Source organism: Micromonospora costi, assembly GCF_003626655.1.
GTDB lineage: Bacteria > Actinomycetota > Actinomycetes > Mycobacteriales > Micromonosporaceae > Micromonospora > Micromonospora costi.
The window spans coordinates 171,540-286,882 of the sequence record NZ_RBAN01000005.1; the positions used below are offsets into that span (position 1 = coordinate 171,540).

At 71.7% G+C, this 115,343-nt stretch carries 85 protein-coding genes and 2 pseudogenes (2 of these 87 cut by a window edge); 46 read left to right on the forward strand and 41 right to left on the reverse strand.

Features of this window, described 5'->3' with window-relative positions:
- From D7193_RS26470 to D7193_RS26510, 9 genes are all read right to left on the reverse strand, one after another.
- Positions 1-272 carry the 5' end (the start) of a LacI family DNA-binding transcriptional regulator gene (locus D7193_RS26470; protein WP_120782339.1) on the reverse strand. 760 nt of this gene lie to the left of the window's left edge, so 272 of the gene's 1,032 nt are visible here — the first part of the coding sequence; the start codon lies at positions 270-272; the stop codon falls past the left edge of the window.
- Between the two features lie 149 nt (positions 273-421).
- Positions 422-1,927 carry an L-arabinose isomerase gene (gene araA, locus D7193_RS26475; protein ID WP_120782340.1) on the reverse strand — a complete coding sequence of 502 codons (1,506 nt, stop codon included), beginning with the start codon at positions 1,925-1,927 and terminating at the stop codon, positions 422-424.
- Between the two features lie 32 nt (positions 1,928-1,959).
- Positions 1,960-2,955 (reverse strand): galactofuranose ABC transporter, permease protein YjfF, encoded by a 996-nt coding sequence (yjfF, locus tag D7193_RS26480; protein ID WP_120782341.1) that lies wholly within the window; start codon positions 2,953-2,955, stop codon positions 1,960-1,962.
- Positions 2,952-4,025 (reverse strand): ABC transporter permease, encoded by a 1,074-nt coding sequence (locus D7193_RS26485; protein ID WP_120782342.1) that lies wholly within the window; start codon positions 4,023-4,025, stop codon positions 2,952-2,954. The genes yjfF and D7193_RS26485 overlap by 4 nt, the downstream gene beginning before the upstream one ends.
- 64 nt (positions 4,026-4,089) lie before the next feature.
- Positions 4,090-5,634, reverse strand: a complete 1,545-nt coding sequence (locus D7193_RS26490; protein WP_120782343.1) for a sugar ABC transporter ATP-binding protein — start codon at positions 5,632-5,634, stop codon at positions 4,090-4,092.
- Positions 5,635-5,774: 140 nt separating this feature from the next.
- Positions 5,775-6,782, reverse strand: a complete 1,008-nt coding sequence (locus tag D7193_RS26495) for an ABC transporter substrate-binding protein (RefSeq protein WP_174242744.1) — start codon at positions 6,780-6,782, stop codon at positions 5,775-5,777.
- Positions 6,783-6,930: 148 nt separating this feature from the next.
- Positions 6,931-7,611 (reverse strand): L-ribulose-5-phosphate 4-epimerase, encoded by a 681-nt coding sequence (locus tag D7193_RS26500; RefSeq protein WP_120782344.1) that lies wholly within the window; start codon positions 7,609-7,611, stop codon positions 6,931-6,933.
- Positions 7,608-9,305, reverse strand: a complete 1,698-nt coding sequence (gene araB / locus D7193_RS26505) for a ribulokinase (protein WP_120782345.1) — start codon at positions 9,303-9,305, stop codon at positions 7,608-7,610. Before araB ends, D7193_RS26500 begins: the two co-directional genes overlap by 4 nt.
- Before the next feature lie 391 nt (positions 9,306-9,696).
- Complete coding sequence (locus D7193_RS26510; protein ID WP_241563498.1) at positions 9,697-12,795, reverse strand: beta-L-arabinofuranosidase domain-containing protein; 3,099 nt, start codon at positions 12,793-12,795, stop codon at positions 9,697-9,699.
- Between the two features lie 606 nt (positions 12,796-13,401).
- Here D7193_RS26510 and D7193_RS26515 point away from each other — a divergent pair.
- Positions 13,402-14,592 carry a cytochrome P450 gene (locus D7193_RS26515; protein WP_120782346.1) on the forward strand — a complete coding sequence of 397 codons (1,191 nt, stop codon included), beginning with the start codon at positions 13,402-13,404 and terminating at the stop codon, positions 14,590-14,592.
- 52 nt (positions 14,593-14,644) lie between these two features.
- On the opposite strand, the gene D7193_RS26520 is transcribed toward D7193_RS26515, so the two are convergent.
- Positions 14,645-15,631, reverse strand: a complete 987-nt coding sequence (locus tag D7193_RS26520) for a LacI family DNA-binding transcriptional regulator (RefSeq protein WP_120782500.1) — start codon at positions 15,629-15,631, stop codon at positions 14,645-14,647.
- A gap of 206 nt (positions 15,632-15,837) precedes the next feature.
- Positions 15,838-16,890, reverse strand: a complete 1,053-nt coding sequence (locus tag D7193_RS26525; protein WP_120782347.1) for a LacI family DNA-binding transcriptional regulator — start codon at positions 16,888-16,890, stop codon at positions 15,838-15,840.
- Positions 16,891-17,057: 167 nt separating this feature from the next.
- Between D7193_RS26525 and D7193_RS26530 the strand changes: the two genes are divergently transcribed.
- The 9 genes from D7193_RS26530 to D7193_RS26570 all read left to right on the forward strand — a co-directional run bounded on the left by D7193_RS26530 (position 17,058) and on the right by D7193_RS26570 (position 31,472).
- Positions 17,058-18,974: a glycoside hydrolase family 127 protein gene (locus D7193_RS26530; RefSeq protein ID WP_120782348.1), complete on the forward strand. Its 1,917-nt coding sequence runs from the start codon at positions 17,058-17,060 to the stop codon at positions 18,972-18,974.
- Positions 18,975-18,996: 22 nt separating this feature from the next.
- Positions 18,997-20,283 carry an ABC transporter substrate-binding protein gene (locus tag D7193_RS26535; protein WP_120782349.1) on the forward strand — a complete coding sequence of 429 codons (1,287 nt, stop codon included), beginning with the start codon at positions 18,997-18,999 and terminating at the stop codon, positions 20,281-20,283.
- Positions 20,284-20,341: 58 nt separating this feature from the next.
- Positions 20,342-21,295 (forward strand): carbohydrate ABC transporter permease, encoded by a 954-nt coding sequence (locus D7193_RS26540; protein ID WP_120782350.1) that lies wholly within the window; start codon positions 20,342-20,344, stop codon positions 21,293-21,295.
- Positions 21,296-21,305: 10 nt separating this feature from the next.
- Positions 21,306-22,115, forward strand: a complete 810-nt coding sequence (locus D7193_RS26545; protein WP_120782351.1) for a carbohydrate ABC transporter permease — start codon at positions 21,306-21,308, stop codon at positions 22,113-22,115.
- 131 nt (positions 22,116-22,246) lie between these two features.
- The gene (locus D7193_RS26550) at positions 22,247-27,514 is read left to right on the forward strand and encodes a PxKF domain-containing protein (protein WP_187356270.1); all 5,268 of its coding nucleotides are present in this window, start codon (positions 22,247-22,249) and stop codon (positions 27,512-27,514) included.
- Between the two features lie 377 nt (positions 27,515-27,891).
- Entirely contained in the window at positions 27,892-28,779 is an 888-nt protein-coding gene (locus tag D7193_RS26555) for a peptidase M23 (protein ID WP_120782352.1), read from the forward strand.
- Positions 28,780-28,988: 209 nt separating this feature from the next.
- Complete coding sequence (locus D7193_RS26560; protein WP_120782353.1) at positions 28,989-29,807, forward strand: basic amino acid ABC transporter substrate-binding protein; 819 nt, start codon at positions 28,989-28,991, stop codon at positions 29,805-29,807.
- 82 nt (positions 29,808-29,889) lie between these two features.
- Positions 29,890-30,684 carry an amino acid ABC transporter permease gene (locus D7193_RS26565; protein ID WP_120782354.1) on the forward strand — a complete coding sequence of 265 codons (795 nt, stop codon included), beginning with the start codon at positions 29,890-29,892 and terminating at the stop codon, positions 30,682-30,684.
- Between the two features lie 5 nt (positions 30,685-30,689).
- Positions 30,690-31,472: an amino acid ABC transporter ATP-binding protein gene (locus tag D7193_RS26570; protein ID WP_120782501.1), complete on the forward strand. Its 783-nt coding sequence runs from the start codon at positions 30,690-30,692 to the stop codon at positions 31,470-31,472.
- A gap of 1 nt (position 31,473) precedes the next feature.
- On the opposite strand, the gene prfH is transcribed toward D7193_RS26570, so the two are convergent.
- Positions 31,474-32,088 (reverse strand): peptide chain release factor H, encoded by a 615-nt coding sequence (gene prfH, locus D7193_RS26575; protein WP_120782355.1) that lies wholly within the window; start codon positions 32,086-32,088, stop codon positions 31,474-31,476.
- A pseudogene (locus D7193_RS26580) lies at positions 32,085-33,241 on the reverse strand (RNA ligase RtcB family protein). Before D7193_RS26580 ends, prfH begins: the two are co-directional and overlap by 4 nt.
- 265 nt (positions 33,242-33,506) lie before the next feature.
- On the opposite strand from D7193_RS26580, the gene D7193_RS26585 reads away from it, so the two are divergent.
- Positions 33,507-34,127 (forward strand): TetR/AcrR family transcriptional regulator, encoded by a 621-nt coding sequence (locus tag D7193_RS26585; RefSeq protein WP_120782357.1) that lies wholly within the window; start codon positions 33,507-33,509, stop codon positions 34,125-34,127.
- A 26-nt stretch (positions 34,128-34,153) separates the two neighbouring features.
- Here the strand turns inward: D7193_RS26585 and D7193_RS26590 are convergent, their stop codons facing one another.
- The 3 genes from D7193_RS26590 to D7193_RS26600 form a co-directional block, all read right to left on the reverse strand.
- Entirely contained in the window at positions 34,154-34,876 is a 723-nt protein-coding gene (locus tag D7193_RS26590) for a hypothetical protein (RefSeq protein ID WP_120782358.1), read from the reverse strand.
- A gap of 140 nt (positions 34,877-35,016) precedes the next feature.
- Positions 35,017-37,458 carry a hypothetical protein gene (locus D7193_RS26595; RefSeq protein WP_120782359.1) on the reverse strand — a complete coding sequence of 814 codons (2,442 nt, stop codon included), beginning with the start codon at positions 37,456-37,458 and terminating at the stop codon, positions 35,017-35,019.
- 374 nt (positions 37,459-37,832) lie between these two features.
- On the reverse strand, positions 37,833-40,265 hold the full coding sequence (locus D7193_RS26600) for a low temperature requirement protein A (RefSeq protein ID WP_120782360.1): 2,433 nt from the start codon (positions 40,263-40,265) through the stop codon (positions 37,833-37,835).
- A gap of 218 nt (positions 40,266-40,483) precedes the next feature.
- Here D7193_RS26600 and D7193_RS26605 point away from each other — a divergent pair, with 218 nt between their 5' ends.
- On the forward strand, positions 40,484-41,278 hold the full coding sequence (locus D7193_RS26605) for a S1 family peptidase (RefSeq protein ID WP_120782361.1): 795 nt from the start codon (positions 40,484-40,486) through the stop codon (positions 41,276-41,278).
- Here the strand turns inward: D7193_RS26605 and D7193_RS26610 are convergent.
- Positions 41,230-44,628 (reverse strand): ATP-binding protein, encoded by a 3,399-nt coding sequence (locus tag D7193_RS26610; protein ID WP_120782362.1) that lies wholly within the window; start codon positions 44,626-44,628, stop codon positions 41,230-41,232. The two genes, D7193_RS26605 and D7193_RS26610, sit on opposite strands and share 49 nt — an antisense overlap.
- Before the next feature lie 187 nt (positions 44,629-44,815).
- On the opposite strand from D7193_RS26610, the gene D7193_RS26615 reads away from it, so the two are divergent.
- The 5 genes from D7193_RS26615 to D7193_RS26635 all read left to right on the forward strand — a co-directional run bounded on the left by D7193_RS26615 (position 44,816) and on the right by D7193_RS26635 (position 50,162).
- Positions 44,816-46,087, forward strand: coding sequence for a GDSL-type esterase/lipase family protein (locus D7193_RS26615; protein ID WP_120782363.1), 1,272 nt, complete (start codon positions 44,816-44,818; stop codon positions 46,085-46,087).
- 33 nt (positions 46,088-46,120) lie between these two features.
- A complete protein-coding gene (locus D7193_RS26620; RefSeq protein WP_120782364.1) occupies positions 46,121-46,465 on the forward strand; it encodes a DUF1801 domain-containing protein in 345 nt (114 codons plus the stop codon).
- 184 nt (positions 46,466-46,649) lie between these two features.
- Positions 46,650-48,620 (forward strand): potassium transporter Kup, encoded by a 1,971-nt coding sequence (locus D7193_RS26625; RefSeq protein ID WP_241563500.1) that lies wholly within the window; start codon positions 46,650-46,652, stop codon positions 48,618-48,620.
- 91 nt (positions 48,621-48,711) lie between these two features.
- Positions 48,712-49,263 (forward strand): DUF2243 domain-containing protein, encoded by a 552-nt coding sequence (locus D7193_RS26630; protein WP_120782366.1) that lies wholly within the window; start codon positions 48,712-48,714, stop codon positions 49,261-49,263.
- Entirely contained in the window at positions 49,263-50,162 is a 900-nt protein-coding gene (locus D7193_RS26635; RefSeq protein WP_120782367.1) for a cytochrome c oxidase assembly protein, read from the forward strand. Before D7193_RS26630 ends, D7193_RS26635 begins: the two co-directional genes overlap by 1 nt.
- Here D7193_RS26635 and D7193_RS26640 read toward each other — a convergent pair.
- The gene (locus D7193_RS26640; protein WP_120782368.1) at positions 50,055-50,621 is read right to left on the reverse strand and encodes a hemerythrin domain-containing protein; all 567 of its coding nucleotides are present in this window, start codon (positions 50,619-50,621) and stop codon (positions 50,055-50,057) included. The two genes, D7193_RS26635 and D7193_RS26640, sit on opposite strands and share 108 nt — an antisense overlap.
- A gap of 148 nt (positions 50,622-50,769) precedes the next feature.
- On the opposite strand from D7193_RS26640, the gene D7193_RS26645 reads away from it, so the two are divergent.
- Entirely contained in the window at positions 50,770-50,910 is a 141-nt protein-coding gene (locus D7193_RS26645) for an iron chelate uptake ABC transporter family permease subunit (RefSeq protein ID WP_277749925.1), read from the forward strand.
- Between the two features lie 27 nt (positions 50,911-50,937).
- On the forward strand, positions 50,938-51,843 hold the full coding sequence (locus D7193_RS26650; RefSeq protein WP_120782369.1) for a siderophore-interacting protein: 906 nt from the start codon (positions 50,938-50,940) through the stop codon (positions 51,841-51,843).
- Between the two features lie 54 nt (positions 51,844-51,897).
- On the opposite strand, the gene D7193_RS26655 is transcribed toward D7193_RS26650, so the two are convergent.
- Positions 51,898-52,470: a Dps family protein gene (locus D7193_RS26655; RefSeq protein ID WP_120782370.1), complete on the reverse strand. Its 573-nt coding sequence runs from the start codon at positions 52,468-52,470 to the stop codon at positions 51,898-51,900.
- A 147-nt stretch (positions 52,471-52,617) separates the two neighbouring features.
- Positions 52,618-53,148: a MarR family winged helix-turn-helix transcriptional regulator gene (locus D7193_RS26660; RefSeq protein WP_120782371.1), complete on the reverse strand. Its 531-nt coding sequence runs from the start codon at positions 53,146-53,148 to the stop codon at positions 52,618-52,620.
- Between the two features lie 148 nt (positions 53,149-53,296).
- On the opposite strand from D7193_RS26660, the gene D7193_RS26665 reads away from it, so the two are divergent.
- Together D7193_RS26665 and D7193_RS26670 are read left to right on the forward strand one after the other, a co-directional pair.
- Complete coding sequence (locus tag D7193_RS26665) at positions 53,297-53,776, forward strand: phage holin family protein (protein ID WP_120782372.1); 480 nt, start codon at positions 53,297-53,299, stop codon at positions 53,774-53,776.
- Positions 53,777-53,981: 205 nt separating this feature from the next.
- Positions 53,982-55,499 carry a metallophosphoesterase family protein gene (locus D7193_RS26670; RefSeq protein ID WP_377456370.1) on the forward strand — a complete coding sequence of 506 codons (1,518 nt, stop codon included), beginning with the start codon at positions 53,982-53,984 and terminating at the stop codon, positions 55,497-55,499.
- Positions 55,500-55,822: 323 nt separating this feature from the next.
- Here the strand turns inward: D7193_RS26670 and D7193_RS26675 are convergent, their stop codons facing one another.
- The 5 genes from D7193_RS26675 to ccsA are packed head-to-tail and all read right to left on the reverse strand — an operon-like array spanning position 55,823 to position 60,359.
- A complete protein-coding gene (locus D7193_RS26675) occupies positions 55,823-56,749 on the reverse strand; it encodes a cytochrome c-type biogenesis protein CcmH (RefSeq protein ID WP_147434461.1) in 927 nt (308 codons plus the stop codon).
- The gene (locus D7193_RS26680) at positions 56,746-57,300 is read right to left on the reverse strand and encodes a TlpA family protein disulfide reductase (protein WP_158674870.1); all 555 of its coding nucleotides are present in this window, start codon (positions 57,298-57,300) and stop codon (positions 56,746-56,748) included. The genes D7193_RS26675 and D7193_RS26680 overlap by 4 nt, the downstream gene beginning before the upstream one ends.
- Positions 57,297-59,219 (reverse strand): heme lyase CcmF/NrfE family subunit, encoded by a 1,923-nt coding sequence (locus D7193_RS26685; RefSeq protein ID WP_120782376.1) that lies wholly within the window; start codon positions 59,217-59,219, stop codon positions 57,297-57,299. Before D7193_RS26685 ends, D7193_RS26680 begins: the two co-directional genes overlap by 4 nt.
- Positions 59,209-59,604, reverse strand: coding sequence for a cytochrome c maturation protein CcmE (locus D7193_RS26690; protein ID WP_120782377.1), 396 nt, complete (start codon positions 59,602-59,604; stop codon positions 59,209-59,211). Before D7193_RS26690 ends, D7193_RS26685 begins: the two co-directional genes overlap by 11 nt.
- Positions 59,601-60,359: a cytochrome c biogenesis protein CcsA gene (gene ccsA, locus D7193_RS26695; RefSeq protein ID WP_120782378.1), complete on the reverse strand. Its 759-nt coding sequence runs from the start codon at positions 60,357-60,359 to the stop codon at positions 59,601-59,603. Before ccsA ends, D7193_RS26690 begins: the two co-directional genes overlap by 4 nt.
- A 137-nt stretch (positions 60,360-60,496) precedes the next feature.
- On the opposite strand from ccsA, the gene coxB reads away from it, so the two are divergent.
- From coxB to D7193_RS26755, 12 genes are all read left to right on the forward strand, one after another.
- Complete coding sequence (gene coxB, locus D7193_RS26700; protein ID WP_120782379.1) at positions 60,497-61,528, forward strand: cytochrome c oxidase subunit II; 1,032 nt, start codon at positions 60,497-60,499, stop codon at positions 61,526-61,528.
- 18 nt (positions 61,529-61,546) lie between these two features.
- On the forward strand, positions 61,547-63,475 hold the full coding sequence (gene ctaD / locus D7193_RS26705; RefSeq protein WP_120782380.1) for a cytochrome c oxidase subunit I: 1,929 nt from the start codon (positions 61,547-61,549) through the stop codon (positions 63,473-63,475).
- Positions 63,472-64,095 carry a cytochrome c oxidase subunit 3 gene (locus D7193_RS26710; protein WP_206611995.1) on the forward strand — a complete coding sequence of 208 codons (624 nt, stop codon included), beginning with the start codon at positions 63,472-63,474 and terminating at the stop codon, positions 64,093-64,095. Before ctaD ends, D7193_RS26710 begins: the two co-directional genes overlap by 4 nt.
- Before the next feature lies 1 nt (position 64,096).
- A complete protein-coding gene (locus D7193_RS26715) occupies positions 64,097-64,498 on the forward strand; it encodes a hypothetical protein (RefSeq protein WP_120782381.1) in 402 nt (133 codons plus the stop codon).
- A complete protein-coding gene (locus D7193_RS26720) occupies positions 64,486-65,379 on the forward strand; it encodes a cytochrome c oxidase assembly protein (protein WP_120782382.1) in 894 nt (297 codons plus the stop codon). The genes D7193_RS26715 and D7193_RS26720 overlap by 13 nt, the downstream gene beginning before the upstream one ends.
- Positions 65,376-65,756: a c-type cytochrome gene (locus D7193_RS26725; protein ID WP_120782503.1), complete on the forward strand. Its 381-nt coding sequence runs from the start codon at positions 65,376-65,378 to the stop codon at positions 65,754-65,756. The genes D7193_RS26720 and D7193_RS26725 overlap by 4 nt, the downstream gene beginning before the upstream one ends.
- 4 nt (positions 65,757-65,760) lie before the next feature.
- A complete protein-coding gene (gene qcrC, locus D7193_RS26730) occupies positions 65,761-66,606 on the forward strand; it encodes a cytochrome bc1 complex diheme cytochrome c subunit (RefSeq protein WP_120782383.1) in 846 nt (281 codons plus the stop codon).
- On the forward strand, positions 66,603-67,472 hold the full coding sequence (locus tag D7193_RS26735) for a QcrA and Rieske domain-containing protein (RefSeq protein ID WP_120782384.1): 870 nt from the start codon (positions 66,603-66,605) through the stop codon (positions 67,470-67,472). The genes qcrC and D7193_RS26735 overlap by 4 nt, the downstream gene beginning before the upstream one ends.
- On the forward strand, positions 67,469-69,187 hold the full coding sequence (gene qcrB / locus D7193_RS26740; protein WP_206611996.1) for a cytochrome bc1 complex cytochrome b subunit: 1,719 nt from the start codon (positions 67,469-67,471) through the stop codon (positions 69,185-69,187). The genes D7193_RS26735 and qcrB overlap by 4 nt, the downstream gene beginning before the upstream one ends.
- A 170-nt stretch (positions 69,188-69,357) precedes the next feature.
- Complete coding sequence (locus D7193_RS26745; RefSeq protein WP_241563502.1) at positions 69,358-71,124, forward strand: thiamine pyrophosphate-dependent enzyme; 1,767 nt, start codon at positions 69,358-69,360, stop codon at positions 71,122-71,124.
- Complete coding sequence (locus tag D7193_RS26750; RefSeq protein ID WP_120782385.1) at positions 71,121-74,210, forward strand: FAD-binding and (Fe-S)-binding domain-containing protein; 3,090 nt, start codon at positions 71,121-71,123, stop codon at positions 74,208-74,210. The genes D7193_RS26745 and D7193_RS26750 overlap by 4 nt, the downstream gene beginning before the upstream one ends.
- A gap of 4 nt (positions 74,211-74,214) precedes the next feature.
- Positions 74,215-75,294 carry an enolase C-terminal domain-like protein gene (locus tag D7193_RS26755; protein ID WP_120782386.1) on the forward strand — a complete coding sequence of 360 codons (1,080 nt, stop codon included), beginning with the start codon at positions 74,215-74,217 and terminating at the stop codon, positions 75,292-75,294.
- 94 nt (positions 75,295-75,388) lie between these two features.
- On the opposite strand, the gene D7193_RS26760 is transcribed toward D7193_RS26755, so the two are convergent.
- Positions 75,389-77,167, reverse strand: coding sequence for a glycoside hydrolase family 15 protein (locus tag D7193_RS26760; protein ID WP_241563504.1), 1,779 nt, complete (start codon positions 77,165-77,167; stop codon positions 75,389-75,391).
- Positions 77,168-77,337: 170 nt separating this feature from the next.
- On the opposite strand from D7193_RS26760, the gene D7193_RS26765 reads away from it, so the two are divergent.
- Both D7193_RS26765 and D7193_RS26770 read left to right on the forward strand, forming a co-directional pair.
- Entirely contained in the window at positions 77,338-78,792 is a 1,455-nt protein-coding gene (locus D7193_RS26765; RefSeq protein ID WP_120782387.1) for an MFS transporter, read from the forward strand.
- A 133-nt stretch (positions 78,793-78,925) separates the two neighbouring features.
- Positions 78,926-79,951: an SDR family oxidoreductase gene (locus D7193_RS26770; RefSeq protein WP_120782388.1), complete on the forward strand. Its 1,026-nt coding sequence runs from the start codon at positions 78,926-78,928 to the stop codon at positions 79,949-79,951.
- A 98-nt stretch (positions 79,952-80,049) separates the two neighbouring features.
- Here D7193_RS26770 and D7193_RS26775 read toward each other — a convergent pair whose 3' ends face one another.
- From D7193_RS26775 to D7193_RS26795, 5 genes are all read right to left on the reverse strand, one after another.
- Positions 80,050-81,117, reverse strand: coding sequence for an FUSC family protein (locus D7193_RS26775; protein WP_241563506.1), 1,068 nt, complete (start codon positions 81,115-81,117; stop codon positions 80,050-80,052).
- Positions 81,118-81,347: 230 nt separating this feature from the next.
- Positions 81,348-81,611 (reverse strand): STAS domain-containing protein, encoded by a 264-nt coding sequence (locus D7193_RS26780; RefSeq protein WP_147434462.1) that lies wholly within the window; start codon positions 81,609-81,611, stop codon positions 81,348-81,350.
- A 41-nt stretch (positions 81,612-81,652) separates the two neighbouring features.
- On the reverse strand, positions 81,653-81,949 hold the full coding sequence (locus D7193_RS26785; protein ID WP_120782391.1) for a BON domain-containing protein: 297 nt from the start codon (positions 81,947-81,949) through the stop codon (positions 81,653-81,655).
- 64 nt (positions 81,950-82,013) lie between these two features.
- On the reverse strand, positions 82,014-82,607 hold the full coding sequence (locus tag D7193_RS26790; protein WP_120782392.1) for an STAS domain-containing protein: 594 nt from the start codon (positions 82,605-82,607) through the stop codon (positions 82,014-82,016).
- Complete coding sequence (locus tag D7193_RS26795; RefSeq protein ID WP_187356271.1) at positions 82,604-82,972, reverse strand: hypothetical protein; 369 nt, start codon at positions 82,970-82,972, stop codon at positions 82,604-82,606. The genes D7193_RS26790 and D7193_RS26795 overlap by 4 nt, the downstream gene beginning before the upstream one ends.
- A 236-nt stretch (positions 82,973-83,208) precedes the next feature.
- Between D7193_RS26795 and D7193_RS26800 the strand changes: the two genes are divergently transcribed.
- From D7193_RS26800 to D7193_RS26825, 6 genes and pseudogenes are all read left to right on the forward strand, one after another.
- Complete coding sequence (locus tag D7193_RS26800; protein WP_120782393.1) at positions 83,209-83,883, forward strand: response regulator transcription factor; 675 nt, start codon at positions 83,209-83,211, stop codon at positions 83,881-83,883.
- Entirely contained in the window at positions 83,880-85,235 is a 1,356-nt protein-coding gene (locus D7193_RS26805) for a sensor histidine kinase (RefSeq protein ID WP_120782394.1), read from the forward strand. The genes D7193_RS26800 and D7193_RS26805 overlap by 4 nt, the downstream gene beginning before the upstream one ends.
- The gene (locus D7193_RS26810) at positions 85,232-85,795 is read left to right on the forward strand and encodes a GerMN domain-containing protein (RefSeq protein WP_120782395.1); all 564 of its coding nucleotides are present in this window, start codon (positions 85,232-85,234) and stop codon (positions 85,793-85,795) included. The genes D7193_RS26805 and D7193_RS26810 overlap by 4 nt, the downstream gene beginning before the upstream one ends.
- A gap of 79 nt (positions 85,796-85,874) precedes the next feature.
- Positions 85,875-86,216, forward strand: a pseudogene (locus D7193_RS26815) (cation:proton antiporter); the annotation flags it as partial.
- A gap of 42 nt (positions 86,217-86,258) precedes the next feature.
- Complete coding sequence (locus D7193_RS26820) at positions 86,259-87,620, forward strand: NAD(P)/FAD-dependent oxidoreductase (RefSeq protein WP_241563508.1); 1,362 nt, start codon at positions 86,259-86,261, stop codon at positions 87,618-87,620.
- 79 nt (positions 87,621-87,699) lie between these two features.
- Entirely contained in the window at positions 87,700-88,083 is a 384-nt protein-coding gene (locus D7193_RS26825) for a DoxX family protein (protein WP_120782397.1), read from the forward strand.
- Between the two features lie 79 nt (positions 88,084-88,162).
- On the opposite strand, the gene D7193_RS26830 is transcribed toward D7193_RS26825, so the two are convergent.
- The 7 genes from D7193_RS26830 to D7193_RS26860 all read right to left on the reverse strand — a co-directional run bounded on the left by D7193_RS26830 (position 88,163) and on the right by D7193_RS26860 (position 96,849).
- Complete coding sequence (locus tag D7193_RS26830) at positions 88,163-90,055, reverse strand: Na+/H+ antiporter NhaA (protein WP_120782398.1); 1,893 nt, start codon at positions 90,053-90,055, stop codon at positions 88,163-88,165.
- Positions 90,056-90,288: 233 nt separating this feature from the next.
- Positions 90,289-90,657, reverse strand: a complete 369-nt coding sequence (locus tag D7193_RS26835; protein ID WP_158674871.1) for a GNAT family N-acetyltransferase — start codon at positions 90,655-90,657, stop codon at positions 90,289-90,291.
- Positions 90,658-90,956: 299 nt separating this feature from the next.
- Positions 90,957-92,147: an MFS transporter gene (locus tag D7193_RS26840; protein WP_241563510.1), complete on the reverse strand. Its 1,191-nt coding sequence runs from the start codon at positions 92,145-92,147 to the stop codon at positions 90,957-90,959.
- Between the two features lie 172 nt (positions 92,148-92,319).
- Positions 92,320-93,606: an MFS transporter gene (locus D7193_RS26845; protein ID WP_120782401.1), complete on the reverse strand. Its 1,287-nt coding sequence runs from the start codon at positions 93,604-93,606 to the stop codon at positions 92,320-92,322.
- A gap of 67 nt (positions 93,607-93,673) precedes the next feature.
- The gene (locus tag D7193_RS26850) at positions 93,674-94,495 is read right to left on the reverse strand and encodes an isocitrate lyase/PEP mutase family protein (RefSeq protein WP_120782402.1); all 822 of its coding nucleotides are present in this window, start codon (positions 94,493-94,495) and stop codon (positions 93,674-93,676) included.
- A 9-nt stretch (positions 94,496-94,504) separates the two neighbouring features.
- Entirely contained in the window at positions 94,505-94,885 is a 381-nt protein-coding gene (locus D7193_RS26855; RefSeq protein ID WP_120782403.1) for a nuclear transport factor 2 family protein, read from the reverse strand.
- 905 nt (positions 94,886-95,790) lie between these two features.
- Positions 95,791-96,849 carry an Ig-like domain repeat protein gene (locus D7193_RS26860; protein ID WP_147434463.1) on the reverse strand — a complete coding sequence of 353 codons (1,059 nt, stop codon included), beginning with the start codon at positions 96,847-96,849 and terminating at the stop codon, positions 95,791-95,793.
- 431 nt (positions 96,850-97,280) lie between these two features.
- Between D7193_RS26860 and D7193_RS26865 the strand changes: the two genes are divergently transcribed.
- Positions 97,281-100,304: an immunoglobulin-like domain-containing protein gene (locus D7193_RS26865; protein WP_147434464.1), complete on the forward strand. Its 3,024-nt coding sequence runs from the start codon at positions 97,281-97,283 to the stop codon at positions 100,302-100,304.
- A gap of 117 nt (positions 100,305-100,421) precedes the next feature.
- Here the strand turns inward: D7193_RS26865 and D7193_RS26870 are convergent, their stop codons facing one another.
- Entirely contained in the window at positions 100,422-102,101 is a 1,680-nt protein-coding gene (locus D7193_RS26870; protein WP_158674872.1) for a family 43 glycosylhydrolase, read from the reverse strand.
- Positions 102,102-102,428: 327 nt separating this feature from the next.
- On the opposite strand from D7193_RS26870, the gene D7193_RS26875 reads away from it, so the two are divergent.
- From D7193_RS26875 to D7193_RS26885, 3 genes are all read left to right on the forward strand, one after another.
- Complete coding sequence (locus D7193_RS26875; protein WP_120782407.1) at positions 102,429-102,653, forward strand: hypothetical protein; 225 nt, start codon at positions 102,429-102,431, stop codon at positions 102,651-102,653.
- A gap of 26 nt (positions 102,654-102,679) precedes the next feature.
- On the forward strand, positions 102,680-105,580 hold the full coding sequence (locus tag D7193_RS26880) for a beta-xylosidase family glycoside hydrolase (RefSeq protein ID WP_174242745.1): 2,901 nt from the start codon (positions 102,680-102,682) through the stop codon (positions 105,578-105,580).
- A gap of 131 nt (positions 105,581-105,711) precedes the next feature.
- Positions 105,712-108,114: a family 43 glycosylhydrolase gene (locus D7193_RS26885; RefSeq protein ID WP_120782409.1), complete on the forward strand. Its 2,403-nt coding sequence runs from the start codon at positions 105,712-105,714 to the stop codon at positions 108,112-108,114.
- 60 nt (positions 108,115-108,174) lie between these two features.
- Here D7193_RS26885 and D7193_RS26890 read toward each other — a convergent pair whose 3' ends face one another.
- Complete coding sequence (locus D7193_RS26890; protein WP_120782410.1) at positions 108,175-110,910, reverse strand: beta-L-arabinofuranosidase domain-containing protein; 2,736 nt, start codon at positions 110,908-110,910, stop codon at positions 108,175-108,177.
- A gap of 136 nt (positions 110,911-111,046) precedes the next feature.
- The gene (locus D7193_RS26895) at positions 111,047-113,761 is read right to left on the reverse strand and encodes an arabinofuranosidase catalytic domain-containing protein (RefSeq protein WP_120782411.1); all 2,715 of its coding nucleotides are present in this window, start codon (positions 113,759-113,761) and stop codon (positions 111,047-111,049) included.
- A gap of 914 nt (positions 113,762-114,675) precedes the next feature.
- Here D7193_RS26895 and D7193_RS26900 point away from each other — a divergent pair.
- Positions 114,676-115,343, forward strand: the 5' portion of a protein-coding gene (locus D7193_RS26900; protein ID WP_241563525.1) for an NAD(P)-dependent malic enzyme. 490 nt of this gene lie beyond the right edge of the window; the window shows 668 of its 1,158 coding nt (coding positions 1-668); it begins with the start codon at positions 114,676-114,678; its stop codon lies off the right edge, out of view.

Genomic DNA, 115,343 nt, shown 5'->3' on the forward strand with positions numbered 1-115,343 from the left:
ACACCGAGCAGGGTGGCGGCCGGGCCGTAGAGGATGGTGTCGAAGCTCACCACGCCGATGACCTTGGACCGTCGCGCCGCCAGGCCGCGGGCCAGGGCGTTGGGACGGTAGTTGAGCTGGTGTACGGCGCGCAGCACGCGTTCCCGCGTCTCCTGGCGGACGCTCGGGTGGTTGTTCAACACCCGGGACACGGTCTGGTGAGAAACGCCGGCGAGCCGTGCGACGTCGCTCATGACGGCGGCGCGCGCGGGCGGCTGCTGGTGCATCGTCATGTCCCCCTCATGGTCATCGTAGCCCCGCCACCGGTGCCGGAAACGGCCTCCCACCTGCGGCCGGAACCGGCCTGCCCGCAGGGGGCGGAGCCGTCGGTGTGCCCCCGGACAGGGGGCGCACCATGATCGACCCGGCGCCGGCGAAACCCTCAGAACCCCCTGGCCAACCGGTAGTAGGCCTGGTTCCAGCGGATCTCGTGGGCCAGGCGCCGCGGGGTCGTGTCCGCGTCGATGACGACCAGCTCGGTGCCGTTCATCTCCGCGAGGTCGTGCAGCTCCTCGACGCCGACGGCCTGCGACAGGACCGTGTGGTGCGGCGCCCCCGCGGTGAGCCACGCCTCCGCGGAGGTGGGCAGGCTCGGCCGGGGACGCCAAACGGCCCGGGCGACGGGCAGCTTCGGCAGCGGCTGCGGCGGGGCGACCACGTCGATCTCGTTGGCGACCAGGCGGAAGCGTTCACCCATGTCGGCCAGCCCGAGCACCACGCCGGGGCCGGGACGGGCGTCGAACACCAGCCGCACCGGGTCCTCGCGCCCGCCGATGCCCAGCGGATGGATCTCCACGCTCGGCGTCGCGGCGGCGATGCTCGGGCACACCTCCAGCATGTGCGCGCCGAGGACGACCTCCTGGCCGGGGGTGAGGTCGTACGTGTAGTCCTCCATGAACGAGGTGCCGCCGCTCGTCCCCACCGACATGGCCTTGAGCGTGTGCACGAGCACCGACGTCTTCCAGTCACCTTCGCCGCCGAAGCCGTACCCGTCGGCCATCAGCCGCTGCACGGCGATGCCGGGCAGCTGCCGCAGCCCGCCGAGGTCCTCGAAGTTGGTGGTGAAGGCGCCGTAGCCGCCGGCCGTGAGGAAGTCCCGCAGCCCCGCCTCGATCCGCGCGGCGTACCGCAGCGAGTCGTGCCGGTCACCGCCGGGCCGCAGCACCGGGTCCAGCCGGTACGCGTCGTCGTACTCCTTGACCAGGTCGTCGATCCGGGCGTCGGGCACCGCGTCGACGGCGGTCACCAGGTCGTTCACCCCGTACGTGTTGACGGAGACGCCGAACCGCAGCTCCGCCTCGACCTTGTCGCCCTCGGTCACCGCCACGTCCCGCATGTTGTCGCCGAAGCGGACCAGCCGCAGCGACCGCATCGCGGAGTACCCGACGGCGGCCCGGGTCCATGCCGCGATCCGCGCCACGACCTGGGGGTTGCTCACGTGGCCGGCGACCGTCTTGCGGGCCACCCCGAGCCGCGTCTGCACGTACCCGAACTCCCGGTCGCCGTGGGCGGCCTGGTTCAGGTTCATGAAGTCCATGTCGATCTCGGACCACGGCAGCGCGACGTTCGCCTGGGTGTGCAGGTGCAGCAGGGGAGTACGAAGCGCGTCGAGACCGGAGATCCACATCTTCGCCGGCGAGAACGTGTGCATCCACGCGATGACCCCGACGGCTCCCTGGACGGCGGCGTCGCGGCAGACGGCCAGGATCTCCGCGCTCGAGGTGAGCACGGGCTTCCAGACCACCCGGGCGGGAATGGCGGGGTCGGCGTCGAGGTGCGCGGCGATCTGCTGCGACTGGGTGGCCACCTGACGCAGGGTCTCCGGGCCGTAGAGGCCCTGGCTGCCGGTGAGGAACCAGACCTCGGGGGCCGGGGATGGGCGGGTCATGGGGGTCTGCCTTCCGATCATCGGGTGGAGGACTACTTCTTGCGGAAGCCGAGGAGGCGTTGGAGCACGATGAACGCGAACAGCAGGCCGCCGATCACGATCTTGGTCCACCAGGAGTTGAGCGTGCCGTCGAAGGTGATCAGGGTCTGGATCACGCCGAGCACCAGCACACCCAGCACGGTGCCGAGGACGTAGCCGGCGCCGCCGGTGAGCAGGGTGCCGCCGATCACCACTGCGGCGATCGCGTCCAGCTCCATGCCGACGGCGATCAGCGGCGCACCCGACAGGGTGTAGAACGACAGCAGGATGCCGCCGATGGCCGAGCAGAGCCCGCTGATGGTGTAGACGGCGATCCGCGTACGACCCACCGGCAGGCCCATGAGCAGCGCGGACTGCGGGTTGCCGCCGATCGCGTACACGTTGCGCCCGAGCCGCGTGTACGCGAGCGTGTACGCGGCCACCGCGACCACCGCGATCGTGACCAGGACGCTGACCGTCACGAAGTTCTCGCCGATGCGGATCCGCTCCTGCGCGGCGCCCGTCCAGAAGCCGTCGGTGATGGGAATCGACACCGAGCTGATCCAGGTGCACAGACCCCGCGCGAAGAACATCCCGGCGAGGGTGACGATGAAGGGCTGGATCTCGAAGAAGTGGATGACGCAGCCCATCAGGAACCCGAGCGTCGGGCCGATGAGCAGCGCGATCAGCAGGACGAGGGCGGAGGGCATCCCCTCGCGCAGCAGCGCGGCCGACACCATCGCGGTCATCGCCACCACCGAGCCGACCGACAGGTCGATGCCGCCGGTGAGGATCACGAACGTCATGCCGACCGCGACGACCAGCAGGAACCCGCTGTCGATGAAGACGTTGAAGATGACCTGGATGTTGGAGAAGGCGCGGTACTGCGAGACGCCGATGGCGTACATGACCAGGAGCAGCGCGAGGCTGACCAGCACCGGCACCTGCCGGCGCGGCAGCCGCCACCGCGCCGGCCGGGCCAGTCGTCCCGTGAGTTCGGTGGTGCTCATGCCGCCACCTGTTCCTTCCTGTTCTCGCCGACGGGGGCCGCCGGTGCCGCTCCCCGCGACCGCCGGCGACGGAACCGGGCGCGGAAGGCGGGCGCCTGGACGAGGCACACCGCGATGACCACCATGGCCTTGAACAGCAGCGACGTCTGCGGGTCGATGTTCATGGCGTAGACGGAGGTCGTGAGGGTCTGGATGAGGAGCGCGCCCACGACGGTGCCGCCGAAGGAGAACCGGCCGCCGGTCAACGAGGTGCCCCCGATGACCACGGCGAGGATCGCGTCGAGTTCGACCCACAGCCCGGCGGCGTTGCCGTCGGCGCTGGAGACGTTCGCGGTCATCATGAACCCGGCCACGGCGGCGCACGCGGCGCTCGCCACGTACACCAGGATCTTGATGCGCCGTGCGCGGATGCCCGCCAGCCGACTCGCCTCGGCGTTGCCGCCGACCGCCTCGATGATCATGCCGAGTGCGGTGCGACGGGTCAGCAGCGCCACGAGCAGCGTCACCGCCAACGCGATGACGATCGCGAACGGCAGGGTCAGGACGTGCCCCACGCCGATCATGCGGTAGGGATCGCTGTTGATGGTGATGATCTGCCCGGAGGTGATGAGCTGGGCCAGGCCCCGCCCGGCGACCATCAGGATCAGGGTGGCGATGATCGGCTGGATGCCGATGACCGCGACCAGCGTCCCGTTCCACAGGCCGAGCAGCAGGGCGATCCCGAGGGCGATGGCGAGGGCCACCAGTACGCTGCCGAGGCTGTTCTGGTCCGGCTGCCGGCTGATGTAGAGGCAGGCCACCGCCCCGCTGACGGCGACCACCGATCCGACGGACAGGTCGATGCCGCCGGTGGCGATGACCAGGGTCATGCCCAGGGCGACCAGGATGAGCGGGGCGCTGAGCCGCACGATGTCGACGAGGCTGCCGTAGAGGTGACCGTTCTTGACCTCGACGGCCAGGAAACTCGGCCGGTAGATCGCGTTCGCCACCAGGAGCAGCACCAGCGCCACGACCGGCCAGAACAGCCGGTGACCGGTGACGGCCGGCAGGCGTGTCCGCCAGTCGCTCATGCCCGCACCTCCTTCCGCTCGGCGCGGCCCGGCAGCGCCGGACCGGCTCCCGCGTTCCGTTCACTCATGCCTCGTCCCGCTCCTTCTGCTCCGCGCCGCTGGCGATGACCCGCATGACGCGTTCGGCGTCGAGGCTCTCGTCGTTGGCCAGCTCCGTGACCAGGTGGCGGTCGCGCATGACCGCGACCTTGTGGCTGAGGCGCAGCACCTCCTCCAGCTCGGCGGAGATGAACAGCACCGCCATGCCGTCGTCGGAAAGCTGCACCACGAGACGCTGGATCTCCGTCTTCGCGCCGATGTCGATGCCGCGCGTCGGCTCGTCGAGGATCAGCAGGCGCGGTTCCGTGATCAGCCACCGCGCGAGGACGACCTTCTGCTGGTTCCCGCCGGACAGGTTGCGCACCGGCATGTCCGGATCCGCCGGGCGGATGCTCAACGCCTCGATGTAGCGGCGTACCAGCTCGTCCTGCCGGCGTCGCGGGACGGGCCGCAGCCAGCCACGGGCCGCCTGCAACGCCAGGATGATGTTCTCCCGCACCGACAGCTCGCCCACCAGGCCCTCGGTGCGCCGGTTCTCCGAGCAGAACGCGATGTTCCGTTCGATGGCCGCGATCGGCCCGCGGATGCTGGCCGGCCGGCCGTCCACGGCGAGGCGGCCCTGGTCGGCGCGGTCCGCCCCGAAGAACAACCGGGCGACCTCGGTCCGCCCCGAGCCCAGCAGCCCGGCCAGGCCGACCACCTCGCCCCGGTGGATGGTGAGGCTGAACGGGGCGACCGACCCGCTGCGGCCGAGGTCGGTCGCCTCGACGACCGGCGCGGCCGCCTCGACCGCGGCCCGGTCCCGGCCGGCCCGCTCGTCGAGGCGCTCCAGCGTGTCCAGTTCCTTGCCGATCATCTTCTCGACCAGGGCGAACTGGGGCAGCTCGGCGGTGGGGTACTCGCCGACGAGGCGGCCGTTGCGCAGCACGGTGATCCGGTCGGCGATCCCGTACACCTGGTCGAGGAAGTGCGTGACGAACAGGATGGCGATGCCCTCGTCGCGCAGCTGCCGCATGATGCGCATGAGCTGCGCCACCTCGTCGCTGTCCAGGCTGGACGTGGGCTCGTCGAGGATCAGCACCCGGGCCTGCACGTCGACGGCCCGCGCGATCGCCACCATCTGCTGCACGGCGAGGGAGTAGTTCCCGAGCAGCTCACCGACGTCGATGTCGAGGTCGAGGCGGGCGAGCAGGGCGCTGGCGCGGCGGCGCATCTCGCGCCAGCGCACCGAGCCGAGCCGGCCGGGCTGGCGTCCGATGAAGATGTTCTCCGCCACCGACAGGTTGGGGCAGAGGTTGACCTCCTGGTAGACGGTGCTCACGCCGGCCGCGGTGGCCTGCATCGGGCCCGAGAAGGAGACGGGGGCGCCGTCGAGGGTGATCGTCCCCGCATCGGCGCCGTACACCCCGGTCAACACCTTGATCAGAGTGGACTTGCCGGCGCCGTTCTCGCCCATGAGGGCGTGCACCTCGCCGGGGAACAGCCGGAAGTCGACGCCGTCGAGGGCGCGGACGCCCGGGAAGAACTTGCTGATCGCGGTCATCGTCAGGACCGGAGGCCTATCCGACATCCCACCAGACCTTTCGTGATTGTCGTCGGGTGCGCGACCGCGGCGGCCCGGCCCACCCCGGGGCGGCGGGGAAGGGCGCCGGGCCGGCGGTGTGGTCCACACCGCCGGCCCGACCGCCCACCGGCGGACGTGCCGGTCGGTCAGTACTTGCGGTTCGGCAGGGCCTCCTTGGCCGACTGCTGGGTGAAGGTGGTCTCCTGGGTCTCGATGCGCTCGGGCACCTGCTCGCCGGCCTTCACCTTCTTCACCAGGTCCATGAGCTGGGGCCCGAGCAGCGGGCTGCACTCGGCGATGAAGTTGAACTTGCCGTCGGCCAGGGCCTGCATGCCGTCCTTGACGGCGTCGATGGTGATGATCTTGATGTCCTTGCCGGGGACCTTGCCGGCCGCCGTGATGGCCTCCAGGGCACCCAGGCCCATGTCGTCGTTGTGCGCGAACAGCACGTCGATCTTCGGGTTCGCCTTGAGGAACTGTTCCATGACGGCCTTGCCGCCGGCGCGGGTGAAGTCGCCGCTCTGCGACGCGATGATCTTCAGGTTGGGATTGGCGGCGATGGCCTCCGCGAAGCCCTTCTTCCGGTCGTTGGCCGGCGCCGACCCGGTGGTGCCCTGCAGCTCCACGATGTTCACCGGCCCGGTCGCGGACTTCGTCTCCTCGAGCAGCCACTCACCGGAGAGCCGGCCCTCCTTGACGAAGTCCGAACCGAGGAAGGTCTTGTAGAGCGTCTTGTCGGCCGAGTCGACCGCCCGGTCGGTCAGGATGACCGGGATGTTCGCGTCCTTCGCCTCCTTGAGCACGGTGTCCCAGCCTGACTCCACGACCGGCGAGAAGGCGATGACGTCCACCTTCTGCTGGATGAAGTTGCGGATCGCCTTGATCTGGTTCTCCTGCTTCTGCTGCGCGTCGTCGAACTTCAGCTCGATGCCCGCCTCGGTCGCGGCCTCCTTGATCGAGGTGGTGTTCGCCGTACGCCAGCCGCTCTCCGCGCCGACCTGTGAGAACCCGAGGACGATTTTGCCGTCGTCGTTGCCGCCGCCACCGCTGCCGGTGTCGCTGTTGGCGCACGCGCCCAGCCCGGTGGCGAGCAGCCCGGCCGCCATGATGGCGCCGAACCGCCGGCGGGTGAGGGAATTGCCGGTGATCCTCATGTGCTGACTCCTTGTGGCGATGAGGTGGGGTACCTGGTGGTGCCTGGTCGTGCCGTCGCGCCGGACGGCCAGACGGTCGGAGGTGCCCGACGAGGGTGCGGTGGACCAGCCGACGCACCCGGGTGGCGCCGGCCGGGGTGGGGGAGCGCTACCGGCGCGCCGACGGGATGGTGGTCTGCCCGTAGACGTTCTGGTAGCGCGCGTACAGGGAGTCGATGTCCTCGGGGGCGATCGGCACCGGGTCGCCCAGAGTCCGGGCCAGGTGGGCCGTGCGGGCGACGTCCTCGCACATGACCGCCGCCTTGACGGCGTCCCTCGCCGTGCGCCCGATGGTGAAGACGCCGTGGTTACGCATCAGGACGGCCGGCGAGCGGTGCCCCGTGAGGGTGGCCACGATGCCCTTGCCGATGTCGTCGCCGCCGATGAGGGCGAACGGGCCGATCGGGATCTCACCCCCGAACTCGTCGGCCTGTGCGGTGAGATGGCAGGGGATGGACTCCCCGCACGCGGCCCAGGCGGTCGCGTAGCCGCTGTGGGTGTGCACGACGCCGCCGACGTCGGGCATGGCCCGGTACACGTACGCGTGCGCGGCCGTGTCGCTCGACGGCGCCAGGTCACCCTCGACCACGACACCGTCCAGGTCGCACACCACCATGTTGCCGGGGCGGAGGTCGTCGTAGGACACCCCGCTCGGTTTGATCACCATGAGGTCCCGACCCGGCACCCGGGCCGACACGTTGCCGGCGGTCCAGGCCACGAGGTTGTACCTGACCAGTTCGGCGTGCAGGGCGGCCACCGTCTCGCGCAGCCGGGCCACCTCGTCGCTCATGCCATCACCTCCTGGGGGAGCGCGGCCTCGCCGGCCGGCGTGGGAACGGACGCCGACCGGGCGGCGTTGCGGATGGCGCGCAGCCGCAGCAGCACGTCGTCGCCGCCCCGGCCGAAGTGGTCGTGCAGCCGCCGGTACTCGGCGTACAGCGCGTCGTAGGCGCGGACCCGCTCGGGATCGGGCAGGTACGCGTCGCGTTCGACCCGGCCCATGGCCGCCGAGGCCGCCGCCACGTCGGGGTGGGCCCCGGCCGCGACCGCCGCGTGGATGGCCGAACCGAGCGCCGGCCCCTGGGCCGAGCCGATGATGCCGAGCGGCCGGTTCGTGACGTCGGCGTAGATCTGCATCAGCAGCCGGTTGCCGGTGAGCCCGCCCGCCACGATCAGCTCGTCGACCGGCACGCCCGCCTCGGCGAACGCCTCGATGATCATGCGGGTGCCGTACGCGGTGGACTCCAGCAGCGCCCGGTACACGTCGGCCGGGCGGGTGGCCAGGGTCAGACCGACGATCACGCCGCTCAGGTCGTGGTTGACCAGCAACGACCGGTTGCCGTTCCACCAGTCCAGCGCCACCAGCCCGTGCGCGCCCACCGGCTGCGCGGCGGCCTGCTCGGTGAGCAGCTCGTGCGAGGCGTAGCCCTCGGGCGCGGCGTGGTCGACGTACCAGCCGAAGATGTCGCCGACGCCGCTCTGGCCGGCCTCGTATCCCCAGTGACCCGCGCTGATGCCGCCGTCGACGACACCGCACATGCCGGCCACCTCGGCCAGCTCCGTGCCGTTGACCACGTGGCAGGTGGAGGTGCCCATGATGGCGACCAGCCGGCCCGGGTCGAGGGCCTGCGCGGCGGCCGCGGTGACGTGGGCGTCCACGTTGCCGACCGCCACGGCGACGCCCTCGGGCAGGCCGGTCCATGCTGCGGCCTGGGCGGTGAGGCCGCCCGCGCGCCCGCCCAGCGGTGCCAGCGGGCCGTCGATCTTCTCGACGAAGTCGGCGAAGTCCGGGTTCAACGCGGCCAGGTACTCCCGGGACGGGTAGCGGCCGTCCTGGTGGATGCCCTTGTAGCCCGCGGTGCACACGTTGCGGGTCTCGACGCCGCACAGCTGCCAGACGATCCAGTCGGCGGCCTCGATCCACCGTTCCGCCCGGCCGTAGACCTCGGGATCCTCCTCGAGAAGCTGCAACGCCTTCGCGTACTGCCACTCGGCCGAGATCTTGCCGCCGTAGCGACCGATCCAGGGCTCACCCCGCTCGTGGGCGAGGGCGTTGATGCGGTCGGCCTGGTGCTGGGCGGCGTGGTGCTTCCACAGCTTGACGTAGGCGTGCGGGCGGGTCCGCAGGTCGGGCAGCTCGCACAGCGGGGTGCCGTCGGCCAGGGTGGGCAGCACCGTGCAGGCCGTGAAGTCGATCCCGATGCCGATGACCCGCTCCGGCGCGACACCGCTCGCGGCCAGCGCCGCGGGCACGGCGTGCCGCAGCACGTCACGGTAGTCGTCGGGGTCCTGCAGGGCCCAGTCGGCCGGCAGCGGCTGCCCGTCGGCGGCCAGCGCCGAGTCCATGACACCGCTGCGGTACGCGTGCACCGCCGTGCCCAGCTCGGCGCCGTCGCGGACGCGCACCACCAGGGCCCGCCCCGACAACGTTCCGAAGTCGACGCCGACGACGTACCGGTCGTCCGGCTCGGACGAAACGCTCATGTCATCCTCCGCTCGCCTGCTGGCCATAGTGTTAGCGCTCACATCGAACGCGTCAAGACCGGGTTGGAAACAGGCTCGTAACGCTGTGGCCGCCGCTCGGGGGGCAGGCGTCGTCGGCCGATCTCCACCCGGTGGTTGTGGACAGGATGGCCGGCAGATCGGGCCCGGGCCCGTGCCGCGTCGGGCAGGCCATTGACCTGCGTGTCCGCCCGACTGCCTGTTAGCGCTCACACTCCGGGACCCGGCGGCGGCGACCGTGCGCCGGACCCCGACGGCGCGGCACGGGCTCCGGCGCGACGCGGGTGGGGCGCCGGGGCGCGGGGCACGCACCCGCCGCGGCGGCCCGGTCGAGGACCGGGCCGCCGCCTGGCGCGTGGAACGTGGACGGGTCCTACGGAGCGAGCTCCCGGCTCGCCCGCGCGGCGTGGGAGACCACGAGATCCTTCTCCGCCTCGGTGAAGGTCCCAGCCTGGAGGAACGCCTCCGCCGTACGCGCGACGGTCGAGACGAACTGGCCGTGGTCGGCGAACGGCGCCTCGTCCCACACCAGGTCGAGGAAGGTCGGGCCGTCCGTGCCGGGGGACGGGATCCCCGTCACGGGCACGTCGTAGTGCGGCAGGCCGTCGTTGCGCTTGTGGTTCGGCACCCCGGTGTCGATCGAGCCGAACACGATCGTCGGCTCGACCCGGCGGAAGTACGACGACACGGGCTGGGTGTCGCTGATGTAGTACGGCCGCAGGGTGAAGCCGTGCGTGGCAAAGAGCGGGTCACCGGCCGGGGTCGCGCCGGCGTGGGTGACCCCCGCACGCGCGTAGTCGCCGTCGCGCTTGAGGTGGCGGTAGAGCGTCAGCTCGCGGTAGCTGCCGCCACCCGGGTTGCCGAGGATCTGCAGGAGGACCGGCCCCCAGAAGAGCGCCTGCGTGTCGGGACGGTCCAGCGCCCGCTCGACCCGGATGCTGAACGGCATCCGCACGTCGATCGTGTCGCCCGGGTTCCAGTCCCGGCTCAGCGTCAGGTAGCTGCCCGGTTTCGCGTCGACGTCGACGGCGACGCCGTTGACCGAGACGAAGAAGCCCTTCTCCGTCCAGCCCGGGACCCGCAGCTTGATGTCGAGCCGGCCCCTGCCGTTCACGACCAGCTTCGTGCGGTCGTCCCGCGGGAAGCTCGTCTCCTGCGTGACGGTGAAGCCCTTCTCGGCCCAGGTCAGGGTGGACGGCACGAACAGGTTGACCCACAGCGTGCCGCCGTCGGCGGACTTGAAGTAGATCGTCTCCTGGTACTTCGTGTGGTTCTCCAGGCCCGTCCCGCCGCAGCAGGTGCCGGTGTTGCCGTAGCTGCGGTTGGCGCCCGGCGTCAACGGCTGGAAGTACGTGACCTGCGGGTTGCTCACGCTCGCCGTGTCGGCACGCGAACCGGTGATCTGGTTGATCAGGCCCCGCTCGTAGTAGTCCATGTAGGCGGGGTCGTGCTCGTGCAGGAACAGGTTGCGGGCCAGCTTGATGAGGTTGTACGTGGTGCAGGTCTCCGCGCCGCCCTGGGCGATCGCGTTGGCGATGTTGTCCCGGTTCTGGAACAACTCGATGTTGTTGTTGGATCCGGGGTAGTTGCCGCTCGTGCCCCCGTTGGCGAACATGCGGTGCGGGACGACCATGCCGAAGAAGTTCTTCGCGGCCTGGAAGTACTCCTGCTCGCCACTGTGCTCGAAGACGCGCAGGTACCCGATGAACTGCGGCACGTGCGTGTTGGCGTGCAGCCGGTCGGGCCGGCGACGGCCGGGACGGTTCTCCGGGGTCACGACGAGGATGTCCCGGTTCTCGACGCAGGCGTCGAACAGCGACTCCCGGTTGTCGAAGCACTTGGCCGTCTCCAGGTGCCGCGCGTCGCCGGTGAGCGCGTAGATCTCGGGGAAGACCTCGTTCGCGCCGCCGAACTCACCGGCGATGTAGAGGTCCCACATGTAGTTCAGGTTGTCCCGGGTGATCGGGCCCGTGTATGCCGGATGGTTCTTGTCCCCGACGGTCAGGGCGAGGTGCGCCCAGTTGGCCATCTTGACGACCACGTCGAGCGCCGTCGCGTTGTCGGTGTGGTAGTACGCGTCGAGCAGGCCACGAATGATCTTGTGCTGGGTGTACCAGGGCGCCCAGGTGTTGGTGCTCGCGTTGCCGCCGTAGACGGCGTACCGCGGAGGGCCGAGCCGGAGCACCGCGTCCTCGGGGATGGCGCCCACGTAGCCGGGGTGGGTCGGGATCCACGCGGCGGCGCCACCGCTCTGGCTCGCCACGATGCCGCCGTCGCGGCCGTTGGGGGAGGCGTCCTCGATGGTGGTGCCGCCGTCCTCGTCGAACCGGTACCAGGCGATGGTCCCGCCCCCGGTGGTGCCGGCCGGCGAGTCGAGCAGAGACCGGATCTGCTCCTGGCTCAGGGCCCGGTCGAAGATGTGGAACTCGTCGATCGTCGCGTCCAGGAACGGGTCGCCGTACTGGGAGCGGCCGATCCACCGGTTCCCCGGGTTCCCGAGATGGGTCGGGTTGAGGGTCATGTTCGTGTTCGTGCCGGCGACCTGACCGTTGACGTACAGGGTGCCGGTGTTCTGCGACAGCGTGACGGCCAGGTGCACCCACTCGTTCGTGGGCAGCGCGGCGTTGCCGTTGATCTGCTGCTCTCCACCGGAGCCGCCGACGGTGATCGCGAACCTCGGCGCGTTGCCGGTGACGCCGGCGCGCGGGGTGAGGAACATGTTGACCGTGGTGTTCTGACCGAAGTCGAACAGCCGGCTCCAGTTCTGGGCCGAGGCGAGGTTCACCCAGGTGGCGATGGTGAAGTCGGCGAGCTGGCTGATCGCCTCCTGCGGCAGCGTCACGTGCTGGGCCCGACTGGGGCCGTTGAGGCGCAGGCCGTTGCCGAACCGGCCCGGCACCCGCCCGATCTGCGGGGTGCCCGGGTCCTCATCGCCCGGACCGCCCGTGCCCATCCGGGCGGTGATCGCGGCCTGGCACGCGGCGATCTCGCCGACCATCCAGTCGAGCTTCGTCTTGAAGATCGGCTCGCCCTGGTCGGCGTACGCCTGGGCCAGCGCCGTCATGAAGTGTCCGGCCCAGTGGCCGCTCAGCAGCCCGCCGTCCTCCCAGCCGCCGGGCACCGACACTCCCGGCGGGTTCGGGCGCCCGGCCTGGTTGTTGAACAGCACGAGGAAGCGCCGCTCGTCGTACTGCCGGAGGAAGTCCTTGATGCGGTCGCGCTTCTCCTGGAGCAGGCCCCCGCCCAGCTTCACCTCGCGCAGCTGGAACGGCCGCACCGGGGCGGTGCCGCCGGGGCCGGGGTCCGCGGGGATCGCGGCGGGGGACGCCGCGGGGCCGGCCGGCGCCCCGGTCTCCACGGCGGCCTGCGCGGCCGCCGGGAGCGCGGCGGCGCCTGCCGCCGCGGCCACGCCGACCGCCGATGCCTGGAGGAGTTGACGTCGATTGACGGAGAGCTTGTCGGATGGGGCCACTGAAGATCGTCCTTCCACATCGGTACGGGGGAGTGGACGGCCGTCGCCGGTTCCGCACACCGCTCACGGGCGCGTTCCCGCGGCGGGTGTTCGGGGGTCGCCGAGGCCCGGTCGGGTGCCGGCCGTTCGTGTCGCGCTGGTGGCGGTGCGGTCGCCAGGGATCGGCTCACCGTTCGGTGGCCCGTCGTGGACGTGTCGGTGCGCCTCGTCCCGCCCGTCCGCGGGAGGCCCGGCCGTGCCACCGGGGGAGCGGGCGGGTGTGGCGAGGCGCGGGTGCGTACGGCGGAAGCGGCGCGCCCCGGGAGGGCGCGGGGAGGTCCCCGGGCCGCCCGCCTCGCCGACGTCGCTCGTCGCCGGGACGGTCGCTATCGCATCGAAGCTCCTCTGCCGGACGGTGGGCGGGTCGAGGAAGAGCCGTTGGCGCGGCTCTCGGACGGCGGTCACGCCATCGGCGGCCGTACCTGCCTGTGCCCGGAAGTGTGAACGTTAACTAAAGCGACCGTCAATCCCTACGTACAAGTAAGGTCCGGGGTTTGACACGCTGCGGAAACATATCTATGTTAGCGCTCAACTTCCCCGCGGAACGGTCCTCATCGAGGAGGCGGCGTGGTTCCGGCGTTCGGCCTCTCGGAGTTGTGGGACCCGTTGGTCCGCCGCGATCCGCACGAGTTCTACGACCGCGTGCGGGCCGCCGGGCGGCCGGTGCTCCAGATCGATCCCGCGGGCAACCGGTTCTGGGTGGTGGCCGGACACGCCGACGTGCTGGCCGGGCTGCACCACCCCGCCATCGGGCACGAGATCCACCGTCACTGCCCGGTCGCGCACCGGCCGGCCGGTCCCGACGGCGACGAGGTCGCGAGAATCGAGGCCCGCCAGCTCATCAGCCTGGACCCACCGGACCACACCCGACTGCGGGGCCTGGTCAGCCGCGGTTTCACGGCGCGGGCCGTGGCCCGGCTGGAGCCGTGGATCACCGATCTCGCCGACCGTCTGGTGACCGAGGCGCGCCGGCAGGGCCGGCTCGACGCGGTCACCCACCTCGCCGATCCCGTACCGGTCAACGTCATCGCGGAGCTGGTCGGCGTGCCGGAACCGGACCGACCGCGGTTCCGGGCGTGGTCGGCCGCGATCGTCTCGGCCAGTGTGGACGCCCGCGCGGCCACCGTCGAGTTCGCGGCCTACCTCGACGAGCTGGCCGCCCGGCGCCGCGCCGCCCCGGCGGAGGACCTGATCTCCGACCTCGTGGCGCGGGAGGACCGGGGCGACCGCCTCGACCGCGACGAGCTGGTGGCCCTCGTGCAACTGCTGCTCATCGCCGGCCAGGAGACGACCGTCGACCTGATCGTCAACGGCGTCCGGCTCCTGCTCGGGCACCCGGCGCAGTGGCAGGCGCTGCGGGACGAGCCGGCGTTGGCGAGCGCCGTGGTCGAGGAGACCCTGCGGTTCCGCGGCCCGGTCGAGATCGTGCCACCCCGGTACGCCTTCCGCGACGTCGAGATCGCCGGCGGCCGGATCCCCGCGTACGACCGCGTGGGGCTGTCCCTGTGGGGCGCCAACCGGGATCCCGCGGTGTTCGCGCGGCCGCACGAGTTCGACATCCACCGGCCCGACGTCCGCCGGCACATCGCGTTCGGGTACGGGATCCACTTCTGCCTCGGCGCGCACCTGGCGCGGCTGGAGGCGCGGATCATGTTCGAGCGGATCGCGCAGGGTCTTCCGGGGCTGCGCCTCGCGGCCGATCCCCGCGACCTCGACACCTTCCGTCTGCACCAGGACCGGCTGCCGCTTGTGGTCTGAGCGCTGCCCGGCCGGCTCCCTCGCGGTGCGGCGCCTTGCCGGGAGGGCCCGGTCAGCTCCGCGCCGCGCCCGCGCTGTCGCGGAGGATGAGTTCGGGCTCCAGCAGCATGTGCTCGGCCGGCTGCCCGGTGGAGTCGATCTTCCGCAGCAGCATGTCGATGCTGCGCCGGCCGAGTTCGGCGAAGTCCTGCCGCACAGTGGTGAGCGGCGGCAGGAAGTACTCGGAGTCGGGCATGCCGTCGAACCCGACGACGCTCACGTCGTCGGGGACCCGCCGGCCGGCCTCGTGCAGTGCCCGCAGCACGCCCAGGGCGATCTGGTCGTTGGCGCAGAAGATCGCGGTGACGGCCGGGTCGGCGGCCAGCTTCTGGCCCTGCTCGTAGCCCGAGCGGGCGGTCCACTCCCGCGGATGGACCGGCGGCACGACGGCGCCGGCCGCGTAGAGGGTCTCGCGCCAGCCGTCGACCCGCTCCACCGCCTCCGGCCAGTCCGGCGGGCCGGCGATGTGGTGCACGGTGGCGTGACCGAGGTCGAGCAGGTGGCGGGTGGCGAGGGCGGCGCCCGCGCGGTTGTCCACCCGGACGGTGGGCACGGCGTCGTCGCCGGCGGCGCCCACGCCCACGCAGGCGAGCACCGAGGCCACCTGGACCAGCGCGTTGGTGACCGCCGGCTTCGGCGAGATGGCGATGATGCCCTCCACCGACTGTTGCGCGAGCCGGTCGACCGCGTCGAGCACCGACTGCCGGTCGAGGCGCCGGACGGTGGCCACGGTGACGAAGTAGCCGGCGGCGCGGGCGGCGTCCTCGATGGCGTACAGCATCGAGGCCGGCCCGAACAGCGTGCTCTCGAACCCGACGATGCCCAGCGTCCCCGAGCGTCGCGTCACCAGCGTGCGGGCGGCCAGGTTGCGGCGGTAGTTGAGCGCCTCCATGGCCTGGACGACGCGGTCCCTGGTCTCCTGCCGCACGTTCGGATGGTTGTTCAGCACGCGGGAGACGGTCTGGTGGGAGACCCCGGCGAGCCGTGCCACGTCCCGCATGACCGTGGCGCGGGGCCGGCTCACGCTGCCGGTTCCCGCCTGACTCGCTGAGCCTCCCCGTGCCACCTGCCCCCGCCTCCCGCCCGATGTCATCGATCACTGTAGCGCCGCTGGGAGCGCGACCGTCCTCCGGCGTTCGGGTCGGTCCCACGGGTCGGTACGGCGGGTCGTACCCGCAGGTCGGCCCGCCGGCGCGGTCGGGCGGGTCACTCCGCCGCCGTGGGCCGTCGTGGCGCGGGCGGCGCCGACGGACCGGTGGACTCGCGGACCACCAGACGGCACGGCTGGCGGAGGACACCGCGCGACGGCTTGCCGTCGAGGGCCGAGAACAGGTGCAGCACGGCGCTCGCGCCGAGCTGTTCGAGGTTCAGGTCGACGGTGGTGAGGGGAGGCCGGCAGTCGGTCGCGAAGTCCTCCCAGTTGTCGTAGCCGACGATGGCCACGTCGTCGGGGATGCGCCGGCCGAGGTCGAGCAGCGTCTGCGCGACGCCGGTCGCGATCTGGTCGTTGCCGCAGAACACGGCGTCGATGTCCGGGTCGGCCGCGAGGAGCATGTGTGCGGCGTGCCGGCCCCAGCGCTGCGACCACTCGCCGTACAGCGGCTCCCGGCCCGCCAGGGTGAGCCCGTGCTCATCGAGCACGGCGCGCAGCCCGGTGACCCGGTCGCGGGCGGCGCGGTAGCTGTGCGGACCCGTGACGTGGGCGATGCGCCGCCGGCCCAGGGCCACGAGGTGCTCGACGGCGAGACGGGCGCCGCCCTCGTCGTCGGCCAGCAGGGAGACGTCGTCGGGGTCGGCGGACTCGCCGTAGACGTAGACGACCGGGACCGGGATCTCGCGGGTCAGCGACGGCCGCACGTCGTTGCTGTCGCCCATGACGATGAAGCCGTCGACGCGCCGGGCCAGCAGCGTGCGGATGTAGTGCTGGCGGCGGATCGCGTCGCCGCGGGCGTCGCAGAGCAGGACGGACATCTGCTCGTTGCCGAGCGCGTTCTCGGCGCCGAGCAGGATCGGGATGGAGAAACGGCCACCGAGTTCGTCGGTGAGCAGCCCGATGGTGCGGGTGCGGCCCGAGATCAGGCCGCGGGCGAGGGCGTTCGGATGGAAGGACAGCTCGCTCGCGGCCCGCAGCACCCGCTCCCGCGTCGCCGGCGCGACCTCGGCGCGGTCGTTGAGCGCCTTCGAGGCGGTGGCGACGGAGACGCCGGCCCGGCGGGCGACGTCGGTCAGCGTCACGGCCTGCGTGCGTTGCCTGCCCATCGAAAAACCTTTCGGCGTGGTGTTTCGGCGAGAAGCCGAGTGTAGAGCGTGAGAGTACGCCCAGCGGTTCGCCAATTTGTTACCGGTCGAACATCTTGCCGAAAAGGTTTTCGTAGGCCAGGGTGGGCGCCAGAGTGACCCCGGTCACCCAAGCCAGGAGGTAGCGGATGTCAGCTCCCGACCCGACCGGCGGCCGGCCGGTGGACCCGTCCCGTGGCACGCTGCGTCCGCTCGGCCTCGCCGAGGCGCACGTCACCGGCGGGTTCTGGGCCGACCGGCAGCGCGTCAACGGCGAGGCGACCCTCGACCACGCCCGGACCTGGATGGAGAAGGTGGGCTGGATCGGGAACTTCGCGCTGGGTGACGCCGCCGGGCCGGTCGAGCGGCGTGGACGGGAGTTCTCCGACTCGGAGGTCTACAAGCTCGTCGAGGCCATGGCGTGGGAGACGGGCCGCCGCCCGGATCCGGCGCGGACCCGCGAGATCGACGACCTGGTGGCGACGATCGGCGCCGCTCAGGAGCCCGACGGTTACCTCAACACCGCCTTCGGCCGCCCCGGCCAGCAACCCCGCTACAGCGACCTCGCCTCGGGCCACGAGCTCTACTGCGCGGGCCACCTGCTCCAGGCCGCGGTCGCCCACACGCGGATCCACGGGCCCGGCGAGCTGCTGCGGATCGCCCGGGGCGTCGCCGACCAGGTCTGCGCCACGTTCGGGCCGGCCGGCAACCCGGGCATCTGCGGCCACCCCGAGATCGAAACCGCGCTGGTCGAGCTGTTCCGCCTGACCGGCGAGCGGCGCTACCTCGACCAGGCGGCGCTCTTCGTCGACCGGCGGGGGCACCAGAGCCTGCCACCGCACCAGTTCGGCTGGTCGTACTACAGCGACGACATCCCGGTCCGTTCCGCCACCGTCCTGCGTGGCCACGCCGTCCGCGCCCTCTACCTCGCCTGCGGCGCCGTCGACGTGGCGGTGGAGACCGGCGACGACGACCTGTTGCGGGCGGTGGCCGGGCAGTTCGACCGGACCCTCGCCCGGCGCACCTACCTCACCGGCGGAATGGGCTCCCGGTACGCCGACGAGGCGTTCGGCGACGACTTCGTGCTGCCGGCCGACCGGGCGTACTCGGAGAGCTGCGCGGGCGTGGCGGCCGTGATGCTCGCCTGGCGTCTCCTGCTTGCCACCGGCGAGGACCGCTACGCCGACGTGATCGAGCGCATCCTCTACAACGTGATCGCCACCGCGGTCGACGACGACGGGCGCGCCTTCTTCTACGCCCACAGCCTGCACCAGCGCACGCCCACCCGGGCCCTGCCCGAGGACGAGGAGCAGCTCGGCTTCGGCGGTGGTCCGCGCGCGCCCTGGTTCGAGGTCTCGTGCTGCCTGCCCAACGTCGCGCGGCTGCTCGCGAGCCTCGGCACGTACCTCGCGGCCGCCGACGGCGACGGGCTACGCGTGCTGCAGTACGCGGACGCCCGGATCGACACCCGCCTCGCCGACGGGCGCCGGGTGGTCCTCGCCGTCAGCACCGGCTACCCGGACAGCGGCACCGTGACGGTCCGCGTCGACGCCACCGACGGCGGCGCCTGGCCGCTGACCCTGCGGGTGCCCGCCTGGGCGCGGGGGGCCACGGTCGAGGTGGACGGCGTGTCCCGGCCCGCGCCCGAGGGCCGGTTGACCGTGCGGCGCGACTTCGCCGCCGGCGACGAGATCCGGCTCCACCTGCCGATGGCGCCGCGCTTCACGTTTCCGGACCCGCGCATCGACGCCGTCCGCGGCTGCGTCGCGATCGAGCGCGGGCCGGTCGTCTACTGCGCGGAGTCCACGAGGGACGAGCCGGTCGGCGACCTCGACCTGGTCCGCGTCGACCCGGGACGCGTTCCGCACGACGACGACGCCGGCCGCGTCGCCGTGTGGGCCCACCTGGCCACACCCGTTCCGCGGGCCTGGCCGTACGGCGAGGCCGCCGCGACCGCCGACGAGACGCGGCTCGCGCCCGTCCGCCTGCTGCCGTACCACCGCTGGGCCCGCCGCGGACCCGCCACCATGCGGGTCTGGCTGCCCACGACCACCGACGCCCGCTAGTCACCTCGTCGAAGGAGTACGAATGGCCAGATACCGAGCCCGACGGGCGGTCGCCCTGGCGGCCGCCGCGCTGCTGATGACCGTGGCCACCGCGTGCGGCGGCGACGACGGCGCGACCGGCGGCGACCAGGCGGCTGTCGACGACGGCGCCACCCTGACCCTGTGGACCCGCGCGGCCACCGAGGCGATGAGCAAGGCGTACGCCGAGGCGTACAACGCCACGCACAAGAACAAGGTGCAGGTCACCGCCTACCCCAACGAGGAGTACCCGGCGAAGCTCGCGTCCGCGGCCGGCGCGAAGGCGCTGCCCGACCTGTTCGCCGCCGACGTGGTCTTCGCCCCGCAGTACGCGTCGCAGGGCCTGTGGCTCGACGTGACCGACCGGTTCGGCGCCCTCGACGTCAAGGACAAGGTCGCGCCGGCGCACGTCCGGGCGGGCACCTGGGAGGGCCGCACCTACGCCGTGCCGCACACCATCGACATGTCGGTGATGCTCTACAACAAGGACCTCTACACCAGGGCCGGCCTCGACCCGGAGAAGCCGCCGACGACGCTCAAGGAGTTCGCCGAGCAGGCCCGCGCGGTCGACAAGCTGGGCGGTGACGTCAACGGCACCTACTTCGGCGGCAACTGCGGCGGCTGCGTCGAGTTCACGTTCTGGCCGTCGGTGTGGGCCGCCGGTGGTGACGTGCTCGACGACAAGGGCACCAACGCCCGGGTCGACTCCCCGGAGATGGCCGAGGTCTTCGCCCTGTACCGGTCGCTCTACGAGGAGGGCGTCGCCGCTCCGGCCTCCCGCGACGAGGCCGGTCCCACCTGGCTCGGCGCGCTCCAGAACGGAAAGATCGGCATCGCGCCGGGCCCGTCGGTCTGGCTCGGCCTCATCGAGGAGAAGGGCGTGAAGATGGGCGTCGCGCCGATCAGCGGCCCCGACGGCGGGGAGTCGACCTTCGTGGGCGGCGACGCCATCGGCATCGGCGCCACCAGCGGAAAGGCGGCGCAGGCGTGGGACTTCCTGGCCTGGACGATGTCCGACGAGGCCCAGGTCGAGGTGGTCGCGAAGAACAAGGGCGTGCCCACCCGCACCGACCTGGCGTCGAACAAGTACTCGCAGGCCGACGAGCGGATCGTGCTGATCAACTCGCTCATGGCCAAGGGGAGGACGCCGTACGCCCGCAACTTCAACGCGTCCTTCAACGACCCCCAGAGCCCGTGGTTGCAGACCGTCCGCGGTGCGCTCTTCGACGACGCGGCGGCCGCGCTCGCCAAGGGCAACGCCGACATCACCAAGTCCCTGCAACAGGGCTGAGTCCGACGGGAGGGACCTGACCGCCCCCGGCCAGGTCCCACCGTCCAGGGAGGACACGATGACGACCACGACCGATCCGACCCGGGAACGGACGGCCGGGGCGGGCGCGACGACGCCGGCCAGCCGCCCGCTGCGCCGGCGCCGGGCCCGCCGGGCCTGGCTCGGCATCGCGTACGCCAGCCCGACGGCCGCGATGGTGGTCCTGTTCTTCCTCGTCCCGCTCGTGCTCGTCGGATGGATGTCGCTGCACCGCTGGCCGCTGCTCGCGCCACCCACCCTCAACGCGCCGGACAACTTCACCGGCATCGCCGACAACGACCTCGTCCGGTCGGCGACCTGGTTCACGGTGAAGTACACGCTGGTCATCACCGTCCTGCTGTTCGCGATCTCGCTCGGCCTGGCGCTGCTCGTGCAGCACCGCCGGCCGGGCGTCGGGATGTTCCGCACGGCCTTCCTCCTGCCGATGGCGGTCGGCTTCGCGAGCGCCTCCCTGCTCTTCCTCGGCCTGCTCAGCGACGAGATCGGTCCCGTCAACGACCTGCTCGGCCGGCTCGGGCTGGTCGACGGGTACGTCTCCTGGACCAGCGGCAGCGCGAACTCGGCGCTCACCTCCGCGGTCGTGCTCGTGCTCTGGCGGTTCGCCGGGTTCAACATGCTGATCCTGCTGACCGGCCTGCAGGCGATCCCGCCGGAGATCTACGAGGCGGCCCGGGTCGACGGCGCCGGGCGGTGGCAGACCTTCCGCCGCATCACGCTGCCGCTCATGCGGCCCACCATCGCGCTGGTCCTCACGCTCATGGTGACCGGGTCGCTGCTGGCGTTCGACCAGTTCTGGATCCTGACCCGCGGCGGCCCGGACAACAGCACCACCTCCCTGGTCATGGTGATCTACCGGGAGGCGTTCATCCGGCTCGACCTCGGGTCGGCCGCCGCGATCTCCGTCGTGCTGCTCGGGGTCCTCGTCGTCTTCAACGTCATCCAGCTCGGCGTCCTGCGCCGCCGGTCGAACTGAGGAGGCCGCCATGTTCGACTCCCGTGCCCGTTCCCGGTGGGGTTACTCGGTCACCGGCGCCGCCCTGGCGATCCTGTTCCTGTTCCCGCTGTTGTGGAGCGGCTGGGCCTCGGTGCGTACGGGTTCCGGCTTCGGCCTGGAGAACTACGACCGGCTGTTCACCTCCGACAACGGCATCCGGCCGCACCACGTGGTCAACAGCGTCGTGGTCAGCGCGCTCACCGTCGGCGGCACGCTCGTGGTCGCCACCCTGGGCGGGTACGCCTTCGGCCGCTTCCGGTTCCCCGGCCGGGACCTGCTCTTCCTGCTGACCCTGGCGATCCTCATGGTGCCGTACGCGACGATCCTGATCGCCCTCTACGTCCTGCTCGGCTGGCTCGGCCTGGAGGACACGCTCGTCGGCCTGAGCCTTGTCCTCATCATGTTCCAGCTCCCGTTCTCGATCTTCATGATGCGCAACTCGTTCGAGGCGGTGCCGCACGAGCTGGAGGAGTCGGCGCAGATGGACGGCTGCGCCAGCTTCGGCACCCTCGTACGGATCATGCTGCCGGCCGTGCGACCCGGCCTGGTGACGGTCGGGCTGTTCGCGTTCCTCACCTCGTGGAGCGAGTTCTTCGCACCGCTGATCCTGCTCAACTCGACCGACCGGTTCACCACCACGCTCGCCGTGGTCAACATGCGTACGGCCAGCCACGGGTCGATCGACTACGCCGCGCTCGAGGCCGGTGTCGTCTTCATGGCCGTGCCGTGCCTCGTGCTCTTCGCCTTCATGCAGCGCAGCTACGTCCGCGGTTTCACCTCGGGCGCCATCAAGGGCTGACCGCCCGTCTTCCCTCGCCGACGTACCGGAGCGGGGCCAGGGGAGACGTCCGATGCGAAAGATCGGCATCAATTCATACATGAGCCGGCCGCGTGCCCGCTCCCGGCCGCACCGCAGACACGGAGGTAGAGATGGCCAGTCAACGCGCGCGGAGGGCGCCCACCTGGGTCGCCGTGGCCGCGCTGGTGGTCGGAGGGGTGGTGGGTCTGCCGTCCGCCGCCCACGCGGACGGTCCGGTCCTCCCCGGCAACGAGGGTGACGTCGGGGTCTACACCGACGGCCTGCACCACTCGATGGAGATCGGGGACCCCGTCTACGGCAACGTCGGCGAGGTCGCCGCGCAGTTGCAGCCCGGCGTGCCCTTCACGGCGGCCAGCATGCATCAGTCGATCTTCGAAAAGGACCTGGCCGCCGGCGGCACGGACTACTACCTGGACCGGATCCTCGGCGTCCGTGGGCCGGTCGGCGCGGCCGTGCTCATGACCCGGGGCCGCTCCCTCTACCTGCGGGGCGCCAACACCAACACCTTCGCCGTGATGGGCTTCGCCGGCAACACGTACGTCGGCGGCCCCAACAACCTCGGCAACCTCTACACGGTGACCGTGCCCGGGCAGACCGTCACCGAGGTCAACGCCGAGCGGTTCAACGCCCCGAGCCACGCCCGCGGCCGGTACACGATCGGCGCCACCGGCGTCACCGCGGACCTCACGAGGTTCATCACCTACGACAACGTCGCGGTCACCGCCGTCGACTTCCGCAACCCCGGCGACGCCTCGGTCACCTTCACCGTCCGGGCCGCGTCGCCGCTGGCCACCCGGCCGGGCGACGGCGACGCCCACCTCACCGGCACCCGTACCGTCACCAGCGGCGCCAACAACGGCCTCGTCGACACCGCCTGGAACACCGTCACGGTCGACCTCACCGCCGCCGGCTTCACCCGGGCCGGCGCCAACCTGGACCGCCAGGTGACCGTGCCTGCCGGTGGCTCGGTGTCGCTGTCGGTCGTCGGCGCCGTCTCCTCGCCCACCCTGCCGGAGACCGTCCGCAGCTACCGGGAGTACGCCGCGATGCCGCCGGCCGAGGCCGTACGCACCGGGATCACCGCGTTCAACCGCCAGTGGGCCCAGGACGTGCCCTACGTCGACGTGCCGGATCCCGCGCTGGAGAAGGCGATCGTCTACCGCTGGTGGGGCGAGCGGTACAACAGCCTCGACGCCAACGCGCCCGGCTACGTCTACCAGTACCCCACCACGGTCGAGGGGGCGAACCTCTATCAGAACGCGGTCGCGCTGACCCAGCCCATGCACCTGCAGGACACCAAGTGGCTGCGCACGCCGTACCTGCCGTACGGGCAGATCCTCAACATCGGCGAGTTGTCCGGCTCGTCGGCGTTCCTGGACAGCCCGGGCCACACGAGCTGGAACAACCACTACTCGCAGTACCTCGGCACCGCCGGCCTGGAGGCGTACAACGTGCACGGCGGCGGCGCGGAGGTCGCCCGGAAGTTCGCCGACTACTTCGCCGGCGACGGCGTGGGCCAGCTCGAGCACTACGACGGCAACGGCGACAAGCTCATCGCCTACGACACCAACTACATGCCGGGCAACGACGCCGACGCCATCAGCTTCGGCTTCCCGAAGGCCAACGCCGGTGCGCCCGGCGCCCGCACCATCGAGCGCCCCGAGTCGGCGTACGTGTGGGGCGCGTTCGACGCCGCCCGCCAGCTGTACCAGATGTCCGGCGCCGACCGGGCCACCGTCGACGCGGCGGCCGCCCGCGCCGACGAGATCCGCGAGGCCGTCCTCGGCCGGTTGTGGAGCCCGGACATGCGGATGTTCCTCGCCGGCACCTCCCACGGCGCCACCTCGGCGGCCAGCTCCAACGGCCGGGCCAACCCGCTGCCGGCCGACGCCCGGGACCTGATCCCGGCCAAGGAGTCCAACCTGTACGACGTCTACGCCGAGAACCTCATCCCGTACGACCAGTGGCGTACGTACGTCGACGGTTTCCGGTTCCTGACCTACGGCGACAACTTCCCGATCTTCCCGTTCTACACCGCCAACCAGTACGACCGGGCGGCCTACGGCATCGGTGGCTCCAACAACTTCTCCAACATCAACTTCACGGTCCAGTACCGCGGTGTCCGCTCCGCGCTGCGCCACTACGACCCGGAGCAGAAGTACGTCACCCCGGCGTACGCCAAGCGGCTGCTGGACTGGATGGCCTGGAGCATCTACCCGAACGCGGACCTGCGGGCCCCGAACCAGGCCGAGTACTACTCGAACTGGAACCCGACCGCGAAGACGTACAACCGCAACAACCCGAACCACGTGATGCTCGGGAACATGAACTACATCTTCGTCGAGGACATGGCGGGTCTCCAGCCACGCTCCGACGACAAGATCGAACTGTGGCCGATCAGGTTCGGCTACGACCACTTCATGGTCAACAACGTGCGGTACCACGGGCACGACCTGACGATCGTCTGGGACCCCGACGGCAGCAGGTACGGCCTCGGCGCCGGCTACAGCCTCTTCGTCGACGGCGCGAAGAAGGTCAGCACGGACGCGCTCGGCACGCTCACCTACGACCCGAACACCAACCGGGTCGACGCCGAGGACGGCCTCACGGTCACCTACACCGCCGCGGAGGGCGACGACTTCCCGACGGCGGTCGACACCGGCATCGCCGACGAGCGGGTGGTCGCGTACCTGAAGACGGCCGGCATCGACCTCACCGAGGACGCGCCGAACCTGGCCGCCGGCGCCGGGCTGCGCTCGTCGTACACCCAGCAGGGCCCGCGGCCCACGCCGTGGCGGCAGTTCCACACACCGGGGTGGAGCACCACGTCGATGAACCACACCCCGGGCGCGGTCGCCGAGACCGAGCGGCCGGTGTCGCTGGCCGCGGTGACCGACGGGATCACCGCGAACGAGCCGTACTGGGGCAACCACGGCACCACCGAGAAGAACGGCTACGTCGAGCTGGACCTGGGCTCGGCCCGGTCCTTCGACAACGTCAAGGTGACCTTCGTGAGCGACCGGCAGGCCGGTGGCTACCGCGAGCCCGCACGCTGGTGGATCCAGGCCCCCGACGGCCACGGCGGCTGGTCGGCGGTGCCGGACCAGTTCAAGAACCCAGCCGTGCCGGCCGCCAAGTTCAACGAGGCGCTGTTCCGGACCGTCACGTCGGACAAGCTGCGTGTGGCCTTCACCAACAGCCCGACCTTCTACACCGCGATCTCCGAGATCCAGGTCTTCGACTCGGGTCGGGAGGTGCCGCCCGTCGCCAACCAGGCGCCCACCGTCACCGCCACCCGCGACGGCTCGGCCGACGGCAACCTGTCCACCCGGCTGGTCGGCACGGCCGCCGACGACGGCGTCCCCTACGACGACGAACTGACCGTCGGGTGGGAGACGGTCTCCGCCCCGCCGGGGGCGAGCGTCATCTACTCCGATCGCGACGGGCTGACCACCACGGTGACCGGCACCCGACCCGGTGACTACGTGTTCCGGTTCTTCGCCGACGACGGGGACCGGCGTACGGAGACGACCGTGCCGGTGACCCTCACCGAGCGGGAGATCGTCGCCGAGTTCGGCGCCTCGGCGACCGTCACGACCAGCGGCACGGCGTCGTGGGAGAACCACGACCGGGTCAACGACGCCGGCAACCCGAGCAGTTCGAGCCCCGGCTCGGGCAACGGCTGGGGCAACTGGGGCCAGCAGCAGAACGGCACCAGCCTCCAGCGGGCGGCGTGGATCCAGTACACCTGGGACTCGCCGGTGCGGCTGTCGTCGACCGACATCTACTGGTACGACGACAACGGCGGCACCCGGCGGCCGACGGCCACCACCTACGCGGTCGAGACCTCCGACGACGGCACCACCTGGACGCCGGTCACGCTCACCAACGGCTCGTCGTACGCCGACGCGCTGGCCGTCAACACCGCCAACCACCTCGACTTCGCGCCGGTCACCACGAGCCGGCTGCGGATCCGCATCTGGGGTGTCATGGGTGCGGGCGCCGGCACGGGCGTCCTGCGCTGGCGGGCGAACGGCGAGATCATCGACTCGGTACGCCAGCCGGTGCTCATGCGGACCACCGTGGGTGAGGTCCCGACACTGCCGGCCACCCTCGACGCCGTCTACGCCAGCGGCGAGCGCGGTCGGGTCGGCTTCGCCTGGCAGGAGATCACGCCGGAGATGGTCGCCGACGCCAACGTGGAGCCGTTCGTGGTCTACGGCACGAACGACCTGTACGGCCTGATCGCCGAGGCCCGGATCTACGTCCGTCCGGAGACGGCGCCGGGAGGCATCTCGATCCAGGGAGCCGAGACGTTCGCACAGAGCGTGCGGGTGGGTCAGCGTCCCTGGCTGCCCGAGCGGGTGGAGGTGTCGTACAACGACGGCTCGCGGGACAACCAGGCCATCGGGGTGCGGTGGCGCTTCGACGAGAGCGTCCTCGACACACCCGGTCGCCACACGGTCGTGGGTGACCTCGTCCTGCCCGAGTACGTGAGCGAGGCCGGCACCACGCAGACCACGCTGACCCTCACCGTGGGTGACGACTCCGTCGCGCCCACCACGACGGTGGCGTGGTCACCGGCGGAGCCGGACGGCGCGGGCGGCTGGTACACGAGCGCCCCGTCCTTCACGCTCCACGCCCAGGACGCGTTCGGCGTGGACCGTACGGAGTACCGGCTCGACGGCGGCGCGTGGACCGCGTACACGTCGCCCGTCACGGTCGACCAGCAGGGCGCTCACCGCGTCGAGTTCCGCTCGGTGGACGTCAGCGGCAACGTCGAGGAGTTGAAGGAGGCGACGGTCCGGGTCGACACGGCCGCGCCGACGGCCCGCTTCGACTCGACGGTCGGCATCGTGTACTTCGGCTCTGTCCCGGCGGCGCCCACCTGCACCGCGAGCGACGCCACCTCCGGTCCGGCGAGCTGTGTGGTGAGCGGCTACCGCACCACCGTCGGGACGCACACCCTCACCGCGACGGCCACCGACGCGGCGGGCAACGTGGGCACGGCCAGCCAGACGTACACGGTGCTGCCGTGGACGGCGAAGGGCTTCTACCGGCCGGTCGACATGGGCGGTGCGGTCAACACCGTGAAGGCCGGCAGCACGGTGCCGCTGACGTTCGAGCTGTTCGCGGCGCAGGAGATCACCGACACCGACGCGGTGACCGTGAGCGTGAAGCAGATCGGCTGCTCCGGTGCGGCGGGCGCGGACGTCGCCGAAACCCCGGGACCGTCCGGCAGGGATCTGCGGTACGACCGGGCCGAGGGATGGTTCGTCTACGACTGGAAGACGCCGCGCACACCGGGCCGGTGCTACGCGGCCACCGCCACGGCGGATGACGGGACGACCCTCACGGCGCTGTTCCGACTGCGGTGAGGACGGGCTGACGGGGACGTGCCCGACGAGGACGGAGGGGTCGCGGTGCCGCGGCCCCTCCGTCGCGTTCACGGATCGCAGATGATGATCAAATCGTGGCGAACCGGGTCGAGGTCGGATGGGACTCCCGCCGATGGCCTAATCCGACATCATCCGAAAGGACGAGTTAGTGGATCACCGGGCGGGGCTCGGCGTTCCGCGTCGTTCCTCCCGTCCACGACCCGGACGATGGCGCAACGGAGGTTTGACCGGACCGCGAGGGTCATCCCCGGCCTCGCGTCGGCGGCCCCGGGGCTCCGGTTTCGGCGGCCAGGATTGTGAACATGGCCACCCGATCGGCCTGGGTGATCACGAAAAGGGCTGCCTAGCCTCGTCGAATGCGTAACGACGGCAACCTCGACGACCCCAACGGCCCCGCGGGCCGAGCTGACCGTTCGGACGATATCCCCTCCGCCGACCGGTCGACCAGCATCCCGCGATCTCTCGTCTCCCTCGGATCGCTGCTCACCCGCCTCGCCGGCCGGGGCAACCCCCTCGCCGCCCGGCCGGGCCGGACCCGGGTGGCGGTGGCCACCGGCGCCGTGTGCTGCCTCGGGCTCGTGGGCGTGAGCGTGGTGGGCGCCGACCCGGCGGGCGAGCCCGCGACCCCCGACCAGCGCGCCGAGATCGCCCAGCGGGCGGAGGCCGACGCCGCCTCCCGCGGACTGGCCCGTGAGCCCGTCGCCCCGGTCACCGGGAGCCCCGCCCCCGAGACCTCGCCCTCGCCGACGGCCAAGCCCACGGCCACCGCCACGGCGACCGCGAAGCGCAAGGCCCGGCCCACGCGGATCGCGCCGGTCGCCGGACTGGACCAGGCCCAGATGGACAACGCCAAGACGATCGTCCGCACCGCCCAGAAGATGGACGTGCCGCGCCGGGCCATGGTGATCGCGGTGGCCACCGCCATGCAGGAGAGCAACCTCTACAACTACGCCAGCGGCGTGCTGCCCGAGTCGCAGGAGTACCCGCACCAGGCCATCGGCTGGGACCACGACTCCGTCGGGCTCTTCCAGCAGCGACCCAGCTCGGGCTGGGGCAGCGTGCGGGACCTGATGAAGCCGGAGTACGCGACCCGTCAGTTCCTCACCGCCCTCGAGCAGATCCCCGGCTGGCAGGACCTCCCGCTGACCGACGCGGCCCAGGCCGTGCAGGTGTCGGCGTTCGGGTGGCTGTACGCGCAGCACGAGTGGCGGGCCACCGAGGTCGTGGACGCCATCCTGGCGTGACCGGGGGCGACGGCCGGTGGTCGGACGCGTCGGATGTCCCGTTGTCCCGCCGAGTGCCGTGTTTCCCGGGCGTTGATGTGTTGCAGGATCGACTCAACGGCCGACGTGATCTTGGAGCGCCTTTCCGCATCAGGTAGCGTCCCCTGGCACACCGTCTTTGCAGCAACGTTGGTGACCTGTGGCAGGCCGCCGAATCGGAGGGACACGCCGTGACTTTCCCCAGCGCAGTCCGGAGGGCTGGCCTCATCGTCGCGATCGCCGCGCTCGCGGTGACCGCGGGATGCGCCAAGAAGGATGAGGGCGAGGTCCAGGCGGGTGGCGTCAAGCTCGTCGAGAAGGGCAAGCTGACGGTCTGCACGCACCTGCCGTACGCGCCGTTCCAGTCGAAGGACGCCGGCGGTGCCGTGGTCGGGTTCGACGTCGACGTGATGGACCTGGTCGCCAAGGAGCTGGGTGTCGAGCAGAAGATCATCGACACGCCGTTCGAGGGCATCAAGTCCGGCCAGGACCTGAACACCGGCAAGTGCGACGCCGCGGCGGCGGGCATGACGATCACCGAGGAACGGCAGAAGGTCATGGACTTCTCCGACCCGTACTTCGACGCCACGCAGGCCCTGCTCGTGAAGACCGGCAAGGCGTACCGGTCGCTCGACGACCTGCGGGGCAAGAAGGTCGGCGTGCAGGCCGCGACCACCGGCCGCGACTACGCCCGCAAGTACGAGGCGGAGAAGGGCCTGCAGCTCGTCGAGTTCGAGGACCTCGCCGCGGAGCAGCAGGCCCTCGCCAACGGCCAGATCGAGGCGGCGATCAACGACCTGCCGGTCTGGACCGAGTACATCAAGGAGCACCCGGGCGGCTTCGAGGTCACGGCCGAGTTCGACACCGGCGAGCAGTACGGGTTCTCGGTGAAGAAGGACGGCAACCCGGAGCTGATCAAGAAGATCAACGAGGTGCTGGCCAAGGCCAAGCAGGACGGCTCGTACGACAAGATCTACGAGAAGTGGATCGGCAAGCTGCCGAACTCCTGATCTGACTCCTGACCGGAGGGCGCGCGCCCGTCGCGCGCCCTCCGCGTCGGCCACCCCGCACAGTTCAAGGAGCACCGAACCCGTGAAGCTGCGACGCCGCCAGCGCGAGCGGCTGTCCCTCTGGCTCCAGTACCTGGCCTTCGTGGTCATCGTCGGAGCGGTCATCGTCGCCGCCGACTGGGGCCGGCTGCGCGAGGCGTTCTTCCGCGTCGACATCATCCAGTCGATGTTCCCGACGGTCATCACCGTCGCGCTGCGCAACACCGTCCTCTACACGCTCGGCGCGTTCGCCTTCGGCCTCGTGTTCGGCACGCTCCTCGCGCTGATGCGGCTGTCCCGGGTGGCGCCCTACCGCTGGGTGGCGACCGCGTACATCGAGCTGTTCCGCGGCCTGCCCGCGCTGCTCGTGCTGTTCCTCGTCGGGTACGGCATCCCGATCGCCTTCCCGGAGCGGGAGATCCCGGGCGGCGTGTTCGGCTCGATCGCGATCGGCCTCGGGCTGACCGCCGCCGCGTACATGGCCGAGACCATCCGGGCCGGCATCCAGGCCGTGCCGAAGGGTCAGATGGAGGCGGCCCGCACGCTCGGCATGTCCCACTTCACGGCGATGCGCACGATCATCATCCCGCAGGCGTTCCGGGTCGTGATCCCGCCGCTGACGAACGAGCTCATCCTGCTGACCAAGGACTCGTCGCTCGCGTACGTGCTCGGTGTGACGGCGCAGACCATCGAGGTCACCAAGTTCGGCCGCGACACGCTCAACGACCGGGTGAACGCGACCCCGCTGCTGGTGGCCGGCTTCACCTACCTGATCATCACCCTGCCGCTGTCCCAGGTGGTACGACGCCTCGAACTCCGCTACGCCAAGGCTCGGTGACCCACATGACGACCACCCCTCCCCACCCCGCCGTCGAGATCCGTGACCTGCACAAGTCCTTCGGGCCGCTCGAGGTGCTCAAGGGCATCGACTTCGAGGTCGGCCACGGTGAGGTGGTGTGCGTCATCGGGCCGTCCGGCTCGGGCAAGTCGACGCTGCTCCGGTGCGTCAACCTGCTGGAGGAGCCGACCGCCGGCAAGATCTGGGTGAACGGCGTCGAGATGACCGACCCGGACGTCGAGATCGACGCCGTACGCCGCGGCATCGGCATGGTCTTCCAGTCGTTCAACCTCTTCCCGCACCTGACGGTGCTCGACAACCTCACCATCGCGCAGCGCCGGGTGCTCCGGCGCGGCCGTGCCGAGGCCGAGCGGGTCGCGCGGGACAACCTGGAGCGCGTCGGCCTGACCGACAAGGCCGGCGCGTACCCCGCGCAGCTCTCCGGCGGGCAGCAGCAGCGGGTCGCGATCGCCCGCTCGCTCTCGATGGACCCGAAGCTGATGCTCTTCGACGAGCCGACCTCCGCGCTCGACCCGGAACTCGTCGGCGACGTCCTCACCGTCATGCGCAAACTGGCCGAGGACGGCATGACGATGATGGTGGTCACGCACGAGATGGCGTTTGCCCGCGACGTCGCCGACCGAGTCGTGTTCATGGACGGCGGCGTGGTCGTCGAGCAGGGGAGTCCCCACGACGTGCTCGGGGCCCCGCAGCACGAGCGGACCCGTTCGTTCCTCTCCCGGGTCCTCGACCCGACCCACGTCGCGCAGCTCGGCCAGCCCGACTGACTCACCCCGACGGGCGTTCGACGCGGACCGGGTCGCCGCGTACCAGCTCGTCGTGGACCCGCCACCGGGAGGTGGCCAGGGCCCGCCGCGCCGCCTCGTCGCCGTCCTCGATGCGCTGACGCAGCAGCGAGAGGGCGATACGGCGGTTCAGGCTGAACTGTCGCTCGGTGTCGACCACCACGGTGAGGCCCGACGGCCGGTGGGTGGCCCGTACCGCCGTGCTGGCCTTGTTCCGGTGCTGGCCGCCGGGACCGCCGGTGCGGCAGCCCACGACGTCGACGTCGGACTCGGCGAACGCGGTCGCCGGCGCGTCGACCCGGCAGGGGCGGGCGGTCACGTACCAGTTCTTCCGGCCGGTGCCCCGCCGGTAGGGGCTCGGTGCCTGCCAGCAGAGGGTTCCGGTCCACGAGGCGGCGAACGCGTCCGCGGCCGCCCCGGTGATCCGCAGCAGCACCGATCGGTGGGTGCCGGGGCGGTCGCCGGCGACCGTCTCGACGCGGGAGGTGGCGAGGCCCCGGCGGGCGGCCTCGGCCTCCAGGCGGCGCAGCAGCCGGGCCAGCGCCCACGCGCACTCCTGCGGGCCGCGCCCGGCGGACAGGAACAGGTGGACGCTCACGGCCTGCCCCGACCACGGCGCCCGTCGCGACGGTCCGGCCGGCGCGACCCGCCCGCGTCGAGGGTCTTGTAGGTGACGAGCGGAACCGTGGTGGCCACCGGGGTGGCCAGGCCGTGGTCGACGAGGTCGGTGATCACGTGCTCGATGCGCTTGTAGGCCGAGGGCGCCTCCTCGAACAGCAGCTGACGGTCGCCGCAGACCACGAGCGAGCCCACCGGGGTCCGGCGCAGCTCGTCGACGGTGTGCTTGGCCCGTCCCCGGCGCAGGGCGTCGGCCCGGGACATCTTGCGCCCCGCCCCGTGGGCCACGGAGTGGTTGGCGTCCGGGCCGGCGTGCGCGGCCACGAGGTAGGACGGGGTGCCGCGCGTACCGGCGACGAGCACGTCCCGACCGTCACCCGGCGCCGCCCCCTTGCGGTGCAGGTACCCGCCGTCCCGGGTCTCGACCAGGTTGTGGCACTGGTCGACGATCGGCTCGGCGGGTTCGAAGCCCAGGGCGTACGCGACCCGGGCGGCGAGCAGCCGCCGGTTGAGCGAACCCCACCGTACGACCTCGTCGTGCCGCGCCAGGTAGGCGGCGGGATCGGGGGCCGGACCGGCGCCGTACGCCTCGGTGTGTGCTCGCAGGACCCGCTCGCCGAGCCCGCGCGAACCGCTGTGGACGACGAGCACGAGGTTGCCCGCGTCGAGCCCGAGCCGGCTCGCGTGACCCGGCTCGAAGACGGCCCCGATGCGTGCCAGCTCGACGAAGTGGTTGCCGCGACCGACGGTCCCGAGGCCGTCGGTGTGACCGGCGGGAACGTCGCCCGTCACGGCGGCCCAGGCCGGGTCGGCCGCATCCCGTTCCGGGTCAAGGGCCCGGTCGAGATCGGGGAAGCGGGCGGCGAGCCGCTCGGGCACCGCGCGCCTGAGCCTCACGGGAAAGACCGCGATGCCGCAGCCGATGTCGGAGCCGACCAGGAACGGGTACAGCAGCGCCGACATCATGGCGGCGCCGATCGGGGCGCCCTTGCCCGGGTGGAGGTCGGGCATCCCGGCGACGTGGATCATGCCGTCGAGGGCGGCCACCTGGTGGCACTGCGCGAGGGCGTCGGACTCGATCCAGCTCGTGGGGGAGGCGAGACGGTGACGGTGGCGGCAGGGGACGGCGACAGGGACTCCCCGAGGGAGTGGGATGGAGACAACGACGCTCGCTTTTCGCGCGGAGAGACAGGGGCGGACGGCTCCACGGCACCGATCGGGTGCCGGGGCGTGGAAGGAGACCGGGGGCGGCTGTCCGTCAGAACGTCATGGACACACCTTCGCCGAGCCGACCGGACGCGGCAAGCGACTTTCGGGACGGGAGCGCATTGGCCGGCCCACGCTCGGATCGCGTCTCATGGTGCAGGCGCGTCCCGGAGGATGTGGAAGGGTGTCCCAATGCCGAAGCGCGTCGACCACGAGCAGCGACGGCGCCAGATCGCGGAGGCCGTCTGGCGGGTCGCGGCCACCCGGGGACTGCCGGCGGCGACCCTGCGCGAGGTCGCCGCGGAGGCCGGCGTGTCCATGCGGCTCGTGCAGTACTACTTCACGACGAAGGAGCGGATGCTCGTCTACGCCTTCGAGCTGGGGGCGAAAGCCGCCGGTGAGCGGATGCGGGCGAGTTTCGCCGCGCTCGGGCACCCGCCGGGCCCCGCCGACGTCGTGCGGATCTGCCTGCTCGAACTGCTGCCCACCGACGAGGACAGCCTCATGCTCGCCCGGGTGCACGCGGCCTACTACGCGGCGGCGCTCACCGACGCGTCGCTGGCCACCGCCGAGGCCGAGAACCCGCAGCACATGCTGGAGAACCTGATCGCGAGCCAACTGCGCGTGGGGCAGGAGACCGGCGAGGTGCCCGCCTCGATCGACCCGACGCTGGAGGCGCGCGGGCTGGCGGCGCTCGCGGCCGGGCTGTCCAGCACCATGCTCGTCGGCGGCCGTTCCGCCGAGGACGCGACCGCGCTCGTGCGGTACCACCTGGCCCGGCTCTTCCCGGGCGGCCGGAACACCCGACGGTGAGCGCCGGCTCGCCGTCCGGGCGGGTCCTACAGGTCGGCGCAGCCGGTCTCGTCCGGCAGCAGCGGTCGGGGCGCCACCTGCCACACCCGGCCGTCGCTGCGCCAGCGCCCGGCGCTGGCGGTGGCGACCGTCCGGACCGTGTCGAGGTCGGCGCCGCGCAGCACGAGACAGGTGGAACCGGCCGCCAGACCGCCCAGCGGCTCACCGGCCAGTGTCGGCAGCGGCCACGGGCGTGCGGGCTCGGCCGCGTCGCCCGGCGTGGCGACCATCGCGACGGCCTGCGGCCGGAACGGTACGGGTGGGCCGTCCACGTACCCGGCGAGCGCGGCCCGGAGCCGCTCGACCGCGGGATCGGTGCGGGGAAGGGTGCGATCGCGCCGCCCGTCGGTCGAGACGACGACGAGACGGACGACCGGAGCGTCCGGGACGTTGCCCACCGACCGGTCCGGCACCGCGGTGGCGTCCCGCAGCAGCTGCCGTACGCCGTCCGGCGGCACCCGGTCCTCGCGCAGCTGCGGCCAGCCGCCGGGCGGCCCGGTCCGGCTGATCAGCCGACCGTCACCGAGCAGCGAGAAGCTGGGGGAGATCGCCGCGGTCCCGCCCGGGCCCACCATGCCGGGCCACTCGGTCAGCCGCAGCACGAGCACCTCGGCACCGGCCGGCGGCTCCGGCCCGGACCCCCCGGCGCAGCCGGCCGCCGTCACGGCCAGCAGAATCGGCACGGCGAGCAGGGCCAGGGCACGGTGCATCGGTCGCCTCCACGTCGGGCTCACCCCGGTCGGACGCCGCTCCGGCGCCGCCGGTTCCGTCCGGTCGTACCCGACGGCGAATGGCCCGGGGACGCCGCGCGCGACGCCCCCGGACCGGTCTCGTGCTGGTCTTCCTCAGGTCAGGACCGGGTGAGGGTGTAGTTCCCGGAGCCCGCCTTGTTGGTCACCACGACGCCGTACCAGGCAGTGCGGGCCGGGGTGAAGGTGACCGTCTCGGTCGCGCCGGCACCGCCGGCCGTGGCCACGGCCACGGCGCCCGACCGGGGACGGATCCACGTGGCCGCGTTGGCCGGGTCGCTGTCGAGCACGAACAGTTCGGCGTCCTGCCCGACGTTGGTGGCCGCCACCGAGATGGTGACCGGCACCCCGGCGGTCAGGTACGCGTCCCGGACGGTGACCACGTTGTTCGTACCCATCGTGATCGTGCTGCTGCCGGCGTTCAGCACGGCCGAGCCCTGGGCGAGTTCGACCCGGTAGCCACCGCCGCCGGACCAGTTGAACACCCGCGGGTAGTAGTCGCCCAGCGCACGACGGTTGGAGTCCACCGCGACGAAGTCGATGGCGGTGCCACCCTGCGCGCTGCCGCTCAGGTAGACGCCCTGGCCGCGGTCGTCGTAGAGCTGCAGGTCCAGGTCACCCGAGTTGGGCTTGAGCGCGACCACCGACCAGTACGGCGACGACGTCGCGTAGCCGAAGTTGTGCGGCGGCGTCGGCACCGGTCGGCTCAGTGGGGCGTAGTTGCCCAGCGGGTCCCGGAAGCCGTAGTCGATCGTGTTCTGGTAGACCGACGCGAGCGCGCCGGAGTCGGCCACGTTGAACCCGTCGCTGCCGCGCTGCGACCAGAAGGCCGCGAAGTTCACCGAGTTGTGCCGCATGGAGGTGGTCCAGATGTTCCACGGCCCCTCGCCGTACCGGTCCCAGGTGGCCTCGTTGGCGTAGTCGGTGATGTCGATGAGCGCCGCGGCGACCCGGCCCTCGGTGGTATCGCCCTCGCCCCAGCCGTTGCCCCAGCTCGCGTTCTCCAGGTTCAGGGAGGCGCCGCTGGGCCAGCGGTAGAACGGGTCGTTGTAGACGGTGGCGGGGAACCACTCGGCCCACCCCTCCGTCCAGGCGCAGCCCGCCGAGGTGGCGCCCGTGATGCTGTGCGGGTTGCAGTTCGGCGCCGACGGGAAACTGTCGTTGTACAGGTCGTCCATCACCGCGTGGCCGATCTCGTGCACCACCGTGACAGGCGCGTTCGGGTCGTCGGCGGCCAGGTGGACCTGGTTGCCGCCGAGGTCGTAGTACGTCCCGTCGGTCGAGTCCGGCGCCCAGTTGATGACGACCTGCCGGCAGCTCGTGTCGTCCTGGTCCCAGCAGAGGTTGGTCGGCTTCGGGATCCACAGCCACGCGTCGTTGGCCGAGTCGAAGGCGTGCAGGCCGCGCTGCAGCGCCCCGTCGGCGGCGGTGAGCGAGCCGAGGTTCAGGGTGCTGCCGGTGGCCACGTCGTTGGTGGTCCCGGTCGTGAACGTGAGCGGGTTGCCGCCGCGCTGCACCCGCCACAGCGAGTTCGACGTGATGAAGCGGACGTAGATGTCGGCGGTGCCGCTGTCCGGCCAGCCCTCGACCTGGGAGTCGAAGCAGATGTTGTAGTTGCCGGCGCCGTCGGTGACCCCGCTGGCGAGCAGCGAGTCACCGAACGTGTCGTCGTCCCACACCTGCACCTGCATGTTCATCTGGTTGTGCCAGGCGCCGTTCTGGTCCTGGAAGGACCAGTTCCCGGCCACGCGCGTGTCGCACGCCGCCTGCGGGCTGATCACCGTGAGCCCCTTGGCCGTGGCCTCGGCCCGCGCCTCGCCGGCCACGCTCTGCGCGCCGACGCTCGCCGGCTTCTGCCCGGTCGGTCGGGGCGCCCGTGTGGCCGTGGGCACCGCCGTCGTGGCGTTGTCGCCCGCCGGGGTGGCGTGGCCGAGCCGGGAGAGCCCGGTCTTCTCCCCGATGGTCAGGAAGACGTCGTCCTGACCGGCCTGGACGTCGCGGCCGTACGAGGCGGTCGCCCGCGCCTGGATCTGCGCCTGGCCGGCCGCGACGGCCCGCACCACGCCGCTGAACGTGGCGCTGTCACCGGCGCGCAGCGCGCGGGTGGTCCGCGCGACCGACACCGCCCCGGCGCGCTCGGGCTGGACGCTGCGCTGCTCCTGGACGCCCAGCTCGGCGGGCGCCTTCACCCACTCCAGCTCGGCCGGCAGGGTGACACTGATCTCGCTGGGGCCGATCTTTCCCTGGGCGCGTACGGTGACCCGCAGCGTCGCGCTCTCACCGACGGCGGGCGCCCGGTCGAGCGCCGCCTCGACGCCGAGGCAGCTCAGCGTCTCGTCCTTCAGGCTCTTGCCGGCCGACGGGCGCAGCCCGCACGTGTCCCCCTTCGCCAGCTGGTACGCCGGCGTCGTGCGGGCCTTCGCGTCCTCCCCGGGGTCGGCGGCGTACGCCGGAGCGGCCACCCCCGCGAGTGCCACCATGACGCCCGGCACGAGCACGGCGAGCGCCGTTCTCGTGGGCCTGGTGGCCTTGGTACCGAACATTGATGCTCCTCCCCACGCATCGGGTCCTTTGTCGACCCTGTTCCGGGTGGCCGCTGTCCGGCCCCCCGGGAGAGCATGGGTATTTCCGGTGGCCCGGAAAAGGCTTTGACCGGTTGGCGACAAGCCGGCCGGAAAATGTGAAACGAGCCACGGTGAGCGACGAATTCTCCCGCTCCACATCGGCCCTGAGCAGCAGATACACGAGGGACGGGACGCTCCGGTAAGGGAAGTCGATGTCATTTCCCGGACACGCTCCGGTCGCCTTTGTGGCGGCCCGATCGGTGTCAACCGTTCCGACGCGACCCCCGAGTCATTGATCGGACCGATTGGAATCCCATGGACAGGAAATGCGAACCGCCCGGGTGGTCAGTTCCTCAGTGCCGGTCGCCGACCACGCTGTCCAGCGGCGGGGTGGCCGTGCGCCCGAGCAGGTGCACGATCGACAGGGCCACGGTGAGCGTGGCGATGGCCCAGGGCACCGGCAGCAGGATCGTCGCCGGGGCCAGCGCGGCGACGACCAGGCTCAGCGCCCGACGGCGGCCCACCGTCCGGCGGGCGCGTCGCCAGATGAGGTGGTCGGTCAGCAGGAAGAGGATCACCCCGCACACCAGCGTGATCCGCCCGAACAGCAGGGGGGCGCCGGGCGGCCCCGGGGACGCCGCCGTGCGCAGCCCGAAGGCGACCAGCACCAGCCCGACGACGAGGAACAGGTGCAGGTACGTGTAGGCGTCGCGGGCCAGTGCGCCGCGCTGGTGGCGGGTGGTCAGCTCGGCGAACCGCTGCCCCACGGCGACGTCCGTGCCCACGTAGGTCCACCACAGCGCCGACAGCAGCAGGGCGCTGAGCCCGACGTTCAGGAGGGCGGACCCGGAGGCGGGCGCGCCGCCGGCGGCCATGCCCGTGGCGATGACCGCCTGCCCGAGCGCGATGAGGATGATCAGGTTGTAGCGGCCCATCCACCGGCTGACGGATCCCAGCTGCCAGTTCCGTGACCCGATGAGGTACCCACCGCTCAGGTCCACGACGATCGCGGCAACCCACAGCAGGGTCGCCGGGAGCGTCAGCGGACCGCCGGTGGCCCGGTCGGCCAGCGCCGCGCCGAGCAGAAGGACCGCCGCCACCGTGGTCGGCACGGCGGCCCCGACCACGGGGGCGCGGAGCGGGGGATGCCTCCGGGTCGCCACCCAGAGGGCCGCCAGGTACACGCCACGCACCGTCACGTAGGACGCGACCACGATCAGGGGACCAGGGAGCCCGCCCGGCGGGTCGCTGAACGCCTGGGGCGCCGCGATCCCGAGCGTCAGGGTCAGGGCCGCCACGACGAGCGCGATCAACCGGCGGACGTTCGGCGACCCGCGGACCATCGTGGTGAACCAGGTGTGGTTGATCCAGGACCACCAGACCAGCGCGAGGACGGCCAGCGCCCGGAACACGCCGGCGGTGTCCGGATTCCGTGTCATCAGGACGGTGACCTGGATGAACGCGAACACGAAGACCAGGTCGAGGAACAGATCCTCCGGGGTGACGTCGACCTCCCGACCGGCCGACACCGCCACGACGCCGTGCAGGCGGCGGTGCCGGCGGCGCAGCACCGTGACGTGCGCCAGCACGAGGCAGACCAGCGCGCCCGCGAGGATCCCGAGCGACACCACGGCCGTCGCCTGCCGGGCCACGGGCATCAGCAGCGCCACGAGGACGATGCCGAGGACGGGACCGCGGCCGATGCGCCGGACCGTGCGCCACTCGAACGCCACGAGACCGATCAGGTACAGGACGACGCCACCGTAGAGGGCGGACAGCTCCGCCGGCCCCCACTCCTTCGCCGTGCCGGGCTCGGTGGCGCCCAGCGCGTGCTTGAGCCCGAACGACACCAGGATGAGTCCGCCGATCATCGGCAGGTGCAGCAGCGTGTAGGCGTCGCGGGCCAGCCGGGCCCGCGACGGTCCCGAGGTGGACTCCAGGGCCCGCTCGGCGTCGAGCGCCGCGATGTCGAAGTACGCCCACCACAGGAACGCCACGACGACGAGACCGAGCACGGAGCCGAGCAGGACGGACCAGGTGATGGGCTTGTCGCCGACGAACCCCCGGCTCGTGCCGATCGAGATGATCGTTTCGCCGAGTGCCATCAGCATGACGAGGCTGTGGCGCTCCGCCCAGTGCCGGACCGACGTGAGCTGCACGCTGCCGACGCCCACCGCGCGCAGACCCAGGTAGTCGATCACGGTCGCCAGGGCGAAGAACAGGAGCTGGAGAAGCTCCACGTGCGGGACGGACGACAGGCGGTTCGGAAGCAGGACGCCGCAGAGCAACAGCGAGGCGCTGAGGGCCAGTGGCGGCCAGGCGCGACGCGCCGGGGTGGCGGACGGATCGACGCGGCCCCGATAGGCCACGGCGATGATCAGCAGGGCCCCGGCGCGGACCGCCAGGAAGCCGACGACGAACACGAGGGGGCCGGACAGGCCGCCCCGCCGATCGGCGAACACCTCCGGTATGACGACGGCGACCAGCAGGATGGCGGTCGCCACCAGGAAGACGGCGACCGGCAGGGACCCGCGGTCGAGTCGTACGAGGTTGCCCACCCAGGCGTAGCCGGCCCAGCTGCGCCAGAGCAGCAGGAGCACCAGCCCGCCCTGGACCAGCGCGTCCTGGTGCGAGCGCGCCGACATGAGGGCGGCGACGTTGATGAAGGCGAACACGAAGACCAGGTCGAGGAAGAGTTCCGCGCGCGTCACGCCGCCGTGCGCCGAGACCGGCGAGGGCCGCCCGTCCCGCCGCTGCGGTGCCGCCTCCTCCTCGCCGCTGGTCACCCGACCACTGTGTCAACCACTGTGAGCGGCGACAGGTGAATCGGCGACTCGCCGTCGCGCGCCGGGGCGCGTGGCCGCCGTGTGCCGGGGACGGGTGCCATAGCCCAGGGATACGACCCAGCCGGTATGCCCGCTGCCATTCATTGATCTCAATATTATGGGCGGAGTCGTGAATCAGGTGCGCTCACGAGGCGTGCCCGTCCTGATGCGGAGGAACCATGGTTCGCTGGCGCACCCTCACCGGCCTGTTGGCCGCCGCGCTGGCCGCGGTGACCGCGGCCAGCCTCACCGTCGCGGCACCCGCCGCGGCGTCCGACGGAACGATGACGCCGTACGTCGTGGGCGGCACCCGCGCCGCCCAGGGTGAATTCCCGTTCATGGTGCGGCTCTCGATGGGCTGCGGCGGGGCCCTCTACAGCCCGCGGCTGGTGCTCACCGCCGCGCACTGCGTCGGCGCGACCGGCACCAACACGAGCATCACGGCAACGCTGGGCGTGGTGGACCTCCAGTCGTCCAGCCGGATCACCGTCCGGTCGAACTACGTCTACCGGGCGCCCGGCTACAACGGCAACGGCAAGGACTGGGCGCTGATCCGGCTCGCCACCCCCGTCTCCGGGCTCAGCACGCTGAAGATCGCGAACACGACCGCGTACGACAGCGGCACCTTCACGGTCGCCGGCTGGGGCGCCGCACGTGAGGGCGGCCCGCAGCAGCGGTACCTGCTCAAGGCGACGGTCCCGTTCGTGAGCGACTCGACCTGCAACGCCTATTACGGCGGCGACATCATTCCCGCCGAGGAGATCTGCGCCGGGTACGCGAGCGGCGGCGTGGACACCTGCCAGGGTGACTCGGGTGGCCCCATGTTCCGCCGCGACGCCAACAACGCCTGGATCCAGGTCGGCATCGTGAGCTGGGGCAACGGCTGCGCCCGGCCCAACTACCCGGGCGTCTACACCCAGGTCAGCTACTTCGCCTCGGCGATCGCCTCGGCCGCCGCGAGTCTCGGCGGCTGACCGTACGACCGATCGGGCGGCCCGGCTGGCGACCAGCCGGGCCGCCCCGTCGCGTCACCGCCGGGAGCGGACCACGCCGCCCCCTCCCCGGCGCAGCGGGCCAGCACGTCCTCGACCGGCAGCCGGCGCCCGTCCTCGTGGGCCGCCGCGAACCCGTCCTCGCCCAGCGCGGCCCGGATCCGGGCGGTCGCCCGACCGACGTCGGCCCGGTCGGCCGGCACCACCCGGTCGCCCGACGCCTCGCGCGCCGCGGTGGCCGCCCCGAGCAGCCGACCCGCGTCGTACGACCGTCCCAGGAGCGCGCAGGCCGCGGCCAGGCCCGTCAGCACCTCCGGCGGGACCTGCCCGCCGCCCAGGTCCCGGCCCAGGTCAGCGGCCCGCAGATGCCAGGTCAGCGCCGTGGCCGGATCGCCGCGGAGGTCGGCCAGGTAGCCCATCTCCGTCAGGACGCCGGTCAGGTACAGGGGCCGTCCCGGCCCGTGCTGCTGCCGCCCGGCCGCGTCCAGAAGGTTGCGCAGGTGCCCTTCGGCGGTGTCGAGGTCGCCCTCGCGGCGCGCGGCCGCGGCCAGGCAGAGTTCGGCGAACACGGTCCCGAGCGGGACACCCTGTTCCGTGGCGAGCCGCAGCCCCCGCCCGCAGAACGCCCGCGTCGCGGGATAGTCGCCCTGTTGCAGCGCCACCCAGCCGAGCCAGCACAGCTGGCCGGACACCTCGAACCAGAGCCCCAGATCCTCGGCGAGCCGCAGGCCCTCCCGGTAGAGCTGGCTCGCGCGCTCGTAGTCCCCGGCCATGCCCGCCTGCGCCCCGAGCCACTCGGTGGCCTGGAGCAGCCCCCACCGGTCGCCGAGCGAGCGGAACAGTGCCGCGCCCTCCCCACCGTCACGTGCCACCGCCGCCGCGTCGCCCCTCGTGTGGGCGTGCTTGGCGCGCAGGCTCAGCGTGGCGGCCACGCCCCAGTCGTCGCCGGCCCGCCGGAAGGAGTCCAGCAGTTCGTCCAGCAGGGCACCGGTGGCGTCCAGGTCACCGAGGTCGATCTCCGCGTACGCGAGGAACCACTCCGCCCGCGCCCGGCCCAGCGGATCGTCCACCCCGTCGTAGCGCCGCACGGCGGCGCGATGCCGCGCCGGCCAGTCGGCGACGTCGCCGAGCAGCAGGGAGAAGCCGAGATGCCAGACCGCGGCCCGGGCGCTCGCCGCGCCGCCCGCCGGGGACCACTCCAGCGCGGCACCGAGCCAGCGCCGGGCCTCGGCGAACCGGCCCCGCAGGAACCAGTACCAGCTCAGCGCGGTCGCCAGCCGCAGCGCGAGGTCCCCGTCGCGGTGTCGTACCGCCCCGTCAAGGGCGCCGCGCAGGTTCGCCGCCTCGGCGTCCAGGAGTCGCAGCCACCGGCGTTGGCCCGGCCCGTGGAGTTCGGCGGCCGCCCGCTCGGCCAGGCCGGCGTGGTACCGGTGGGCCCGCTCGCGGATCTCGTGGAGTTCGCCGGCCGCGGCCATCCGGTCGACGGCGTACGCGGCCACCGACTCCAGGAGCCGGTAGCGCGGGGTGTCGTCGCGGCCGGTCACGACCACGAGGGACCGGTCGACGAGGCGGGCCAGCAGGTCCGGCACGGCCGTGGCCGGTACGCCGTCCGGCGCGCAGACCGCCCGCACCGCCTCGACCCGGCCGCCGTCGGCGTACGCGGCCAACCGGCGGAGCACCACCCGTTCCGGCTCGGTGAGCAGCTGCCAGCTCCACTCGACGGTCGCGAGGAGCGTCCGCTGGCGCGGTGGCACACCCCGGTGGCGTGCGGCGAGCACCGGAAACCGGTCGTCGAGGCCGGCGATCAGCCCACGGATGCCGAGCCCGCGGACCTGGGTGGCCGCCAGCTCCAGCGCGAGGGGGATCCCGTCCAGTCGCCGGCACACGGTGGCGACCGCCGCCGCGTTTCCCGGGTCGAGGGTGAAGCCGCCGGCCGCGGCCGCGGCCCGGGCGACGAACAGGCGGACGGCGTCGGAGCGTTCCAGCACCGCCACGTCGGTGCCGCCCGCGGGGTCGGGGACCGGCAGCGGCGGGACGGTCCACACCACCTCGCCCGGCAGCGCCAGTGGTTCCCGGCTGGTCGCGAGGACCCGCACCCGCGGCGCGGCCCGCAGCAGGAGAGCGGCCAGCCCGGCGACCGGCTCGACCAGGTGCTCGCAGGTGTCGAGGACGAGCAGCAGGTCACGGTCGCGCAGTGCACGGGCGAGCCGGTCGGCGGGCGCGGCGGGCCGGCCCTGCCCGGCAGCCACGTCCCGGACGTCGAGCACGGACAGCACGAGGTCGGTCAGCGCGTGCAGCGCCTCCGGTGAATCGGAGCGGTCGAGAGCGGCCAGCTCCACCCACCACGCACCGTCCGGGTGCGACCGTGCGCGGGCCCGGGCCACATCCACGGCGAGGCGGCTCTTGCCGACGCCGCCCGTGCCGGTGAGCGTGACGAGCCGGTGCCGTTCCAGCAGCGCGTCCAGCTCGCGGAGCGCGTCGTCGCGGCCGATCAACGGCCCGAGCGGGGCCGGCAGGGTCGCGGACGGGTTCGCGACCTCCCGCGGTCCCACCACCGGCGCCGGCCCGGACGCCGCTGGTGCGGACAGCTCCGGGGCCTGGGTGAGGATCGCCTGGCGCAGCGCGGTCACCTCGGGCCCCGGGTCGAGGCCCAGCTCCTCGCGCAGGTGGTCGCGAAGGTCGTCGTAGCTGCGCAACGCGTCGGACTGCCGGCCCGCCCGGTACAGGGCGCGCATGTGCAGCGCACGGGCTCGCTCCCGCAAGGGCTGGCCTGCCAGCAGATCACCGAGTTCGCCGGCGACCAGCGCGTGCTCGCCGAGCCCCAGGCGGGTGTCGCACCAGTCCTCGACGGCGACCATCCGCTGTTCCTCGAGCCGGGCGGCCGCGGGAACGGCGTACGGCTCGTCGGCGAGGTCCGCGAAGGCCGGGCCCCGCCACAGCGCCAGCGCGTCCGCCAAGAGACCGGCCCTGACCCGGGCGTCCGTGGTCGCGCGCGCCCGTGTGACCAGGTGGTGGAAACGGTCGGCGTCCACCAGGTCCGGTCCGGACCGGATCCGGTAGCCGGGGGGTGGTGACGAGACGAGCGCCCGGCCGCCGGGCTCGGCGTCCTCCAGGACGCGGCGCAGCTGGGAGACCTTCGCCGAGAGGGCGCCGGCCGCGTTGCGCGGGGGTGCGTCGCCCCACAGGAGCGCGACGAGCCGGTCGCCGGACACGGGCTGCCCCTGGTGCAGGAGCAGCGCCGCGAGCAGGGCCCGCACCTTTCGGCCGGGCACCGCCACGACCGTGCCGTCGTCGGCCCAGACGGTGAGCGGACCCAGCACGCCGAACCGCATGCCGGCCAGGATACGGCCGCCGCCGGACGTCGTGGGGGAGCGGCGTGGGGCCTGACGTGAGCGGGGCGGCCGGGGACCGTAAACAAACCGTAAGGCCCGGTCCCCACAGTGGGTGGCGTCGGGCCGGCCGCCGCAGCACGGGTGGGCCGGCCACCTCGCCCCGCACCATCCACGAAGGGACCCCGCCGTGTCACGACCTCGTGTCCTCGCCGCACTCGTCACCCTCGCGGTGCTCGTGCCGAGCGCTCCCGCCACCGCGGCGACCGGCGGCCGCCCCGCGCCACCGGGCCCGGGCGGCTGGTCCGCCGCGTGGACCGCGGCCCACCACCACCCGGTGCCCGGCAACGAGTGGGACGGCCCGAACTGGTCGACGGACGGCTTCGCCGACGCGTCCGTCCGGCAGGTGGTGCGCGTCAGCGCCGGCGGCGCTCTGGTCCGGGTCCGGCTGTCCAACCGGTACGGCACGCGACCGCTGCGGCTGGCCGGGGCGACCATCGGCCGATCCGGCGGCGGCGCGGCGGTGCGCCCCGGCACCCTGCGCCCGCTCACCTTCGACCGCCGGCTCTCGACGAGCATCCCGCCCGGCGCGGAGGCGACCTCCGACCCGGTGGCGCTTCCCGTCCGGGCCCTGGACGCGCTGACCGTCACCCTGTACGACGCGCACGGCAGCGGACCGGCGACGTTCCACCAGACCGGCCTCACCACCACGTACCGTGCGTCCGGCGACCACCGTTTCGACAGGGGGGCCGCCGCCTTCGCCGGTGAGACCAGCCAGGCGTGGTACTACCTCGCCGGCGTCGACGTCGCCGGCTCCCGGACCCGCGGCACGGTGGTGGCGTTCGGCGACTCGCACACCGACGGCTACGGCTCCACCCCGGGCGCCGACAACCGCTACCCGGATGAACTCGCCGAGCAGCTGTTGGCCGCCGGCCGTCCGCTCGCCGTGGCGAACGCCGGCATCAGCGGCAACAAGCTGCTCGCCGACTCGCCCTGCTACGGGGAGCGGGGCACCCGCCGGTTCGGGGGGGACGTGCTCGAGCAACCCGGCGTGCGGGCGGCGGTCGTCCTGATCGGCCTCAACGACATCGGCGCCGGCGGGTATCCCGACTTCGGCTGCGGCGCCTCGCCCGTGGTGACGACCGGGCAGCTGGTCGCCGGTCACCGGGCGCTGATCCGCGCCGCGCGGGCCCGGGGGGTCACGGTCATCGGCGCGACCCTGCCGCCCATCAAGAACGCGACGGGGTACGACTCCCCGGAGAAGGAGGCGGTCCGGGACGCGCTGAACCACTGGATCCGCACCAGCGGCGAGTACGACGCCGTCGCCGACCTCGACCGGATCCTCGCCGACCCGGCCGATCCGGACGCTCTCAACCCCGCGTACGACCACGGCGACCACCTGCACCTCAACGACGCCGGCGCGGCGCGGGCGGCCGCCGCCGTGGCGGCGCTCGTCCGCTGACCACCACCCCACGGCTCCGGAAAGGACCAGACCATGGCACGCGACATCGACGAGTACGTGGGCCGGCTGCCCGCCGACCAGCGGGACATCGTCGCCGCGCTCCGCGACCTGATGCGCACCTGCGCCCCCGACGCCCGGGAGGTGATCAGTCGCGGCTCGCTCGCCTGGCAGGGCGACCGCATCCTCGCCATCGTGAGTCTCAGTAAGACGCACGTGACCTTCGCGTTCGCCCGCGGAGCGGAGTTCACCGACGACCACGGCCTGCTCGACGGGATCGGCAAGGCCACACGCCACGTGAAGATCAAGAAGGCGGACAGCCTGCCGCGCGCCGCGCTGGGCGACTACGTACGCCAGGCGGTCCTGCTCGACCGGACGTGACGCGGTCGCGGCCGTCCCGCTCGGCCTGGCCGGCGGGGCGGCCGCGGCTCGCCCGGTTCGGCGCCCGCGTCTGGTGCGACCGGCCGCGCGACCCGGGGCGGTGCCGGTAATGTCCGCGTATGTCGACACCGGGCCTCGGGCCGCCCGAGGCAACCAGCCGCCGGTCGCTGCAGGGAGGACCGTCGTGAGCGAGCGGCAGCAGCCGGACCCGCCGGACGAGGCGCCCGGGGCGCGCTCCCTCGGAACCACCAGTCCGAACGTCCACGACACGGTGCGGCTCGCGCTGGTCGTCGGCGCGCTCGGGGTCGTCTTCGGCGACATCGGCACGAGCCCGATCTACACCATGCAGACGGTGTTCAGCCCGAGCGATCCCCACCCGGTGCCGGTCAGCACCGAGAACGTGTTCGGGGTCGTGTCGCTGGTCTTCTGGTCGGTGATGACCATCGTGACGGTCACCTACGTCCTTCTGGCCATGCGCGCGGACAACCAGGGTGAGGGCGGCATCATGGCCCTCATCACCCTGCTCCGGCGGCATTCCCCGCGGCCCGGAACGCGGACCGCCGTGCTGCTGGCGGGGATCGGGATCTTCGGCGCCGCGCTGTTCTTCGGCGACAGCATGATCACGCCGGCGATCTCGGTGCTCTCCGCGGTCGAGGGCCTGCGGGTCGTCCAACCGTCGCTGCACGAGCTGGTCCTACCGATCACCGCGGTGATCATCCTGGTGCTGTTCCTGCTGCAGCGGCGGGGGAGCGCGACGGTCGGTCGCCTGTTCGGACCCGTCATGATCATCTGGTTCCTGGCCGTCGCCGCCTGCGGCGTGAAGGGCATCTTCGCCCACCCGGACATCCTGCGGGCGCTGTCACCGACGTACGCCGTGGGCTTCCTGGTCGGTCGCCTCGACGTCGCGTTCTTCGCCCTCGCCGCGGTCGTGCTGGCCGTCACCGGCGCCGAGGCGCTGTACGCCGACATGGGTCACTTCGGCCGGCGGTCGATCACGCGGGCCTGGCTCGTCCTCGTGTTCCCCGCCTGCGCGCTGAGCTACCTGGGCCAGGGCGCGTTGATCCTCGACGATCCGGCCCACATCGCCAGCCCGTTCTTCCTGCTCGTACCCGACTGGGCGCGGCTGCCCATGGTGCTGCTCGCCACCGCGGCCACGGTCATCGCCTCCCAGGCCGTGATCACCGGTGCGTTCTCTCTCGCGTCGCAGGCCGCCGAACTCGGCTACCTTCCGAGACTGCGGATCCTGCACACCTCGGAATCGGCGATCGGGCAGGTCTACGTCCCCTGGGTCAACTGGATCCTGCTGGTCGCCGTGCTCACCCTGGTCTTCGCCTTCCGGAGCTCGACGGCCCTGGCCTTCACGTACGGCATGGCGGTGACCGGGACGATCGCGATCACCACCCTGATGTTCTTCTACGTCGGCCGCTGGCGGTGGAACGTCCCGCAGTGGCTGCTCGTCCTCGGCGCGATCCCGCTGCTGGTGGTGGACCTGCTGTTCCTCTCGGCGAACGGGACCAAGCTGCTGCACGGCGCGTGGGTGCCGCTGCTCATCGGCCTGGCCGCGTTCACCGTCATGACCACCTGGCAGCGCGGACGCGAGATCGTCACCGCCGAACGGCAACGCCGCGAGGGCTCGCTGCGCGAGTTCGTGGAGCGGCTGCGCCAGGACGGGGTACTGGCCCGACGCGTCCCGGGCACGGCCGTGTTCCTCAACCGGGGCAAGGAGACCGCGCCGCTGGCCATGCGTGCGAACGTGGAGCACAACCACGTACGCCACGAACACGTGCTGATCCTGTCGATCGACACCGAGCCGGTGCCCCGCGTTCCGGCGCACCGGCAGATCGTCGTCGACGACCTCGGCTACGCCGACGACGGCATCACGCACGTGAGCGCCCGCTTCGGCTACATGGAGTCACCGGACGTCCCCGAGGTGCTCCGCAGGCTCGACCCGATCGCCACCGAGGGGCCCCTCCAGGTCGAGGAGGCGTCCTACTTCCTCTCCACGATCGAGCTGCGGCCCGGCGACCGGCCCACGATGCCGCGGTGGCGCAAGCGCCTGTTCATCACGACCTCCCACATCACGGCCGACGCGGCCGAGCACTTCTGCCTGCCACGCGATCGGACGGTGATCATGGGTTCCCACATCGAGCTGTAGCACGCGGGACAACAGCGGACAGCGGGAGCGGTTGGCCCGCTTCCTTCCGGGAACGGGCGAAGGACCCTCGACGCACCGAACGGAGACGACGATGGCCAGCAGCGTGGGCGGGTTCCGGGCCGAGTGGACGCCGGCGAGCCTCCGCCTGCCCGGCATCGTGCTGGGGGTCGGACTCGGCGGTTTCGTCGACGGCATCCTCCTGCACCAGCTCCTGCAGTGGCACCACCTGTTGAGTAGCACGAACAGCGACCACATCGGAGTGCGCTACTACAACCCGAAGACGGTGCCGGGCCTGGAGATGAACACCGTGTGGGACGGCGTCTTCCACACCGTCTGCTGGCTCGCCGTGCTGGTGGGCCTCGCGGTCCTCTACTCCCGGGTCACCCACCACCGTCGCCGGGTGTGGACCTCCCGCGTCCTGTGGGGCTGGATCCTGGCCGGCTGGGGCGTGTTCAACCTCGTCGAAGGCGTCCTGGACCACCACATCCTCGCCATCCACCACGTCCACGGCGGCCCGCAGCAGTTGTGGTGGGACATCGGCTTCCTGGTCCTGGGCGCGCTGCTGCTCGCCGGCGGACACCTGCTCCAGCGCGGCGGCCGGTCCTTCGACCCCGAGCCCGGCGAGGCCGGGCGGGCCACCTGATGGACCACGACCCGCACAGCGGCCACGAACAGGGGCCGGACCTCCTGGCACTGCTGCCCGCGCCGGCCCTGCTCGCCTGCGTCGTGGCTTATCTTCTCCTGGCCGGTCGGGCCCGACGACGCAACCCGGTCCAGGGGTGGAGCCACTGGCGCACGGCCAGCTTCGCGGTCGGGGCCGTCGTGCTGGCCGCCGCGCTCCTGCCGCCCGTCGCCACGGTCGCCCACACCGACTTCCGGGGCCACATGGCCCAGCACCTGATGGTCGGCATGTACGCACCGCTCGCTCTCGTGCTCGGCGCGCCGGTCACGCTGGCGCTGCGTACGCTGCCCGCGCGCGGTGGCCGCCGGCTGACCGCCGTCCTCCGCAGCCGCCCGGCCCGGATCCTGTCCCATCCCGCGGCGGGCCTGCTGCTGTCCACCGGCAGTCTCGTGCCGCTCTACTTCACCCCGCTCTACGACGCCACCGCGACCCGGCCGGCGCTGCACTGGTTGCTGCACGCGCACTTGCTGCTCGCCGGTGTGCTGTTCGCCCACGCCATCGCCGGCCCGGATCCGGCGCCCGGGCGGCCCGGCGTCCGCGCCCGCCTCGTCTATCTCGGCTTCGCCATCGCCGGGCACGCCGTCGTCGCGCAACTGCTGTACGGCGGTTTCTGGGTGGACGTCCCCGCCTCCGTCGCGCAGCGGCAGGGCGGCGCGGAACTCATGTACTACGGCGGGGACATCGCCGAACTCCTCCTGGCCGCGGCCCTCGTCGGCACGTGGCGTCCCGAGCGCCGCGACCGGCGGCCCGCGTCAGTCCCTGTGGGACTGCCGCCAGTCGCGGACGGCGTCGCGCATCCGGTCGAACACCGCCACCGGGGGACCGGCCAGCATGTTGGCCGTCGCGGACTCGCCGGCTGACGGATGCGGACGGGTCGGCGACACGGCCTCGGCGGCGCGGACGGCTCCCGCCATGCGGCGCAGCCGCTCCGGGTCGGTCTTCCGGCGCAACTCCGGGAACTCCTCCTGCTCCTCGTGCGTGGCGTGCGCCACGACGGCCTGCTCGAACTCCGCGAACCGGGCGTCGAAGTCCGGCGCGTCGACGCCGAGGTCGTAGAGCTGCGAGAGCACGTGCTTGGCCTCGTTCTCCTCGTGCAGGCGGGCGTCCACCACCGCGTCGCCGGCGTCGTCGCGGGCGGCCGGGTGCACCACCTGCTCCTCGGCGCTCTCGTGCACGGCCAGCAGGCGGACGAGTTGCTGGAACGCCTGCTGCTTCTGCTCGCCCGTCGCGCCCCGGACCTGGGCGAACAACGACTTGATCTCCTCGTGCTGGCGGAGCAGCAGGTCGACGACGTCCTGCTTCTGGGCAGTGCTCGTCATGGTGAACCTCCGGAAACGTGTGGCTGGGCCGGTGATCACGTACCCGAAGGCACTTCGCGTAAAAGTTTCCGGCCGTCGCCGGGCCGGCCCCCGCGCTCGGATTTCCGCTGCTTGACAAAAGATCGATTGCTTAGGTTAGCCTAACCTCATGTCGAGTGGATCGAGGCTGGCCCGTACCGTCATCGCCCCCGCACAGATCCCCGCCAGCCTGGTCACGGCCATGATCGGCACCCCGTACTTCGTCTGGCTGCTGTGGCGCTCCCGCGCCGCGACGGCAACCGCCCGGTGACGTGCCGGCCCGACCCGGAGAGGAATCATGACCCAGACCCTGCCCATCGCGCCCTGGCGCGTGTTCGCCGTCGAGGTGCGGGCGGTGCACCGGCTCAGCCCGTCGTTCGTGCGGGTCACGTTCACCGGGCCCGACCTCGACCGGTTCGCCGACAACGGCTACGACCAGCGCATCAAACTCGCGCTGCCACCGCCCGACCGGCGGGAGGTGCGCCTGCCCGACGGCCCCGACTGGTACGCGCGGTGGCGCGGCCTGCCCGAGCCGGAACGCCCTCCGATCCGCACCTACACGGTCCGGGCCGTCCGCCCGCACCTGGCCGAGGTGGACGTCGACCTGGTCCTGCACGGCGACGGCGGCCCGGCCACCCGGTGGGCGCGGCGGGCACGCCCCGGTGACCCGATCGCGATCATCGGCCCGGACGCCGGCTACGAGGGCGACCACGGCGGCATCGAGTTCCGGCCGCCGGCGACGGGACGCCTGCTGCTGGCCGGCGACGAGACCGCCGCGCCGGCGATCGCCGGCATCCTCGAACGCCTCGCACCGGACGTGTGCGGGCGGGCGCTGATCGAGGTACCGAAGGCCGAGGACGCCCTGCCGCTGGTCACACCGCCGGGCGTCGAGCTGACCTGGCTGGCCCGAGGGTCCGGCGCGTACGGCAGCCGGCTCGTCCCGGCGGTCACGGCGGCGGCGGGGGACCTTGTCGACGACCACGTGCCGGTCGCCGCCGGCCCGGTCCCCGACGTCGACATCGACACCGGAATCCTCTGGGAGGTGCCCGCCGAGGTGCCGCCGGTGCCGCTGTACGCCTGGCTGGCCGGGGAGGCGGCCGTCATCCGCACCCTGCGGCGGCACCTGGTGAGCGAGCGCGGCCTCGACCGGCGGGCCGTCGCGTTCATGGGCTATTGGAGGCTCGGACGCGCCGACGGCTCCTGACCGCCCGGTGGCGTGCCGGCGCCGGCCCCGACGCGGGCGCCGGTCGCCGGCGCCTCAGGCCCGTACGACGGGCGTGTCCACGAGGTGCTCGGCGACGAACCAGGTCTGCAGCTCGTTGGTGCGGATCACGTTCGACACCAGCAGGTCGTTGGTGCCGTCGTCGCCCAGGTCGGCCACCCGGGCGGCGGCGTCGTGCGCGTCGGTGAGGATCATCTCGTGCGCTTCGAGCAGGCGGGACAGCATCCCCGGGACCTCCTCGGCGCCGTCCGGCGGGCGCGGCACCCGGGTCAGCTCGGCCACGTGGCGCGGGTCGCCGACCGCAATGCCGCCGAGCGTCTGCACCCGTTCGGCGACCATGTCGACCAGTTCGAGTTGCTCGCCGGCGTGCTTGTCGAGCAGCAGGTGCAGCTGGTAGAACGTCGGCCCCCGCATGAGCCAGTGGTACTTCTTGTAGAGGTCGTGCAGGACGCGAGTGTCCGCGAGCACCTGGTTCAACCGCTCGCACGAGTACATCCGCGTCTCGTACGAGAGGCCGACCGGCAACTGCCGGACGCTGCCGAACGCCTGGATCTCCCGGCCGTGCTGGTGGAGCAGGGGCTGACTGTCCGCGCTGTTCGGCTGTCCCACGCCGCCTCCTCGCTGCTCATCCGCCCGCTCGGAGCGGCACGACGGCAACGGGTGGGTCGCCGTCGGTACCCGATCGAGCCTAGGCACGCCACGGTCGGGGCGTGGCCGATTCCGGAACCAGGCCGCCCGTCGGGATGACCCCGCCCGTCACCTGCCGTGGGCGGTCGGCGCGACCTCCGCGCAGCGTTCCCACCGCTGCCACCACTGCCGCTCGGTCGGCTCGCCCGACGCCACGACCAGCGCCTCGACCAGCTCCGCGACACCGCCGACGGCGGCCGTCTCCGCACCGCGGACGAGGTCGCGGATCTGGGCGGTGCGCCGCCGCATGACCTCGCCCACGAGCGCCTTGCCCTCCTCGGTCAACGCCAGCCACGACACCCGCCGGTCGGCGGCACCCGGGTGGCGGCCCACCAGACCCCGGCGCACCAGGCGGTCGCAGGTGCGGGTCACGGTCGACGGATGGATATGCAGGGCGGCGGCCAGGTCGACGGTCCGGAGCGGCCCCCGGGAGGCGAGGACGACCATGGTCCGGTACTGCGACAGGGTGACGTCCGCGTCCAGCGTGCCGAGCGTCCGCGCGGTGATGCCGACGAGGGCCCGGCTCAGCGCGGCCAACCCGTCCACCAGGTCCCTGTCGCCGCCCGCCGAGGTCGCCGGGGAAGGGACGTACAGGTCCATCGGGTCATGATGGCACGCGTGCGGGACGGCGTCGGGCGCGGCCGTCGGGGAAGTCACACGGCGGCGGGAGACGGCCGGCCGGGCGGGGTGTGCCGCAAGGGAACGGGGGTACCAAGCCGGGTCGGCAGCGAGCAGCGTGGAGGGCACGATGACGGGTGCGGCTGAACAGCCCGCCGGCGGCGGGCGCGCGGGCAACGTCGCGGAGAACCTCGCCGAGAACGTGGCCGGGGTGGTCCGCGAGGAGATGGTGGCGGTCCAGCGACAGCTCACCCAGGCCGCACTGCCGGCCGGGGCGGGCGTCGCCCTGCTCGCCGCGGCCGGCGGATGTCTGATCCTGGGCGCCGGCGCCGCGTCGACCACCGCGCTGCGCATGCTGGAGTCGTTCCTGCCGCGCCGCCTCGCGGCGGCCGGGATGACGGCCGGTTACCTGGCCGCCGCGGTGGTGCTCGGACGGCTCGGCCTCGCCCAGCTCCGGGCGGCGGGTGGCGGCTCGGCGCGGGTCGCGGACGAGGTGCGCCACGCCGTCTCGGCGACCGCCAACCGGATGGTGCCGGCGGGAACCGCGGCGGCCCGTGACGCCGCCCGCGACCTCGGCGACGGCGCACGGCGGCGTTCCGGCCCGGCCTAGACCCTCCGCCCGCCCCTCCCGGGGCGGGTCCGGCCGTCCCGGGCCCCACTCCACACGCGCCGCCCTGCCGGCGCGGCCTTCCGGGCACTGCCCCGCCCGCCCTTTCCGGTCCTGGTCGCCCACCGGCGGCCCGGCGTACCCTTGGCCGCCACGGATACGTGCATCCGTGCATGTTCCGGCCTGCCGGGGGAGGGGTGGGGAAGCGGTGAAGCGTCATGCCACCCGGTGGATGCGGCGAGGAGCGGTCGCGCTCGCCATGATCGCCGTGATCCTCGCCGGCGTCGCCGGCGGGACCATGCTGGGCGGTCGGGTGACCGGGGACGTGGGCCCCCTCAAGGTCGAGTTCCAGCTCAGCCCGTCGGCCGACGGGGGCAGCGAGATCGCGGTGCCGCCGCTGGGCTCCCTCTTCCTGGACACCCACTCCGGGCCGGCCCGCCTCACGGCCCGCCTCGACTCCCTCGACCAGCAACGCGCCGAGGCGCTGATCCACGACCCGAACGGCCTGGCCGCGGCCGGCGCCTCCGCCCCGGGCGATATCCGGGACGCCCTCCTGCGCCTGGGCCTGCGCACGGTGGCCGGCTCTGTGCTGGTCACCCTCCTGCTCGCGCTGTTGACCTTCCGCTCGACCCGCCGGGCCGCCTGGGCGGGCTCCCTCGCCCTGCTCGTCACGGGCGGCGCGCTGGGCGCGGCGGCGCTCACCGTACGACCGGGTGCGCTCGCCGAGCCCCGGTACGAGGGGCTGCTGGTCAACGCCCCGACGCTGGTCGGCGACGCCCGCCGGATCGCCGACGACTACACCCGCTACGCCGACCAGTTGCAACGGCTCGTCGGCAACGTGGGGAAGCTCTACGGCACCATGTCGAGCCTCCCGGTGTACGAGGACAACCCGGGCGCCACCCGCATCCTGCACGTGTCGGACCTGCACCTCAACCCAGCGGCCTGGCCGGTGGTGCGGACCGTGGTGGAGCAGTTCGACGTCGACCTCGTGATCGACACGGGCGACATCACCGACTGGGGCAGCGAGCCCGAGACCTCGTACGTGTCGATGATCGGCCAACTGAAGGTGCCGTACGTCTACATCCGGGGCAACCACGACTCGGCCCGCACGGCCGCCGCGGTCGCCGGCCAACCGAACGCCGTGGTCCTGGACGACTCGGTGGCCGAGGTCGCCGGGGTGCGGATCGCCGGCATCGGCGACCCACGGTTCACCCCCGACAAGGAGGAGAAGGCGCCGGGCCCCTGGGAGGAGGGCGCCGACCCGGCGTCGGCCGGCACGCGGCTCGCCGACACCATCCGCGCGGCCGGCGCCCCGGTCGACATCGCCCTCGTGCACGACCCCGCGTCGGCCGACCCGCTCGCCGGTACCGTGCCGCTCGTCCTCGCCGGGCATCTCCACCAGCGGGAGGTGCGCATGCTGCCCGCCCCCGAGGGCGGGACGGCCACCCGGCTCGCCGTGCAGGGCTCCACGGGCGGGGCCGGCCTGCGCGGCCTCGAGAAGGACGAGCCGGTCCCGCTGGCCATGTCCGTCCTCTACCTGGGGCCGGACCACCGGCTCGAGGCGTACGACGACATCCGGGTGGGCGGCACCGGGCTGGCCCAGGTGAGCCTGGACCGCCGGGTGGTCGACGAGCCTCCGGTGGAGGCTGCCGGGACGGCCGAGGGGACTCCGGCGGCACCCGGGTCCCCGCCGACGCCACTTCCCGTCGGGCGCGAGCCGAACTGACCGAGCCGGGACCGGCCCGACCGACGAGCCGGACGAGCCCGTGGCCGCGCGCCCGCCGCCCGCGCCGACGGTTTCGTCCAGGCCGTCGCGGGTACCGGCGTGGCGGCACCTCGCGAAGGGGGACGGACTCGTGAACCTGCGTCGGCTCGGTGACGTGGTGGTGGGCACGGCCGGGGACGTGGCGGGCGGCGTCGTCGACCCCCGGCGCGGGCTCGACCAGCTCCGCTCGGCCCTGTCCGCCCGGACCGGGGTCGCCCTGGCCGCGGGTCTCGTGGTCGGGTTCCTGGCGGCGCGGTCGCGCCGCCCGCCCGACCCCGCGCGTCTCACGAATCGAGCAGCCGACGGATCTCCGCGGCGGCCGGATGGTGCGGCGCCAGCGTGAGGAACCGGCGCAGCGTCGAGGGTGCCTCCGCCGGACGGGTGCGGCGTTGCGCGAGGCCGAGCACGAGCAGGCCGTCGGGTGATTCGGGGGACCGGGCGAGCACCTCGCGGACGGCCCGCTCCGCGCCGGCCGCGTCGTCCGCGCGGAGCAGGGCGAACGCGAGCCGGAGCTGGATCCCGTCGTCCGGCCGGTCCCGCAGCGCCTCCCGGTAGAGCGCGGCGGCGGCGTCGTACCGCTGCTGTCCTTCGAGGTCACGGGCCAGTTGGAGGGTGACCGCCACGGGGTCCGCGGGCGGCGCCGCCGGTGCCGGGCGGCCCGTCTGGCCGGCGGCCACGGCCACCGCGACCACCAGCAGGGTCACACCGGCCGACGACACCCACCAGAGGCGTCGAGCCGTGGGGCCACGCGGCGTCGGGGGCGCGGCCGACCCCGGGGTCCGGCGGCGTGCGACCGGTCCGGCCCGTCCCGCCGCCTCCTCCGGCCGTCGTGGCCGCAGTGTGCGCAGGGCGGCGGCGCCCGCAGCGAGCAGCGCCAGCGCCGGTACGGCCCACAGCAGCAGCGACACGCCCCGGGCGGGCGGGTCGGCGAGCACGTCCGTGCCGTACCGCTCGACGAACCAGCGGCGGATCTCGGCCGGGCTGCGTCCCTGGGCGAGCTGCTCGGCCACCGACTGTCGCATCGCCGCCGCGATCGGCGACGCCGAGTCGGCCACCGACTCGCCCTGGCAGGCCGGGCAGCGGAGCCCGCCCGCGACCGTCCGCACGGGGTCAGTGTCGGGGCCGGACGAGGACGAGCGGAGCAGCCCTACGGCCGCCGCGGCGAGCAGCGCCGCGACCACGAGCAGCCGGAGGGACCGCCGCGGGCTCATGGCGCCGCCAGCCGCGGCGCCACCCAGCGGTCCAGCCACGCCCGGTCGACGACCCCCTGCCGGCGGGCGACGATCCGACCGTCCCGGTCCACCACGAAGGTCTCCGGCACGCCGCGTACGCCCCACGCGACGGCCCGGATGCCGTCCGGGTCGGGCAGCACGGTCAGGTCCGCGACGCCGGTCTCGGCGAGCAGGGCCCGTACGGCCTCGGGCCCGTCGCGCAGGTTCAGGCCGACGATCCGCAGCCCGCGTGGGGACCAGCGGCGTGCGGCCTCGGCGAGCAGCGGCAACTCGTCCCGGCAGGGCCCGCACCAGGAGGCGAAGACGTTCACGAGGACCACCTGACCGCGCGCCCCGGCGAGGTCGAACCGCCCGCCGTCGAGGGTCGCGCCGGCCAGCGCCGGAGCGGGGACGGGCGTCGGGTCGCCGGCCGCCGGCGACGGCTCGGGTCCGGCGCGCAGGCCCGCGGCCAGGAGGCCGCCGACCGTCACGACGAGCAGGAGGGCCGTGAGGCGTCCCGCCGGTAGGCGGCGGGCCGGGCCGGCCGTCACGCCGCGACCTCCACCCGCGTCGCGGGCCTCGCGGGCGGTGCCGGCCCCCGCCGGCGTCGCCGTAGGCTGCCGCCGAACGCCAGCAGCCCGCCGGCCGCCATCAGCGCGCCGCCGCACCAGAGCACGCCGACCAGCGGGTTCACCGCCAGCCGGACGGTCGCCGAGCCGCCGTCGGCGGCGACCGCGAGCAGGGTGAGGTACGTGTCGCGCCACGGGCCGGTGTCGATGCGGGGAACGGTCACGGCGGTGTCCCGGGCGGGGTCGTACCAGAGGCCGGGCGTCACCGTCCGGGACGTCCCGTCACCGGTCACGGCCAGCCGGGCGCGCACCACCATCCGCCCGCCGGTGGTCGACCGGTCCACGCTGACCAGCCGGGCGGACACGTCGGCCACCCGTAGCGTCTCCCCGACCCGCACGGTCCGCTCGGTCACCTGCCCGTACGCTGAGGAGCCGGCGACCCCGACCGCGACGAGGGCCAGACCGGCGTGGGCGAGCACGGCGGCGAGCCGGACGGCGCGGAGCCGCCGGCGCGGCGCCGACCCCAGTTCTGCCGCGAGACCGGTCAGGGTGAAGGCCGCCGCGCCGAACGCGGTCAGCGCCGGCAACCCGGGCCGGCTGGACAGGCCCACCGCCGCCACCGTCGCGAGGGCCGCCGCCGCGGGCACGAGCAGGCGCCGCACCCCCGCCCGGTCGCCGGCCCGGCGCAGGGCCGGCGCCACCCCGGCGAGCAGGAGCACGGCGACCGCGAGCGGTACCGCGGTCCGGTGGTAGTAACCGGGGCCGACGCTCACCCGCTCGCCCGTCAACGGCTCGGTGAGCAGCGGTGCGACGGTGCCGATCAGCACCGTCGCGGCGATGGTCACCAGCAGGACGCCGTTGACCAGCACGGCGGTGGCGCGGGAGAGCAGCGGGGGAGCGGGCGTCTCCGCCGGCGCCACGTCCCGCCGGCCGGCGAGCAGCGTCGCGGCCAGGACGGCCAGCAGCACGAGACCGAGCAGCAGCGGCCCGAGCGGGGACTCGGTGAACGCGTGCACGCTGGCGATCGCGCCGGAGCGGGTGAGGAACGTGCCGAGCAGGACCAGCACGAAGCTGGCGCAGGCGAGGACGGCGTTCCAGCGGGCGTGCCGGGTGCCCCCGACCCGCGCGGTGTGCAGGAACGCGGTCGCGGTCAGCCAGGGCAGCAGCGAGGCGTTCTCCACCGGGTCCCACACCCAGTAGCCGCCCCAGCCCAGCACCGCGTACGACCACCACGCGCCCAGGCCGATGCCGGCGGTCAGCGCCGTCCAGGCCGCGAGCGTCCACGGGCGGGCCAGGCGCAGCCACCCTCGCCCCTGGTCGCCGGCCAGCGGTGCGGCCAGCGCGAGGGCGAACGGCACGACGAGACCGAGATAGCCCGCGTACAGCAGCGGCGGGTGCACCGCCATCGCCGGGTGCTGCTGGAGCAGCGGGTTCGGCCCGGGGCCGTCGATCGGCACCGGGTGCACGTCCCGGAACGGGTTCGCCGCGAGCGCCGACAGGGCGAAGAAGAACGTCGCCACCACGCTGACGACCGCCATCGCGTAGGCGTGCAGCCGGGGTGGGTGGCGCCGGCGGGCCAGCAGCGCCGCGTACCCGCAGAGCACCAGCGACCACAGCAGCAGCGACCCGTCGAGGGCGGACCAGAGGCTGGTCACGGTGTCGGGCACGGAGACGTGCCGGCCGCCGTTCTCGGCCACGTAGCGGACGCTGAAGTCGTGCCGCAGCAGGGCGGTCTCCAGCACCGCGCACGCCGCGGCGGCGGCCAGCACCGTCAGCGTGGTGGCCGCCCGGGCGGGCCGGGCGGGCGCGGCCAGCAGCGCCACCCGCAGCCAGAGCAGCGCGGCGAGCGTGGCGCCGAGCAGACCGGCCGCCAGGGTGGCGGTGCCCAGGTCACCCAGCATCCGGTGGCTCCGTGGGGCCGTACTCGTTGCCGTGCCGGACCACCAGATGGTCGGCGCGGAACACTCCGTCGGCGGCCAGGCTGCCCTCGACGACCGCGCCCTCGCCCTCACGGAACGTCTCGGGTGGTACGCCGCGCTGCCGCACCAGGATCTCGTGTCCCGCCTCGGCGAGTCGGAACACCACGAGGTCACCCTCGCGGCGCACCGAGCCGGGTACGACCTCGCCCCCGACCCGGACCCGTTCCCGCGCCGCGCCCGGGTCGGCCAGCACCTCTCCCGGCGTCCGGTAGTAGGTGAGGGTGCCGCGCAGGGCCCCGGCCACCAGCAGGCCGCCGGCCGCGAGCAGCACGGCGACCAGGGCGAGCCGGGCGGGACGCCGGATCATCCGACGCCGGCCGCGGTGCGGCGGGCCCGTTCCGTGGGCGCGGCCGTGTGCCGGCGCTCCAGCCGGACCACCCGGTGCAGCAGGACGCAGAGCGCCGCGACGCTCACGGCCGCCGCCGCGAGCAGCAGCGCGAGGCCCATCCGGGGGTCGATGGGCGGACGCTCCGGGGCCAGCATCGTGGCCTGCTGGTGCAGCGAGCGCCACCAGACGACGGAGAAGTGCACCACCGGGACCAGCAGGAAGCCGGCCACGCCGACCACCGCGGCGGGCCGGGCCACCGCCCGGTCCGCGCCGTCGCGGGCGCCGGTCCGCTCGGACACCGCCCGCCGAAGCGCCAGATACCCGGTGTACGTGAGCAGCAGCAGCGCGGTGCTGACGAGCCGGGGGTCCCAGGCCCACCAGGTGCCCCAGACCAGGTGCCCCCAGTAGGCGCCGGTGGCGATCGCGACCGCGGTGAGGATCACGCCGATCTCGGCGCCGGCCCGCGCGAAGCGGTCCCAGCGCAGGTCGCCGCCGACCAGGTACGCCACGCTGGAGGCGAGCACGACGGCGAACGCGAGGTAGGCCACCCAGGCGGCCGGCACGTGCACGTACATGATGCGTTGCGCCGGGCCCTGCGCCGCGTCGGGCGGTGCCAGGAGGCCGCCGGCGAGGGCGGCCGCGCCGGTCAGACCGCCGGCCGTCCAGGCGATCGTCCGCCGGCCGGCCGCTCCGGCCCGGGTGTCGGCGGCAAGGTCCACGGTGGTCGTTCGCATGATCTCCCTGTCCGCGCGGGCACGCGCTTCCCCCGGCAGTCCCTGAGTGCCGACTCTATTCCGGACAAATGCTTCCGATAGTCCATTCGCGCAGATAAGGGGTAAGAGGGCCGCCGCGGGCTCTAGGGTCGGTGCCGGTGAACGAGACACGCGACCCTGCGTACGCGCGGCGACGCCGGCCCGTCCGGCACGCCGTCGCGGCGGCGACCCTTGCCGGGGCGCTGCCGCTCGCCGCCTGCGCGGGCGACTCGCCGTCGGCGCTGAATCCCGCGGGCGCCGGCGCCATCCGCATCGCCGGCCTGTGGTGGGTCCTCTTCTGGATCTCCATGGCCGTCTTCGCCGAGGTCATGGCGCTGCTGGTCTGGGCGCTGGTGTTCCGGCGGCGGCACGACACGCGGGTGCGGCACGGCCAACCGCTGCGGTTCGTCGCGGTCGCGGGCGCCGGCGTGCCGCTCGTGATCCTCGTGGTGGTCTACGCCCTCGGGCTACGCGACCTGGCCGCGCTCGGCGCCGCCCCCGGGCGGGACGCTCCCACCGTCGAGGTCACCGGCCACAAGTGGTGGTGGGAGGTACGGGTCCCCGGCGTGGACGGCGCCACCGCGAACGAACTGCACATCCCGGTGGGGGAGCGGGTGCGGGTGCGGCTGCGCACCGCGGACGTGCTGCACAGCTTCTGGGTCCCGCAGCTGATGCCCAAGACCGACCTGATCGCCGGCGAGGTACGCGAGACCTGGCTGCACGCCGAGCGGCCGGGCCGCTACCGCGGCCAGTGCGCGGAGTACTGCGGCACCCAGCACGCCCACATGGCGTTCCAGGTGGTCGCCGAGCCGCGCCCGCAGTTCGAGGCGTGGCTCGCCCGCCTCGGGTCCCCGGCCCGCCAGCCGCAGACCGACGCCGAGCGGCGCGGGCAGCAGGCGTTCGTCCAGGGCACCTGCGCCGGCTGCCATGCGATCCGCGGCACCGGTGCCGACGCCCGGGTCGGACCCGACCTGTCCGACGTCGGTTCACGGTGGAGCATCGGCGCGGGCGCCGTCCCGAACGACGCCGGGCACCTGGGCGGCTGGATCGCGAACCCGCAGACCGTCAAGCCGGGCAGTTACATGCCGCCGCAGCCGGTCGACGCGGAACGGCTGCCCGATCTCATCGCCTATCTCCGGTCGCTGACGTAGCGCGGGGGGAGGAGGGACGTGTCCACGACGACCGCGCCGGCACCCGGTGCCAGCCAGGAGGACCTGGCCCGGCTCGACGAGCACTGGGGGGAACGGCCCTCGATCCGCTCGTGGTTCAGCACCGTCGACCACAAGCGGATCGGCCGCCGCTACCTGGTGACCGCCTCCCTGTTCTTCGTCCTGGCCGGGATCAGCGCCCTGGCCATGCGCACCCAGCTCGCCCGGCCCGAGTCGAACCTGCTCTCCCCGCAGGAGTACAACCAGCTGTTCACCATGCACGGCACGGCGATGATCTTCCTGTTCTCCACCCCGATGCTGTTCGGCTTCGGCAACTACCTGGTCCCGCTGATGATCGGCTCGCGGGACATGGCATTCCCCAAGCTGAACGCCCTCGGCTACTGGGTCTTCCTCTTCGCGGGGCTGTTCATGTGGGCCAGCCTGCCCTTCGGCGCGGCACCCAACGCCGGGTGGTTCGCCTACGTGCCGTTGACCGATGACGTGAACACTCCCGGGCTGCACATGGACGTCTACGCCCTGGGGCTGCTGTTCCTCGGCATCGCCACCACCGCCGGCTCCATCAACTTCATTGTCACCGCCCTCAAGCTGCGCGCGCCCGGCATGTCGCTCAACCGCGTCCCGCTGTTCGTCTGGGCGATCGTCGTGACGGCCTTCATGGTGATCTTCGCCCTGCCCGCGCTGAACCTCGACAACGCGATGCTGTTCCTCGACCGCCGGTTCGACACCCACTTCTTCGACCCGGACGCCGCCGGCAACGTTCTGCTCTGGCAGCACCTCTTCTGGATCTTCGGCCACCCGGACGTCTACATCATCGTCATGCCGGCGCTCGGCATCGTCTCGGCGGTGCTGCCCGCCTTCACCCGCCGCGGCGTGGTCGGCTACGTCCTCGTCGTGCTCGCCATCGTCTCCATCGCGATCATCTCCTTCGGCGTCTGGGTGCACCACATGTTCGCCACGGGGTTGCCGCACCTCTCCTACAGCTTCTTCAGCGCCGCCAGCACCGTGATCACGATCCCCTCCGGAATCCAGATCTTCGCCTGGCTGGCCACCATGGTCCTCGGCCGGCTGGTCGTCCGGGTGCCGCTGCTGTTCCTCATCGGGTTCATCGTGACCTTCGTGCTCGGCGGGTTCACCGGCGCCATGTTCGCGCTGACCGCGTTCGACCAGCAGGTCACCGACTCGTACTTCGTGGTCGCGCACTTCCACTACGTGCTCATCGGCGGGGCCGTCTTCCCGATCCTCGCCGCCATCTACTACTGGCTGCCGAAGATCACCGGGCGGATGTACCACGAGGGGCTCGGCCGGTGGGCGTTCGCCCTGGTCTTCACCGGCATGCAGGTCACCTTCTTCCCCATGCACCTCTACGGGCTGTTCGGCATGCCGCGGCGCGTCTACACCTACCGGAGCGAACCGGGGTGGGACGTCTGGAACCTCGTGAGCACCATCGGGTCGTACGTCCTCGCGGCCGGCCTCCTGCTCGTGCTGATCGGGGTGGTCCACGCGATCCGGCGCGGCCGGCCGGCGCCGCCCGACCCATGGGGCGGCGACACCCTGGAGTGGGCCACCGACTCACCGCCGAAGCCGTACAACTTTCCCGTCCTGCCGCAGGTGCACAGCCTGCACCCCACCTGGGACGAGGCGAGCCGCGCCTCGATGGGCGACGACGCCACGGCCGACCGGACCCTCACCGACGGGCGTCGCACGCTGCTGACCAGCGAGCTCGACGGCCGGCGGGAACGCGTGGTGGAGATGCCGGAGGCGTCGCTGCAACCGCTGCTGCTCGCCCTGGCCCTGCTGGTCTTCTTCACGGCCCTGCTGTTCGCCTGGTACCCGGTCGCGTTGGCGGCGCTGCTGGCGGGCGCCGTGACGATCGCCGTGTGGCTCTGGCCGCCGCGCCGTCCCGAGGAAGAGCTGGGGGTGGTGTCGTGAGAGCGCCCGACCTCGCGGCCGCCACCACCACGGAGGCCCTGACCACCGAACTGCCGGTCGGCCGGTCCACCGGGTGGTGGGGGATGGTCATGTTCGTCGCCACCGAGGCGACGCTCTTCTCCTGCCTGCTCGGCAGCTACTTCTACCTGCGTTTCCAGCACGGCGGCGAATGGCCGCCCGGCGGCATCGAGCAGCCCAAGCTGCTGCGCCCGCTGGTGATGACCGCGATCCTGCTGCCCAGCAGCCTGCCCATGATCTGGGCGGAACGCGGCATCCGCCGCGGCCGACGGTGGCGGCTGCGGATCGGCCTCGCCGCGACCCTGCTGCTCGGGGCGAGCTTCCTCGCCCTGCAGGGCACCGAGTACGACGAACTGCTCCACGAGTTCACCATCACCACCAACGCGTACGGCTCACTGTTCTTCGTCATCACCGGGTTCCACGGCCTGCACGTGCTCGTCGGGCTCGCCATGGTGAGCTGGCTGCTCGCGGCGTCCCTGCGCGGCGGCAGTTTCGGCGCGCGCCGCCACGACCGGGTGCGCAACGCCGCCATCTACTGGCACTTCGTCGACCTGGTGTGGGCGGCCATCCTGTTCACCATCTACCTCTCCCCGAGGCTGTGACATGAGCGCCCAGCCCGGCCCCCGTACCCGCCTCGCCGGCGGGCTGCTGCTCTGGTACGCGGTCCTCGGCGGCGCGATCGCCTGGGCCGTCCACCTGTTCGTCGCCTGGGGCGTGGACGAGCTGACCTGCGCCGGCGGCTCGGACCGCATCGGGGCGGTGCCCCTGCGTCTGGTCGTGGCGCTCGCCGTCGTCCTGCCCGCGCTGGCCACCGCCGGCGCGCTGCTCGCCGCCGCGTTCGCCTGGCGACGGACCGCCCGGACCAGGCCGGACGGTATCGCGGAGGGAGCCCTCGGCCGCACCCGGCTGCTGGCCCTGGTCGGGCTCTGGTCGAACGTGCTGTTCCTGACCATCATCGTGCTGGGCGGCGTCGCCCTGCTGGTGTTCCCGCCATGCCAGCGGTGACCCGGGCCGCCGACGCGGGCGGGTCCGTCGAGGCGGGGCTGCTCACGATCCTGCTCGCCCTGACCGTGGCCCTCCTCGCCGCGGGCTACGGGCGCGGCGTGCACGAGCTGTGGGCCCGCCGCGGGGCCGGCGCGGTCCTGCCGGGCTGGCGGGTCGCCGCGTTCGGCACCGGAGTGCTGGTCGTCCTCGCCGCCGACGCCGGGCCGCTGGCCGCGACGGCTCAGCGGTCCTTCGCCGGCCACATGACCCAGCACATGGTCCTGCTGCTGGTGGCCGGTCCGCTGCTCGCGGCCGGCGCGGCGGGCTTGCCGCTCAGCCTCGCCTGCCCGGTGCGGCTGCGGCGACGGCTGGCCCGGCTCCGGTCGGCTCCCGCGACCCGTGCCCTGCGCCGGCCGGCGACCACCGCCCTGCTGGCCGGCGCCGCGCAGACGCTGGTGCTGTGGGTGTGGCACCTGCCGGCGCCCTACGTGGTGGCCCTCGAACGGCCGGCCGTGCACGCGCTGGAGCACGCCTGCTTCGTCGCCGGGTCGTGGCTGCTGTGGGCGCCGGTGCTCGGCGCGTCCCGGCATCGGCTGCCCGCCCCCGCCGCCGTGCTGCTGCTGGCCGCGACGATGCTGCCGGCCTCCGCGCTGGGCGCCGTGCTCACCTTCGCGCCGCAGCCGATCTACCCGTCCGGTGTGCTCGGGCCCGACCCGCTCGCCGACCAGCAGCTCGCGGGCCTGCTGATGTGGGCGCCCATGGACGTGGCCGTCCTGGCCGCGACGCTGACCGTGTTCCTGCGCTGGCTGCTGCACCTGCAACGGCGGCAGCCGGAGACGGTGGGGCTGCCCCGACCGGCCGTACCGGCGCCCGAGGGCCGGACCGAGGGAGCGTGGCGATGAGGAAACCTCGCTGGCCCGTCCTGCTCCTGCCGGTGGCCGTGCTGGCGGTGGCCTCCTGCGACCGCGCCGACCCACCCCCGCCGCCGGAGGTCCGCGCCGGCCAACCGGCCCGCGGCGCCGACCTCATCGCGCAGTACGGCTGCGGCTCCTGCCACACCATCCCCGGCATCGACCGCGCCGACGGGTTGGTCGGCCCACCGTTGACCCGGTTCGGCGCCCGCTCGTACATCGCGGGGGAGTTGGTGAACAACGCCGACAACCTCCAGCACTGGATCGCCGACCCGCAGGCCGTCGAGCCGGGTACCGCCATGCCCGACCTCGGCGTCAGCGCGATCGACGCCCAGGACATCGCCGCCTACCTCTACACCCTGGACTGACGTCATGCGGCAGGCAGCGAGGACGGCGGCGGGCTGGCCCACACCCCGCCGGGTCCTCGCCGTCGGCGCGGCCCTGGTGCTCGCCACCGGGCCCGCGGCACTGGCCGCCCGACCCGCGCCCGATCCAGCCGCGACGTCCGCGCCGGCACCCGCGGCGGGGACGTCTGCGCCGGCGTCCACGGCGGGGACGTCCGCGCCGGTACCCGCGGGGTCGGAGCGGGGCGAGGAGCTGTTCCGGCAGCAGTGCGCGAGCTGCCACGGCGAGCAGGGCCAGGGCAGCCAACGCGGCCCGTCGCTGGTCGGTGTGGGACCCGCGTCCGTGGACTTCCAGGTGGGCACCGGGCGCATGCCCCTCGCGCACGAGCAGTCGCAGCCACGCCGCCGCGAACCGGTGTTCTCGGCCGACGAGATCGCCTCCCTGGTCGACCACGTGGCGAGCTTCGGCGGCGGCGGCCCGCAGATCCCCCGGGTCGCCCACGGTGACCTCCCGGCCGGGCGGGAGATCTTCGCGGCCAACTGCGCGCCGTGCCACGGGGCGACCGGCGCGGGCGCCGCGCTCACCAACGGCCGGGACGCGCCGCCCCTGTACGAGGCGACCGCCGTGCAGATCGCCGAGGCGGTGCGGGTCGGCCCCGGGCTGATGCCGGCGTTCCCCAGCCAACTGCTCAGCGACCAGCAGGTGGACGACCTCACCACGTACGTGCGGCGGTTGCAGAGCGAGCGGTTGGACCGGGGCGGGAACCCGCTCGGCCGGCTCGGCCCCCTCGCCGAGGGCGTGGTCGCCTGGATCGCTACCGTGGGGCTGCTCGTCGCGGCGGCCCGGTGGCTTGGCCGGAGGGCGGGGGAGTGAGCCGCCGCAGACCGCCGCTGGCGCCCGCCCCGCCCGGTGTGAACCGGCGGATCGTGCTGTCCTTCCTGGCCAGTGCCGCCGGCGCCGTCGGCTTCGCGGTGACGTACGGCCTCGGTGGGCAGACGCAGTGGGAGGGTGTCTGCCTCGCGGTCGCGTTCGCCGGCCTGGCGACCGGGCTCGCGATCTGGGGCAAGCGGCTGGTGCCGGTCGGCGGGTACGTCGAGGAGCACGAGGGGTTCACCCCGCCGCCGGCCGAGCAGGCGATGACCGCCGCCGTGCTCACCGCCCCGGACAGCCCGACCCGCCGCCGCGGCCTGCTCGGGGCGCTCACCCTCGCGCTGGCCGCGCTGGGGGTCGCGGCCCTGTTCCCGCTGCGCTCCCTGCTGCCCTGGGACCGCACCCGCCCCCTCGGGGCGCTCCGGCACACGCCGTGGCGGGCGGGAGTCCGGCTGGTCACCTCGGAGGGGCGACCGCTGCGTCCCTCGGACATTCCCCCCGGGACGACGGTCGGGGTGTTCCCGGAGGGCCACGTCGACGCCGCCGACGCGCCCGCCTTCGCGGTCCGGCTGCAACCCGAGCGCTTCACGCGGCCGCCCGCCGCCGGTCACCTCGACGGGTTGGTCGTCCACTCGCTGCTCTGCACCCACGCCGGATGCCCGGTCCGGCTCTACCTCGACGGGACCGGTCGGGTGCTCTGCCCCTGCCACCAGTCGTCCTTCGACCTGTTCGCCGCGGCCCGTCCGGTCGCCGGTCCGGCGGCCCGGCCGCTGCCGGGCCTGCCGATCGAGGTGGGACCCGACGGCTTTCTGCGCGCCACGGGTGACTTCACCCGGCCGCCCGGCGCCGGGTTCTGGAGCCGTCCGTGATCGTCGACCGGTTCGCCCGCGCGCTCGACGACCGCCTGCGGCTGTCACCGGTCGCCCGGCGGGCGCTGGCGAAGGTCTTCCCCGACCACTGGTCGTTCATGCTCGGCGAGATCGCCCTCTACTCGCTCGTCGCGCTCATCCTCACCGGCGTCTACCTCACCTTCTTCTTCGAGGCCAGCGCGGCTGACCGCGTCTACCAGGGCTCGTACGCGCCGCTGGACGGCAGCACGACCTCGGCCGCGTACGCCTCCACGGTCCGGCTCAGCTGGGACGTGCGGGCGGGCCTGCTGATCCGCCAGACGCACCACTGGGCGGCCGTGGTGTTCGTGGCCGCGATCGTCGTCCACCTGATCCGGATCTTCTTCACCGGGGCCTTCCGCAAACCCCGGGAGCTGAACTGGCTGGTCGGGGTCACCATGCTGACCCTCGCCCTGGCCAACGGCTTCACCGGCTACTCGATGCCCGACGACCTGCTCTCCGGCCTGGGCCTGCGGATCATCGTCTCGGTCGTCGAGTCGATCCCGGTCGTCGGGTCGTGGCTGGCGTTCCTCGCCCTCGGCGGCGAGTTCCCCTCCACCGAGATGATCCCCCGGCTGTTCGTGACGCACGTGTTCCTGGTGCCGGCCGTCCTCGTCGCCCTCGTCGCCGTGCACCTGGCGATGGTCGTACGGCAGAAGCACAGCCAGTTCCCCGGCCCGGGGCACACCGAGCACAACGTGGTCGGCTCCCGGCTCTGGCCCAGCTACACGCTCCGCTCACTCGCGCTGTTCCTCTGGGTGCTCGCGGTGCTCTTCGCGCTCGGCGGGCTCGTGCAGATCAACCCCGTCTGGCTCTACGGCCCGTTCTCGCCCGCGCAGGCCACCTCACCGGCCCAGCCCGACTGGTACGTGGCGTGGGGCGACGGCGCGCTGCGGCTGTTCCCGCCCTGGGAGGTGCGCATCGGCGGGTACCGGGTGCCGGCGCCGTTCGTGCCCGGTGTGGTGGTCGGCGGCGTGACGTTCCTGGCGTTGTACGCGTGGCCGTTCCTCGAACGGATCTTCGGCCGGGACCACCGCCCGCACCACCTGCTGGACCGCCCCCGCGACCATCCGGTCCGGATGGGCGTCGGCGTCGCGGCCCTCACGTTCTACGGGCTGCTCGTCGTGGCGGCCGGCGACGACATCATCGCCCGGCTGCTGGGGGTGCCGGTCTACGACGTGCTCTCGGTGCTGCGCGTCGTGGTGCTCGTCCTTCCCCTGCTCACCGGGACGCTGGCGTTCCTGCTGGCCCGCGCGCTGCGCCGCGGCGACGCCGCGCGGCTGGGCGACCTGACCCGTGCCGACCTCGCGACCGCGCACGGCGCGGAACGGCGACCGCCGGAGGACGCGTCGGAGCGGCCCGCCCGGGACCGCCCGGGCGAGCGCGTCGAGATGTGGCCGGAGGGCGACGTGTGGCACTGGCGCTACCGGGACGCGCCGGGCGGTCTCGCCGTGGCGGGCAACCGGGCGGCGTCGTCCGAGGAGGAGGCGGCCTCCGCGGCCCGGCTCGCGTACCCCGGCGTCGACCGCGTCGTCGTTCCCGGCCCGCCGCTCCCGGCACCGGGACGGCTCCGCACCGCGCTGCGCCGGTGGAGCGACCGCGCCCTGGGCGTGTCGCTGCTCGTCGCCGCGCTGCGCCAGCGGCGTGACCGCCGGCGGCGGGACGACGGGCCCGACACGTCGGCGCCAGATCGCTGACCACCGGGCCGCGCCCAGCGCACCCCGCTTCGTACCGTTTCGGTGGGTTTGCAGCACTCCGCAGCGGGTAGCCGCCGGGCCGTCCGCCGTGGCGGACGGTGTCCGGGTCGGCGCTCGCGCGGCCGCCGAGGCGGATCGGTGCGGAACGACATCGGAACGAGGAGGACGACGTGCAGGAGATCGTTGGCGAGTGTCTCGCCCGCCGGCTGGTCGAGTGGGGCGTGGACACCGTGTTCGGGCTGCCCGGCGACGGCATCAACGGCCTCATGGAGGGCTTCCGCCGGCACCGCGACAGGCTCCGGTTCATCCTCGTGCACCACGAGGAGGCGGCCGCGTTCATGGCCAGCGGGTACGCCAAGGCCACCGGCCGGCTGGGCGTCTGCGCGGCCACCTCCGGCCCGGGCGCCATCCACCTGCTCAACGGCCTCTACGACGCGAAGCTGGACCACGTGCCGGTGCTGGCGATCACCGGCATGCAGGAGACGTCGGTGCTCGGCTCGCAGTACCAGCAGGAGGTGCACACCACGCACCTCTACCAGGACGTGGCCGCCTACAACCTCATGGTCACCAACCCGCAGCAGATGCCGGGCGTTCTGGACATCGCCATCCGCAACGCCCTGTCCAAGCGGACAGTGGTGCACCTGACGTTCCCCAACGACCTCCAGGTGGCGGCCACGACCCAGGACCCGTACCGGCATGTGAGCCCCGGCGAGCCGCCGACGAGCAGCACCGTGGTGTCGCAGCCGCCGGTGCCGGCCGCCCCGGCCGACCTGGACCGGGCCGCGGAGGTGCTCAACGCCGGGAACAAGGTGGCCACGCTGGTCGGGGTGGGTGCCCGGGGCGCGCGGGCCGAGGTGCTGGCCGTGGCCGAGGCGCTGGCCAGCCCCGTCGTGAAGACGCTGCCCGGCAAGATGGTCGTGCCCGACGACCACCCGCTCACCACCGGCGGCCTCGGCCTGCTCGGCACCCGGCCGAGCGAGGAGCTGATGGAGGAGTGCGACACGCTCCTGATGGTCGGCACCTCCTTCCCGTACGCGATGTACCTGCCCAAGCCGGGCCAGGCGCGGGTCGTGCAGATCGACGTCGACCCCAGCCTGATCGGCATGCGCCTGCCGGTCGACGCGCCCGTCACCGCAGACGCGCGGCTCGCGTTGCAGCAGCTGCTGCCGCTGCTGCGGGCGCGCACCGACCGCACGTTCCTCGCCAAGTACCAGAAGGCGCGCGACTCCTGGCTGTCGGACATGGCGAGCCTGCGCGACCCGAGCCGGACCCCGATCGCCCCGCAGTACCTCATGGGGTGCATCGACCAGGCCGCCGCCGACGACGCCATCCTGACCTGCGACTCGGGCACGATCGCCACCTGGTCGGCGCGGCACTGGACCATCCGTGGCGACCGCGAGTACTACCTCTCCGGCAACCTCGCCACCATGGCGCCCGGCCTGCCGTACGCGATCGCCATGCAGCACGCGTACCCCGGCCGGCAGGTCATCGCGTTCGTGGGCGACGGCGGGTTCGCCATGCTGATGGCCGAGTTCCTCACCGCCGTGCGGCACGACCTGCCCATCAAGGTGATCGTCAACAACAACAACTCGTACGGGCAGATCCTCTGGGAGCAGATCATCCTCGGCTACCCGGAGTACGCCGTCCGCCATCGGCAGCCCGAGGCCGACTTCGGCGCCTGGGCGCGCGGGTGCGGCGCGTTCGGTGTGAAGATCGCCGACCCGAAGGCGCTGCCCGACGCCATCCGCCAGGCGTTCGCACACCCCGGCCCGGCCCTCGTGGACTGCGACGTCAACCCGAACGAGCCGCCGATGCCCGGCAAGATCCGCTACGAGCAGGCGAAGCACTTCACCGAGGCGTTCCTGCGTGGTCAACCCAACCGGCTCAGCACCCTGGCCACCGTGGCCCGCGACAAGATCAACGAGCTGCGGTCATGACCGGGACCCTCCTGCCGCCACCGGTCGTACGGCCACCCGCGCCGGTCACGGACATCGACCTGGCCGCGCTCGTGGCCGACCTGCGCGCGGAGGTCGACGGCGAGGTCCGCTTCGACGCCGGCTCCCGGGGCGCGTACTCCACCGACGCCTCCAACTACCGCCAGATCCCGCTCGGGGTGGTCGTACCCCGGACGGTGGACGGCGCGGTCGCGGCCGTCGCGGCGTGCCGCCGGCACGGGGCGCCGCTGGTGTCCCGCGGCGGTGGCACCAGCCTGGCCGGCGAGTGCACCAACACCGCCGTGGTCCTCGACTGGTCGAAGTACTGCCACCGGCTGCTGGAGGTCGACACCGACGCCCGTACCTGCCTGATCGAACCCGGCATCGTGCTCGACACGCTCAACGAGCTGCTCGCCCCGACCGGCCTCCAGTACGGTCCCAAACCGGCCACCCACGACCACTGCACCCTCGGCGGCATGCTCGGCAACAACTCCTGCGGCGCCACCGCCCAGCGCACCGGCAAGGTCGTCGACAACATCGTCGAGCTGGAGGTGCTGCTCTACGACGGCACCCGCATGTGGGTGGGGGAGACCGATGACGCGCAGTACGTCGAGATCCAGCGCCAGGGTGGCCGGCGTGCCGAGATCTACCGGCAGTTGCGGGCGCTGCGCGACGAGTACCTCGCCGACATCCGCGGCCGCTACCCGCGGATCCCGCGCCGGGTCTCCGGCTACAACCTCGACAGCCTCCTGCCGGAGAAGAACTTCCACGTCGGGCAGGCGCTCGTCGGCTCCGAGGGAACCCTGGTCACCATCCTGCGGGCCCGGCTGAAGCTGGTGCCCGTGGTGCCGGCCCAGTCGCTCGTCTTCCTCAGCTACCCGGACATCGCCGCCGCCGCGGACGACGTGCCGCGCGTCCTGCGACACCAGCCGATCGCGCTCGAAGGCATCGACGACAAGCTGATCAACTTCGAGCAGCGCAAGGGCCTGCACCCGCAGGCGCTGCACGAGCTGCCCAGAGGCGGCGCCTGGCTGATGGTCCAGCTCGGCGGCGAGACGCCGGAGCGGGCCAGGGCGGCGGCGGACTGGCTGATCGCCGAGGTGCGCCGCGACGGCGGGCCCACCGTGCACGAGTTCGCCGATCCGGATGCCGAGCAGCGGATGTGGAAGGTCCGTGAGTCGGGGCTCGGTGCGACCGCGCACGTGCCGGGCGGGGAGAACACCTGGCCCGGCTGGGAGGACTCCGCCGTCGCACCGGACCGGCTCGGTGACTACCTGCGCGACCTCGGTCGCCTCTACCACGAGTACGACCTCGACCAGGCCTCGGTCTACGGGCACTTCGGGCAGGGCTGCGTGCACAGCCGGATCCCCTTCCGGCTGCGTACCGCCGAGGGCGTCCGGCAGTTCCGGTCCTTCCTCGAACGCGCCGCCGACCTGGTCGTCGCCTACGGCGGCTCGTTCTCCGGCGAGCACGGCGACGGCCAGGCCCGCGGCGAGTTGCTGGCGAAGATGTACGGCGACCGGCTCGTGCGCGCCTTCGGCCAGTTCAAGGCGATCTTCGACCCGGACGACCGGATGAACCCCGGCAAGGTGATGCCGCCGTACCCGCTGGACGGCAACCTCCGGCTCGGCGTCGACTACAACCACGGCGGCGTGAAGACGGTCTTCGCCTACCCCGACGACGGCGGCAGCTTCGGCGAGGCCGTGCTCCGCTGCGTCGGTGTGGGCAAGTGCCGCCGCCCGCACGGCGAGGTGATGTGCCCGTCCTACATGGTCACCCGCGAGGAGGAACACTCGACGCGCGGGCGCGCCCGGTTGCTGTTCGAGATGCTCGACGGCACGGCACGTGGAGGCACCATCGCCGACGGCTGGCGTTCCACCGCCGTGCGGAACGCCCTGGACCTCTGCCTCGCCTGCAAGGGCTGCAAGGCCGACTGTCCGGTGAACGTGGACATGGCGACGTACAAGGCGGAATTCCTCTCCCACCACTACGCCGGCCGGATCCGCCCCCGCGCCCACTACTCGATGGGCTGGCTGCCCCTGCTCGCCGTCGGCGCCGGCCTCGCGCCCCAGGTGGTCAACGCCGTGGCCCAGGCGCCCGGGCTGGACCGGCTCGCCAAGCTGCTCGGCGGGGTCGACCAGCGACGTACGCTCCCGGCCTTCGCCGCCGAGTCGTTCCAGCAGTGGTTCGCCCGCCGCAGCCCCGGTGGCGACGGGTCCCGGGGCGACGTCCTGCTCTGGCCCGACACCTTCACCAACCGGTTCCACCCCGGGATCGCGCGGGCCGCGGTCGAGGTCCTGGAGGCCGCCGGCTGGCACGTACGGGTTCCCGCCGGCCCGGTCTGCTGCGGACTGACCTGGATCTCCACCGGCCAGCTCGGCGTCGCCAAGCGGGCGCTGCGCCGCACGCTGGACGTGCTGCGCCCGTACCTGCGCGCCGGCACCCCGGTGCTTGGCCTGGAACCCAGCTGCACGGCGGTGTTCCGCAGCGACGCCCACGAGCTGTTCCCCGGCGACGACGACATCCGCCGGCTGCAGCAGCAGACCGTCACCCTCGCGGAGCTGCTGCACGAGCACACCCCCGGCTGGCAGCCGCCCCGGCTGTCGGCACACGCGCTGATCCAGACCCACTGCCACCAGCACGCCATCCTCGACACCGCCGCCGACGCGGCGGTCCTCGCCGCGGCCGGAGTGCAGGCGGAGTTCCTCGACTCGGGCTGCTGCGGCCTGGCCGGCAACTTCGGCTTCGAGCAGGGGCACTACGAGGTCTCCGAGGCCTGCGCCGAGCGCGTCCTCCTGCCGGCCGTACGGGCCGCCGCGGACACCGACGTGCTCCTCGCCGACGGGTTCAGCTGCCGGACCCAGGTCGAGCAGAGCGCGGCCGGCGGGCGGACCGCGATGCACCTGGCCGAGCTGCTCCGCGCCGGTCTGCACGGCGGGTCCGTCCCGCCCCGACCCGAGGGCCGCTGGGCCGAACGCCCGCGCCCGGCATCGCGCCCGGCGCGGTGGGCCGCCGCCGGCCTGGCGGGTCTCGCGGTGCTGGGGCCGGTGGCGGCCGTCGCGGCGCGGGCCGCCCGCCGGGGGCGTTGACGCGGTGCGCGTGTCCGCCGAGGCGTACCGGGTGCCCACCGACGCCCCCGAGGGCGACGGCACACTCGCCTGGTCCGGCACCACGCTGGTCCTGGTCCGGGCCGAGGCGGACGGCGTGACCGGCATCGGCTGGACGTACGGACCGGCCGCCGTGGTGCCGGTGGTGACCGACCTGCTCGCGCCCGTGGTCGCCGACCTCGACCCCGACGACGTGCCGGCGATCTGGGACGCCATGCGGCGGCGGCTGCGCAACGCGGGCCGGCCGGGCGTCGCGGGGCTCGCGCTGTCCGCCGCCGACTGCGCGGCCTGGGACCTCAAGGCGCGCCGCCACGACGTCCCGCTGGCCCGGCTGCTCGGCACCGTGCGCCACCGGGTGCCGGTGTACGGCAGCGGCGGGTTCACCACGTACGACGCCGAGCGGCAGCACCGCCAGCTCGCCGGCTGGGTGCACGAGCAGGGCATCCCCCGGGTGAAGATCAAGATCGGCGAGTCGTCGGGTGGTGACGTGGCGCGGGACCTCACCCGGATGAGCGCCGCGCGGCGCACGATCGGCGGGGACGCCGAGCTGTACGTCGACGCCAACGGCGGGTACCAGCGCAAGCAGGCGGTCCGGGTGGCGCAGGCTGCCGCCGACCTCGACGTGCGCTGGTACGAGGAACCGGTCAGCTCCGACGACCTCGTGGGGCTCGGACTGGTGCGCGACCACGTCCGACCCGACGTGGCCGCGGGGGAGTACGGCTACGACCTCGTCTACTTCCACCGCATGGCCCCGTACGTCGACTGCCTCCAGATCGACGTGACCCGGTGCGGCGGGATCAGCGAGTTCCTCCGGGCCGCCGCCGTGGCCGCGGCGGCCGGCCTGGAGGTCTCCGCGCACTGCGCCCCGCACCAGCACCTGGCGGTCGCCGCGGCCACGCCCAACCTGCGGCACCTCGAGTGGTTCCACGACCACGTCCGGATCGAGTCGATGCTGTTCGACGGCACCACACCAGCCACCGGCGGCGCCGCCCCAGTGCCGCTGGACGGTCCCGGCAACGGCGTGACGTTCCGCCCCGACCGCGCCGCCGAGTACCGCATAGCCTGACCCCCTTGCCTCCTCCCCGCGATCTTGCACTTTCGGCCCCTGATTCGCGGCCTTCGCCCTTGATGCCGGGGCAGAAACTGCAAGATCGCGGGGGTCACGGGCGGAGGTCGGCCTGGTGCAGGGTCACGGCGGCTTCGAGCATGAGGGCGTGCACGAACGCCTGCGGCAGGTTGCCGCGCAACTGCCGCTGGTGCACGTCGTACTCCTCGGTGTACAGCCCCGGTGGCCCGCACGCGGCCCGGTTGCGCTCGAACCACCGGTTGGCCGCCACCACGTCACCGGCCTGCCAGGCCGCGAGCGCCGCCGCGAACCCGCAGAGCAGGAACGCCCCCTCCGCGTCACCGAGCGGGCGGCGGTCCGGCCGGAACCGGTACAGGTAGCCGTCCTGCTCCAGCTCGGCCAGCACCGCGCGCCGCGTGGCCTCGGTACGCGGATCGTCCGGCGGCACCGCACCGCGGATCCCGGGCAGCAGCAACGCGGCGTCGACCCGCTCGTCGTCGTACGCCCGCTGCCATCGACCGGACGGATGCCGGCCCCGCAGCGCGGCGTCGGCGAGGATCGTGTCGGCGAGCGCCGCCCACCGCCCGGCCACGCCGGGCGGCGCCGTGCGCGCGGCGGCCCGTAGCCCGGCCACGCAGGCGAGCTTGGACTGCGTCCACTGCCGGGCGGGAAGTTCCCAGATCCCCGCGTCCGGTTCCCGCCAGCGTTCCTCGATCGCCCGGGCGGCCACCTGCATCGCCCGCCACGAGTCGTCGGCCAGCCGGTCGTGCCGGGCCGCCGCCGCGAGCAGTTGCAGGATCTCCCCGAACACGTCCAGCTGGAACTGGTCCCGCACCCAGTTCCCGACCCGCACCGGCGCGCCCGGGTAGCCGGGCAGGAACTCCAGCTCGGCCTGCTGCGGCACCGGAGCGCCGGTCACGGTGTACGCGGGCGCCAGCCGGTCCCCGTCGGCGAGCACCCGGTCGGTGAGGAAGGCCACCGCCTCGTCCAGCAGGTCGTACCGCCCGGCCAGCGCGCCGGCCACCCCGGCGAAGGACTGGTCGCGGATCCACGCGTACCGGTAGTCGTAGTTACGTCCGGCGTGCGCCCGCTCCGGCAGGGACGTGCTCACCGCCGCCACCATCCCGCCGCCCGGTCTGGTGAGGCCTCGCAGCACCGCGTACGCGAACGCGGCATCGCGCCGCGCGCTTCCGCCGACCGTCGACGGCATGGCCGACGCCCAACCGTCCTCGGTGATCCGCCAGAGCGTGTCCGGATCCGGCGGCGGCTCGTCGAGCGGGCCGGTCGACACCTCGAGCACCAGGTCGTGCCGGTCGCCGGCCGGTAGGTGGAGCTCACCCTCGAGCGTCCCGGCCTCCGTGGGGCGGAGAACCTCCCCGCCCGTGTGACGCAGGTGCAGACCGCCGACGCGTGCCGTCCAGGCCCCGCCCGTCCGGCGCAGTTCGCTGACGGTGGCCCGGCCGAAGTCGGCCCGCGGGTCGAGGCGTACCCGGACGGCCGCGTCGCGGTCCAGGGCGTGGATCCGCCGCACCAGCACCAGGCGGCGGGCGTCGCCGGGGAACACCAGCGCCTCCCGTGACTCCACGATGCCGTCGGTGGTCACCCAGCGGCTCACCCAGATCAACGAGCGGGCTTCGTAGTGCCCGCCCCACACGAACCGCGGATTGGCCGGCGTCACCGTGTAGTCGCCGGGACCGCCGAGAAGGTTGCTGAAGATCGGCGGGTCCGCCCAGCCGGGGGCGCAGAGCCAGGCGACGTTCCCCTCCGGGCCGAGCAGCGCCCCCCGGTGACCGTCGGCGAGCAGGGCGTACTCCCGCAGCACGTGCGGGTCGCCGCCACGCCGCCCGCGGGCCGCCCGCCCCTCGTCCGACACACCGCACCCCCAACGGTCCGGAAGCACGCGCTACCCGCTGCCGGTCGGTCCACACCACCCGGGGCGCGACCCGTCAGGTCGTGGGTGGCCGATCGGCGGTCCCGGCCCACGGTGGTGCGGCACAGTCGAGGCGGGGGCGCCGACCGGAGCCCGGAGCGGTGGGGTGGGTGATGGCCGAGGCGGGTCGACCGGGCCGCGGCCTCGTCCGCGCCGCGTCGCACCGCGTCCTCGGTGTGCTGGGCGGGCCGCGGCGGACCCGCGTCGTGCTCCTGCTCGCCTCGGTGCTGGCGCTGAACAGCGCCGACACCGGGACGATCGGGGCCGCCGCGGACCAGTTGGAATCCGACCTCGGTATCAGCCACGCCCAGCTCGGCCTGCTGGCCTCCGTGTCGTCGGGGATCGGCGCGCTCGCGTCCGTCCCGCTGGGCGTGCTCGCCGACCGCACCAACCGCGTCCGCCTCCTCGTGGTCACCGTGGCGCTGTGGGCGGTCGCGATGGTCGCGGGTGGCCTCGCGCCCGACTACTGGTGGCTGCTGGCCTCGCGGCTGCTGCTCGGCGCGGCCGTCGCCGCCTCCGGCCCGGTGGTGGTCTCGCTGACCGGCGACTTCATCCCGCCCGCCGAACGGGCCGGCATCCTCGGCTGGATCCTCACGGGTGAGATCCTCGGCGCCGGCGTCGGGCTGATCGTCGGCGGCGAGGTCGCGGCGGCCCTCTCCTGGCGGTACGCGTTCTTCCTGCTCGCCGTGGCCAGCGCCGGACTGGTGGTGCTGCTGTGGAAGCTGTTGCCCGAACCCGCTCGCGGCGGCGCCGGCTGGCTGCCCGCGGAGCCCACCGGCACCGAGGCCGACCGCGGGCCGTCGCGCCCGCCGGCACCGGACCGGGCCCACGCCGCGGTGGCCGCCCACCACGTCGAGCCGGCCCGCGACCGCCTGCTGAGCGACGACCCGAACACCTGGTCGCTGGCCCGGGCCGTGCGGTACCTGCTGGCCATACCCACCAACCGGCTGCTGATCGTCGCCTCGTCGATCGGCTACTTCTTCTTCGCCGGGCTGCGGACCTTCGTGGTCGTCTTCGCGATCGAACACTTCCACATCTCGCAGATGGCGCTCGGCGGCCTCGTGCCCCTGATCGGCGTGACGGCACTGGCCGGCGCCGTCCTGTCGGGCCGCCTCACCGACCGCGCGCTCGCCCGCGGGCAAACCGGCGTCCGGATCCTCGTCCCGGCGGCCGGCTACGCCGTCGCCGCGCTGCTCTTCGTCCCCGGCGTGTGGCTGAGTTCCCTCGTGGCGGCGCTGCCGCTGATCGCGCTGGCGGCGGGCGCGCTGGCCGCGGCCAACCCGCCGCTCGACGCCGCCCGGCTCGACATCGTGCCCGGCCGATTGTGGGGGCGCGCGGAGAGCCTGCGTACGGTGCTGCGCCTCACCGCGGAGTCGCTCGCCCCGGCCAGCTTCGGGTGGCTGGCCGACGCGCTCGCGACCCCGGCCGGACGTGCCGAGGGCACCGGCCTGCGCAACGCCTTCCTGATCATGCTCCTACCCCTGCTGGCCAACGGGCTGATCCTGATCGCGGCACGGCGGACGTACGCCGTCGACGTGGCGACCGCGTCCGCGTCGCCGGGGCGGTGACCCCGACGCGGGCCACCGCGGCGTCCGCCTCCCGTCGCGCGCGGCGGCTGGCCCTGCCGCGCAGCGCGAGTATCTCGCCCGGGCACGGGTAGAGCGCCCGGGCGGTACCGACGTCGGCGAAGGAGGGAACCTCATGGGCCGGAGCCGACAGCCTGCCCGGGTCGCCGTGGTGACGGGCGCCAGCGCCGGGGTGGGACGCGCGACCGTGCGCCTGCTCGCCCGGCGCGGCACGGCCGTCGCCCTGCTGGCCCGGGGCAGCAAAGGTCTCGCCGCGGCAGCCGACGAGGTGCGGGCGGAGGGTGGCAGGGCCCTGCCGATCGAGGTGGACATGGCCGACCACGAGGCGGTGGTCGCCGCCGGCCGGCGGGTCGAGGCGGAGCTGGGCCCGATCGACCTGTGGATCAATGCCGCCTTCAGTTCCGTCTTCGCGCCGTTCCAGGCGACCCGGCCGGAGGAGTTCCGCCGGGCCATGGAGGTCACGTACCTCGGCTACGTGCACGGCACGCGCGTGGCGCTGGCCCACATGACCCCGCGCGACCACGGGACCATCGTGCAGGTGGGCTCGGCGCTGGCGTACCGGGGCATCCCCCTGCAGGCGGCCTACTGCGGCGCCAAGCACGCGATCGTCGGGTTCACCGAGTCGCTGCGCTGCGAGCTGCGGCACGACGGCAGCAACGTCCAGGTCACCATGGTCCAGCTGCCCGCGGTCAACACACCCCAGTTCGACTGGTTGCTGTCCCGCCTGCCGCACAACGCCCAGCCGGTACCGCCGATCTACGAGCCGGTCGTCGCCGCCCGGGCGATCGTGGCGGCCGCCGACCGGCCGTCCCGCCGGGAGTACTGGGTGGGGACCAGCACCGTGCTGACGATCCTGGGCAACCGGATCGCACCCGGGTTGCTCGACCGCTACCTCGCCCGTACCGGCTATTCCAGCCAGCAGACGAGTCAGCCGGCCGACCCGAACCGGCCGGCGAACCTGTGGCAGCCGGCGGACGGCCCGCAGGGCAGGGACTTCGGGACGTGCGGGAGCTTCGGCGGCCGCTCGCACCGCCGCAGTCCCCAGGCGTGGCTGTCCCGGCACCGCCGGCTGGTGGCCGCGGCTGGTGTGAGCGCGGCGGCGCTGGGCACGGTCGCGTGGCGGGTAACCCGCGTCGCGTGATCGACTCGACTTTCCTGAAGTCGGGCTGTCAGGACGCGCGGGACAGCGCGACTTCCCGGAACCGGAGTCCATCACGGGTGGACAGGGTCGCGGCGCCGTCAGCCGTCGGAGGTGCTTCCGGCCGCGCGGGCGCGACCGAGATCGGCCGCCAGCCGAACCCGCCGGTTGGCGCCGTCGACGGAGCAGCCCGTCGCGCGCAGCAGGTCACTCGCCGCCACGCGTATCTGCGTCGTGGCGGCCGTGCCGAACGTGGCCGGACCGGAGGACTGGGCGCACCCCGCGTGCAGGGCGGCGCGGAGGGCGATCCGGCGCGCCCGCGCGTGGGGACGCGCCGTACGTACCTCCCTGTACAGCTGGTCGACCGCGTCGGCGAGCGCCTCCACCGCACGGCACAGGTCCGGAGACACGGGTTCGCGGTACTGCAGCGCGGTCGCGGCGCGTCGTGCCAGGTCCTGGCAGTCGTCGATGACGCGGAGCAGATGCGTGGCGCCCCAGTCGTAGCGGCTGAACTCTTTGCGGCGGCTCCAGCGCACGGGAGCGATGGTCACCACCTCTTCGGCGCCCCTGATGGCGTCCTGCATCCGTTCCACGTCCGGATTCATCCCGCGAAGCGCCTCCATGGCCCCGATGGCCCGATCGGCATCCTCTGTCCGTAGCGCCCGCTCCAGGTTGCGCAGCTGCGCGGCGAGGGTGCGGAAGACGGGTGCGACGGCCCGGTTGATGATGCGGATGGGGTTCAGCGGCACCAGGAGCGCCACCACGATGAGACCGGTGAGGCTGCCGGTGACGGCGTCGACGATGCGCGGCAGCTCCAGGTTGCGTTGGCTGGTGGACAGGGTGGCGATGAGGACGGCGGTGCCGCCGACCTGGCTGACGATGGTGCCGCCACGGCCGGCGAGACCCAGCGCGATACCGATGGCGAGGGTGACGATGACGCCGGTCTGCCACGCGCCGCTACCGATGAGGTAGACCAGACCGTCGCCGATGGCGATGCCGAGGCCGATACCCACCAGCAGTTCGACCGTGCGGCGGGTGCGCTGGCCGAGTGCCGCGGCGATGGTGCCGACCGCCGCGGTGGGGGCGAAGACCGGGTTCGGGTTGCCGAGCAGGTTGTGGGCGATCCACCAGGACAGGCCGGCGGCCAGACCGGACTGCACCGCGATCACGGCGATGACCTCCCGCTGGCGTAGCCGCTGGCGGGCCGTGCGCTTTCCTTTGCTCTCCGCGCGGGATGCCCGTCTGCCGAGGCGCCGGGCCAGGGCCAGTGGCGAGAGGCGGTGACTGCTGGCTGTCGCCCGTGATTCCGTCACGGCCGCGTCTACCCCTCGACAACGAGCAAAATCCACCCGTACGCGCCGCGCGGGCCGTGCCCCCACGGTGCGCGGCCCGCGCACCGTCATCCCAGCAGGTCGTCTCCACCGGACAGGCGCAACTGATGGCGTACGGCGGTGGGGGCCCGCACGATCCTGATGAACGTTCCTCCGCTCGCGTCGAGGATGATGGCGGTGACCATGCCGGTGACGCCCGGGTCGATCTCGAGGAGGCCGGACATGTCGACCTCCAGCCGTTCCGGCCGGTGCAGGCGGAGAGCGTCGCCCAACGCGCTGCGGAGGGCGCCGACGTCGGCGCGGCCCACGGATCCGCGGAGAATGAGGGTCACGACGCCCGCCGAGCGGATCATCGACGTGATCGACAGCGACGTCATCGCGGGCCGCGGCGACGGGCGGGCATGCGCAGGGTGTTGCACACGTCGAAGACACCGGGCACGTCCCACGCCAGGTCACCGGCGACCTCGCGGGCGTCCGGGCTGGCGACCGTCCCGCTGAGGATCACGACACGGTTCTGCACGGCGACCGTGATCTGCTGCCGCCGGGTGACCCAGTCGATGGACAGCCGTTGCGCGACGAGGGCGGCGAGCCGTAGGTCCTCGCTCTCCGGCTCGGGGCCACCCCACGGGCCGAAGGCGGGATCGTCGGGGTACGGCCAGGGAAGCATCATGGGTTTCTCCGGTAGAGGGATGGGATCGGGGCGCGGCGTCGGGGTGCACGTGGCGGGTCGGGGTTCACTCGCGGAGGGCGGCCGAGGGCACGGCGGCCCCGGTCCGCGCGGCGGCCAGCCCCCGCAGGGCGTCCGCGCGGCTCTCCACGATCGGGAAGAGACCGTCGAGCCGCATGGTGTGCAGCACGGTGAGCACGAACCGGGACGGCGCCACCAGGCAAAGCGTCGCGCCACGGTCCCGCGCCTCCTGATGGGCGCGGACCAGCACGCCGAGCCCCGCCGAGTCGATGACCTCCACCTCCGTGAGGTCGACCAGGACCTGCCCGCCGACGTCGATCCCCTCGCGCAGTGCCCGTCGTACCGCCTCGGCCGGGTCGATCTCGCCGACGGCCGGGTCGTGGCCGATGTCGTCGAGGTGGTCGATCCCGAGGGTGTGCTCGCGGTCGGCGCCCCGCACACCGGGCTCGCCGGTGCCGACCGTGCTGCATCGGGGGCACCGGTGCGGGCCGGAGGCGAACGGTGACCCGGCCCAGCCGTGGTCGAGCACGAGCGTCCAGACGACTTCCGCGTCGGGCAGGACGGGAGCGGTCCCGGTGACCGTGTCGCCGCAACCGTCGCAGATGAGGGTCATGGTGTGGTCGGCGGGTACGACGGTCATCGCCTGTCCTCTCGGTCGGTGCCCGCCCGCGGCCGCGGGGCCGGTCGTCGGGCCAGGGTCGGGTGCCCCGTGGCGCCCGGGTCGCGTCCGGTGGCGCCGTCCGCGGATCGTTGCGCGCCGGACACGACGGCGAGAACGACCGCGAGGCCGGCGCAACCGGTCTGCACGGTCAGCCGCAGTGCGGTCAGTCCGCCCAGGTCGACGCCGGCGAGGCGGACGACGATGGAGCCGAGCAGCGCGGCGGCCACGCCGAGCGCGAGGGTCAGCCACACGGGTACGGCCGCCCGCCCCGGAACGAGCAGCCGGCCGGCCGTCCCGATCGCGAGCCCGACGATCAGTGCGCTGACGAGGACGTTGCCGTCCACTGACCTCTCCCGTCCTTGCGGCGGCCACCTTCCGCGGCGTCTGCGCCGAGCCGGGCCGGGGCGGGGACCGCCCCCGTGGGCACGAACGCCGGATTTCCGCCCGCCTGTGCGGTACGCGCTCCACCTTCGGTGGCGATCGTGGAGGTGGTCACGCGGTTCTGTGACAGTTGTGTGACAAAAACCCGCGACCGCCGCCATGGGTGGGCGACCGGCCGTCGGCCGGGGATGATGCGGCTATGACGGCCGTACTGGTGATCGAGGACGACGACCGGATCCGGCTCGCCATGCTGCTCGCACTCGACGACGAGGGTTACGACGCGTACGGCGTGGCCACCGCGGAGGAGGGGCTGCGGCGGCAGCGACTGACGCCGGCGGACAACGTGCTGGTGGACCTCATGCTGCCGGGCATGGACGGCTTCGAGTGCATCCGGCAGTTGCGCCGCGACGACGACGTGCCCATCGTGGTGATCAGCGCGCGGGACGACACCCACGACATCGTGGCCGCGTTGGAAGCCGGCGCCGACGACTACGTGGTGAAGCCGGTCGCGATCAAGGAACTGTCGGCGCGGCTGCGGGCACTGCGTCGGCGAGGACGCGCCACCACGGCCCCGGTGGCCGCGCACGTCTTCGGCGACCTGGAGATCAGCGCCGAGGCCGGTGAGGTACGCCGTGCCGGGCAGCCCGTCCCGGTGACGCGCACCGAGTTCCGGCTGCTCTGCGAGCTGGCCGACCACGCCGGCAAGGTGCTGTCGCGGCAGCAGTTGCTGCAGCGCGTGTGGGGGTACGACACCGGCGACGAACGTCTCGTCGACGTGCACGTCGGCCGGGTGCGGCAGAAGATCGAGGACGACCCCGCCAACCCGCGGCGCCTGGTGACGTTGCGGGGTCTGGGCTACAAGCTGCAGCGATGACCCGCCTCGGTCTCCGCGCGCGGGTCACCGCGGGCTTCGCCGTCGGTGCGCTGCTGCTCGCCGCCTCGATGGCGCTGTTCTCCTACAACCTCACCCGGCGCTCCCTGTTGGAGGAACGGGAGCGGACCGCGGTGCGGGCGGCCTACTTCGACGCCGCCGTCGTCCGGACCGGTCTGGAGACCGACGCGCCGGACGTGGTGGAGGTGCTGCGGTCCCTGGACACGGGCAGCGCGCGTCGGCCGCTGCTGCACCGCAACGACCGCTGGTACGCGCGCACCGCCGAGGTCGGCGCCGATGCGGTGCCCGCGGAGCTGCGACGCCTCGTCCGCTCCGGTGCGCCGGCGGTGCAGCGGGTTCGCATCGACGGGCAACCGGTCCTGCTCGTCGGCGTCCCCCTGTCGGACACGACCAGCTACTTCGAGTTCACCTCGCTGCGCGAGGTCGAGCAGACCCTTCAGGTGGTCGCGTTGACGTTGACCGCCGTGGCCATCATGATCGCCGGTTCGGGAGCCGCTCTCGGCTGGTACGCCACCCGGCACAGCGTCCGTCCCCTGACCGCTGTGGCCGACGCCGCCGAGAAGATCGCGGCGGGCGACTACCGCACCCGGCTGGACGCCACCACCGACCCGGACCTCACCCGGCTGTCCACCTCGTTCAACCACATGGTCGACCAGCTCGTGCACCGCATCGAACGCGATCGCCGCTTCGCCGCGGACGTCAGCCACGAACTGCGCTCGCCGCTGCAGACCCTGGCGGCCGCCGCGAGCGTCCTGGCCCGCCGCCGGGACCATCACGACGAGCGCACCGCCACCGCGGCCAGCCTCGTGGCCGACGAGATCACCCGCTTCCAGCGGCTGGTCGACGACCTGATCCAGCTCGCGCGCACGGAACAACCCGCGCACCGGGAACCCGTCGACGTCGCGGCTCTCGCCCGTGAAGCCTGCCGCGCCCGGTCACTGCCCGAGGATCTCGTCCGGAGCGACGGGAGCACCACGGGCGCCTGGTCGGTCGACCGGCGGCGCGTACAACAGATCCTGCGCAACCTGCTCGACAACGCCGTCCGGTACGGCCTGGAGCCGGTCGCGGTGCGACTGTCGTGCCGAGGCCCCGACGTGGGCGTCATCGAGGTCGACGACCGTGGTCCCGGAGTTTCGGCGGCCGACCGGAACCTCATCTTCGACCGGTTCGTCCGGGGACGCGCCGCACATGCCCGAGCGGACAACGACGGCACCGGCCTCGGGCTGGCGCTCGTCGCGCAACACGCGGCCGCGCACGGCGGCCGGGCGGGCGTGACCGACCGTCCCGGTGGAGGCGCCCGGTTCTGGGTGGAACTGCCCGGGAGCCTGTCATGAGGGCCCGGATCTGGTCGGTGGGCGTACTGATCCTGCTGCTGGCCGGGTGCGGCGTACCGTCCGACGACCGCCCACGGCCGGTCGAGGTCCCACCCGGCCCGTTCCCCACGACGGAGACGGCCAGCCCGACCGCCTCGGGCGGCCGCCTCGACGAGGCGCTCTGCTTCGTACGCGACGACCGGGTCGAGCGGATCGTGCGGCGCACGGACACGCTGTCGAGCGTCGAGGCCCACCTCCGGCACCTGCTCGCCGGCCCCGGCCCGCAGGAACTCGAGCGTGGCGTGAGCAGCGCCCTGCCCGGCACCATCACGGTGGCCGGCACCCGGCTCAACGGCGCCACGGCCGAGGTCGACGTCCGGCTGGCCGGCGACGACATCGGCCGCAGCGACGAGGTCCTCGCCTTCGGTCAGATCGTCTGTACGCTGACCGCCCGAAGCGACGTGGATCGGGTGTCGTTCCGCCGTGACGGGCAGCCGCTGGACGTGCCCCGCGCCGACGGGTCTCTGTCCCGGGAACCCCTTACCGAAGCCGATTACGCGGCAATTCTGCGGGACCGGTGAAGGGGCGTGTAGCGAGTTCCCTGCCTGCACGTGCCGCCCACCTGCGCGCCTGCGGCCCATGTGGAGGAGTGTTTCACCGGCTACGTCGTTTCTGCGCTCCGGCCTGAGTCTGCGCGAGCAGGCCGCGGCCATGTGGTTCGGCCCGAAGGGCTTCGCCTCGGTGGTCTACGGCCTGCTGGTGCTCGAGTCCGGCATCGTCGCGGCGGACGAGGTGTTCCACCTGGTGGCGTTGACCATCGTGATCTCGATCCTCGCGCATTCCTCGACCGACGTGGTGATCGCCCGGGCGTTCGACGACACCCGGGACACGCCGAATTGGCGGGGCCTGCTACGCCGGGCACGCCGTAGCGCGGTGGTGTCACGACCGGGTGGATCCAGTGTCGACGGCCGCCCGGCGGAGGGTCAGGCGAACGCGAAGTAGCGCAGCCACAGGTACGGCACGGCCAGCCCGACGGTAACCAGCGTGATCGCAATCCCGTACCAGGGGAGTTCGCCCGTAGAGCGCGCATCCCGAAGCATCGGCTCCGACCATGACGACTCCGCCTGTCGAGTCGTCGCCGGCGAGGTGGTCTGCCTCACACGTTGTCAGAGCGACCGGCCAGGCGGTGTCTTGAGGGTGAACCCCTGGAACGGAGGAGCCACCATGACTGGGAACGTTGATGTGGCCGTGGTCGGCGGTGGATACGCCGGTGTGATGGCGGCCAACCGTCTGACGCAGCGCGGCGACGTGGCCGTGACGTTGATCAATCCGCGCCGGACGTTTGTCGAGCGGATCCGCCTGCACCAAGTGGTGGGCGGATCCCACGAGGCGGTCGTCGACTACCGAGAGGTACTGGCCGAGGGCGTCCGGCTGGTGGTCGACACGGTGACCCGGATCGACGCGGCCGAGCGCAGCGTGACGGTGGCGGCCGGCGGCACGATCGGCTACGACTACCTGATCTACGCGGTGGGCAGTGGCAGCGCCGACCCCGACGTGCCCGGAGCGGCCGAGTTCGCCTACCCGATCGCCAGCATGGAGGACGCGCAGCGGCTGCGGCCGGTCGTCGACGCCGCTCCCACCACCGCCCCGGTGACGGTTGTCGGCGCCGGTCCGACCGGCATCGAGACCGCCGCCGAGCTGGCGGAGGCGGGCCGTGTCGTGACCCTGGTCTGCGGCGGGCCGCTCGGCCCGTATCTGCACGCGCGGGGCCGGCGCTCGGTTGCCAAGCGGCTGGCCAGGCTCGGCGTGACCGTGCTCGAAGGCCTCGACACGACGGTGACGGCGGTGACGCGCGATGCCGTGCGGCTCGGCGGCGGCCGAGAGGTGTCGAGCGCGGTGACCATCTGGACCGCCGGGTTCGGCGTGCCGGACCTGGCCGCCCGCAGCGGGCTGAGCACCGACGCGCTGGGCCGCCTGCTCACCGATGAGACGTTGACGAGCGTCGACGATGCGCGGATCGTCGCGGCCGGGGACTCGGCGGCCCCGTCGGACCTGCCGTTCCGGATGAGCTGCCAGGCCGCGACACGGATCGGCGCGCACGCCGCCGACACGGTGCTGGCCCGGATCGCGGGTGAGCAGCCGGCGCCCATAAACCTGGGGTTCTTCGGCCAGTGCATCAGCCTGGGGCGTCGCGCCGGCATCTTCCAGTTCGCCTCGAAGGACGACACCGCGATCGGGTGGTACATCGGCGGCGGCCCGGGAGCGAAGCTCAAGGAGTTCGTCTGCAAGCAAACCGTCAAGCATCTGGCGGACGAGGCATCCAAGCCCGGCTCGCTCACCTGGGTCAAGGATGACAAGCGCCAGGAGTTGTTGCGCGCCAGGCGCGGCGAGGCAGCCACCCGCTGACCGGACAGCCAGGGCCGGCTCGGTCCGTACCGAATGGTTCCCACACCCGAGTTACCCGTACAAGGCAAGAAGGGACGGCATGAACCTCGCTCTGTGGATTGCTACCGCGCTGCTGGCGGCAGTCTCCCTGACCGGCGGCATCACCAAGACGCTCGTACCCAAAGAAAAGTTGGCCGCGATCAACGGTGGGGAATGGACCGGACACGCCGGCGTCGGCTTCGTCAAGACTATCGGCGTTCTCGAGCTCCTCGCCGCGGTTGGCCTGATCCTGCCCGCCCTGCTCGACATCGCACCGTTCATGGTGCCGGTGACTGCCCTCTGCTGGGTTCTGCTCATGGTCGGCGCGATGATCATCCATCGCCGCCTTGGTCAGGTCAAACTGATGATGGTGAACCTGGGCTACGTTGCGCTTGCTGCCTTCATCGCGTGGGGCCGCTTCAGCCTTGAGCCTTTCACCGGCTGACGAAGGTGTGCCGCTGGCGGGATGGTGTCGTGTTGGCCCGGGTGATCGGAAGCGCGGGCCGGCTGCTCCACTCTGGGACCTACCTGTTGGGGCGTAGCCTCGTCTGGGCGAACGCCGCCTTCACCGCCGCAGAAAGAGCGGCGATGTCGTAGGCCCCGTGGTGGCGCCGGCCGTTGATGAAGAAGGTCGGTGTTCCGGAGACACCGATGAGGTCGGCTGAATCCGTGTCTTCGTTGATCCGGTCGGCGCCCCGGCGCTCGGCGAGATACGCCCGGAACCGGTCGAGATCCAGGCCGAGCTGTTCGGCGTAGCGAAGCACGTCGGTGTTCCTCAACGCGTCCTGGTGTTGGAACAGCAGGTCGTGCATCTCCCAGAAGGCGCCCTGCTCGCCTGCCGCCTCGGCTGCCTCGGCGGCGAGTTGGGCATGCGGGTGGACCTCGGTGAGAGGCAGGTGTCGCCACACGTACCGGACGTTGTCGAACTCGGTCAGCAGCTCACGGACCACCGGCTCGGCCTGCCCGCAGTAGGGGCACTCGAAGTCACCGTATTCGACAACCGTCACCGGCGCGTCCGCCGGCCCACGCACGTGATCGCGATCGGGATCGACGGGAACCAGCAGATCGACGATCTCATCCGCCGTGCCGAGCAACGCCCGGGCGCGCCGCGCCTCCGGGAGCCGGGCGGCGAACGTGAACACCGACCAGGTGACGAGGGCGGACACGACCGTCGCGACGAGGATGCCAAGCTTCGCCTCGTCCAGGGCCGGACCGGTCAGCGCGTGAGAGGCGACCAGGAGAGCGACGGTGAATCCCATACCGGATACCGTGCCGACGCCGACCACGGCGGCCGAGCCGACGGGCGGCCGGAGCCGGTTCCGCGTGAGCCTGGCCACCAGCTGCGAGGTGAGGACGATCCCCACCGGCTTGCCGACCACGTATGCGACCACCACACCGATCGTGACCGGAGAGGTGACAGCCCTGGCCAGAAGGTCTCCGTCGATCACGATGCCGACGTTGGCCAGGGCGAAGAGCGGCACTATCAGGTAGCTCGCCCACGGGTGGTAGAGGTGCTGCAACCGGTCGTTGGGAGACAGCGCGGCGACGAGCCCGGCCCGCACCGAGGAGGCGAACTGAGGGGTCGGCTGTTCACGGAAGACGCGGAACAGGTCACTCGTCCGCTGCAACTCGGCGCGACCGGGGGCGTAGGCGTATGTGAGCAGCCCCATCACGAGGCCCACCACGACCGGGTCGACACCGGAGACCGAGACCGCGAGCCAGGCTGCTACCCCCAGCAGCAGGTGCAAGGGACCGTAGTGCAATCCGACCGCCCGCGTGAGCAGGACGACACCGAAGATTCCGGCTGCGATGAGCAGTGCCGTCGGCGACGGATGCTCCGGGTAGGCGATCGCCAGTACCGCGATGGCGACCACGTCGTCGACGACGGCGACCGTCAGCAGGAATCCCCGTAGCCGGTCTGAGAAACGCGGTCCGAGGATGGCGAGCGTGGCGAGCGCGAGCGCGGTGTCGGTGGCCATCACCACGCCCCAACCGGCGGCGTTGGTGGTTCCCGCGTTGAACGCGAGATAGACCAGGATCGGCACCAGCATGCCGCCGAGCCCGGCGAGCAGCGGCAACGTCAACCGCCGGCGTTCCCGCAGTTCCCCGATGTCGAAGTCGCGGCGCAGCTCCAGTCCGGCGACCAGAAAGAAGAACGTCATGAGCCCGCTGTTGACCCAGCTGCGCAGATCGCGGGACAGGTGCCACTCGCCGAGCAGCAGGGAGAACGGTGTGTGCCAGAACGACTCGTAGGACCCCGGGCCGACGTTCGCCCATACGAGCGCGGCCACCGTGGCGACCACGACAACTCGTGCGCTACCGGTCTCAGTACGCAGGAAGGAGCGGAGCGAGGCATCGAACCGGCCGACCCACCTGGTCTGACCGGCCCATCGCCGGCGGGAGCCGCCTGTCGTCATCGGGTCACCTCGACCGTCTCACCAGAAGTTCAAGATCCGGCACCCACCGTATCCGGCAGTAGGGGAGCTCCAGCGGAACTTCTGGTCCGAGAACACGACGAGATGGCGGTGAGTGGCAGACGGCGACGCGCGTGAGACGGCGGGTGCTGCGAAGAAGTCAGGCCACCGCGCGATCACGTCGTGAGGCCGTGACAGGGCTCGTCCGAGGGTCTCCAGCGCGCGGCCCGGTAGTTTCAGCCAACGGCCTTCGCCCGCGCCGACTCGGCAGCGGCACGATCGGAGTAGCCGGGGTGTCGGGCGTCGATCAGATCGGCATAGGTGGTCGTTTGCGAGAGGAAGCCCACCACAAAGGGGCAAATTGCGGTGATCGTGCCCTCGCGGGCGCGGATCTCGTCGAGTACTCGCCGCACCATCGCGCCCGCCACGCCTTGATGTTGATGACTCGACTCGACTTCGGTGTGCCGGAGGGCGTACCGGTTGGGCTTCAGGTGGGTGTAGTAGAGCCAGCCGACCAGGTCGCCGCCACGGTAGAGCTCAAAGCGGCCCCGATCGAGGCTGTCGATCAACTCCTCGGCTACCAGTGCCTGCCCCTCGCTGCTCATCGGCTCACCCTTCCAATGTGTCGCTACGCCGCCCCATCGGACGGCCCCACTTCGGACCCTAACGTCCAAGTATGGCATGCGACTGCTCGCAAGTCCGGGGACAGGTGCCGCCCCCATGGACCAGATGGTCCGTCGAGCGCTTGCTGAGACCGGCTCGGGGCACCGACCGTATGAAGCGGTACAAATCTCGATGAGCCATGAGACAGTGCGGAACGGGGGGACTGTCACTCAATGTCATCGGCAAGATCGTCGCCGCTGCTCTCGTCCTGCCGCACATCGAGCAGGACCGAAAAACACAATCACCCCGAGTTACCAGCCGTTACGGGGAAAGGCTCATTGGGCCGCCTGGTTGTGTCGGTGTGCGGGTTGCGCGCAGCGATGACAGTGAACGCGGTGGCGAGGACGGCGAGTGCGCCGTACCCGAACGCGATGTGCGGCACCGAGAAGACGCTGGAGAGCTCAGCGGCGATGAGGCTGGGAATGGTCGCGCCGCTGTAGCTGAGGAGATATACGACGGCGAAGATCGGTGCCCGGTCGTGCAGGGTGCTGCCGTACAGCAGGCCGCGGGTGGCGGCGCTGATGGCGATGCCCTGAGCGGCTCCCGCAACGATTGTTGCGGCGATGAACAACGGCAGTGCGCCGGTGGTGATCGCCGTGATGATGCCGATCCATCCGGCCAGGAAGGCGATCATGCCGATGCGTTGAGCTGCCGCCGGTGGGAACTGGCCGCCAAGGGGGGCGCCCAGAGCGCTGGGGCCCATGTATGCGGCGAACACCAGTCCAAGGACGAGCGAGCTGGTGGTGTGAAGCTGCTCTTCGACCAGTGCGGGCACGAAGGCCTGGTAGAAGGCCCCGGTTGCCCAGGTGGCCAGGAGCACCGCGGCCGCGACGGGGAGCAGATGTCGGACGCGGACCGGTACCCGCACGCTAGGGCGCAGTGAACGCCAACCGCCCGGCGAGGGAGTCACGGTCTCCGGGCTGATGGCGACGAGTGCGGCAGACAATAGGAGCAGGCCAATGACAACTAGGTAGATGAGCTCACGTGGCCAGGGGCCGAATTGGACCAGGGCACCGGAAATGATGGCGCCCACGGCGAGACCGAGCATGACTGTTTGGCTGGAAGCGACGGAGGCCAGCCAGGTCGGCTTGGTGGGTGCGGCGTCGACGATGTAGGCGGTGAGGCTGCTGCTGGCCAGCCCGGCGCCGAGGCCCATCAGGAGCCGACCGGCGATCAGGATGCCGATGTGGTGCACGTTCAACAGCAGCAGACAACCCAGTACGAGCAGGCCGAGGCTGGCGATTGCTGCAGGCCGTCGGCCCACATGGTTGGACAGCCGTCCCAGCACCAACAGTGTGCTGAGAGTAGCGGCGGAGTAGGCGACGACGGTCAGGGAGATGCCGGCGTTGGTGAAACCCTCCTCGGCCCGGTAGATGTTGAAAAGGGGGATCGTCGAGCCCACTGCGGCGAACACGGCCACCAGAGAGACCACCGCGGATAAGAATGCGAGCCGGAGCGTTCTGTCCCGGCGGCGCACGTTGGTCGCTGGGGTCACGTGTTGCATCAAGCCGTCTTTCTCTTGTTCTGAACCATGCCGGCACTTCTCGATGCTTCGGGGTGCGCACGTCTGCGTGACTGGCCCCCCTCGCCTCGTTCCGATCTCCTCATTCCCTCCGGGCGAGAGTCACGAACCGTGCCGCCACCGCGGCGAGCACGCCGGAGGCGAGGACAATGAAGCCCGCCGTGAGGAACACCATCTGCAAGGTTGTCGACGAAACAAGGATCGCGCCGAGGCCAGACCCTGCCGCCAGGGCTACCTGAAGGTTCGTCACATTCACCGCCGACGCAGCCTCCGGCGTTTCCGGAGCCGCGTCGAGTATCCAGACCAGCGTTCCCGGGTTCACGATTCCCCAGAACAGGCCCCACAACACGAGCAGCAGGCCAGCCAGCCAGGGTAAGGAGCCCGCGCACGCCAGCCCGATGAGTAATGCGGCCACCACCGTCGCCGCCCCGGCGAAGCTGCCGATCACTCCGCGCTTGAACAGCGATCCGGCGACGATTGAGCCGACGATGCCACCGCAGCCGTACATGATGTAGAGCAGGGAGATCACGCCGCTGGACAGGTGCGTGTGGTCCAGCAGGAACGGGGTGATGTACGTCCAGGCGGCGAACTGTCCGATGAACACAACCGCGCCCACTGCCATCCCAAACCGGGCGGCCCGTCGTGTCACGACCTCCACGAGATCACGCAGGTGCGTACGCCCGTCCGGGGGAATACCCGGCAGCACGACCGCCTGCGCAACCACGACAAGCAGTGTCGCCGCTGCCGCAAAGGCGAAAGCGAGACGCCAGCCGACGAGGTTGCCAAGGAACTGTCCCGCAGGCAGCCCCACCACCGTCCCACCCGAAATGCCCGCCGCGATGATGGTGATGGCGCGAGTGCCGCCGACCGGACCCACCAGCTTGGGTCCGACCGGTGCGACCACGGTCCAGAAGGCTCCGAGGGTGGCGCCGAAGAGCACACGGGCGATCAACACCAACACGAAGTTCGGCGCCACCGCGACGACCGCGTTCGACACAAGCACCGTCAGGCCCAGGACAAGGATGACGGAGCGCCGGTTGAAGCGGCCGGAACGGAGAAAGAACAGCGGCGCTGCCACCGCGGCGCTGAAGCCCGGCACGAGCACCATCAGCCCCGCGAGGCCGAGCGAGACATCCAGTCCGTCGGCAATCTGCGGCAGCAGCCCCACCGGAAGCGTCTCCGTCATGACGATGACGAACGCTCCGAGCGCGAGCGCACCAACGGACGCCCAGCCCCGCCTGCTACCGGGCTCCGCGGCAGCGCGGACAGCTGCAGGCTCGATCGGGACGGCCGCGGTGCACGACGATGACGTGACCACGGACACCGGCGATGCGTGCTGTGGCGGCGTCGCCTGTTCGAGCTCGATCATATTTCTCCTCGCTCATCGCATGCTCCTGGCACCAGTGCACGGCGGCCCGGTTGCACGGTCGCGCGTGTTACGCCTTGATGAGGTCGATGATGTGGCCGAAGGTGAGGTCTGACGCGAGCGCCGTCAGGTCTCCCGCCGCTAGCTTCGCCGCAGCCGCCTGTGTAGCTCCGAGAGCGTGCGTGTACGGGTCGACCCCGAGGCTGATCCGGCGGACACCGATCGTCTGGAGTTCCGCGAGCGTGGCGGTGTCCTTGGGGCTGACGAGGACGTTGACCGGCTTGGGGGCGACAGCCTTGATGACTGCGCTGATCGAGGCCAGGTCCGGCAGGCTCGGCGCGTACAGGACGTCAGCTCCTGCTTCCGCGAAGGCCGTGAGGCGGCGGATGGTGTCATCGATGTCGGAAATTCCCCACAGGAAGTTGTCCGTACGGCCGGTCACAACGATCCGTCCGCGCCCAGCTGCGCCGGCGGCCTCGATGCGTCGAACGGCGTCATCGAATTGCCGAATCGGGTTGGAGGGGTCACCAGTGGTGTCCTCAATCCCGATGCCGGCGAGACCGCGGGCAATGGCGGCGTCGACAGTGGCCGCGACATCTTCGGGAGTCTCGCCGTAGCCATCCTCAAAGTCGCCGTTGATCGGCAGGCCACTCACGGACGTGAGTAGGGCGGCATGGTCAAGGTGCGTGTCGCGGCCGATGGCGTGGATACCGTCGAGCCGGCCCAGTGTCGCGGCGAAAGCCGCCGAGGAGGTCGCGATCGACTTGAATCCGGCCTCCTTGAAGAGCAGGGCCGACGGGCCGTCCCATGCGTTGGGCATGATGAACGTATCGGGGCCACGATGGAGGTCGACGAACTGTTCGTACCGCGCCTGGGCCGGAACATCAGACATGGTGGCGGGTCAGGCGCCCGGGGCGATCGCGCAGGCGGAGACGCAGAGCCAGGTGCCCTCGCGCTTCTGGTACACGTCCGTGTACAGCGCTTCCTGCACCACTCCGTCGGCGATCATGGTGTAGGTGACGCGGCCGTGGATCAGCGCAACGTCGCCGAGGATGCGGATCTTGGAATCGCGCAGAGTGATGTCCTTGATGGGTCGAGGCTTGGCGATGTATTCGAGGTACTCCTCGCGGTTGCGGGTGACACCCGGTGTCTGCACGACGAAATCTTCGGCGAGGAATTCACTGAAGCGCTTGGCGTCGCTGGCCTCGTCCGATTGGATGTAGTCGAGGTTGAGCTGTTCGAGGATTGCCAGATCTTCGGCCGACTGCTCGGTCCCGTTCATTTCTTGCTCCTTATGGTGGAGTTCGGCTTTCGCCGGGCTGGGTTGTGGTTCCGTGCCGCATATGCGGTGCTCGCGTGAGCGGTCGTGCCATCTGGTTGGTGTCAGATTCGTCGCGCCGTTTTGGCGACTACGTCGCAATCTTTCGGTCGGGCCCCGGTCGCGCGCCCACCGCAGTCTGTTCCGCGGCTGGCGGCTCCTGCATGCTCCGTCCTCGAGTGGCGGCAGGTGGTTGGCCCGATGAGTTCGGTCGCTCCGTCGACCATGAGACGACAGGACTGTCTGGTCCAGTCTAAGACGCCGCTGGCGCCGCTCGCAAACGTGGGCGCCTGGTCGTCCCGACCATGCCGGTTCGGTGGCCGGCGTCGGTAGTTGGCAGGTCAGGAGGGATGCTAGACGACCTGGCGTGCTGGGTGCAACGCGAGCATCCGGCAACCTCAGCGGCGCTTCCGGAAGCTCATATCTGGACCCTAACGTCCAATATTGCCTTGCCGGCGTCCGACCCGAAGCCGTAGAATTTGTCGTCGCCGAGCATGCTTTCCCACCGCATGCCGTCTGACTAATGCAAGTCATCGCCGTTCGGCGCGTCGCCAAAGGGAGTCATGTAGCCGAGACTTCACGAGGTGCGTGCTGACATCCGATCATGCCGCTGATGGGCGCGGCATCTGTGAGCGCACCGGGTTCACGGCCGGGCCGTGGGAGCAAATCGGGAGCGTCTGAGCCACCGGTCACTGGCCAGGCGTCGGCGGACGGCCGGTCCGTGTCGCCCGGCAGCGGTGTATGCGCAGGTCACGGCGGCATGGAGCCGCTCGAGGCCTGGTCTTGGAAGTGGGAGCAGATGGGGCTCCCGCCTCCTCCGCTCACGATGGGCCGGCGACGGGAGGTCGCCGGCCCATCATGCCTGCTGGCTACCGAACCCGCAGATGCTGAGGCGCTGCCGCGCCGGGAGCGTAGGTCGGGTCACCGGAGTAGGCGACGTGGACCGGGTACACCCCTGCCGAGAGTCCGGCGGTCGGCAGCGTGACGACGGCCGCGCCGTCGGTCAGCGAAACCACCTGCGTGGTGCCGCCGAGGGTGACGGCGATCTCACCGGTCACCGTCGGAGACGTCCCGTGCCGGGACTGTGCCCTCACGTCGACGTTCAGTGTGAACCTGCCACCACCGACGATGGACGCAGGTGCGGCGTTCGCCTTCACCACGGTTCCTGCCGTGCCCGTCGGCGTCAGGGTGACCTGGGCCGCGCCTGTCTTGGTCGGGTCGACCACCGACGTCGCTGCGACGGTGAGCGACGACGCGGTCTCATCGGCGGCCACCGAGAGCCGACCATCCGCGGAGATGGTCGTGCCCGCCGAGGTCGCTCCCTTGACCGACCACGTCACCGCCTTGCTGACGTCTTCGTTCGTGGTCACGTGGGCGGTGAACTGCTTCACCCAGTTCCAGCCCTGCGTCAGGTTCTCGGACGCAGGCGTCACCGACACGGAGTCGACGCCCGTCCAGAGGTAGTCCCTGGCGAAGATCGTGAACAGTTGGCCCGCCGTCATCGAGTCGTGCGCGCCGGGGACTTGGGCCGTCTTGGCGGCGAACCCTCGAGCCCTGAAGTTGTTCGCGATGGTGTTCTGAGCGTTGAGGTTACCTTCGAAGACACCATTGCCGAGGAACACGAAGAGGTCATCGTTCCCGACCGCGGCCGCGATGTTGTCGTAGTCCTGCGTCGTGAGGGACGGGTTGCCGAAGAAGTGTGCGTAGAACCCGAACGTGGTCGGGTAGTTCCGGATGACGACGCCGCCCGTCATGCCGCCGTACGAGAACCCGCCGTAGGCGCGCCCCTCACGCTTGGTCGAGACATTGTAGTTCTTCTCGATGAAGGGAAGGATGACCTGGACCAGGTTGTTGGCGGCGTTGGTCTGGTTGTAGGAGGCGGCGCCGAGGCTGGTGCCCGTGAAGTGATTCCCCATGGTGACAACCACTGTGGGCTCGATCTCGCCCTTGGCAATCCACCTCCCACGTCATTGCAGACGGCATCCGCGCGGCGGTTGACCAGTACTCCCCGCCGCAATTGGCAGCATCGGTCCAGATCTCATCCGGATCTCTCGGCGTGTCGGCGCATCTGAAGGGGGCGGCAGCCCTGGTCCGCACGGAGAACCTCCTCGACGACACCAGGCATGGCTCAAGCACACGCCGCGTGATCGGTGCTCGTCTGAGCTGAGCATCTGCCGCCACACAGCCGGCCTTCAGCCACTCGAAGGGCATCAGCCGGCCGGGTCGGGCGCGTTGACCGGCAGGCCAGGGCTGCCCCCAGGTTCCCCGGCTGTATTCCGCATGGCCAGCAAGCTCGGCCTGCCGCAACTCCACGACCCGTACCGCGACGCACCGTCTCGTTGACCTGATAGTACGCCGATTGTTAACGTTAACACCATCCGTCCACTTCAGAGGAAGCCTGAAGCCGACCAAGGAGGATCAATTGAGATTGAGACAGCAAAGGTCGCGTCCCAGGCTGAGTCCGAAGGGTAGAGGTGTCGCGGGCCTGGCATTGGGTGTGCTTCTCTCGATCTCGTTCGCACCGGCGCCCTCGCACGCGGCCGCGGACGGGCTGGAGGAGGGCCTGGTGCACCACTTCGCCCTCGACGAGACCAGTGGGACGACGCTGGTCAACTCGGGCAGCGCGGGCTCGGCGGCGAACGCCACGCTCGTGCATCCGGAGAAGGCGACCTTGACCGGGAACGGAGTCAGGTTCAACCCCGACTCCTACGAGAGCGCCCTCAACGGTGCGTACGTGGCCCTGCCAAAAGACATCACCGCCGGCATGTCGAATCTCACCGTCGACTATGACGTGTGGATCGATCCGGCGAACGTCGGCGAGCACCAGATGTGGGGCTTCGGCGCGAAGTCCGGCTCGTGCGACGTCGACACCGGCGCCCAGGGCTCCATCTTCGCGTCGAACACCCAGCGGTTCCGCGTCGCGGTGGGTTCGGCGAACCTCCAACAGAACCGGGTCCGCATGCCCGAGGGAGCGTGGACGCACGTCACCTACACCCAGTCACTGAACGCGAACGGTACGAGCTGGACCGGCAGGCTCTACCTCGACGGCGTGCTGCATGCGACATCGGCGAACCTGACCACACCGCCTTCGGTGAACGCAGCGGGGACCAACTGCAACTTCCTCGCGCGCTCGCAGACGTCGGGCCACTACTCATTCCGCGGAACGATCCGGGACTTCCGGGTCTACGACCGGGCAGTGAGCCTCGACGAGACACTCGCCCTGGCGGAAAGGACCGTCTCCACGGGCGTTCGCGCCGACGCCGAAGCCATCGACCTCGGCCTGACCAGTGCGATCGTACGTGACATCACTCTGCCAAAGGTGGGCTCCGTGGCGGGCTCGGCCATCACGTGGACGAGTTCGGACCCGTCGGTCGTCGCGGTCTATACCCCGCCAGCCGTCGCCAGCGCACGCAAAGTCGCGGTGACCGGCAGGATCACCCGCCCCGCGCAGGGGCAGCCGGACGCGACGGCCACGCTCACGGCGACTGTCCGCAAGGGCGCCGATGACGTCGCTACACGGGAGATTCCCGTCGTGGTGAAGGCCGAGTTCGACGACGCGCAGGCGGTCGACCGTGACAGGTTCGACCTGGCCCTGTACGCCACCGACGACGTGCGCGGAAACATCAACCTCCCTGCCAACGGGGAGTTCGGATCCAAGATCACCTGGAAGTCCACCACCGAGCTCGTCACTCCGACCGGTGAGGTGACCCGCCCGGCCTTCGGCCGTCCGGATGTTGCCGCCACCCTGACGGCGACCATCACCAAGGGTTCAGCCTCGCAGACGAAGTCGTTCCCGGTGACCATCACCGCCATGCCCCGTTCCGAGGAGTACGAGCGGTACTTCATGGGGTACTTCAAGGGCGAAGGAATCGCCGACGGTGAGCAGATCATGTTCGCGACGTCCAACGGAAACACCGCGCTGGACTGGACCGGTCTGACCGGAGGCTGGCCGTCGCTCATCTCTCAGCTGGGCGACCAGGGCCTTCGTGACCCGCACATCGTCCGCTCACCCGACGGCGACACGTACTACATGATCGCCACCGACCTGAACTGGTACGACCAGGGCGGATACGCCATCAACGACACCCAGTACATCGAGGTGTTCGAGTCGCACGACCTCGTGCACTGGACTCCTCAGCGGCACGTGAAGGTCGCGCCCGACAACGCGGGCAACGCCTTCGCACCCGAGTCGCTGTGGGTCGACGAGATCGGCGCCTACGTCGTGTTCTGGGCACAGTCGCTGTGGAACGACCCCGTGAACCGCACCGGTCAGGGGAACGCGCAGATGTGGTACACCACGACGCGCGACTTCCAGACGTTCTCCGGTCCCAAGGTCTGGCAGAACCCGGCCCCTCAGTCGCGGATCGACACGACCGCGATCCGGGTCGGCGACTACTACTACCGCGTGACCAAGAACGAGGCCGGCAACCAGGGCTCGGACATCTTCTCGGAGAAGCACACCGACTTCCTGGACAGCAATATCGACAACTGGACGTTGGTCGCTCCGGCTCTGGGGCGCACGACCTGGGTCGCCAACCAGGGGTACGAGGGGCCGGTCGTTTTCAAGGCCAACCCCGGTGACACCTCCTGCCCCGGCCAGTTCTATCTCTGGGGTGACCGGTACACGAACGGCGGTGGATACCAGGCCGCGTGCCACGAGAACATCGAGGCTCCCACCTGGAACGCCAAGGCGATCACGATGACCAACGCGGGTGTCGTCCGTCCGCGCCACGGCACCGTGATCCCGCTGACCCTCCGCGAGTGGAACGACATCCGCAAGATCCCGAACAGCGACGTCACGACCACCACCGAGGTGGCTGTCGAGCCGTACGCGAGCGGGGCCCAGACAACCACGGCCACCGCCACGGTCAAGGCAGCTGACGGGTTCGAGACCGGCGGTCAGGTGCGGTTCAGCATCGGCTCGTGGTCGAAGCTCGCCTACCTGAACGACGGTGCGGCCACGGTCACGCTGCCGACGGGTCTGCCGGCGGGCGCCCGGACGGTCAAGGCCGAGTACCTCGGCTTCGACTACCTGAAGGCGTCGGAGGATACGGCGTCGTTCACGGTGCCTTCCGGCCCGGCCGCCGTCAAGGTCCAGGCGAGAACCGCGCCGGCATCGGTTGTCCGCGGGGACACGTTCAGCCTGAACGTGACTGTTGGGCCGGCGGGCGGGCAGAAGCAGCAGGCTCCGATTCCGACCGGCGAGGTCACCGTCACCTTCGGCGGCACCGCGCAGGTCGTGCCACTGGCGGACGGCGAGGCCGTCGTCGCACTGCAGACTGCCGATCTGAAGCCCGGGACGTACCGGGTCCACCTTGCCTACTCCGGCAACCCGACCTACCAGCCCTATGCCGCCACCTACCAGAATTTGACGGTGCGGTAGCCAGCATGGAAAGAGCTCGATCCGCAGTTCTTGGTGGTAGCTCCGTGCTGAGATGAGTGACAAAGGGGAGCGGGCGAGATCGGTCGATCTCGCCCGCTCCCCATCTCCTGCTTCAGACTATGGGGTGATCATGCCCTTTGAGGCAACCAGGTTGTAGTTCTCCCCGAACACGTTGAGCTCGTGGACTCCGACCTTCACGTTCTCGGTCGTACCCAGGATCTTCAGCCTGACTGCGTTCGTCAGCACCCGGTCGAAGGTGACGTAGTCAGCCGTGTACGCAGTGGTGTTCGTACTCCTGTCGACCAGCGGCCGCCACGTGTTCGTGGGGATGTCCTTGTACTCCAGCGTGTACTGCACGGCGTTGTCCTTTGTGAACGTGCGCCCGAGCTCCTTCCACTGGATTTGCGCAGCAGAGATGTGGAAGACAGTCCCGAAGCCCCTGATGTACGTGGGCGCGGTGTCGCTGTCAGCCGGCTCCCACCAGGTGGATAGGGATCGGTCCCCGCCATAGTACGGATTGCGCCCGGGGGCATAGCTGCTCGCCCAGTACGCCTGGCTGTTGGTAGCCACATTGTAGAGCCCGACGTCGTCCCTACCCGAGATCTTCTTCCCGGGGGCCAGTTGCGGCGTGTTGGACAACTCGCAATCGATTGCTCCCTCTTGCGGCCCAGCGGGGATCACGTTGCAGATGTCCATCCCCAGTCGTCGCTCGAAGAACTCCTCGTATGCGATGACATAGGTGTAGAAGAACACCAGGTTACCGGAATTGTCGAGCACAAAACTGCCATGCCCGGCGTTCGGATATACTGCACTTGGGTGGTTGTTTCCGTAGCCGATCGGGTTCTGCTGCGTTTCTTTGAATCCTGAAAGCGGTTTATCCGACGACATGACCCCCGTCGCGTACGTGGTGTACTCGGTGCCACCGGATGCGACCGAGAGGTAATACGTGTCCCCCACCTTGAACAGCTGCGAGCCCTCCACGTACCCGTGGGTGTAGGTCGCCTTGTTGTCACCGATGTGCTGCCACTCCTGGCGCGGGTCGAAGGTCCACAGGACGACCGAGTCGCTGATGAGTTGCCGAGGATTGTTCGGGTCGAGTTCGGCCCCCATGATCGGCGAGCCGATGTTGTACGTCAAGTACAGCCGACCGTCCGTGTCAAGGAAGAACTGCACGTCGCCGACGCTCAGGGTCTGGCCGGTCGGGCGCAGGAAACTCCCCATGCTGGTCCACGGCCCGGTCGGCGAGTCCGCTTGATAGACCGGCGTGTTGTTGCCGGCCATGTAGAACTTGTCGCCGATCTGCACCACGGTTGGTGCGACCAGGCCCAGGTTCATCTCATGGGGCGTCCACGTGAGGTAGTCGGTGGTCGACCAGACAGTGCGGTTGTTGTTCGGTGCGTTCTGCATGGCGCCGGATGCGTAGAGGTAGATGGTCCCGTCGACGTTCAGCGCGGACCAGTCCGCCCCCGTGCGGGCCGAGTTCTCCGAGATCCTGGTGAAACCGACGGTGGATCGGCTGGCGAGAGTCCTTCCGGACGCTGCCGTCCACGTCTCCAGGTTCAAACTGGCCGGAATTTGCGATGTGTTCGCAACATTCGCGTCCGTCGGCGGCATTGTCCCTACGATGTTGCGGACCGCCATCCCGGGTAGGTTGATCGGGTTCACATACGTCTGTGTCATGTCGACACCAGCCAGCGGCACCTTGGCGGACGGGGTCTGGGGTCCGACGCCCTGCGCACCCGGCTGCACGGGCTTCTCCGCCGAGGCCGCCACAATTGGTGTCAGTTGGCCAACCACTACTCCAACCGCGAGAGCAAGGCCAATAGCCGCTAAGCTTCGACGCCTCGTTCCAGCTGTTCTCTCGATAGCCATTAAGCTCCTGACCTTCCCTGGGCTGCGTGAGCTCTGAACGCGGGCCGGATGCCTGTTAGCGTTAACAATTTTCGCGATGTTAACGCTGTTGTCGAGAAGGTGTCAAGGGCGTCGATGCGACGTACGCGGGCGTCACCGGGTTCGCCCACACTTTGCGCCTCGTGACAGTGCCGCGATCGCGGCGGTGACCGGCCGCAAAACAGGGTCGACCGAAGGCGTCAAAAGGTTGGAGGAAAGTCCCACCTCGCGCTGGTGACCCTGCAAACCGCGCTCGGCGTACTCCTCGGGACTGTCGGCATCAATCCCGAGGCCGGCTGGCTGGCCGGCCTGCGGGCCCGGACGACCCGCTGGACCATGCACGTGCTCGCCGGCGCCCTGCTCGGCGCGCTCGTCATCCCTCCTCAGTGGTGGAAGCCGTCGTCCGCCAGGGCCATTGACACTATAAGTCGTAAATGTTTCAATAACGTTGAGCGCTGATGTTAACGTTAACATAGGAGAGCTCGATGGGTAAAGGATGGATGTCCAGGGTCGGCACACTGCTGCTCTGCACAGTTCTCGTGGCGCCCGCCAGCGCCGCTCAGGCCGCCGACGCCTGGTCACCCGCGTCGTCGTACACGTCCACAGACAAGGGCGACGGCACCTACTCGGTGCCGCTGTTGAACTCCGACGTGCCGGACATCGGCGTGGAGCGGGTCCCGGCAGCGGAGAACGACGAGGGCCGCGACATCTACTACATGATCAGCACGACCATGCACCTGAGCCCAGGCGCGCCGATCATGAAGTCCTACGACCTGGTGAACTGGCAGATCGTCAACTACGTGTTCGACCGGGCGAGCATCGGAGACGCGTTCTCGCTGCGCAACGGGCAGAACTCTTACGGCCAGGGCCAGTGGGCGTCGTCCCTGCGCTACCACGACGGCACGTTCTATGTCGTCTTCAACACCAACAACCTCGGCGGCGCGTACCTCTACCGCACCGACGACATCGACAACGGCTCGTGGCAGCGCACCCCGCTCGGGCGCGGCCTGCACGACCCGTCGCTCTTCTTCGACGTCGACGGGACGCCCTACATCTTCTACGGCTCCGGCGGCACCAGCGCGGTGCGCCTCAACTCGAACCTGACGGCGATCGAGCAGGACTACCCCAACATCTTCACCGCGAACAACTACGCCGGCCGGCCCTTCATCGGCGGGCTGTTCGAGGGCGCGCAGTTCTACTACATCGACGGCTACTACTACGCCGTCATCATCACCTGGCCCTCCGGCCAGGGGCGCCAGGTCGTCATGTTCCGCTCCCGAGAACTGCTCGGGCGCTACACCTCCGCTGGCGGCGTGAACACCTACGAGGCGCGCGGGGTGCTCAACTCCAACGGCTTCGCGCAGGGCAGCCTGGTGCCGATCTCACGGCCGGGCGGCGGGACCGACTGGTACGGCATGTTCTTCCGTGACACGTTCCCGATCGGGCGGATCCCGGCGCTCATCCCGGCCACCTGGCAGGACGGGTGGCCGACCTTCGGCACCAACGGCGTCGTCCCGGTCGACGGCGTGTTCGACAAGCCGATCAAGCTCAGCCCGGCGGAGGAACTGTTCGAGCGGCAGAAGAGCATCGTCACCTCGGACGACTTCGCCAACGACGCGCCGCACAAGGCGTACCAGGACGAGGAGTGGACGATTCCGACGCCGCCCACGTACGACGACTCGCTCATCGGCGTCGAGCTGGTGCAGAACCCCGGCTTCGAGTCCGGCTCGCTCGCGCCGTGGGGCACCCAGTTCGGCGCCACGATCGGCCTGGACTCGACCGGTCCGGCCACCGGGTCGGCGGCGCTGAAGGTGAGCAACCGCACGCTCAACGGCTCCGGTCCCAACCAGTTCCTCAACGGCAAGATGCAGCACGGCGTGACCTACACCGTGTCGGCAAAGGTCAAATACGCGACCGGCCCGAACAACATCACGTTCAACCTGGTCGCGGACTGGGGCGCGGGCGTGCAGACGATGGCCTCCCGCAGCGTGCCGATCGGGCAGTGGACCACGGTCTCGGCCCAGTACACCGTGCCCACGACGGCGAACCTGAACAACTTCAAATTCGCGGTCGAGACGCCGTGGGCCAACCCGCAGCCGCCGTCGTCGAGCGTGGACTACCTGATTGACGACGTGTCGATCGTCGGGCAGCCGGTGACGGCCGAATACCCGACCAAGGAGGAGATCGCCCCCAACGGGTCGCGGCTGGGCCTGCCGTGGCAGTGGAACCACGCCCCTGACAACCGGTACTGGTCGCTGACCGACCGGGACGGGTGGCTGCGCCTGACCAACGGCAAGGTGGTCACCGGCAAGTACGTCTACACCAAGCTGTCCAACCGGGCCGAACTGGCCTGGTTCGAGGAGGCCCGCAACATCCTGTCGCAGCGCACCTTCGGGCCCCGGCAGTCGGTCGAAACCCGGATGGACATCTCCGGCATGAAGAACGGGGACGTCGCCGGCCTGGCCGCCTACAACCGGGGCTTCTCGTACGTGGCGGTCAAGCGCTCCGGCGGGGTGAACACGCTGGGCGTCGTCAACCGGGGTCAGCCGTTCGCGGTCGACCTCGACCAAGCCACGCTGGAGAACTTCCTGCCCGGCACGACCGTGTCGCTCGGTGACGCCACCGAGGTGTACGTGAAGGCGGACCTCGACTTCGCCTCGCCGGTCGGACAGCTCTGGACGACCTTCTACTACAGCCTCGACGGGCTGACCTGGCGCCAGCTGGGCAACCGTGTCGGCCCGCAGACACTCGACGGCAGCCTCGCGCACTTCATGGGCCACCGGGTGGGCCTGTTCAACTACGCGACGCAGGAGGAGGGCGGGCACGTCGACTTCGACAACTACCTGCTCAGCGACACGCTGACCGGGCAGGGTCGGCCGCTCGACACCAGCGACCTCGACGCGGCCATCGCCCACGCCCGGACGCTCGACCGGCACTACTACCCGACGTACGCCTGGGCCGAGATGCAGTCCGCGCTGGCCGACGCGAAGGCGGCCCGGGCCGGCGCGTTCGGCACCCAGAACCAGATCGACGCGCCGGAGCGGGCGCTCAGCTACCAGCTGGCCCGGCTGGGTGTCCTCAAGACCGAGAAGCCGTCGCTGGACGTCGTCGCGGTGGCGGACACCCGGTGCGTCGGCGACAAGGTCATGGTGACGGTACGGGTCAGCAACGGCGAGGCGATGCACGTGGTGGCCTCGGCGGACTCGGCGTACGGGACGCGGCCCTTCGGGGCGGTGCCGCCGGGCAAGGAGAAGACCCGGTCGTTCCCCACCAACGCGAGCAGTGTGCCGGCCGGTGAGGTGACCGTGGTCGGTTCCGCCAGCTACCAGGGCGAACCGGCCGAAGTGACGGTGCAGGCGCCGTATGCGGCGCGTGTCTGCGAGTGAGTGAGGGAGAGGGGGCGGCTCACGAACCGCCCCCTCTCCCGTACCCCGAACCCCCGCCGGGCCGTACCGCAACCGCGCCTGGGCACCCAGGAACCGCCTCCGGTTCACCCCTGAGATCAAGGAGAAGTGCCTTGGAACACCGATTGCTGAGATCGTCAAGACGACGGATCACGGCCGTCGCGGCGGCCCTCACCCTGGCGGTGGGATCCGCCGCCGTCGCGGCGGCGCCCGTCCAGGCCGCCAGCCCGAACCTCATCGTGAACGGCGGGTTCGAGGACGGCCTTGCCAGCTGGTTCGCGAACGACGGCAACGCCGCGGACGGCGCCACGCTGTCGACCACGACGGACGCGTACTCCGGCACGGGCGCGGTGCTCGTGACCAACCGGACGACGACCGGATCCGGCCCCATGCAGAGCCTGTCCGGCAAGGTGCAGGCCGGCAAGACCTACCTGGTCACGGCGCGGGTGAAGTACGAGAACCCGAACAGCCCGTCGACCAAGCAGTTCTTCGTCACCATGCACTACGGCGGCTCCACCTACACCAACCTCGGCACCGTCACCGTGCCGCGAGGGCAGTGGGGGCTCATCCAGGGCACGTTCACGATTCCCGCCGGGCAGAACGTCAGCACCGCGCGCATCTTCGTCGAGACGCCGTGGACGTCGAACCCGTCGACCGCGCCGGACACCCACCTGATGGATTTCAAGGTCGACGACGTCACGCTCCAGGAATACGTTGTATCGAAGACCATCGAGGTGGTCGGTAAGCTGCCGGGCGAGCACAATCCGCTCATCGGGCACAAGTTCGGCGCCGACGGGTTTGGCTTCGTGCACGACGGCCGGGTGTACCTCTACATGACCAACGACACCCAGGGCTACGCACCCAACCCGGCCACCGGCGTCTCCCCGGGCATCAACTACGGCGACATCAACCAGATCACCGTGATCTCCTCGACCGACCTGGTGAACTGGACCGACCACGGCGAGATCCAGGTGGCCGGCCCGAACGGCGTGGCACCGTTCACCGGCAACTCGTGGGCGCCCGGCATCGCCAAGAAGGTCGTCAACGGGGAGGAGAAGTTCTTCCTCTACTACGCCAACGGTGGCGGCTCGAGCAACGTGATCACGGGCAAGTCGCCGCTCGGTCCGTGGACCAGCGAGCGCACCAGCACCCTGATCAACGGCAGCACCCCGGGCGCCGAGGACGTGGCGTGGAAGTTCGACCCGGCGCCGCTCGTGGACGACGACGGCCAGGCGTACCTCTACTTCGGCGGTGGCCCGGCGTCGACGAGCATGCCCCCGGTCGAGCGCTTCAACAACCCGAAGAACATCCGCAGCATCAAGCTGGGCGACAACATGATCGCCACCGAGGGCCGGGCCGCCGTGGTCGACGCTCCGGTCGCCTTCGAGGCCGGCCACGTGTTCAAGCGCGAGGGCAAGTACTACTTCTCGTACTCCTCGCACTTCGGCGGGAACGACTTCGGTGGTAACCAGCCGCGGGTGCCCGGCTACCCCGGCGGCGGCCAGATCGGCTACATGATCTCCGACAACCCGATGTCGTGGCCGAAGGAGACCTACGCCGGCGTGCTGTTCCCCAACCAGTCGCAGTTCTTCGGCGCCGGCACCGGCGGCAACAACCACCAGTCGGTGTTCGAGTTCGAGGGCAGGTACTACTTCACGTACCACGCCCCGACGCTGAACAAGCGCATCAACGGCAACACCACCCAGGGCTACCGCAGCCCGCACATCCAGGAGCTGACCTTCAACCCGGACGGCACCATCCAGCAGGTCGTCGGCGACTACGCCGGCGTGGACCAGGTGCGCGACTTCAACCCCTACCGGGTGTTCGAAGCCGAGACCCTGGGCTGGAGCAAGGGCATCGCCACCGGCAAGGTCGACGGCGCCTCCGCCGAGTTCGGCACCGCGGCGCCGAACCTGGTGGTGCGTGACATCGACGAGGGCGACTGGACGGCGCTGTCGGCGGTCGACTTCGGCGCCGACGGCGCGGCCAGCGTGACGGCCAAGGTGCGGGCGCTGGCCGCCGGCGGAAGCATCGAGGTGCGGCTGGACAACGCGGGCGGCCCGGTGGTCGGCACGATCCCGGTCGACACCCCGACCGGTGAATGGGCCCAGGTGACCGCCGACCTGCAGGGCGCCACCGGCGTGCACGACGTCTACTTCACCTACCGCGGCCCGGCCGGGGACGACCTCTTCGAGATCGACTCCTGGGCGTTCGAGGCAGTGCCGCCGCTGGACCTGTCCGTCACGGCGGACACCCGATGCGTCGGCGAGAAGGTGATGGTGACGGTCCGGGCCGCGAACAACGAGGCGATCCACGTGACGGCCTCGGCGGAGTCGGCGTACGGGACGCGGCCGTTCGGGTCGGTGCCGCCCGGCAAGGAGAAGTTCCGGTCGTTCCCCACCGACACGGCCGCCGTGCCGGCGGGTGAGGTGACGGTGACGGCCACCGCGACGGTCGACGGCGAGCCCGTGTCTGCGTCGTACACGGCGAGCTACGCGGCCCGCTCCTGCGGCTGATCATCCTGACGGTGGCGGCGGCCCGGATGCCGGGCCGCCGCCACTGGCGGTTGGCCACGATCAGACGAAGCGCCAGAGGTGATCGGCGGCGCCGTTGTCGTCCTCGAGCACGACCTGCGCTCCAGTGGCCGTGGAGGCCTCCGTGACGCCGAGGACCCGGCCGCCGACGGCGCACTGGATCCGGAAGTAACCGCCGGTGCCGTAGCGCAGCCGCCACCGGTGGTCGCCGGCGCCGTTGTCGGCCCACTGCACGACGCGGGCCCCGTCGCTGCCGACGTCACCCTCGACGCCGAGGACCTTGCCGCTGTGCGCGTTGCGCAGCCGCAGGTAGCCGTCGGTGTCCGCGACGGCGGTCCAGCGGTGGTCGGCGGCGCCCGTGTCGACCCGCTGGATGACCGGCGCGCCGTCGGCGGTCGACAGGTTCTGTACCCCGAGCACCAGCCCGCTGGCCCGGCTCTGGATGCGGCAGGCGCCGTTGGGCACGAACCGCCACTGGTTGTCCGGCGTGCCGTTGTCCTGGTCCTGCACCGCCTGCGCGCCCCAGGCGGTCGACGCGTTGAGAATGGCGAGCAGTTTTCCCGTGTGCACGTTGCGCAGCTTGTGGGACCCGTCGCCGACGTCCACCACGGTCCACAGGTGGTCGGCGGTGCCGTTGTCGCTCCACTGCAGGACACGGGCGTTGTCAGCGGTGGACATGTTTTCCACGCCGAGGACCTTGCCGCTGTTGACGTTGCGCAGCAGGAGGGCGTTCCCGTCGACCACGAGCTGCCAGTCGTGGTCGGCGGTTCCGGTGTCACCCCACTGCAGCGCCAGCCCGCCGTCGGCCAGCGACATGTCCCGGATGCCCAGGACCAGGCCGGTGGCGGCGTTGACCAGGCGGAAACTCGGCGGGCTCTCGCCACCCGGACCGGTGGCCCAGTAGACCGTGTAGTTGTGCCCGTGGGCGTCGTAGAACGGCCCGAGGTCGACCGTGCTCCCGTTCGCGGTGGCGGTGAACGCCAGCGCGCTGGAGCTGGCGCGGGTGATCGAGGCGGGGTCGAGCGACGGCAGGCCGCTCAGGGCCGCGTCACCGTAGTTGCCCGAGAGGACCACCGGGCCGTACGTGATGGCGGCGATGTCGGCGTTGTCGTTGGTGGCCTCCAGCACGATCCGCATCGGCAGGTGGACCGTGACGACGTCCCCCGGGGACCAGGACCGGGTGAGGCTGGCGTACGTCCCCGGCGCGGTGGCGATGTCCTGCGTCACACCGTTGACGTGGATGCTGGCCCCGCTGGTCCAGGCCGGGATCCGGATGCGCATCGTCCACGACTCCCTGACGTTGCCGCGCACGGTGAGGGTGGTGGTGTCGCTGACGGGATAGGAGGTGCTCTGTTCCACCACGATGCCGCGCTGCGACCAGACCAGCCTCGACGGCAGGAACAGGTTCACCGTCAGGGTGCTGCCGCTGTGGAAGTAGATGGAGTCCGCCAGCTTGGTGTTGGTCTCGATGCCGGTGCCCTGGCAGCACCAGAACGAGTCGTAGTCCGTGCTCCAGGTGCCACCGCCCCAGGCCGGCCCCACACCCCGGCGGCCACCAGGGTTCAGCGGCGTGAAGTACGTGATGTGTCCGTGCTCGTCGGCCGGGTTCTGCTGACCGATGAGATGGTTGAGCAGGGCCCGCTCGTAGTAGTCGAAGTAGGCGACCCGGTCCGGGTCCAGCAGCCACAGTTCCCGCGTCAGCTTGAGCATGTTGTAGGTGTTGCACGCCTCGCAGGTGTCCTGTCGCAGGTAGCCGGCGATGGCGTTCGGAGCCCGGAAATGCTCGGCCTGGCTGTTGCCGCCGATGGCGTACGTGTGGGCGCCGACGGTGATGTCCCAGGCGTTGCTGGCGATGTCGCGGTATCGGGTGGTGCCGGTGGCCTTGAACTCCCGGGCCGCACCGATCCACTTCGGTACCTGGGTGTTGGCGTGCAGCCCGTTGAGCTGGTCCCGGTTGTCGGCGAGCGGGTTCAACACGGCGGCATGGTCGAAGCGCTGGGCGACGGCGAGCCAGCGGTCGTCGCCGGTCTGCTGGTAGAGGTCGGCCAGGACGGCGCTCATGCCGCCGAACTCGGTGCCCAGCATGGCCTGCATCTGGGTGGCGGTGAGCCGGCCGGTGCGTTCGTCGACCCAGCCGGCCAGCGCCAGCAGCACGTCGCGGGCCTGGGTGTTGGCCATGTGCACCCAGACGTCGAGCAGACCCACCAGGGTCTTGTGGATGCAGTAGTACGGCACGTTGCCGTTGCGCAGCGTCCGTGCTTCCAGCGCGGTGAAGTCCGACTCCGGGAAGCCGGACAGATATCCCGGGTTGAACCCGGCGGCGGCGTTGTTGGCCTGGCACTTCGCCAGCTCGGCGACCATCTGGTCGGCCTTGTCCCGGCAGGTGGTGTCGCCGAGCACCGCCCACGCCTGGGCCCAGGCGGTCAGGAAGTGCCCCTGCATGTGGCCGCGGAACGGGAACGTCGGGCTGTCCCAGCCACCGTTCGGCGTGGCGTCGCCGGTGGGCAGGCCGTGATTGGCGCGGAAGTTGTAGAGCAGCCGGTCGACGTCGACGAAGCGCAGATAGTTCACGGTCCGGGTCTGGTTGTCCAGCCAGCGACCCGGGGTCAGGCGTACCTGCGTGAGGTCGAACGGGAAGGCGCCGGCCCCGATGTCCGGCCGGGCCGGCCGTACGGCCGCGTTCGCCGCAGTGCCCAGGGCGAAGGTCCCGGTGGCCGAGGCGGCGGCGATACCGGCGGCTTGCAACAGCCGGCGTCGACTGAGCGATCCAGATGACACGATGCCTCCTGAGGGTAGGGGAGAGGGTGGGTGGCGGCCGGCCCACGGCTGAGCGGGACCGGCCGCCGGGCACGCCCGAGACTCCCGGTGCCCGCCGTGGCAGGCGGACACCGGGAGTTGCCAGCGGGTGCCGGCGTTATCTGGCGTTTGCCGCGCCGGGCGTGGGGACCGTGGTCGTGACGAAGTCACGGCAGAGGCTGTCGGTGTCGCTGCCGTCGGGCCAGCGGGCGTTGCTGCGACCCGGGTTGGCGGCCGCACCGGCCACCACCGCGATGCAGCCGCCGCCGGCCTGGTCGGCCTCGAGGACGGCGAGCTCGGGACTGGTGATGGTGCCGTTACCGCTCGAGCTGCTCTGCTGGGAGCCGTAGACGATGGCGTCGACGACCACCGAACCGGTGGCGTCCCGCAGCGCGACCGAGCCCGCGCTGACCGAGAGGCTGCCACCGAACCACTGGTCGGGTGCCGGGGACCCCTGGTAGCCCGCCGTGGTGATCTGGGGACCGACCACGGGCGCGCCGGTCGGGTGATCGTTGGCGAGGGGCTGGTCGAGAGTGATGCCGGCGCCCAGCGCCTGCACCGACGCGCCGCTGCTGTGCGGCCGGCCGGTCGGCGGCCAGAAGCTGACGCCCGTACCGCGGCCGGCCAGGTCGACGGCCGACCGGTGGGCGAACCGCAGCGGCGCGGTCAGGTCGACGCCGGTGCCGTTGGCGCCGGTGGTGCCGATCGCCGCGACCGTGACGGTCTCCTTGTATTCCCCAGCGTCCACCGTCAGGGTGTCACCGACGGTGAGGTTGGCGTTGGCCGCGACCTTGAGGTTGGTCGCGCCCGCGGCCGCCGGCGCCGACAGGGTCGTCTGGGTGGCCGCCTTGCCGACCGAGGTGACGGTTGCCTGCTCGTAGCCGGCGCCCGCGTCGATACCGATCTGCTGGCCGACGGTGAAGCCGGCCGCGCTGGTGACCGGGATGGTCGTCGACCCGGCGGGGATCGTGATCGAGCCGTGGGTGACCGGCACGAACAGGGTGGTCGCGGCGGTGGCCGCCGAGCCGACGCCGACGACCGTACGGGTCTCCCGGGTGGCGCCGGTGCCAATCTGGATCTGCTGGCCGTCGGCCAGGCCGGTGGTGCTCCGGACGTTGACGGTGGCCGCGCCGGCGGCGGTGGGAGCCGCCAGCCCCGAGCCCGAGAGGCCGAGCAGGTAGTAGTCGCCGCTCGCCAGCTTCGTCCCGGCTGGGATCGTGGCCAGCGTGACGGCGGCCGAGCCGCTCGGGGTGTTGGTCAGGGTCCAGTTGGAGAGGTCGACCTCGTCGGCGGAGGCGTTGTAGAGCTCGACGAACTGGTCGGTCGCGTTGCTGCTGGTGCGGAAGCGGACCTCGTTGACCCGGACCGGGAGGGCGCTGCGCACCGCCTGGCTGGTGACCGTCGACTGCCGGCCGCCCCGGGTCGGGTTCGTCCACTGGGCCCGGCCCGTCAGATAGCCGGCGCTGGTCGTCGCCGAGGTGACGGTGAAGGTCGCGCTCACGCTCGCGCCGGGCGCGACCGGGTCCTCGAAGGTCACCGAGGTGTCGTCGGTGCCCTTGACCACGGCGGTCCACCCGGCCGGCGCGGACAGGCTCAACGTGACGCCCACTGCGGTGGAGCCCGTGGTGTTGGTGAACGTCTGGGTGACCTCCTGGGCTGAGCCCGGGGTGAACGTGGTGGCCCGCGACAGACTGAGCCGCTGCACGTCGTACTTCGCGGCCACGACGTTGGCCTGGACCGCGTCGATGGTGGCGTCGGTCGGGTATCCGGTCGTCATCACACCCTCATAGAAGGTGCCGGCCGAACCGTTGCCGTTGTCGCCGCCGTTGCCGAGTTGGATGGCTCCCCGCCGGTGCATCGGGAAGTAGTTGCTGTTGGTGAGGGAGCCGGGGCGGATCCCGCTGTAGTAGGTCGTCAGCGGGCCCTGCTGCGCGTTGCCACCGCGCAGGTCCCACTGGTTACCGCCACCGCCGTTGACCACGCCCGTCACGAAGCGCCAGGAGTCGATGGTCGGTGTGGCGTCGTTCTGCCGGGCGTTGTATCCGGAGAACAGCCCGGCCTCCATGTCGGACATGATCCACGGGCCGGGGCCGCTGCCGCGTCCCCAGGCGGTGGCGGTGCCGAAATAGACGGTCTCCATGGTGCCGGTGCCCACCGCGCGGCTGTTGGTCGAGGTGTTGCCGTAGTTGTAGCAGCAGCCGCTGTCGTAGTGGGTGCCGTCGAAGACCGTGTATATACCCTCCGGCTCGTCCTCCTTGGCGAGGTACGAGGCGTCGTTGTTGCGGTACCCCATGCCCGGGATGATGTAGACGCCGTACGCCTTGTGGCCGCCGATCGTGACCGGCGCCATGTCGGCGATCGAGAGGGTGTTGTAGCCGCCCACGTCGGGGCCGCGGAAGGTGCCGGGGGGCGCCTGGTAGAGGTGGTTGCCCTTGCCGGACTGGTCGTAGATGACGGTGACGAGGCAGAGCGTGTTACCGCAGAACGCGTCCTGGGCGGCCGCGTCCGCGTATCCGCCGGCGTCGGCGAACGGCAGCGCGACGGGGGCGACCACGCCGATGTCCTTGACGGCGTTGTCGGAGGCGCGCCGGACCTGGTAGAGCGGGCCGTCGTAGGACGCGTACAGGGCTCGGGTCGAGCTGTGCGCGGCGACGCAGGGGGTGCCACCCGCGGCGTAGATGTCACAGGGTCCCTCTGATCTGGGCGGCGCGGCCGGCTTCGTGGCCTGCGCCGCCGGCGCCATCATCAGCGTTGCGCCGACCAGCGCGAGCGTCACGGCGGTACGAGCGGCGAGGGTTCGCGTGCGTGCGCGGCGGTTCGTGGCTCTGACCATGTCGCAACAGCTCCTCTTCCGGAGTCCTGAAGGTGGACGGGCGTTTCCGGTGCCACCGCGACGCCTGTGGCGGCGTCCTCGGGACCGTCCGGTGGGCGGTCGCAGTGGTGGGGGTTTCTGTCACCGCTGGCGGAATTGCATCAGGTGGGAAGCGTTCTCCTCTGCGCAATCGAGGCGTACGACTGTTAGCGCTAACTAGCATCGGTCGGGGCGCCGTCGTCCGCATATCGGGGCATGGCACAGCAGCCCTCGGTGGGCAGGTGCTCGACGCTGATTAGCGGGCTGTTGGCGAGATGTTAGCGTTAACACTCATCGGCCATTTCATTGAAACACCGTCGGCACATTAGTGTCAATCGACGTTTCCACCTGCTTCTATGGTCAACGCTCCCACCGGGCCGTTAGGCCTCGCCGGGTCGGCGAAGCACGAGTCGGTGGACGCCGGCTCAGCAGTTCACTGACGGGTTCGCCCGACGGCCCCCGCGGGCACCGTGTTTGCTGCCGCGACAGTCGTGCCGCGGGGGCCCGCGCCCCCGCACGTGGTCACCGCGTTCGAGATCGACGCCCCACGCTGCCGGCCCACCGTTCGTGTGGGCGTGGAAACGGCATGGCCCGCCGTACGAGAGATGGACCGGCGGGCCATGCCGGGCTTGGGATGCCGTCGTGCGGCGGTGGAGCCGTGGACGGCGCGTCCTCGGGGTGGGAGGTGCGGGCGGTCGACGTGCGGCACCGGCCAGGACATGGCCTTCGCTGATCTCGCGATCGGCTTCCCGACAGCATCATTACTTGCTAACTTTAGCAAGTAATGATGCTGCTTGGTTTCGGGTCGCCTGGGTGAGCGGCCGGCATACGCCGGGCCCGTCCGGCCGAACGACGCCCTGAGATCGTGGATCGCCGATGAGCAGGTGATGTCACAGATGAATGCCGACAGCGAACAGCGGTCGCGGACGTCACGGTGGCAGACCCCAGGCGAAGGAGTGCGAGCCGAGCCTTCGGCGCACGACGTGACCGGACTGCGGCGGTACCGGGTGGCGGTGGTGACCGACGGCACCGCCGTGCCGGGTCGGGGTGAGGGGGGAGTGGCAGCGGCGTTACGGGTGGTGGACGGCAAGGCGGTCCTCCTGACCCGCCTAGCCGCGATCGAGGCGGTGCCGGTGTTCGTCACCCCGACCGGCACCGACGAGTTCGTGGCGACGGTGCGAGCGCTCGCCTCCTCATTCGATGGCATCGATCTGGAGGCGATCGCGGCGCCGGCTTGCTTCGAGGCGGAACGACGGCTGCAGGAGACCGTGGACATCCCGGTCTTCCACGACGACCAGCACGGCACGGCGATCGTGGTGCTGGCCGCCCTGCGTAACGCGCTGCGGGTGGTGGGCAAGCGGATGGAATCGGCGCGGCTGGTGGTGATCGGCGCCGGGCCGGCGGGTACCGCGACGGTGCGGTTGCTGGTGGCGGCAGGGGCCGCCGACGTGGTGGTGGTTGTCCGGGGCGTGGTGCTGCACCGCGATGACATGCCCTCGTTGCCGCCGCACCAGGCGCGGCTGGCTGAACGGACCAACCCGCGGGGGGTGCGGGGCGGGCTCGC

Excerpts from the sequence above, each read along its gene's own strand:
- araA (WP_120782340.1), bottom strand. The coding sequence starts at position 1,927 with ATGACCCGCCCATCCCCGGCCCCCGAGGTCTGGTTCCTCACCGGCAGC.
- yjfF (WP_120782341.1), bottom strand. The coding sequence starts at position 2,955 with ATGAGCACCACCGAACTCACGGGACGACTGGCCCGGCCGGCGCGGTGG.
- D7193_RS26485 (WP_120782342.1), bottom strand. The coding sequence starts at position 4,025 with ATGAGCGACTGGCGGACACGCCTGCCGGCCGTCACCGGTCACCGGCTG.
- D7193_RS26490 (WP_120782343.1), bottom strand. The coding sequence starts at position 5,634 with ATGTCGGATAGGCCTCCGGTCCTGACGATGACCGCGATCAGCAAGTTC.
- D7193_RS26495 (WP_174242744.1), bottom strand. The coding sequence starts at position 6,782 with ATGAGGATCACCGGCAATTCCCTCACCCGCCGGCGGTTCGGCGCCATC.
- D7193_RS26500 (WP_120782344.1), bottom strand. The coding sequence starts at position 7,611 with ATGAGCGACGAGGTGGCCCGGCTGCGCGAGACGGTGGCCGCCCTGCAC.
- araB (WP_120782345.1), bottom strand. The coding sequence starts at position 9,305 with ATGAGCGTTTCGTCCGAGCCGGACGACCGGTACGTCGTCGGCGTCGAC.
- D7193_RS26520 (WP_120782500.1), bottom strand. The coding sequence starts at position 15,631 with ATGCGGGACGTGGCACGGCTCGCCGGGGTCTCCCACCAGACCGTCTCC.
- D7193_RS26525 (WP_120782347.1), bottom strand. The coding sequence starts at position 16,890 with ATGGGCAGGCAACGCACGCAGGCCGTGACGCTGACCGACGTCGCCCGC.
- D7193_RS26530 (WP_120782348.1), top strand. The coding sequence starts at position 17,058 with ATGTCAGCTCCCGACCCGACCGGCGGCCGGCCGGTGGACCCGTCCCGT.
- D7193_RS26535 (WP_120782349.1), top strand. The coding sequence starts at position 18,997 with ATGGCCAGATACCGAGCCCGACGGGCGGTCGCCCTGGCGGCCGCCGCG.
- D7193_RS26540 (WP_120782350.1), top strand. The coding sequence starts at position 20,342 with ATGACGACCACGACCGATCCGACCCGGGAACGGACGGCCGGGGCGGGC.
- D7193_RS26545 (WP_120782351.1), top strand. The coding sequence starts at position 21,306 with ATGTTCGACTCCCGTGCCCGTTCCCGGTGGGGTTACTCGGTCACCGGC.
- D7193_RS26550 (WP_187356270.1), top strand. The coding sequence starts at position 22,247 with ATGGCCAGTCAACGCGCGCGGAGGGCGCCCACCTGGGTCGCCGTGGCC.
- D7193_RS26555 (WP_120782352.1), top strand. The coding sequence starts at position 27,892 with ATGCGTAACGACGGCAACCTCGACGACCCCAACGGCCCCGCGGGCCGA.
- D7193_RS26570 (WP_120782501.1), top strand. The coding sequence starts at position 30,690 with ATGACGACCACCCCTCCCCACCCCGCCGTCGAGATCCGTGACCTGCAC.
- D7193_RS26585 (WP_120782357.1), top strand. The coding sequence starts at position 33,507 with ATGCCGAAGCGCGTCGACCACGAGCAGCGACGGCGCCAGATCGCGGAG.
- D7193_RS26590 (WP_120782358.1), bottom strand. The coding sequence starts at position 34,876 with ATGCACCGTGCCCTGGCCCTGCTCGCCGTGCCGATTCTGCTGGCCGTG.
- D7193_RS26595 (WP_120782359.1), bottom strand. The coding sequence starts at position 37,458 with ATGTTCGGTACCAAGGCCACCAGGCCCACGAGAACGGCGCTCGCCGTG.
- D7193_RS26605 (WP_120782361.1), top strand. The coding sequence starts at position 40,484 with ATGGTTCGCTGGCGCACCCTCACCGGCCTGTTGGCCGCCGCGCTGGCC.
- D7193_RS26610 (WP_120782362.1), bottom strand. The coding sequence starts at position 44,628 with ATGCGGTTCGGCGTGCTGGGTCCGCTCACCGTCTGGGCCGACGACGGC.
- D7193_RS26620 (WP_120782364.1), top strand. The coding sequence starts at position 46,121 with ATGGCACGCGACATCGACGAGTACGTGGGCCGGCTGCCCGCCGACCAG.
- D7193_RS26630 (WP_120782366.1), top strand. The coding sequence starts at position 48,712 with ATGGCCAGCAGCGTGGGCGGGTTCCGGGCCGAGTGGACGCCGGCGAGC.
- D7193_RS26635 (WP_120782367.1), top strand. The coding sequence starts at position 49,263 with ATGGACCACGACCCGCACAGCGGCCACGAACAGGGGCCGGACCTCCTG.
- D7193_RS26640 (WP_120782368.1), bottom strand. The coding sequence starts at position 50,621 with ATGACGAGCACTGCCCAGAAGCAGGACGTCGTCGACCTGCTGCTCCGC.
- D7193_RS26645 (WP_277749925.1), top strand. The coding sequence starts at position 50,770 with ATGTCGAGTGGATCGAGGCTGGCCCGTACCGTCATCGCCCCCGCACAG.
- D7193_RS26650 (WP_120782369.1), top strand. The coding sequence starts at position 50,938 with ATGACCCAGACCCTGCCCATCGCGCCCTGGCGCGTGTTCGCCGTCGAG.
- D7193_RS26660 (WP_120782371.1), bottom strand. The coding sequence starts at position 53,148 with ATGGACCTGTACGTCCCTTCCCCGGCGACCTCGGCGGGCGGCGACAGG.
- D7193_RS26665 (WP_120782372.1), top strand. The coding sequence starts at position 53,297 with ATGACGGGTGCGGCTGAACAGCCCGCCGGCGGCGGGCGCGCGGGCAAC.
- D7193_RS26675 (WP_147434461.1), bottom strand. The coding sequence starts at position 56,749 with ATGAGCCCGCGGCGGTCCCTCCGGCTGCTCGTGGTCGCGGCGCTGCTC.
- D7193_RS26685 (WP_120782376.1), bottom strand. The coding sequence starts at position 59,219 with ATGCTGGGTGACCTGGGCACCGCCACCCTGGCGGCCGGTCTGCTCGGC.
- D7193_RS26690 (WP_120782377.1), bottom strand. The coding sequence starts at position 59,604 with ATGATCCGGCGTCCCGCCCGGCTCGCCCTGGTCGCCGTGCTGCTCGCG.
- ccsA (WP_120782378.1), bottom strand. The coding sequence starts at position 60,359 with ATGCGAACGACCACCGTGGACCTTGCCGCCGACACCCGGGCCGGAGCG.
- D7193_RS26715 (WP_120782381.1), top strand. The coding sequence starts at position 64,097 with ATGAGCGCCCAGCCCGGCCCCCGTACCCGCCTCGCCGGCGGGCTGCTG.
- D7193_RS26720 (WP_120782382.1), top strand. The coding sequence starts at position 64,486 with ATGCCAGCGGTGACCCGGGCCGCCGACGCGGGCGGGTCCGTCGAGGCG.
- D7193_RS26725 (WP_120782503.1), top strand. The coding sequence starts at position 65,376 with ATGAGGAAACCTCGCTGGCCCGTCCTGCTCCTGCCGGTGGCCGTGCTG.
- qcrC (WP_120782383.1), top strand. The coding sequence starts at position 65,761 with ATGCGGCAGGCAGCGAGGACGGCGGCGGGCTGGCCCACACCCCGCCGG.
- D7193_RS26750 (WP_120782385.1), top strand. The coding sequence starts at position 71,121 with ATGACCGGGACCCTCCTGCCGCCACCGGTCGTACGGCCACCCGCGCCG.
- D7193_RS26765 (WP_120782387.1), top strand. The coding sequence starts at position 77,338 with ATGGCCGAGGCGGGTCGACCGGGCCGCGGCCTCGTCCGCGCCGCGTCG.
- D7193_RS26770 (WP_120782388.1), top strand. The coding sequence starts at position 78,926 with ATGGGCCGGAGCCGACAGCCTGCCCGGGTCGCCGTGGTGACGGGCGCC.
- D7193_RS26785 (WP_120782391.1), bottom strand. The coding sequence starts at position 81,949 with ATGATGCTTCCCTGGCCGTACCCCGACGATCCCGCCTTCGGCCCGTGG.
- D7193_RS26790 (WP_120782392.1), bottom strand. The coding sequence starts at position 82,607 with ATGACCGTCGTACCCGCCGACCACACCATGACCCTCATCTGCGACGGT.
- D7193_RS26800 (WP_120782393.1), top strand. The coding sequence starts at position 83,209 with ATGACGGCCGTACTGGTGATCGAGGACGACGACCGGATCCGGCTCGCC.
- D7193_RS26805 (WP_120782394.1), top strand. The coding sequence starts at position 83,880 with ATGACCCGCCTCGGTCTCCGCGCGCGGGTCACCGCGGGCTTCGCCGTC.
- D7193_RS26810 (WP_120782395.1), top strand. The coding sequence starts at position 85,232 with ATGAGGGCCCGGATCTGGTCGGTGGGCGTACTGATCCTGCTGCTGGCC.
- D7193_RS26825 (WP_120782397.1), top strand. The coding sequence starts at position 87,700 with ATGAACCTCGCTCTGTGGATTGCTACCGCGCTGCTGGCGGCAGTCTCC.
- D7193_RS26830 (WP_120782398.1), bottom strand. The coding sequence starts at position 90,055 with ATGACGACAGGCGGCTCCCGCCGGCGATGGGCCGGTCAGACCAGGTGG.
- D7193_RS26835 (WP_158674871.1), bottom strand. The coding sequence starts at position 90,657 with ATGAGCAGCGAGGGGCAGGCACTGGTAGCCGAGGAGTTGATCGACAGC.
- D7193_RS26845 (WP_120782401.1), bottom strand. The coding sequence starts at position 93,606 with ATGATCGAGCTCGAACAGGCGACGCCGCCACAGCACGCATCGCCGGTG.
- D7193_RS26850 (WP_120782402.1), bottom strand. The coding sequence starts at position 94,495 with ATGTCTGATGTTCCGGCCCAGGCGCGGTACGAACAGTTCGTCGACCTC.
- D7193_RS26855 (WP_120782403.1), bottom strand. The coding sequence starts at position 94,885 with ATGAACGGGACCGAGCAGTCGGCCGAAGATCTGGCAATCCTCGAACAG.
- D7193_RS26880 (WP_174242745.1), top strand. The coding sequence starts at position 102,680 with ATGGGTAAAGGATGGATGTCCAGGGTCGGCACACTGCTGCTCTGCACA.
- D7193_RS26895 (WP_120782411.1), bottom strand. The coding sequence starts at position 113,761 with ATGGTCAGAGCCACGAACCGCCGCGCACGCACGCGAACCCTCGCCGCT.